Origin of the sequence: Chelatococcus sp. CO-6 (assembly GCF_001271345.1) — a bacterium.
Lineage (GTDB): Bacteria > Pseudomonadota > Alphaproteobacteria > Rhizobiales > Beijerinckiaceae > Chelatococcus_A > Chelatococcus_A caeni.
Genome location: NZ_CP012398.1, coordinates 2,987,426 through 3,097,078, shown reverse-complemented (window position 1 = coordinate 3,097,078; position 109,653 = coordinate 2,987,426). Strand labels below are relative to the sequence as shown.

Below are 109,653 nucleotides of genomic sequence, written 5' to 3'. Positions count from 1 at the left end.
CGCGATGCTGACCGCGAGCGCCCACATGGGCCGCTGCAGCGCCGAGAGGAACGAGCGCAGCACGACATAGCCGCAGAACGGCAGCACCGCCCATTGCAGGGCGTGCAGATAGGTGCCCGCGGCCGCCGCGAGGTCCGGCTTCTGCCCCATGGCGAGGAGGATGGCCTCCCCCTGCCAGAGGAAGAGCCAGATCGGCAGGGCGATGGCGGCCGACACCCACAGCCCCTGCCGCACGGTGCGGCGCACCTGTCGCACCTCGTAGGAACGTCGGCCGATCTCGCGCGCGATCATCGGCGCCGTCGCCGTGACGATGCCGATGGCGAAGATGAGCATCGCGAAATAGAGGTTGAATCCGAGCGCCCCGGCCGCGAGCGACTCGGCCCCCAGCCAGCCGAGCATGATCACGTCCGTCGTGCCCATCGCGGTCTGGGCGAGATTGGTGAGCACGAGCGGCCAGGCCAGCGCCAAGGTGGCGCGCCACTCCTTCGCCCACGCGCTCGGCGCGGCGTCCTCCGCGGTGTCGTTCTGCGTCATGGCGGGCAATCTATAGGTAAAATGCCCGCTCGCCCATGCTGCTGCCGCAAAAGTAGGCAGCGAAAATGTGGGGGATGGCTTTCGTCTTGCGGTGAGGACCCGTGCGCACCGCCCTCTCCCTCCCCCACGACGTGCGGGGAGGGAGAGGGATGAGGGACAGTGCCGCCGCCGGCGGTTCGATCGTCTTTGGCGACTGCGACTGGACGCATCTGGCCAGCGGCACCGCCCCCCACCCCTAGCCCCTCCCCACCGCAAGCGGAGGGAGGGGAATGACGCTCCACCACGTTCTCGCGCGTTCGCGTATTCTCAACCTGCTGAAGCCAGCGCCGGCCGGTCCTCGCCCATTCCGGCCGCCCTCGCCTCGGCGAAGACCGCGCCAACCCCGATGACGAGCGGCTGGCGCTCGTCACGTTCGGCAATGCGCGCCGGCAGGTCGGCGAGGCGGCAGCGGGTGAGCGCCTCCTCCGGGCGGCCGAGCGCCTCGGCGAGCGCCACGGGCGTGTCCGCCGCCATCCGATAGTCCATGAGCCGGGCCGCGATCTCGGCAGCCGTGCGGCCGCCCATGTAGAAGACGGTGGTGGCGGAGGGATCGGCGATGGCGCGCCAGTCGACGTCCTCCGGCAGGCCGCCATGGCGCGAATGGCCGGTGACGAAGCGGACGGACTTCGCCTGGTCGCGGTGGGTCAGCGACACGCCGAGCGTTGCGGCCATGGCGATGCCGGCGGTGATGCCGGGCACAACGTCGAAGGCGATGCCTTCCTGGCGCAGGCTGTCGATCTCCTCCCCGGCCCGGCCGAAGATCATCGGGTCGCCGGACTTGAGGCGCACCACGTGCTTTCCGGCGCGGGCAAGCGTCAGCATCATGGCGTTGATCTCGTCCTGCTTGCAGCTCGGCCGGCCGCCGCGCTTGCCGACGAGGATGCGCTTGGCCTCGCGGCGGGCGAGTTCCAGCACGTCCTCGGAGACGAGATCGTCGAAGAGGATGACGTCGGCCGCCTGCAGGGCACGCACGGCCTTGATGGTCAGAAGCTCGGCATCGCCGGGCCCCGCGCCGACGAAGGTGACGCGGCCGCGGTCGTGGCGCTCGCCCCGCGCGATGCGGCCTGCGTCGGCCTCCAGCGCACCGGCGGCGTCGCCTCCGGGTGCCGCGCGGAAGGCACGGTCGACGAAGGCCTCCCAGAAGGCGCGGCGGCGGGCGCCGGGGCCGAGGCGCGCCATCACGCGCTCGCGCATGTCCGCGGCAAGGCCCGCCCAGTCGGCGAGCCAGGCGGGGAGCAGCGCCTCGATGCGGCGGCGCACGGCCTGGCCGAGCACGGGGGCGGCGCCGCTCGTCGAGATGCCGACGACGAGCGGCGAGCGGTTGACGATGGTGCCGAACTGGAAGGAGCAGAAGGCCGGCTTGTCGATGACGTTGCACGGCACGCCGGCGCCGAGCGATGCAGCGCGGAAGGCGGCGGCCTCCGCGTCCTCCTCGGCCTCGGCGATGGCCACGGTGGCGCCGGAGAAGGCCGCCGCATCCCAATGGGCGTCGTGGTGGACGAGCCGTCCGGGCAGGTCCGCGGTGAATAGAGCGTGTCCGCTTTCCTGCGAAACGCAGACACGTTCTATCTTTTCATTTTGTCGCGTTTCCGGGCGGCGAACCGGTGTCCACTTCGCCTGGAAACGCTCCAAGAGGCGGGAGAACTCCCCGCTCAGCTCTTCGCGCGGGGCGTAGACGTGCACCTCGGCGCCGGCGGCGACCAGCAGCTCCGCCTTCCAGGCCGCGGCATCGCCGCCGCCGGCGACGACGGCGCACTTGCCGGCGAGGTCGAGGAAGACCGGGACGACGCTGAGCGGCTCGATCCGCGCGGGAGCGCGCTCGCTCGGTGCGCGCTCACTTGGTGCACGCTCACTCGGCTGCCTGGAGACGATGTGCATGGATGATGCTCCTGATCTCCGCGCGGCAAGAGCCGCAATTGGTGCCCGCCTGCAGGGCTTCGCCGACAGCCTCGACCGTGTGGCAGCCGGCGACGACCGCGCCCGCGATCTGCCGGGCGCCGACGCCGAAGCACGAGCAGACGATGGCGCCCTTGTCCTCGCTGCCCTTGCCCGGCCGGCCGGCGAGGATGGCGAGGCGTGCCCGCTGATCGGCATGGGCCTGCGACAGCTGCTCGACGGCCCAGTCGCGCGGCACGGCGACCGGCTCGGCCGCGAGATAGAGCGCGCCGAGGAGGCGCTCGCCGGCAAAGCGCGCAAAGCGCCGGCGGGCGGCGACCGCATCCTGGAAGGACAGGGTCTCGGTGCCGGTAGCCGCGGGCAGGACGGCGTCCGCCACAGCCGACCAGTCCGCCACGGGGGCGGCGAAGGCGAGCTCGACGCGCCAGCCCCCTTCGCAGCGGGCGATGGCCCAGTAGTCGGCGGCGATGTGTTCGGGCTTCTCGGTGAGCACGGCGAAGCCGTAGGCCGCGGCGGCGAAGCGCGCGATGCGCACGGCGACGTGCTTCAGCGCCGGCTGGCCGGAGGTCGGGTCGGTCAGCGGCGGCACGAGGCGGTCGACACGGCCGTCGGCGGCGAACTGGTCGGTCCAGTGCATGGGCACGAAGACCGAGCCCTCGCGCTGGCGGCTCGTCAGCAGCGCCCTGACCACGATGGCGCCGCGGGCGGAGGTGACGCGCACGAGATCGGCATCGGCGATGCCGTATTTTGCCGCATCGGCGGGGTGAATCTCGACGAAGGGCTCGGCGAGATGCTGCGACAGGCGCCGGCTCTTTCCGGTGCGCGTCATCGTGTGCCACTGGTCGCGCACGCGGCCGGTGTTGAGCACGAGGGGGAAGCCTTCGCCCACCCGCGCGGGCGCCGTCGTGGTGACGGGCACGAGCCGGGCCTTGCGGTCCGGCGTGAAGAAGCCGCCCTCGGCGAAGAAACGGATGTCGTCCGCCGACGTCTCGCCGGCCCGACGCGCCGGCCACTGGAACGGCGCGAGCGCATCGAACCCGGCGGCATCGATGCCGGCATGGGTGCCGATGTCGAAATCGCGCGTGCCGTCGTTCTCGAAGGCGGAGAGCGCCGCGTGCTCGGCGAAGATCTCGGCCGGCGAGGCATAGGAAAAGGCCTCGGCGAAGCCCATGCGGCGCGCCACTTCCGTGACGATCCACCAGTCGGGCTTCGCCTCCCCCGGCAGGGGCAGGAAGGGGCGCTGGCGCGACATGCGGCGCTCGGAATTGGTCACCGTGCCGTCCTTCTCGCCCCAGGCGGCGGCCGGCAGCTTCACATGGGCGTGGCGGACCGTGTCGGTGGCGCCGAGGACATCGGAGACGACAACGAAGGGGCAGGCGCGGATCGCGGTTTCGACCATGTCGCCGTCCGGCATGGAATCGACCGGGTTGGTGGCCATGATCCACAACGCCTTGATGCGCCCGTCGGCGACGGCGCGGAACATGTCGACGGCCTTGAGGCCCTGCGCGGAGGCGATGACCGGCGAGCCCCAGAAGCGCTGCACCCGCTCGCGATGGGCCGCATTGTCGATGTCCATGTGGGCCGCCAGCATGTTGGCGAGCCCGCCGACCTCGCGCCCGCCCATGGCGTTGGGCTGGCCGGTCACCGAGAAGGGCCCCATGCCGGGCCGGCCGATGCGGCCGGTGGCGAGATGGCAGTTGATGATGGCGCTCACCTTGTCGGTGCCGACCGACGACTGGTTGACGCCCTGGCTGTAGACGGTGACGACCTTTTCGGTCGTGGCGAAGAGCCGGTAGAATTCCGCGATGCTCGCCCGGTCGAGGCCGGTCTCGGCGGCGGTGCCGTCCATGTCGAGGCGCCAGGCGGCGGCCAGCGCTTCGGCGAAGCCGGTCGTGTGTTCGGCGATGTAGTTCTCGTCGAGCGCGCCCGCCTCGGCGAGATGGGCGAGGAGGCCGTTGAAGAGCGCGACATCGCCATCGGGCGCAATGGCGAGGTGCTGGTCGGCGATATCGGCCGTCATGGTGCGGCGCGGGTCGACGACGATGACCTTCATCTCAGGCCGCTCGGCCTTGGCGGCGGCGAGGCGCTGGTACAGCACCGGATGGCACCAGGCGAGGTTGGAGCCGACGAGGACGACGAGGTCGGCAAGCTCGAGGTCCCGGTAGCTGCCCGGCACCGTGTCGGCGCCGAAGGCGCGACGGTGGCCGGCGACCGAGGAGGCCATGCACAGGCGCGAGTTGGTGTCGATGTTGGCCGTGCCGATGAAGCCCTTCATCAGCTTGTTGGCGACGTAGTAATCCTCGTTGAGGAGCTGGCCGGAAACGTAGAAGGCGACGGAACCCGGCCCGTGCTCCGCGATGGTGCGCGAGAAGGTCTCGGCGACACGGTCGAGCGCCTCGTCCCAGCCGGCCCTGCGGCCGTCGATCTCGGGATGGAGCAGGCGGCCGTCGAGGTCGATGGTCTCGGCCAGCGCCGAGCCCTTGGAGCACAGCCGGCCGAAATTGGCGGGATGGTCGGGATCTCCGCGGACGGCGACGCTGCCGTCCGCGGCGACCGTGGCGAGGACGCCGCAGCCCACCCCGCAATAGGGGCAGGTCGTCTTCGTGATCGTCGGGGCGGTTTCCTCCATCGCCGCCTGCCCTATTCGGCCGCGATGCGTGCGGCGGCCGCCGCCAGGATGGCCGAGGCGTCCATCAGGATGCGCTCGCCGTCGCGCTTCAGCGCAAAGGTCCGCACGGCGCCCTCGTCGGCGCCCTGGGCGAAGCCCGTCTCCAACGAGAACACCCAGTTGTGCAGCGGACAGGTGACCTGCGCCCCGTGGACGATGCCCTGGCTCAAGGGGCCGCCCTTGTGCGGGCAGCGGTCCTCGATGGCATAGACCTCGTCCGCCGCCGTGCGGAAGACCGCGATGCGGCCGATGGGCGTGTCGACGCAGCGCGCGCCGCGTTGCGGAATGTCGGACAGCCGGCCGATTTCAACCCAGTCGCTCATCGCCTTCACTCCGCCGCTTCAGCAAAGCCGACGCTCGCCATCGGCTTGAACTCGTGCTTGTCCTTGCCGGAGACGCGCTCCGACCAAGGGTCGACCTGGGCGAACTTCTGGGAGAAGACGAAGCGGTCGAAATAGGCCTTGCGCCTGTCCTTGTCGTCGAGGATCTGGCGGCGGATCTCGTCGTAGCCGATGCGCTTGGCCCACTTGTAGATGCGCTCGAGATAGCGCGCCTGCTCGCGGTACATCTGGGTGAGCGCCACGATGACCTCGAGCGCCTCTTCCTCGCTCGCGACGAGGCCGAGCTTCTCGGTGCCCTTGATGTCGAGCCCCGCCGCGCCGGCGAAGTGGATCTCGAAGCCCGAGTCGACGCAGATGACGCCGACGTCCTTGCAGGTCGCCTCGGCGCAATTCCTCGGGCAGCCGGAGACGGCCATCTTGACCTTGGCCGGCGTCCACGAGCCCCACATGAACTTCTCGATGCGGATGCCGAGGCCGGTCGAATCCTGCGTGCCGAAGCGGCACCAGTCGGAGCCGACGCAGGTCTTCACCGTCCTCAGGCCCTTGGCATAGGCGTGGCCGGAGACGAAGCCGGCCTTGCCGAGATCGGCCCAGACCTCCGGCAGGTCCTCCTTCTTCACGCCCAGCATGTCGATGCGCTGGCCGCCGGTGACCTTCACGGCCGGGATGTTGAACTTGTCCACCACATCGGCGATGGCCCTGAGCTCGGCGGCATTGGTCACGCCGCCCCACATGCGCGGCACGACCGAATAGGTGCCGTCCTTCTGGATGTTGGCGTGCACGCGCTCGTTGATGAAGCGCGACTGGTAGTCGTCGGCATATTCGTCGGGCCAGTCGCAGACGAGATAGTAGTTGAGCGCCGGCCGGCACTTGGCGCAGCCGCAGGAGGTCTTCCACTCCAGCTCCTGCATCACGGCGGGGATGGTCTTGAGCCCCTTGGCCTTGATGAGGCGGCGCACGTCGTCGTGGCCGAGGTCGGTGCAGGTGCACATGGGCTGCACGGCGGCCGGGTTGTAGCTGTCGCCGAGCGTCAGCTTCATCACCTGCTCGACGAGGCCGGTGCAGGAGCCGCAGGAGGCGGAGGCCTTGGTATGGGCGCGGACGTCATCGAGCGACGTCAGGCCCTTGCTCGTGATCGCCGAGACGATCTTGCCCTTGCACACGCCGTTGCAGCCGCAGATCTCCGCATCATCCGGCAAGGCTGCAACGGCCGCCGTAGGGTCCAGCGGGGACCCTCCCTGGTAGGCCTGGCCGAAGATGAGCGTCTCGCGCATCTCCGCGATGTCCGTCCCCTTGCGGAGCATGTCGAAGAACCATGCTCCGTCCGAGGTCTCGCCATACATCACCGCGCCGACGATGCGGTTCTGCTTGAGGACGAGGCGCTTGTAGACGCCGGCCGAGGCGTCGCGCAGCACGATCTCCTCGCGGTCGTCGCCGTCGGCAAAGTCGCCGGCGGAATAGAGGTTGATGCCGGTGACCTTGAGCTGCGTCGCCGTCTCGACGGGGCGGAAGGCGGCATCCTCCTTGATAAGCGTCTTGGCCGCGACGCGGGCCATGTCATAGAGGGGCGCGACGAGGCCGTAGCAGACGTTCTCGTGCTCGACGCACTCGCCGACGGCGAGGATGTCCGGATCCGAGGTGACCATCTGGTCGCTGACGACGATGCCGCGTTCCACATAGAGGCCGGCGTCGACGGCGATGCGCGTCTCGGGTCGGATGCCGACGGCCATGACCACGATGTCGGCGGGGTAGATGGTGCCGTCCTCCAGCGCCACGGCCTCCACGCGGCCGTCGCCGAGGATCGCCTTGGTCTGCGCCTTGACGTGGACCTTGATGCCACGGCCCTCCAGCTCCTTCTTCAGGAGATAGCCGGCGGCGGGGTCGAGCTGGCGCTCCATGAGGTGGCCCATGAGGTGCAGCACCGTCACGTCCATGCCGCGCAGCTTGAGCGCCGCCGCGGCCTCGAGGCCGAGCAGGCCGCCGCCGATGACGACAGCCTTGGCGCCGGGCTTGCGCGCGGCTTCCACCATGGCGTTGACGTCGTCGAGGTCACGGAAGGCCATGACGCCCGGCAGGTCCTTGCCGGCCACGGGAATGATGAAGGGCGCCGAGCCGGTGGCGATGAGGAGCTTGTCGTAGGGCGTCTCGCTCCCCTTGGAGACGACGACCTTGCGCTTGCGGTCGATCTTGGTGACCGTCTCGCCGAAGCGGCAGGCGACGCCGTTCTCGGCATACCAGGCGGCGTCGTGGGTGACGATGTCGCCGTAGCTCTTCTCCCCCGCCAGAACCGGGGAGAGCATGATGCGGTTGTAGTTGCCGCGCGGCTCCGCGCCGAACAGCGTGACCTCGAAGGCTCCGGGGGCGGCTTCGAAGAGATGTTCCAGCGCGCGGCCCGAGGCCATGCCGGCGCCGACGACGACGAGTTTCTGGGTCATGTCCGTCAATCCGTTGTTCATTGGGCGGCGTAGCTGAGGCCGCCGGCGGCGCGGCGCTCCATGCGGCGGATGGCGACGTGCATCCACACGAAGGAGACGGCGACGATGGCGAAGAGCAGCATGAAGCAGCTCGACCACAGGCCGGTGAGGTCGTTGAGCGCGCCGAAGGCGATCGGCAGGACGAAACCGCCGAGCCCGCCGATCATGCCGACGAGGCCGCCGACGGCGCCGACGTTCTGCGGGTAATAGACCGGGATGTGCTTGTAGACCGCCGCCTTGCCGAGGCTCATGACGAAGCCGAGGACGAAGGCGACGGCGATGAAGAGCACGGGCCCGACCTCGACATGGAGCGCGACCGGTCCGTTGATGCCGCGCAGCACATAGTCGCCCGTCGGCAGCGACAGGACGAGCGTGGCGAGCGCCGAGACGGCGAAGGTGCGGTACATGACGGCGCGGGCGCCGATGCGGTCGGACAGGGCGCCGCCATAGGCGCGGAAGATGCTGGCGGGGATCGAATAGGCGGCGCCGACGATGCCGGCCGTCTTGATGTCGAAGCCGTAGACGCCGATGAGGTAGCGCGGCAGCCAGAGGGCGAGCGCGACGAAGGCGCCGAAGACGAAGAAGTAGTAGAGGGCGAAGCGCCACACCTGCACGTTCTTCAGCGGCGCGAACTCCGACCAGAAGCCCTTCGGGGCGGGAGCGAGGCCGGCGCGGCGCGCCTTGATGACGGGGTCGTCCTCGGTGGTGAACCAGAAGACGAGCGCCATGACGACGAGCACCGCCGCCCAGATGAGCGCCACCGCCTGCCAGCCCCAGGCGATGAGGATGAAGGGCGCGACGAACTTGGTGACCGCGGCGCCGACATTGCCGACGCCGAAGATGCCGAGCGCCGTGCCCTGCCGCTCCGCTGGGTAGAAGCGCGCCACATAGGCGACACCGACCGCGAAGGCCCCGCCGGCGAGGCCGACGCCCAGCGCGGCGGCCAGCATCTGCTGATAGGTCTGGGCGAAGGCGAGGAGGAAGGTGGCGATGGCCGCCGCCAGCATGGTGGCGGTGTAGACGAGGCGGCCGCCGTAGCGGTCCGTCCACACGCCGAGCGCCACGCGCACGAGCGAGCCGGTGAGGATGGGCGTGCCGACGAGGAGGCCGAACTCGGTCTCGGTGAGGCCGAGCTCGTCCTTGATGCGCACGGCGATGATGGAAAAGATCGTCCACACCGCAAAGCAGATGGTGAAGGCGATGGTGGACATGGCGAGAGCCCGCGTCGCTTCGTCCTTGCCGGGCGCAGCTTGGTGGGGTGCGGTCATCATCGGCTCCGTTGGCGGCTCGCGGCCGCGGTGGGAAAAGCAACAAAAAAGCCGCCGGCCGGGCCGCACGCACCTCCTCCGGCGGAAGCGCGGGTTCACCCGATCGGCAGCTTTGCCTGCGGCGCCCGCCCTTGGACGCCCTATGTCGGCCGTTACGGCCTTCGCCCTCTTTCTTGCACGAGGCGTGCCAACTCAAAGGAAGGAGGCGAATTTTTAGTTGTTACAATGCGTTGGAGCGCTTTGCCGGCGCTTTGGCAGCCCCTGCCCTGCCCTGCCGAATTGCTGAGCGGCGCAGCAATCCGCCCATTTCTTGTGCAGCGCACAACGCGTCGGGCCTGACGCGTGCCTTGCTGCAAGGAGCGCGACTGCTCCCCTCCCCCTTGCGGGGAGGGGTTGGGGGTGGGGGGTCAGGACGCAAGGACACGGCCTCCTGCATGCTGCACCACCCCCACCCCTACCCCTCCCCGCAAGGGGGAGGGATTGGAGACGTCGCGCTGCTCCTACGCCGCGGCCTCCACGAAGCGGTGGCGCTCGTAGAGGAACTTCAGCACCGCCTCGCGGCAGCGCAGGTAGGTGCGGTCGGAGGCGAGCGCCAGGCGCTCGCGCGGGCGGGGCAGCGGCACCTCCAGCACCTCGCCGATGGTGGCGGCCGGCCCGTTGGTCATCATCACGATGCGGTCGGAGAGGAGCACGGCCTCGTCGACGTCATGCGTGATCATGATCATCGTGTTGCCGAGCCGCGCGTGGATATCCATCATCTGGTCCTGCAGATGGGCGCGAGTCAGCGCGTCGAGGGCGCCGAAGGGCTCGTCGAGCAGCAGGATCTTCGGCTCCATGGCGAGCGCCCGGGCGATGCCGACGCGCTGCTTCATGCCGCCGGAGATCTCGCCCGGCCGCTTGTCGGCCGCGTGAACCATCTGCACGAGGTCGAGGTTCTCCATGATCCACGCGTGCCGCTCGGCCTTGCTTTTCCGGCCGCGGAAGACCTTGGTGACGGCGAGCGCCACGTTGTCGTAGACGCTGAGCCACGGCAGCAGCGAGTGGTTCTGGAAGACGACGGCGCGGTCCGGCCCCGGCGCGTTGACCTCCCTGTTCTCCAGGAGCACGGCGCCGGAGGAGACCGGCGTCAGGCCGGCGATGAGGTTGAGCAGGGTCGACTTGCCGCAGCCGGAATGGCCGATGATGGAGACAAACTCGCCCTCGTCGATGGTGAGGCGGATGTCGCGCAGGACCTCGCTCACCTTGCCGCCGCGCGAGAAGCTCTTGCCGATGTAGTCGAGCTTGAGATAGGCGCTCATGGGTCTTCTCCCTCAGCTGGCCGCGGCGCCGCGGGTGACGATGACGCCGACGAAGCCGACCAGCCGGTCGAGCAGGAAGCCGACGAGGCCGATGTAGACGAGCGCCACGATGATGTCGGTGAGGCGCGAGGAGTTCCACGCATCCCAGATGAAGAAGCCGACGCCGACGCCGCCCGTCAGCATCTCGGCCGCGACGATGGCGAGCCAGGAGAGGCCGACGCCGATCCGGAGCCCCGAAAAGATGTAGGGCGCGGCCGCCGGCACCATGATCTTGAAGAAGAACTCCACCTGGTTGAGGCGCAGCACGCGCGCGACGTTGCGGTAGTCCTCGGGGATGTTGCGCACGCCGGCGGCGGTGTTGATGATCACCGGCCAGATCGCCGTGATGAAGATGACGAAGATCGCCGACGGCCGCGAATCCATGAAGGCGGCGAGCGAGATCGGCAGCCAGGCGAGCGGCGGCACCGTGCGCAGAACCTGGAAGATCGGATCGAGCCCGCGCATCATCCACACCGACTGGCCCACGAGCGCGCCGAGCAGCACGCCCGCCACCGCGGCGAGGCCGAAGCCGATGGCGACCCGCTCCAGCGAGACGATGACGCGCCAGCCGAGGCCGATGTCCTGCGTGCCGTTGACGAAGAACGGGTCGAGGATCAGGTCGCTGCTCTCGTTCCAGATCTCGCTCGGCGGCGGCAGCGACGACCCGGGGCCCGAGAAGGCCACCTGCCACACGGCAAGGAGAACGAGGAGAACGACGAGCGGCGGGACGATGGATTGTGCGAGCCGCGTGGCAAGAGCGGTGATATCGAACCTGCGGGACACGGCGGGCGGAAGCGTCACCACCGTCGCCTTCTGGCGCTCGGCGGGGAATGCGGCGATCGCATCGCCCTTGATGGACGGCAATGTCATGGGGCTTGCCCTCGTTTTGGCGGAAGGGGCCGGCGCAGGCCGCCGGCCGGCTTTCACGAGACGGCCTTGATGGCGAGGCTGTCGAGATAGGCGGAGGGGTTCTCGGGATCGAAGGTCTTGCCGTCGAAGAACTTTTCCACGCCGCGGCTGTCACCGGCCGGCAGGTCGGCAAGGCCGAGGCCCTTGGCTGCCGCGAGCCACAGGTCCGAGCGGTTGGTGGCGTCGACCATGGCCTTGACGTCGACCGACGCGGGGAACTTGCCCCAGCGGATGTTCTCGATCATGAACCAGGTGTCGAGGCTCTTCCACGGATAGGACGTCTCGCCCTTCTCGCCCCAGAACTTCATGAGCAGGTCGGAGCCGGCGACGGTGCGGCCGTTGCCGTAGTTGATGTCGCCCTTGATGCGGCCGATGATGTCCTTGACCGGCACGTTGTACCATTGGCGCCGGCCGATGATCTCGGCCATCTCCTGCTTGTTCTCCTGTTTCTCGCACCACTGCTGGGCTTCCATCAGCGCCATCAGGATGGCGAGGGTCGCCTTGGGGTTCTTGTCCACCCAGTCGGCGCGCATGCCGAGCACCTTCTCCGGATGGCGGAACCAGATCTCCCCCGTGGTCGTCGCGGTGAAGCCGATCTTCTGGTTGACGAGCTGCTCGTTCCACGGCTCGCCGACGCAGAAGCAGTCCATGTTGCCCACCTTCATGTTGGCCACCATCTGCGGCGGCGGCACGACGATGAGGTTGAGGTCCTTGTCCGGGTCGATGCCGCCGGCGGCGAGCCAGTAGCGGATCCACAGGTCGTGCGTGCCGCCGGGGAAGGTCATGGCGGCCGTCACGTCCTTGCCGGACGCCTTCTTCCTGGCGAAAGCCTCCTTCAAGGCGCCGGAATCGAGCTTCACGCCCGTCTCGGCATATTCCTGCGCGACGGAGATGCCCTGGCAGTCCTCGTTGAGGTTGAGGAGCGTGTACATCGGCAGCTTCTGGCCGTTCTGCATCACGGCGCCGGAGGAATAGAGGTGGACCTTCGGCCTCAGGATGTGGCCGCCGTCGATGCCGCCGGCGCCGCCGCCGAGCGCCATGTTGTCACGCGTCGCACCCCAGGACGCCTGTTTCTCGATGGCGACGTCCGGCACCTCGTATTTGGCGAAGAAGCCCTTCTCCTTGGCGATGATGAGCGGGGCGGAATCGGTGAGCGCGATGTAGCCGAGGCGCGCGCCGGTGACCTCGGGGCCCGAGCCGGCGGCATGGGCACCGGCCGGCAGCAGCGCCTTGGCGGCGAGGAAGGTCGCGGTGGCGCCAGCCCCCTTCAGGAAGGCACGGCGCCCGGGAGCCATGGAAAGGGTGGTCGTCTGCGTCCGTTTCATGTCGTCCCCTCTCAAGCAGGCGGCATCCGCGATCGGTGTGCTGCGCAACAAAAAAGCCGCCGGCCAGGACCAGGCGCCCTCCTCCCGGACGCGCTTTCCCTGATCGGCAGCTTTGCCAGCAGCGCCCGACGCTGGACGCCCTATGTCGGCCCTATGGCCTCACGGAAGGGCAACGCAGGAAGCGTGCCAAGTCCGCCACGCGCCGGAATTGTGTGGTCACAATGGACTAATTCTCGGGAACGTGAACAGGGGCCTGTGGACAAGCGACCAAGGCTTGATCAGATCACGGCGGCACACCGCACCTTTATTGTGCAGCGCACAAGGATGCTGAAAATGCAGTCAGCTTGCCTTCCGACGCATGCAATCCGTCATGGCCGGGCTCGTCCCGGCCATCCACGCCTTTGATCTTGCTCACCGTGCAAGGCGTGGATGCCCGCGACAAGCGCGGGCATGACGGTCGTGATCAGGGCAACTGGTATCATAGCCGCCCCTCACACCGCCTCGGCCGCCCCCTGCGCGGCGATATAGGCGTCAAGATCGTCCGGATCGAACAGGCTGCCGTCGAAGAAGCCGTCGGGGCCGAGGATCAGGCTGGCGCCGGCCGAGCCGACGGGGGTCGGCCGCGTCAGCGCGCCCTCCACCTTGGCGTTGGCGCCAGGCAGCGCGACGCCGAGCGGCTTCAGCGCGGCGCGGTAGAGATCGGGCCGGTAGGTCTCACGCGCGACGGCCGCATTCGCCGGCGTGTGGAGCACCTGCCCCCAGCGCGCCATCTGGCTGTAGAACCAGAGCGCGTGGCTCTTCCACGGGAAGGTGGCGCCCCGCGCCTGCGGCACGAAGAAGTCCTCGACCTCCATCCCCGCATCGGGCCCGATGGCGAGGCGGCCCGTGAGCGCCGGCATCAGCCATTCGGCCGGCCGGCCGACATAGGCGGACGCGGACAGGATGGCGGCGAGCTCCTGCCGGTTGGCCGGATCGGCGCACCACTCGGCCGAGCGATAGAGCGCGCGCAGCAGGGCCGCCAGCGCCTCGGGCGCAGCCTCGGCCCAGCGGGCGTCGGCGGCGAGCACCTTCTCGGGGCTGGAGCGCCAGATCTTCGCCTTCACGGTCGCGATGCGGCCCGTGCCCAGCATCACGGCCGCCGTGTTCCACGGCTCGCCGACGCAATAGCCGTCGACGACGCCGGAGCCGAGCGCATCCGCCATCAAAGGCGGCGGCAGGATGACGATCTCCACCGCCCGGTCGGGATCGATGCCGCAGGCGGCGAGCCAGTAGCGCAGGTCGTAGTTGTGGCCGGAGTGCGGGTGGACGACGGCGAAGCGCAGTGGCGGCAGGCCCTGCCGGCCACGCTCCCTCACCACGGCGCGCAGCGCCTCCCCCGCCGCGCGCGGGCCGAGGTCCGGCACGGCGCCGTGCCCGGCCATCGCCTGCCACAGGGCGTTGGCGACGGTCACGGCATTGCCGCCGAGGCCGAGCGCCATCGGCACCACCGAGCGCGCCGCGAGCGGCGTCAGGCCGAGGTTGCAGGCGATCGGCATCGGCGCCAGCACGTGCGCGACCTGGAAATGGCCGACCGCGAGCCTGTCGCGGATATTGGCCCAGGAGGTCTCGCGCACCAGTTTGAGCGCGACGCCCTCGGCCTCGGCGAAGCCCTTCTCGTGCGCCGCCACGACGAGCGCGCTGTCGAGCAGCGGCATGAAGCCGGCGGCGATCTCGTAAGGCGCCTCGCTCATGCGTCGTCTCCCGGTTCGAGCAGCCCCGCGGCGGTCACGAGGCTCTGGGCGATCTCGGCGATCTTGCGGTTCTGGTTCATCGCGGTCTTGCGCAGCAGGGCATAGGCCGCCTCCTCCGTCATGCCGCGCGACTTCATGAGGATGCCCTTGGCGCGTTCGACCAGCTTTCGGTCGGCGAGCTCGCTGCGCGCTTCCTCCAGCTCCCGCGCCAGGCGGGCGAAGGCGTTGAAGCGGCTGATGGCCATGTCGAGGATGGGCTTGACCCGCTCCTGCTTCAGCCCGTCGACGACATAGGCCGAGACGCCGGCCTCGACCGCCGCCTCGATGGAGGCCTGGTCGGAGCGGTCGACGAACATGGCGATGGGGCGCTTCACGGCCCGCGAGAGCTGGAACATGTTCTCCAACATGTCGCGGTTGGGGTTCTCGAGGTCGATGACGATGACGTCGGGGTTGATCTCGGCGATGCGGCGGGCGATGCCCGTCACGTCGTGCACCAGGGCGACGTTGTCATGGCCGGCCTCGCGCAGCCCCGCCTCGATGATGGAGGCGCGGATGCGGTTTTCATCGATCACGAGAATGGCGAGCGACGCACGGGGCATGCCCGCATCATGCTCATGCCGCCGTTTTGTGCAACGCGGCATGTTGCAAAAAGATCGGGCACGGCCTGCCACTCGCATAGCCGCTCGCCAGGACGCAACCGCGCCCGTGGCACAGCAACGCGAAGACGCTTAAGAATAGGCCTGAGGCGCGCGCGCGACCGCGGCCGCGGGGCCGATGGAGGAATTCGATGTACCAGCCGCCGCATTTCCGCGAGGAGAGGCTCGAGGTCCAGCACGCGCTGATCCGCGCCCATCCGCTCGGCCTTATGATCACCTCGGGCGAGGACGGCCCCCTCGCCAACCCGGTGCCGTTCCTGCTCGATGCGGAAGCGGCGCCCAAGGGTGTGCTCAGGGCGCATCTGGCCCGCGCCAACCGGCAATGGCAGGCGCTCGCGGCCGGTGAGCCCGCCCTCGCCGTCTTCCAGGGCGTCGACACCTATGTCACGCCTTCCTGGTACGAGACGAAGAAGGAAACCGGCAAGGTCGTGCCGACCTGGAACTACGCCATCGTGCAGGTGCGCGGCCCCGTGCGCGTCATCGAGGACAAGGAGTGGCTGCGGCGCCAGATCACGGCGCTGACCGCGCAGCACGAGGGCGGCCGCATGGAGCCCTGGGCCGTGACGGACGCGCCGGAAGACTTCGTGGCGGCGCAGCTCAAGGGCATCGTCGGCATCGAGATGACGATCGAGGCCATCGACGGCAAGTGGAAGGTGAGCCAGAACCGCCCCGCCCCCGACCGCATCGGCGTCGCCGAAGGCCTCGCCGCCGAGACCGACCCGCAGGCCGCGCGGATGGAGCGGCTGGTGCGGGATTACGGCGGGGTGTCAAACCCATGACCGCGGCCGACATCGCCACCATCGCGGCCACCCTGACGATCTATGCCGCCATCGTGGTCAGCCCGGGGCCGAGCTTCGCGCTCGTCTCGCGCATGGCCGCCGCCGGCGAGCGGCGCGCCGCCTACGGCGCCACCTTCGGCCTCGCAAGCGCCGCGACCATCTATGCGGTGCTCACCATGGCGGGGCTCTCCGTCATCCTTGCCGAGATCGACTGGCTGGCGCGTGCCGTCCAGATCGCCGGCGGCCTCTATCTCATCTGGCTCGGCATCGAGGGATGGCGCAGCGCCGGCCGCCCGCTCGCCGCGGCAGACGGAGCGGACGAGTCGCGCTTCATGCCCGGCTTCAGGCGCGGCTTCGTCATGTGCCTGTCGAACCCGAAAGCGATCGCCTTCTTCGTCGGCCTCTACGCTGCCGCCGTCCCGCCCGAGACCTCGCTGGCGGCGAAGCTGGCCATCCTGGCGGGCGCCTATGCCATCGAGGTCGTGTGGTACGGGGCGGTGACGCTCGTCCTCTCGCAGCCGCAAGTGCGCCGCGTCTATGAGCGCTGCCGCAGGATCGGCGAGCGGATCCTCGGCGCCCTCCTCGCCGCCTTCGGCATGCGGCTGCTGCTGGAGCGGTGAACGAGAGGGGCTACCGACACACAGCCCCGGCGGACTGCCTCAGCCTGTGCATCGTGCTAATGTTGCGGTGGTGTCAAGGCTCGGCGAAATGCCGCTGGCGGCGGCCTCGCGGGACAACCGCCGGACCGTTTCCGGGGCGACATTCGTGCCGGACCTGTGAAGCTGCGCATTGCAAGATGGACGACGATCTCAAGGGCATGAGCCGCGAACGGCTGGAGGAAGAGGTGCGCCGCCTCAGGGCCGGTATCCGCGCCCATCGGGACGCCACCGGCCATGCCTTGTGCTGGCATCATCCGCAGCTCTGGCAATTGCTGCCGGAGCGGCTGGATCCGGACATTGCCGTCCCCCCATGGCCCAAGTTCCTGCGCGGCTGCATCCGCTACCGGCAAAGCCTCGATGAGCAGCGCCCCGGCGCCGCCGTCCACGACGCCGAGTATGAGTGACACGCAGCAGGACCGCCTTGGTTCGACGCCGCGACCTGCCCCATTCCGCGAAGAACGCCGTCATGGCCGCAAGCAGATCGGCCCCAATCCGATAAACAGATCAGGGGCAGAAAATTCGCAAGAGAAATGGTGCCCAATGCAGGCCACACATTCTCCTCAACCCCTACTACCCAAGCTCCGCGGGAGTCTCCCACCCTCCTAGGTCAAGTCTTCCTGTCGGTTCGATCCAGGTGGAGGAAACGGATAGCGGTTCGCATCTTGCGAGACGCTGCGGCCTCGTGCAGAACTTGCCGGAGGGTAATCGGGTATTGGCCATGATCGGGCGAATGAACTTGTCGCAGCTGAAACTACCTAAAATAGCGTTCGCCTGCGCCTTTGTCAGCCAACCCGTGAGCGCCTACAGCAACGAATTGCAGGCCGCCATTGACGCACTCGTCGGCACCCAGTTCGTTCTTAGTGAGCCTATCATGGAAAATGGCGCAAGAACCGGCTGCGCTCTCGAGTACAACGTATTCCTTCGCGATCATCTCTATGGAAGCGGAGATTTGCTGAAGGTGGCTGGTTCCGTTGGCGTGTTGTCGATCCCCACTCATGACGCACGCAAGTTCGCCGGCCTGTTGAAGGTGTCACCCTCCAAGCTCGACTGGGACGCTCAACTCGAAGCGCATGCAACCCCGTCGCCGCCAACGCGCATCTATCTGACAAGCGACACTCTCGGCTCGAACCTCGACGAGTTGGTCCGGACAGTACCTAACCCGGAGGCCGGTAGCCTTTTCGGTGTCTTCCACGCCAACACCTTCTTGAGAATCCTCGCCGAAGGGGCGAAGGAGAAACGGTTGAAAATCGGTTTCGATCAGAATAGCGCAGAGCGGGACCTAGTTATGTCAGTCGACCTTGACATTGTGGCGACCGACCCCGATGGCGGTAGAAGCCGCTCGGACAAGCAACTCAATAATTTTGTCGAATGTCTGAAGATGCTTCTGCGAGAATGACGAGCCAACGGGCGAAGTCGAGGCGCCGAGGAATTGGCCATCACTGAACAGGTCAACGCGGCATCACCTTGCTGATGGTTGCTTCGGCACATCCTTCGCGAGCCAGCTTGGCTTCACCATCAGAGCTCCCCCCGCGCCCGTGGAAGCGATCAGATGCAGACCGCGCTATCGGATCCTTTTCGCCGCGTTAGGCCCGGTTTCCGAGCGTCCCGACAGCTCCTCGCCCCTGTTGGTATCAGGCTGAGAATGTACCAATATAATTTTTGGGACTGCCCACGCGCGAGCGCACGCTTCAGCACGGGAAACAACAGGCAAAAGCACCCGGTTCAGTGGGCTTCTGTCAGGACTGCGATCGAAGGGAAAGAGGGAAATGGTGCCCAGAGCTGGAATCGAACCAGCGACACTGCGATTTTCAGTCGCATGCTCTACCAACTGAGCTATCTGGGCCCACGCTCGCCGCGCCTTGCGGCGCCGCTGCGGACGATGCGCTTATAGAGAGTGCGACAGCGCCTGTCCAGTCGGGTGATGGTTGCATCCACAGGCCCGTCGGTCCGTCGCTGCCGGCAGCACTGTCCCTGCCCTCATGCCGGGCCGGTCCCGGGCCGCCGGTCCCGGGGAAGCCCGCGACATGCTCAAAGGCGTGGATGGCCGGGACAAGCCCGGCCATGACGCAATCCGTGACAAGACTGAAAGGGCGGTCGTCGCCGCGGTCGCGGTCAGTCCTCGCCGCCGCGGCGCCGGGCGCCCTCGCCCGCCCCGCCGTCGTCGGGCAGGTCATCGTCCTCGGCGGCGGGGATGGCGTAGCTGCCGCTCAGCCAGCGGTTGAGGTCGACATCGGCGCAGCGCGAGGAGCAGAAGGGGCGCCAGCGCTCGACACGCGGCTTGCCGCAGATGGGGCAACCCGGGGCCCTTGCCTCGTCGTTGGCCGGCTTCGTCTCGAAATCCTTGATGGTTCGAACTCCCTGAGGCATCGGCGTCCCGTCAGACGGCATTGAGCCAGCTGAGGCGCACGGGGTAGCCTTCGCCCTCCAAGATGGCGACCGTCTCCTGCAGGGGCAAGCCCACCACGGCCGTGTAGGAGCCGACGAGCTTGACGACGAAGCAACCGGCCAGGCCCTGGATGGCGTAGCCGCCGGCCTTGCCGCGCCATTCGCCGGAGGCGAGGTAGCTCTCGAGCTCGTCGCGCGACAAGTTCTTGAAGCGCACGCGCGTCTCCACCACCCGCTCGCGCAGCTTGCCGGCGGGCGTCGCGATGCAGATCCCGGTGTGAACGCGATGCGCGCGGCCGGAGAGCAGGCGCAGGCACTGCGCCGCCTCGTCCACCACCTCGGCCTTGGGCAGGATGCGCCGGCCGACGGAGATGACCGTGTCGGCAGAGACGAGGAAGGCCTCGGCCAGCTCCTCGCGCCCGCGCGCCACGGCGAGCGCGGCTTCCGCCTTCTCGCGCGCAAGGCGCCGGGCGTAGTCGCGCGGCTTCTCGCCCCGCCGGGGCGTCTCGTCGAGATCGGCCGGCAGGACGGCGTCGGGCTCGAGCCCCGCCTGCTGCAGGAGCGCGAGCCGCCGGGGCGAGCCTGATGCCAGTATGAGCCTGGGGCGCCAGCCACCGGCCGGGTTGGGCTTCAAGGACAAACCTTTCTCCGCATCGAACGTGGGGCGGGCCGCGCGCGCCGCGGCTGCATCACTTGAAGCGGTACGTGATGCGCCCCTTGGTCAGGTCGTAGGGCGTCATCTCGACGAGGACACGGTCACCGGCGAGGACGCGGATGCGGTTCTTGCGCATCTTGCCCGCCGTATGGGCGATGATTTCGTGATCGTTCTCCAGCTTCACACGAAACATCGCGTTGGGAAGCAATTCGGTGACGACCCCAGGAAACTCGAGCAGCTCTTCTTTCGACATGCTCTGACCAGATCTGACAGCGAAACGGCGCGGAACGTAATCGAAAGACGAAGTCTTGTGAACTGGGCCATTGGAAGGATTTCACATGTCGGCCGGCCCGCTGCGCGGCGTCTCGCCCGCGTTTTCGGCCGGCACGGCAGCGGCGGCTTCAGCCGCCCTCGGGCGGGCGGCCTCTGCGCGCGCCATGCGGCGGTAGCGCATGACGCCCACCGGAATGAGCGCGAGATAGACGAGCACGCCGATGGCGAGAACCTGGAAGGTGAAGCTGACGAGCAGCGCCGCGAAGAGGACGACGATGGCAAAGAGCGGCAGCACCTTCTCGCGCGGCACGCGGCTGCCCAGCGTCTTGCCGGCATAGGTCGGGATGCGGCTGACCATGAGGAAGGCGATGCCGACGAGATAGGCGGCGACGAAGGGCGCCGCGATGCCGTCGACCGGCAGGCCGAGCATGTGGAGGTAGATGGGCAGGAGGGCGCAGATGGCGCCTGCGGGCGCGGCCATGCCCACGAAGTAGTTCTTCTGCCACTCCGGCCGGGCCGGGTCGTCGATCATGACGTTGAAGCGCGCGAGGCGCAGCGCCGCCGCGATGGCGAAGACGAGCGCCGCGATCCAGCCGATCGACCTCAGCTCGTGCAGTACGAAGCTGTAAAGGATGAGCGCCGGCGCGACGCCGAAATTGACGAAGTCCGCCAGCGAGTCGAGCTCCGCGCCGAAACGCGAGGTGCCCTTGAGCAGGCGCGCCACGCGCCCGTCGATGCCGTCGAGGATGGCGGCGATGACGATGGCGATCATCGCGAGCTCGAGCCGCTCCTCGATGGCGAGGCGGATGGCGGTGAGGCCAAGGCAGAGCGCAAGCAGGGTGATGACGTTCGGCACCAGCACGCGCAACGGAATGGGCGTGAAGCGCCGGCGGCGCGCTTCCTCCGGATCCGGCGCGAAGGGCGGGAAAAGGTCAGTCATCGCGGATCATTCTCGGGCAAAGGCGCCGCCGGCACAACCTCAGGCGCTGCGGAAGGCGCGCGGCCCCTCCTCGGACCTCAGGTCGGCGATCACCGTCTCGCCGGCGATGGTGAGCTGGCCGAGCGCCACGAGCGGCTGGATGCCCGCCGGCAGGTAGACGTCGACGCGCGAGCCGAAGCGGATGAGGCCGAAGCGCTCGCCCGTGACGAGCGTGTCGCCCTCGTGCACGAAGCTGACGATGCGCCGGGCGACGAGGCCGGCGATCTGCACCACGCCGATGCGGTGGGGGCCGGATTCGATGACGAGACCGTTGCGCTCGTTGTTCTCGCTCGCCTTGTCGAGCTCGGCGTTGATGAACAGGCCGGGCGTGTAGACGATGCGCGCGATGCGGCCCGGAACCGGGGCGCGATTCACGTGGCAGTCGAAGACGTTCATGAAGATGGAGACGCGCGTGTGCGGCTCCTCGCTGAGCGCGAGTTCCGGCGGCGGTACCACGGTGGCGATGCCGCTGACGCGCCCGTCCGCCGGAGCGATGACGAGGCCGTCACGCGTCGGCGTCACGCGCTCGGGATCGCGGAAGAAGTAGCAGATCCAGAGCGTGATGATGAGGCCGACCCAGCCGAAGGGCGCCCACAGGTGCCCGAGGACGAGTGAGGCCACCGCCGCGATGGCGATGAAGGGATAGCCCTCCTTGTGGATCGGCGTCAGCGTCTTGCGGATCGATTCGTAGATGGACATCTCTTGCTCTCGCATCGGCACTGTGCCGCCGGGACCGGACGCCGTCCCCTTGGCGGAAATCGTCATCCGGCCGGTGGAAGCCGGTTCCGTCATGAAACCGCAAACCCTGCGGATGCGCGCCGTTGCGGCAGCGGCGCTGCTCGCAACCCGCGCCCCATACGGGACCCGCGTGGCGCAGTGGGATGGCAGGCCTTGGCGCGCCCGTCAACCCGCCGTCAGGCTCATGCGCAGGCTTTCGCCCTCCTCCTCGGCGGCGCGCTTCAACTTCTCGCGGGCCTCGTCGGCCTCGCGCTGACGGTTCCACATGGCGGCGTAGAGGCCGCCGGCCGCCAGAAGCGCGTCGTGCGTGCCGCGCTCGGCGATCACGCCCTTGTCGAGCACGATGATCTCGTCGGCGCCGACGACGGTGGAGAGGCGGTGTGCGATGACCAGCGTCGTTCGGCCGCGCGACACCCGGTCCAGCGCGTCCTGGATCTCCTTCTCGGTGAAGCTGTCGAGGGCCGAGGTCGCCTCGTCGAGCACCAGGATGGGCGGGCCCTTGAGGATGGTGCGGGCGATCGCCACCCGCTGCTTCTCGCCGCCCGAGAGCTTGAGGCCGCGCTCGCCCACCGGCGTGTCGTAGCCCTCCGGCAGGGAGCGGATGAAGGTGTCGATCTGCGCGAGGCGCGCGGCCTCGGCGACATCTTCCTCGCCCGCCTCCCAGCGGCCGTAGCGGATGTTGTAGCCGATGGTGTCGTTGAACAGCACCGTGTCCTGCGGGACCATGCCGATCTTCTCGCGCAGGCTCGCCTGCTGCACGGCGGCGATATCCTGCCCGTCGATGAGGATGCGGCCGCCGCTCGGCTCGTAGAAGCGGAACAGCAGGCGCGAGATGGTCGACTTGCCAGCGCCCGAGGGGCCGACGATGGCGACCGTGCGCCCGGCCGGCACCTCGAAGGAGATGCCCTTGAGGATCTCGCGCTCCGGCACGTAGGAGAAGCGCACGTTCTCGAAGCGCACCGTGCCCTCGCCGACGACGAGCGGCGCGGCGCCCGGCCTGTCGCTCACCTCCGGGTGGCGGGCGAGGATCGAGAACATGTCGTCGATGTCGATGAGCGCCTGCTTGATCTCGCGATACAGCATGCCCATGAAGTTGAGCGGGATGTAGAGCTGGATCAGCATGGCGTTGACCATGACGAAGCCGCCGACCGTGGTGCGGCCGGCCCGCACGTCGAACACCGCCATCACCATGGCCGCCGTCAGGCCGAGCGTGAAGATGATGGCCTGGCCGGCGTTGAGCACGGCGAGCGAGGTGTAGGTCTCGACGCTGGCGCGCTCGTAGCGCTCGACGGAGCGGTCGTAGCGGCGGATCTCGCGCTCCTCGGCGCCGAAATATTTCACCGTCTCGTAGTTGAGCAGCGAATCGACGGCCTTGGTATTGGCGTCGGTGTCGGATTCGTTCATGCGCCGGCGGATGCCGATACGCCATTCCGTCGCCTGGTAGGTGTAGGCGAGATAGACGACGACCATGGCGAAGACGACGGCGGCGTAGCGCCAGTCGAACTGCAGCCAGAGGATGGCCATCACCAGCACGAACTCGATGATCGTCGGCACCAGCTGCAGCACCGCGAGGCGCACCAGTTCCTCGATGCCGGTGCGGCCGCGCTCGAGGACGCGCGTCAGCCCGCCCGTCTTGCGCTCCAGATGGAAGCGCAGGGACAGCTGGTGCATGTGCTCGAAGGTTTTGAGCGCCAGGCGCCGCACGGCATTCATGGCCACCGAGGCGAAGACGCCGTCGCGCAATTGCGTGAGCGCGGCCATGAGCATGCGGGTGAGGCCGTAGAGCACCGTGAGCGCCACGGCGCCGGCCCATAGCGGCGCCGTCGCCTGCGCGCCGGCACCCCCGAACTCGCCCGTCAGCGCGTCCGTCGCCCATTTGAAGCTGTAGGGCATCAGGACGGTGACGATCTTCGCCGCCAGGAGCAGGGCGAAGGCGATGTAGATGCGCAGGCGCAGGTCCGCCCGGTCGTGCGGCCAAAGGTAAGGCCACAGCCGCACCATGGTGCCTGCGATGCCCGGCCGGTGCGGCGCTGGGGCAGGCCCCTGCGCGGCCGTTTCCTGCGCGGCGAGGCCGGTTGCTTGGTCAGCCATTCAGAATGATTCCAGACAGAACGAACCCCTGATATAGGCCCGCCCGACCGTTTGTGCACCCTGCCGATGACAGGCGTGCAGTGGCGAACCGCGGCGCTTCGACCCGAAGCGCCGCGCTGCCGGTCACTGTTGCGCGCCGCCGTTGGGCAGCACGAAGACCTGGCCGGGATAGATCAGGTCCGGGTTGCGGATCTGCTGCTGGTTGGCGTCGTAGATCACCGTGTAGCGCATGCCGTGGCCGTAGATGCGCCGGCTGATCCGCCACAGGCTGTCGCCGCGGGAAACCTTGGCGGTGCGCACCTCGTGCACCACGACGACACCTTCGCCGCCGGACGGGCGGGCAGCTTCGGCCGGCGCCGCCTCGCCCTGCCCGGCCGGGACGCCGGAGACCTCGGGCGAGACCGGCCCGGTCGGCGCCACGGTCCCCTGTGCGGCCGGGGCGCCCGCCGCCGCTTCCGGCCCGGGCATGGTGAAGGGCACCTCGGCGCGTGACAGCACGGCCCCGGTGCCCGGGTCGACATCGTCGAGGCGCACGCGGTAGTCGCCGGGCGCCACCCCGCGCTCGACGGAGAAGGACAGGCGCCCGTCGGCCGGCACGTTGCCCGCCGCCAGATAGCTTTCGTTGAGATAGAGCCGCACCGTCGCGCCGGGGGCTCCGCGGCCCGACACGAACAGCCTGCCCCCGCCCTCGACGTCGACCGCATCGATGGCGACGCCGACCCGCTCGGTCGCCTGCCCCGCCGCCGGCGAATCCGCCGCCGCGGGGGCGCCGGCGCCGGGAGCAGCAGGCGCTGCATCTGCAGGCGGCTGCGCCTGGGCGGCACCGTCCTCGGCAGGCTGGGCGGGCGGCGTTTCCTGTCCGCCCTGCTGAGCGTTCTGCGGCGCGGCCGGGGTTCCCTGGGCGACGGTCGTCTCGGGGCGCGACAGCACCTGCGTCGGTGCGTTCGGCGTGGCGAGGGCGACCATGGGCTGCTGCTTCTTGTCGTCGGCGACGACCACCGTGACCGACTGGCCGGAATTCTGCGTGCGCCCCTCGGCATCGGTCAGGCGCAGGGTCAATTCGAACGTGCCGGCCGGCAGGGCGGGCGGCGTCATGGCGAACTGGCCCGCGGCATCGGTCGATGCCTCGGCGAAAGGCTCGCCGTTGCGCAGGAGCACGACCGTGCCGTTGGGCGCGGCGCGGCCGGCGATGACGGCCTCCCCGCTCGGCTCGACGCGCACGATGTCGAAGGACGGCACGACGGGTTGCGACGCCGCCGGCCCATCGGCCGGCGCCTGCGGCGCGGCGGGTACGGCCCCGGCCTGTTGCTGCGCCCCGGCCTCCCCACGCCTCTCCGCCTCAGCCGAAGGCTGGTCGACCGAGGGCTTGTCGCCGGCTGCCGCCGACGGCGCCGCCGGCGTCTCCCGGCCCGGCGCGTCGGTCGCGGCAACGGGCACCTCGCGCTGTGTTTCCTGCCCGGCCTCTCGCGGAATGCCGAAAAGATAGATGATGAGCCCCAGGGCGATAACCCCTGCGACCGCAATGGCAATTTGCGAGTTGCGGGACAGGACCATAATGCGACTAACCCCCGATTATCCGATTGCCCAAGCTAGCGGCGTTGACGTGCGCTCGCCATATCCTTCTGAGCCGGCGGCACATTTACGCTTGCCGGCGGCAAGCCTTGCCATATCGATCGTCCCACACCAACCTTGCCTGTGCCGTTCCGGAACATCTCGCGCTTCGTGACTTGACCGGAGGCGCCGGGCCGAGCAAACCGCTAAGTCATGAGCAAGATTCGATCCATTTGCGTCTACTGCGGCTCGGCCGCCGGGGACGAGGCTGCCCACGCGGCTGCGGCAAAAACACTCGGCGCCGCCATGGCCGAGAAGGGCATCGGCCTCGTCTACGGCGGCGGCAACATCGGCCTCATGGGCACCGTGGCGCGCGCCGTGCTGGATGCGGGCGGGCGCGTGACGGGCATCATCCCCGAGTTCCTCAAGAAGCGCGAGGTGATGCTGACGGACGCCCAGGAGACGATCGTCGTCCCGGACATGCATACGCGCAAGCGCATGATGTACGAACGGGCGGACGCCTTCGTCGCCATGCCCGGCGGCATCGGCACCCTGGAGGAGCTCGTCGAGCAGCTCACCTGGGCCCAGCTCGGCCAGCACCGGAAGCCGGTCCTGCTGCTCAACACGCAGGACTTCTGGCGTCCGCTGCTGCAGCTCTTCGCCCACATGCGCAACGAAGGCTTCATCCGCCCCGGCTTCGAGGTATCCTATCTCGTCGCCGAGAAGGTGGGCGACGTGATACCGATGATCGAGCAGGCGGCCGCCCGCGTCAGCGACGAGGAGCGGGAAGCCAAGGTGCCGCTCGGCGAGCGGTTCTGATGATCCACTCCACGCGTCATGGCCGGGCGCGTCCCGGCCATCCAAATCACTGATAGCATCAAGGGTCCAGAGGCGCGGATGCCCGCGACAAGCGCGGGCATGAGGGCGGGGCGTGCCCTCACTCCCTTCCCGCGCCGCTCCTGACGAGCTTGTAGACGACCGAATCCGTCAGGGCCTGGAACGAGGCATCGATGATGTTGGCCGAGACGCCGACGGTGCACCAGCGCTCGCCCGTCTCGTCGCCGGATTCGATGAGCACACGCGTCACGGCGTCCGAGCCGCCCTGGAAGATGCGCACCTTGTAGTCGACGAGTTCCAGGCCCTCGATGAAGCGCTGGTACTTGCCTAGGTCCTTGCGCAGGGCGAGGTCGAGGGCGTTGACGGGGCCGTTGCCCTCGGCGGCGGAGATGAGGATCTCGTCGCCCACCTTCACCTTGACGATGGCCTCGGCCACGGTGACGAGTTCGCCGATGGCATTGTAGCGTCGCTCCACGTTGACGCTGAAGCGCTCCACCATGAAGAACTCCGGCACCTCGCCGAGGACGCGCTTGGCGAGCAGGAAGAAGGAGGCGTCGGCCCCCTCGTAGGCATAGCCCTGGGCCTCCTTCTCCTTCACCGCCTCGAGCAGGCGGGAGATGCGCGGGTCGGCGCGGTCGACGTGGAGCCCCACGCGCTCCAGCCCGGCGAGCAGGTTGGACCGGCCGGCCTGGTCGGAGACGAGCACCTGCCGGACGTTGCCGACACTCTCCGGCGCCACGTGCTCGTAGGTGCGCGGGTCCTTCAGCACGGCCGAGGCGTGGATACCCGCCTTGGTGGCGAAGGCGCTCGCGCCGACATAGGGCGCGTGCCGGTTGGGGGCGCGGTTGAGGATCTCGTCGAGCGCGCGCGAGAGCTGGGTGATGCCCGCGAGCGCCTCCTCGTCGACGCCGATCTCGAAGCGGTCGGCGAAGCCGTCCTTCAGCTTCAGCGTCGGGATGAGACTGACGAGATTGGCATTGCCGCAGCGCTCGCCGAGACCGTTGAGCGTGCCCTGCACCTGCCGCGCCCCGGCCTTCACCGCGGCGAGCGAATTGGCGACGGCGCAGCCCGTGTCGTCGTGGGCGTGGATGCCGAGATGGTCGCCCGGCACGTGGCGCGCCACGTCGGCGACGATGGCGGCGACCTCCTCCGGCAAGGTGCCGCCGTTGGTGTCGCACAGCACCACCCAGCGCGCGCCGGCCTCATAGGCCGCCTTGGCGCAGGCGAGCGCATAGTCGCGGTTGGCCTTGTAGCCGTCGAAGAAATGCTCGCAGTCGAGCATCACCTCGCGCCCGGCGGCCTTCGCCGCGGCGACGCTCTCGCGGATGCCGGCGAGGTTCTCCTCGAGGCTCGTCTCCAGCGCCACGGTGACCTGGTAGTCCCAGGACTTGGCGACGAAACAGATGGTGTCGGCCTTCGCCTCCAGCAGCGCCGCCACGCCCGGATCGTTGGCGACGGAGCGGCCGGCGCGCTTCGTCATGCCGAAGGCGGCGAACTTCGCGCGTTCCGTGCGCCTCGCCGCGAAGAACTCGGTATCGAGCGGGTTGGCGCCGGGATAGCCGCCTTCCACATAGTCGATGCCCAGCTTGTCGAGCAGGCCCGCGATGAGGCGCTTGTCCTCCAGCGAGAAGTCGACGCCCGTGGTCTGGGCGCCGTCGCGCAGGGTGGTGTCGTAGAGATAGACGCGCTCTCGCGTTGTCATGAGGCTGGTCCTTCCCCTGCCGCCGGCAGGGCTTTTTCCATGCGGGTGCTGCCGAGCCATTCCTCGCCGCGCATGACCGTGTTGCGGTGCTGCGCGAGATAGCCGCGCCGTTCGAAGAAAGACCGCGCCGTGTCGCTCGCATCCGTCGTCAGGCGCTTCGCCGCGCGGGCGCCGGCGAGCTTCTCCAGCGCGTCGCACAGGGCACTGCCGACGCCCCGGCGGGCGAATTCCGGATGCACGTAGATCATGTCGATGTGATCGGCGCCCTTGAGCGCGGCGAAGCCCACCGGCATGCCGCCGATGGTGGCGACGATGGTCAGCATGCCGGCGAGCATGGCACCGAAGGCCTGTTCGTCGTCGGCGAGCATCATCCAGGCTTCCTGCTGCGCCTCGCTGTAGTCCTCGCCCGTCAGCTCCGCGATGCTCTCGCGGAAGATGCCGGCGAGCTCCGGCACGTCGGCCGGCAGGAAGGGCCGGAGCGCGGGAGCGGGCAGCGCCTGGGCGCTCATCGCTTCACCTCCCAGGTGGTGACGGGCTCGCCGGTCGCGGGATCCTTGCCGTCCTTCAGCTGGATGCCCATGGCGGCAAGTTCGTCGCGGATGCGATCGGATTCGGCCCAGTTCTTCGCCTTGCGGGCGGCGAGGCGGGCGGCGATGAGGGTGTCGACCCACTCGCCGTCCACGGTTCCGACCATGGCTTCGCGCAGGGCGCTCTCGCCGAAGGTTGCGACCAGCCGACCCGGCTCGAAGCCGAGGAGCCCGAGCCCGCCGGCGAGTTGGCGCGCCGCTTCGATATCGCCGCCGCGCGCGTCCGCAGCGAGGCCATGCAGGTCCGCGATGGCCTGGGCGCTGTTGAGATCGTCGAGCAGGGCCGCAACGAGGCCGTGCCCGGGCGTCTCGGCACCCGACAGCGCGGCCTCCTGCTGCTCCAGCACAGCTGCCCACCCGCGCAGCGTCTTCTCCGCCTCCTCCAGCGCCTTTACCGTCCAGTCGATCGGCTGGCGGTAGTGCGTGCGCAGCATGGCGAGGCGCAGCACCTCACCCGGCCAGGAGCGGCCGCCGAAGCTATCTGTCGCGAGCAATTCGTGAATGGTGACGAAGTTGCCGAGCGACTTCGACATCTTCTCGCCCTCGACCATCAGGAAGCCGTTGTGCAGCCAGAAGTTGGCCATGCGGCCGGTGTCGAAGGCGCAGCAGCTCTGGGCGATCTCGTTCTCATGGTGCGGGAAGACGAGATCGATGCCGCCGCCGTGGATGTCGAAGACGTTCTTCGCCGGGTCTTCGCAGGCGAGGCCGCCGCCGAAGGGCTCGAGGAGCTTCGCCATGGCCATGGCCGAGCACTCGATGTGCCAGCCGGGCCGGCCCTTCACCGCGATGCCGCAGGGGCTCGCCCAGCCGGGCTCGCCCTCCTTCGAGGGTTTCCACAGGACGAAATCCATCGGATCGCGCTTGTAGGGCGCGACGTCGACCCGTGCCCCCGCCAGCATCTCGTCGAGCGAGCGGCGGGCGAGCGTGCCGTATTTCGGCGCCTTGCCGCGCGCGTCCATGGCGCCCGGGGAGAAGAGCACGTGGTCCTCGGCCACATAGGCGACGCCGCGGGCGACGAGCCGCTCGATGATGGCCTTCATCTCCTCGATGTGGCCCGTGGCGCGCGGCTCCGCGCTCGGCGGAAGGACGCCGAAGGCGGCGATGTCGGCGTGGAACTGCGCTTCTGTCTTCTCCGTGACCTTCGCGATGGCCTCGTTGAGCGGCAGGTCCGGATAGTCGCGGGCGGCGCGGGCGTTGATCTTGTCGTCCACGTCCGTGATGTTGCGGACGTAGGTGACGTGGTTTTCCCCATAAATGTGCCGCAGCAGGCGGAACAGCACGTCGAAGACGATGACGGGCCGCGCATTGCCGATATGGGCATAGTCGTAGACCGTCGGCCCGCACACATACATGCGCACGTTCGCCGGATCGATGGGGCGGAAGTCTTCCTTGGTGCGCGTCAGCGTGTTGTGGAGCCGCAACGTCTCTTGAGACATGGATGATGATCTCCTAGCCGCCGGCAGGGAGGGCAATCCGATCTTTGCGAGAGAACAGGACGGCTCCAGCCAGCGGAAACGCTAGCTGCAAATAATGATCGGGCGAATGATCGCGGTGGCCGTCGTCATGGCCGTGATGTTTGCCTTTTCGGCGAGAATCCGTCAAGAGACCTCCGCCGTGAATGCGCGGCCCGCACCCCGATGTGCGGCAGCGCACCTCGCCCCACGGAACTTTCAGGCTTTGTTCAGCTTCATCATGGAGAGTGCCTTCGGGCCTCGTCCCAACCCACCGTCGCCGAAACAGACACGTCCCCCATGCGCCGCGCCTTCGTCCTGACCGGTCTTGCCGCCCACCTCATCGCGCTCGCCCTCCTCCTGCCCGCCGCCGTGACGGCGTCGCCGGCGGACGAGGCGACCTTCATCATCCCGGCGAGCGACGGCTACGGCGTCGCGGAATGCCTCGCGACGGCCGACGACTGTGCGGCCGGTGTCGCGCAGGCCTGGTGCACGGCGCAGGGCTATGCCAAGGCGACGCATTTCGGCCTCATCGACCGCAGGGAAGCGACCGGCTCGCTGAAGGAAGAGGTGGCCGTGACGAGCCGCCGCGGCGCCCCGTCCGTGTCCATCACCTGCTCGGTCATGCCCTGAGCACGGCGCCGGCCGTCCCGAGACTTCGGGCCGGCCTCAGCTCTTCAGCCAGTCGGCGCAGCGCGGCGCCTCGCTGTCGCCCCAGGGCATGATGGGCACGCTCGAGGTGGAGTTCTTCGGCGAGCCCTCGATGATCCTGTCGGAATAGACGAGATAGACGAGCACGTTGCGCTTGACGTCGCAGCCGCGCACGATCTGCATGCGCTTGAACACGAGCGAGCGCCGCTCGCTGAAGACGACCTCGCCCTGCTCGAACTTGCCCTTGAAGCTGATCGGCCCCACCTGCCGGCACGACAGGGAGATGTCCGACACCTCCTCGGCGACGCCGAACATGCCCTTGACGCCGCCGCGCTCGGGCAAGGTGTAGTGGCAGGCGACACCGTCGGCCACGGGGTCGTCGATGCCGTAGACGGCGAGCTTGTCGTCCGGCGTCAGCATCTTCCACACGGTCGATTTCTTGAAGATGAGGTCGGGGCCTTCCGCGCGCGCCGGCACCGCGGCCGCGACGATCACCGCCGCACCCGCCGCGACTGCCATGAGAAACCGACGAAACGCCATGCATGCCCTCCTGGAGAACTGCAGGATCATATGGGCAGCGCATCCGCCCCGCACCAGCCTTAACCGGCGCAATCGCAGCATCACATCGGAAAAAATCTAAATTATTGATTTCATTTGATTTTGTGCCTCGATGACGGTAGCCCTGCGCGTGGGGGACGGGCTGCACGGCATACGAGCGACCAGGGAGCCATGCATGACGGGAACGTTTCAGGTCATAGCGCCGCGACGCGTTGCGCGGACGGAATGGGCGCTCTGCCTTGCCGCCAGCGTCGTTGCAGCCGCAGGCCTCGCGCTCGTGCCGCACCAGCGCTCCGCCGGCCAGCAGCTGACGGTGACGCGGCCGCTGCCGACCGTCTTTCCCGCCCAGCCGAGGCTCAGGCTCTTTCCCCCTCAGGCCGGTGCGTGGCAGACGCAACAGATCTTGTGGCCATCCAGGTCGCGGATATAGGCCCCGTAGTAATCGGCATGATAGTGCGGCCTGAGGCCGGGCGCCCCTTCGTCGCGGGCGCCCGCCGCGAGCGCCGCGCGGTGAAAGGTGTCCACCACGGCGCGCGAGGGCGCGACGAAGGCCACAGTGGCGCCGTTGCCGACGCTCGGCGCCTGGCCGTTGATCGGCCGTCCCACCCAGAACTGCGGCACGCTCTCGGGGCCGGCGGCATAGCCGAGCCAGCCATGCTCGCGCTCGTCGAACTGGCAGGCGAGGTCGAGCACCGCCAGCACGGCGTCGTAGAAGCCCTTGGCGCGGTCGATATCGGACGTTCCCAGCGTGACGTGGCTCAGCATCTCGTCTCCTCGCATATGGTCCGGCAGGCCGCCGGCGGCCTGGCGGTTCTAGCGCGCAAGGCTTGATCGTGGTTGCGGATTTGCCCCACCGTCGGCGCGGTCGGCGGACGCTCGTCCGCCGCCGACGGTCTCGTGCCCTTTCGCCGATGCAACCGAAAGCAGCCTCCCGGGAGCGCGCGTGGCATCGTGCCCCGGGCGATCAATCCGGCGCGCGGACCTCCTGCTCGATCGCCCCGAAGATGGAATGGCCGGCGGCATCGCGCATCTCGATGCGGACGGTATCGCCGAAGCGCAGGAAAGGCGTATGCGCCTCGCCGCGGAGGATCGTCTCGACCATGCGCTGCTCGGCGATGCAGGAATAGCCGCGCCCGCCGTCGGCAACGGGACGCCCCGGCCCGCCGTCGGGACCCCGGTTCGAGACCGTGCCGGAGCCGATGATGGTGCCAGCGCAAAGGCGGCGCGTCCTGGCGGCATGGGCGATCAGGGTCGGGAAATCGAAGGTCATGTCCTCGCCGGCGTCCGGGCTGCCGAAGGCCTTGCCGTTGACGTAAGAGGACAGGGCCAGATGCAGCCGCGCCCCGTCCCACGCCGGGCCGAGCTCGTCCGGAGTCACGGCCACCGGCGAGAAGGCGGACGAGGGCTTGGACTGGAAGAAGCCGAAGCCCTTGGCGAGTTCCCCGGGCACGAGCGCGCGCAGGGAGACGTCGTTGGCGAGCATGACGAGCCGGATGAGCCCGCGCGCCGCCGCCGCATCGCTGCCCATCGGCACGTCGCCCGTGACGACGGCAACCTCCGCCTCGAAATCGATGCCCGCGGCCTCGTCCGCCGCCACGATGGCCTCGCGCGGGCCGAGCAGCGCATCGGAGCCGCCCTGGTACATCAGCGGGTCCTCCCAGAACGACGCCGGCATCTCGGCGCCGCGCGCCTGGCGCACCAGTGCGACGTGATTGACGTAGGCCGAGCCGTCCGCCCACTGGAAGGCGCGCGGCAGCGGCGCGGCGCAATCATGCTCGTGGAAGCGGAAGGCGGGCACCGAGCCGTGCTCGAGCTGCTCGGCGAGATCAGCGAGGCGTGGCGCGAGGCGCTCCCAGTCGTCCAGCGCCGCCTGCAGGGTCGGCGCGATGAAGAAGGCATCGGTGGCGCGGGTGAGATCCTTCGAGACCACGACGAGGCGGCCGTCGCGGCCGTGCTTGAGCGAGGCGAGTTTCATCTGGTTCGTTTCCTCCCCGGCGAGAACCGTCGCCGGCGCGGCTTTTTGGACGGGCAGCTTAACCCGGTTCGGCGCCGCGCGCGCCCATGTCTCTCACCCGTCACGCGCACGGACGATCTTTGCAGTGAGCGCCATCTCGGGTATTCGATCAAATCCATTAGATCTTTCGGGCTGCGCAAAGAGGCAGCGGGCGAACGCTGTATCCTGCGCGGGTGTCCACGGACGGGCGACCGGCAAGAGGCAACGACCTGTAGCACATGAAACCGATATCGACGGATCCGGCGGCCGCCGTCTCCCCCGCGAGGCAGGCCAGGCTCGCGCTCTCCACCTTCCTGCCCTACCGGCTCAACGTCGTGGCCCAGCTGGTGGCCGAGGCGCTGGCCGAGAGCTATGCGGAGACCTTCGGGCTCGGCATTCCCGAATGGCGCGTCATCGCCACCCTCGGCGAATACGACGAGATGACGGCGCGCGACATCGGCCGCCAGAGCCGCATGCACAAGACGAAGGTGTCGCGCGCCATCAGCGCGCTCGACGAGCGCGGGCTCATCGACCGGCGCTCCAACGAGGAGGACCGGCGCGAGGCCTTCGTCTCGCTGTCGCGCGAGGGCCGCGAGACCTATGCCGCCATCGTGCCGATCGCACTCGGCTTCGCGGAGCGACTGACCGCCGGCGTGCCGCAGGAGGATCTCGCCGCCTTCGGCCGCGTCATCGAGCACCTCATGCAGCGCTGCGCCGCCCTGCACGAGGAGCCGCCGGCGATTGATCAGTGAGGCGTGCTCGGCTAAGCCATTGACGAGTGCCCGCCGCCGTCCGCATGGGTCGAGACGGCGCCGCGACACACTTTGGTCGATGTCTCGTTGTCCTAATTCGCCGGTCTCACGTCCGCTATCCTGCCGCCCCGAGAAGGATCGATGGTTGCTCGCTCTCTGAAGTTCGCCTTTGCGACCGTCGCCCTCGTCGTCGCCGCCTCCTCCGCGCTCGCGCAGTCGCCGGTCTGCGACCGCTATCGGGCCGAGCTCGCCTCCCTGCAGGCGGGGCCCGATCCGCGCGCCCGCCAGTATGAGACGGCGGCACGGCGCCAGCGGCAGGAACTCGACCGCACGCGCGCCTATTTCGACCAGCTCGGCTGCAGCCGCGGCCGCTTCCTGTTCTTCGGCGATGCGCCGCCGCCGGAATGCAACGGCCTCGCCGGCCGCATCCGGCAGATGGAGAGCAACCTCGAGCAGCTGCTGGCCACCGCCGACCGCCTCGGCGGCGGGCCGGGCGTCGAGCAGCGCCGCCGGCAGCTGCAGGCGATGTACGCCCGCGAATGCCAGCCCGGCGGGCGCCCGCGCGGCTTCTTCGAAAGCCTGTTCGGCGGCGGCCCGCCCCCGGACGAGCCGGTGCCCGAGATGACCGAGGTGCCCCTCGACGAGGGCCAGCGCTTCGGCGGCTCGCGCGCGGTCTGCGTGCGCACCTGCGACGGCTATTTCTTCCCCCTCGGGGCGAGCCCCGGCGGGCGTGAGGGCGGGCGCAGCATGTGCCAGGCGATGTGCCCCGGCGCGGCGACGGACCTCTATTTCATGCCGCAGGGCGGCGCCATCGAGCAGGCGGCGAGCTGGTCCGGCCAGCCCTATACGGCGATGCCCAACGCCGGCCGCTACAAGAAGACCTTCGACCCGGCCTGCAGCTGCAAGAGCCAGAACGAGACCTGGGCGCAGGTGCTGCAGCGGGCCGAGCAGATGATCGAGGGCCGCAAGGGCGACCTCATCGTCACGGCCGAGAAGGCCGAGGAACTGTCGCGGCCCAAGCAGGAGGCGCCGCAGCGCAGCCGTGCGCAGGACGCCAAGAAGCCGGCGGATGCGGAAGAGGAAGTCGGCGAATCGGCGAGCGCCCTGCCCACGGGCTCGAGCGAATCCTCGGGCATCGACGCCGGCGCCATCGAGGACGCCGGCCCGACCGTGGACCAGCACGAGGGCCCGACCCAGGACGTCACGCGTCCGGACGGCGTGCGCACCCGCGTACGCATCGTCGCCCCGAACGTCGTCGCCGTGCCCAAGGTCGAAGGTCCGGCGCCGAACAGGTAGCGCGGCCTGCCCTGCCCCTGCCCTTGGGGCATGTATGGCCTTGGGGCTTGCCCGGTCTTGGCGCAGTCCGGTCTTGGCGCAGTCCGGTCTTGGGGCAGTCCGGTCTTGGGGCAGTCCGTCATGCCCGCGCTCGTCGCGGGCATCCACGCCGCAACGCCGGCGCCGGGCGGACAGTCGTGGATGGCCGCGACAAGCGCGGCCATGACGGCGAGAAGGGGGGGCACGCCTCTTCCAGCGCCTGTGCGCTCGTGGAGCCGCATGTGCCGCCCTCCGGCAACACCGAAGGTCACGTGCCCTATTCTGCCGACCGGGTGACCTCCTGCGCCGTTCTTGAAGGGCGCTGTCCGCATGCGTGAGAGGATGCCGCCAGCTTTCGGGCGGCAGGACCGAATGTACGGCATTGCCGTTGTCTTCCCACCGGCTCCATCGTCATGCCCGCGCTTGTCGCGGGCATCCATGCCGCAAACGCCGGCGCTTGGGCGGGCAGTCGTGGATGGCCGCGACGAGCGCGGCCATGACGGTGGAAAGGCGGGCGCGCCTCTTCCAAGGCCTGCGCGCTCGTGGAGCCGCATGTGTCGCTCCCCGGCGGCACCGAAGGTCGCCTTATTCTACCGACCGGTTGACCTCCTGCGCCGTTCTTCAACGGCGCCGACCGCATGTGGGAAGGAGCCCAGCATCGGGGCGGCGGGACCGAATGTACGGCATTGCCGTTGTCTTCCCACCGTCTCCATCGTCATGCCCGCGCTTGTCGCGGGCATCCACCCCGCAAACGCCGACGCTTGGGCGGGCAGTCGTGGATGGCCGCGACGAGCGCGGCCATGACGGCGGGGGTGTTGCGCCGGGAGCGTCTTGGCCGGAGCGTCTTGGCCGGGCTCGTCCCGGCCATCCACGCCTTTGAACTTGCGCGACTTTTCAAGGCACAACAAGGGGGCAGGCATGCTCCAGCGGCTCGACCGCCACGCGAGGTCATTCAACCTGCTGGTTGACAATCAATCCGCGCGCCCTATATTCAACCCCATGGTTGAATTAAACACGCCCCAGCTCGACACCGTCTTCCACGCCCTCGGCGATGCTACGCGCCGGCACATGCTGCGCGAGCTTGCCGGCGGCGAGCGCACGGTGGGCCAGCTTGCCGAGCCTTTCGCCATCTCGCTCGCAGCGGCCTCGAAACACATCAAGGCCCTGGAGAATGCCGGGCTCATCCGGCGCGAGATCAGGGGCCGCACGCATGTGTGCCGCCTCGATCCCGGACCGCTCGCCAGCGCCCATCACTGGCTGAGCTTCTACGAGCGCTTCTGGACAGGACGTCTCGATGTGCTCGAGGCGCTCCTGCGCGCGGAGGACGCCAGCCGATCCCCCACCCCCGAAGGAGAGAAACAATGACCGAGCAAGCCACCCTCGACGCCTATGGCGTGCTGACCGAACCCGCCACGCTCAGGATCCAGCGCCTTCTGCCGGGTCCCGTGGAACGCATCTGGGCCTATCTCACGGAGAGCGATCTGCGGCGCCGCTGGCTCGCGGCCGGAGACATGGAGATGAAGGTCGGCGCGCCCTTCGAGTTCATCTGGCGCCACGACGAACTCACGGATCCCCCAGGCCAGCGGCCGTCCGGCTATTCGGACGAGCACCGGATGCAGAGCCGCCTCACGGAGGTCGACCCGCCCCGCCGGCTCTCCTTCACCTGGAACGGCACCGGCGACGTCACCTTCGAGCTCGAGCCGCGGCAGGAGGCGGTACTGCTCACCGTGACCCATCGCCGGCTGCCCGACCGCTCGACCCTGCTCCAGGTCAGCGCCGGCTGGCACATGCATCTCGACATCCTGGTCGCCCGCGCCTCGGGCGAGGAGCCGGAGCCCTTCTGGGACCGCTGGCAGAGCCTGCAACAGGACTACGACCGCCGGATGCCCGCCTGAGGGCCGCTCTCAGGCCGTGCGGCCCTCGAGCCGCGCGGCCGCCTTGTCCCGGCCGATGAGCGGCAGCAGCGCCGCGAGTTCCGGCCCGTGGTCGAGGCCGGTAAGCGCCTGCCTGAGGGGCATGAAGAGCGCCCTGCCTTTGGCGCCGGTCTCGGCCTTCACCTGATCCGTCCAGCCCTTCCAGGTCGCCCCGTCCCACGGCTCCTCCGGCAGGAGCGCGCGCGCTCTGGCAACGAGCGCCGCGTCCGTCACGACGGGCGCGATCTCGCCGGCGACCACCTCCCACCACGTCCCGACATCCGCCAGGCGGGCGAGGTTGCCGCGCACCGCCTCCCAGAAGGCGGCACCGCCACCGACGCCGAGCGCCGCGAGCCGCGGCTGCGCCGCGTCATAGGGCATCGCGTGCAGCAGCCTGGCATTGAGGCCGTCGAGCTCGGCCTCATCGAACTTCGCCGGCGCATGCGACAGGCGGCCGAGATCGGCAAGGCCGGCGAGTTCGTCGAGAGAGGCGACCGGCCTGACCGCCTCGGCCGAGCCGACGAGAACGGCAAGGCTCGCGACCGCCATCGGCTCGAGGCCCCCATCGCGCAGGCCCTTGAGCGAGAGATGGCCGAGGCGCTTCGATAGTCCCTCCCCGCTCGCCGTGGTGAGCAGGTTGTGGTGACCGAAGGCCGGCACGGTGCCGCCGAGCGCCTCGATGATCTCGATCTGCACCGCCGTGTTGGTCACATGGTCCTCGCCGCGCACCACATGCGTGATGCCGAGGTCGAGATCATCGACGACGGACGGCAAGGTGTAAAGATAGGTGCCGTCCTCGCGGCGCAGCACCGGGTCGGACAGGGAAGCGCAGTCGACATGGCTGTCGCCGCGCACGAGGTCGTGCCAGCGGACGACGCGGTGCTCGAGCAGGAAGCGCCAGTGCGGCCGCCGCCCCTCGGCCTCCAGCTTCGCCTTCTCCTCTGCCGTCAGCTGCAGCGCGGCCCGGTCGTAGACCGGCGGCAGGCCGCGGCCGAGCTGGCGCTTGCGCCGCCGCTCCAGCTCCTCCGGCGTCTCGTAGCAGGGGTAGAGACGGCCCATGGCGATGAGCCTGTCCACCACCGCGTCGTAGAGCGCCGTGCGCTCCGACTGGCGCACGGTGACGTCCGGCACGATGCCGAGCCAGGCGAGGTCCTCGACGATGCCGTCGGCGAATTCCCGCGTCGAGCGCGCGACATCGGTGTCGTCGAGGCGCAGGACGAAGCGCCCGCCCTCGCGCCGCGCCAGGAGATAGTTGAGCAGCGCCGTGCGCGCGTTGCCGATATGCAGGCGGCCGGTGGGGGAAGGGGCGAAGCGGACGACGGGAGCGGGCATCAGATGGACCTTTGGGCTTTCGATACGGCGAACGAGGCGCGCCGTGCCGGCGGGTTCGCATGCAACAACGGCACCAAGCCGGGTTGCTCCCTCCCCCACGAAGTGGCGGGGAGGGCTGGGGTGGGGGGCGGTGCAGCAGGCAGGCGATACACGCGCAACGAGCCGCCGGACAGGCGCCGGGAGGTGAGGCCCAGCGGAAGCGCCCCCCACCCCTAGCCCCTCCCCGCCGCAAGCGGGGGGAGGGGAAGCTCGCCGAACCGACCGTCCCTACCCCTCAAAAATCGATGGCGTCGGCACGGGCGGCGCCCCTTGCCCGGTCCATCCCCGCGTCCGGCACGTGCGCCGGCGCGCCGGTGTCGCGGAAGCGGTTGACGATCGGATAGCGCCGGTCGCGGCCGAAGTTGCGGCGTGTCACCTTGACGCCCGGGGCCGATTGCCGGCGCTTGTATTCGGCGAGGTAGAGCAGGCGCTCCACCTTCTTCACCGTCGCCTCGTCGTGCCCGCGTGCCACGATCTCGGCGACGCGCAGCTCCTCCTCGACGAGCCCGATGAGGATATCGTCGAGGATGTCGTAGGGCGGCAGCGAATCCTGGTCCTTCTGCCCCTCGCGCAGCTCCGCCGTCGGCGCCTTGACGAGGATGTTGGCGGGCACCACCTCGCCGTCCGGCCCCAGCGCGCCCTTCGGCTTCCAGCCGTTGCGCAGGGCGGACAGGCGATAGACCTCGGTCTTGTAGAGATCCTTGATCGGGTTGTAGCCGCCGTTCATGTCGCCGTAGAGCGTGGCATAGCCCGTCGACATCTCCGACTTGTTGCCCGTCGTCACCACCATGGCGCCGAACTTATTGGAGACGGACATGAGCATGGTGCCGCGGGCCCGGCTCTGCAGGTTCTCCTCGGTCACGCCGCGCGCCGTGCCGACGAAGAGCGGCGCGAGCGCCGCCTCCAGCCCCTCCACCGCGCTTGCGATGGGCAGGATGTCGTAGCGCACGTTGAGCGCCTTGGCGCAAGCGGCCGCGTCGTCGAGGCTCTCGCTCGAGGTGTAGCGGTAGGGCAGCATGATGCAGTGGACGCGCTCGGAGCCGAGCGCGTCGACCGCCATCGCGGCGCAGAGCGCGGAATCGATGCCGCCCGACAGGCCGAGCACGACACCGGGAAAGCCGTTCTTCTCCACATAGTCGCGCAGGCCGAGCACGCAGGCGGCATAATCCGCCTGCTCGCCCTCCTCCACCACCTCGCGCGGGGCGGCGACGCAGCGCCAGCCCTGCGGCTCGCGACGCCACTCCGTCAACTCGACCGTCTCGGCAAAGGCCCTGAACTGGCCGGCAAGGCTCGCATCGCCGTTGAGGATGAAGGAGGCGCCGTCGAAGACGAGTTCGTCCTGGCCGCCGACCTGGTTGAGATAGGCCATCGGCAGGCCCGTCTCGGTGACGCGGGCGGCGGCGATGTTGTAGCGCTCCAACATCTTGTCGTGCCAATAGGGCGAGCCGTTGGGCACGAGCAGGATCTCGCTGCCCGTCTCGGCCAGGCACTCGACCACCTCCTCGCTCCAGATGTCCTCGCAGATGGGCAGGCCGAGGCGCAGGCCGCGCAGGCTGACCGGCCCCGGCAGGGGGCCGGCGGCGAAGACGCGCTTCTCGTCGAAGACGCCGTAGTTGGGCAGGTCCACCTTGAAGCGCACGGCGGCGACAGCGCCGGCATCGAGCACGGCATAGGCGTTGTAGACCTTGCCGTCCTCATTCCACGGCAGGCCGATGAGGACGGCGGGGCCGCCGTCGGCGGTGTCGCGGGCGAGCTCCTCGCAGGCCCGCCGGCAGGCGTCCTGGAAGGCGGGGCGCAGCACGAGATCCTCCGCCGGATAGCCGGCGAGGAACAGCTCGGTGAACATCACGACATCCGCCCCCAGGGCGGCGGCCTCGGCGCGCGCCTTGCGCGCCATGGCGAGATTGGCCGCGATGTCGCCCATGATGGGGTTCAACTGGGCGAGCGCGAGACGGAAGCGGTCGATGGGTGTCGTCATGCCTTCGATTTAGCGCGGGCGGGCCCGCCCGGCAACGGCGGCAAAGCGGAACCGGGAATGCACGGCACGCGCCGGGGCCACCCCTCCGGAACCCGTCCTTCAGCCGAACCGATAGGCATCCATCATGAGGACGCCGTATTGCGCGCTCGCATGCACGCGCTCGCCGCGTGCCTCGCCGGCCGCCCCCAAGGCGACGAAGAGCGGCAGGAGATGTTCTTCCGTCGGGTGGTTCTCGGGGCCGAACGGGGCCTTGCGGCGATAGTCGAGGAGATCGTCGGTGCGCCCCTCCTCGATCGCCGCACGCATCCATTCGCCGAAGGACGAGACCCAGTCGGGCGCCGGGGCATCGAGCGCATAGCCGCGCCCGAACAGCTCGTGCAGGTTGTGCGTCAGCGCGCCGGAGCCGACGATGAGCACGCCCTCCCGGCGCAGCGGCGCGAGCGCGCGCCCCAGGGCGAGGTGATGGGCCGGCCCGGAGCGCGGCTGGACGGACAATTGCACGACGGGGATGTCGGCCGTGGGATAGAGCAGCTTGAGCGGCACCCAGGTGCCGTGGTCGAAGCCCCTGCCCTCCACGGTGCCGGCTGCGAGGCCCGCCTCGCCGAGGAGCGCCGCGGCCCGCGCCGCGAGCGCCGGGTCGCCCGGCGCGGGGTAGGTCATCCGGAACAGCTCCGGCTCGAAATTGCCGAAGTCGTAGATCGTCTCGGGCCGGGCATCGGCCGTCAGGGCCGGGGCGGACGTCATGAAATGCGCCGTGGCGACCAGGATGGCGCGCGGGCGTGGCAGCGCGGCGCCGAAAGCCTTGAGGAAACGGTGCGCCTCGGTGTTGTGCAGCACGAGGTTGGGCGCGCCGTGCGACAGGAAGAGCGTCGGCATCACGGTGACATCCGGCATCGGCGGCTCCTTGGGCATCTTTGTTCTTTGCTAACGGCCTCGGAGAGAACCACATTCCTCTCTCGTCATGCCCGCGCTCGCCGCGGGCATGACGGCGGTGAAACCCCGACCGTCAGGCTTGAATATAGCCCCGCCGGCCGCCCTGCGCCGTTGCAGCGGCGCAAGACATGGTTTGCGGCCCGGCCCTACCAGATGCCGAAGACGGCACGCTCGACGAGCGTCGCGCCCCAGACGAAGGCCGCGAGCAGGCGCGTCAGGAATACGGCGGCCGAGGCGAAGTCCTTGGTGCGCTTGATGTCGGGATTGTGCTCAGGCGTGACGTGGTCGGCGAGTTCCTCGATCGAGGTGTTGAGGAGCTCGACGGCGAGCGCCAGCACGACGACGCAGATGAGCGCGGCGGAGACGAGGGGCGAAAAACCGACGACGAAGGAGAGCGGCACCGCAGCCAGAAGCGCCGCGACGAGGATGCGCACGTTGCGGTCGTTGCGGAAGGCGACCTTTAATCCGCTCCAGGAATTCTTGAACGCCACGGCATCGCCTCCGCATTCCCCCGTGGCGTCAACGCCGGCCCGCAACCGGCTGTTCCCGATGGGAGCACCCTCAAGCCGCCGCGTCCACCTCGCCGGGCGAGGCGAGCGGGCTGCCCCAGACGGCCAATGCTTCGACGATCGGGCGCAGTTCCTCGCCGCGCGTCGTGAAGCGGTAGCCGACCTGCGGCGGGTTGGTCGGGTAGACCGTGCGCAGCACCACCCCGTCGGCCTCGAGCTCGCGCAGCGCCTTCGAGAGGATGCGCTGGGTGACGTTCGGCATGCGCCGGCGCAGCTCGCCGAAACGGATTTCGCCCTCGCAGAGATTGTAGAGGATGCCGCCCTTCCACTTCGCGCCGATGATTTCAAGCGCCGCCTCGACAGGACACGAGGGCGCGCAATCATATGTCTCGTGGCGCTTCGCCATTCCCTTCACTCCGCGAATAGCCTGGTATCAATCCTGATACCAGGAGACAACCTTGTGCCTTCTTGGCCTCGACTTCGAACAGAACCACATTTCCGGCGACGGCGATGCCGCTCGGGCGGCGCCAGCAATCCTGACCCGGAGATCATCATGAAGGCGATCGGTTATGTCGACTCCCTGCCCGCCGACGACGCGAGGGCCCTGTTCACATTTGAGGCGCCGGAGCCGGCCATCGGCCCGCGCGACCTCCTCGTGCGGGTGAAAGCTGTTTCCGTCAACCCGGTCGACACGAAGGTCCGCATGCGCCGGCAGGGCAAGCCGGAGGCGCCGGTGATCCTCGGCTGGGACGCGGCGGGCATCGTCGAGAAGGTCGGCCCCGAAGCCAGCCTCTTCAAGCCCGGCGACGAGGTGTTCTATGCCGGCGACATCACCCGGCCGGGCAGCAATGCCGAGCTGCAGGCGGTGGACGAGCGCATCGTCGGGCACAAGCCGAAGAGCCTGTCCTTCACCGAAGCGGCGGCCCTGCCACTCACATCCATCACCGCCTGGGAGGCGCTGTTCGACCGCCTCGGCGTGCCGGTCGGCAAGGCCCCGGGCGCGGGCTCGCTGCTCATCGTGGGCGCAGCCGGCGGCGTCGGCTCCATCGCCGTCCAGCTCGCGCGGCGGCTGACGTCACTGACCGTCGTCGGCACGGCCTCGCGGCCCGAAACGCAGGACTGGGTGCGGCAGGCCGGCGCCCACCACGTCATCGACCATCGCCAGCCCCTGTCCGAGGAGCTGAAGCGCGTCGGCATCGGCGAGGTCGATTACGTCTTCTCGCTGACCAATACGGATGACCATTGGGCGGAGATCGTCGCCGCCCTGCGGCCGCAGGGGCGCATCTGCGCCATCGACGATCCCGCAAAGCCGCTCGACATCATGGCCCTCAAGGGCAAGAGCCTCGCCTTCCTGTGGGAGATGATGTTCACGCGCTCCATGTTCCGCACGCCCGACATGGCGGCGCAGCACCGTCTCCTCGAGGAGGTCGCCGAACTCGTCGATGCGGGTCTCCTCAACACCACCCTGCGCGAACGCTTCGGCCCGCTGACGGCGGACAACCTCAGGGCGGCCCATGCGCTCATCGAATCCGGCCGCGCGATCGGCAAGATCGTCCTGGAACAGCCCTGAAACGAGAAGGGCGGCCCTGAAGGCCGCCCTTTCCATTTCCCGAAGGGGAGGCTTATTCGGCCGCCTCGACATGCGGCACGATGCGCGCGGCGCGCTCGCGCTTCAGCCGCTCGGCGACGAGGAAGGCCACCTCGAGCGCCTGCTCCGCATTAAGGCGCGGGTCGCAATGGGTGTGGTAGCGGTCGTGCAGGTCCTCGTCCGTCAGGGCGCGGGCGCCGCCGGTGCATTCGGTGACGTTCTTGCCCGTCATCTCGAGGTGGATGCCGCCAGCGTGCGTGCCCTCGGCCTGGTGCACGTCGAAGAAGCCCTTGATCTCGCGCATGATGAGGTCGAAGGGCCGGGTCTTGTAGCCGTTGCCGGCCTTGACCGTGTTGCCGTGCATGGGGTCGCACGACCACACGACCGAGCGCCCGCTCTCCTTCACCGCCCGGACGAGGGCCGGCAGGTGCTCCAGCACCTTGTCGGCGCCGAAGCGGCAGATCAGCGTCAGCCGGCCCGCCTCGTTGTCCGGGTTGAGCGTGTCGATGAGGTGCAGCAGCTCGTCGGCCTTCAGCGAGGGGCCGCACTTGAGGCCGATGGGATTCTTGATGCCGCGGCAATATTCGACATGCGCGTGGTCGGGCTGGCGCGTGCGGTCGCCGATCCACACCATGTGGCCCGAGGTGGCGTACCAGTCGCCCGAGGTGGAATCGACGCGCGTCAGCGCCTCCTCGTAGCCGAGCAGCAGGGCCTCGTGGCTGGTGTAGAAATCGGTCGAGCGCATCTCGGGATGCGACTCCGGGTCTATGCCGCAGGCGCGCATGAAGTCGAGCGCCTCGGTGATGCGCCCGGCGAGCTCCTGATAGCGGCCCGACGAGGGGCTGTCCTTCACGAAGCCGAGCATCCAGCGGTGGGCATTCTGCAGGTTGGCATAGCCGCCGCCGGCGAAGGCGCGCAGGAGGTTCAGCGTCGCCGCCGACTGGCGGTAGACCATGAGCTGGCGGCGCGCGTCCGGCGTGCGGGTTTCTTCCGTGAACTCGATGCCGTTGATGATGTCGCCGCGGTAGCTCGGCAGCTCGGTGTCGCCCACCTTCTCGGTCGGCGCCGAGCGCGGCTTGGCGAACTGGCCGGCGACACGGCCGACCTTCACCACCGGCGAGGCGCCGGCGAAGGTGAGCACCACCGCCATCTGCAGGAACAGGCGGAAGAAATCGCGGATGTTGTCGGCGGAATGCTCGGCGAAGCTCTCGGCGCAATCGCCCCCCTGCAGGAGGAAGGCTTCGCCGGCCGCGACCTTGGCGAGGTCGCGCTTCAACCGGCGGGCCTCACCTGCAAAAACGAGCGGCGGAAAACCGGCAAGCTGCTGCTCGACGCTCGCGAGAGCATCGGCATCCGGATAGACAGGCACCTGCTGGATGGGCATCTTCCTCCAGCTCGCGGGCGTCCACCGCTCGGTCATCTCACCAACTCCCAACAGTACAGGGAAAGCCGTCAGGCTCCCTCCATCGTGCCACAACAGAGGTGGCGCTTATAGCTGACAGTCCGCGACAAGGCGAGCGTCTTTGCTGCCCTCCTCCGCCCGGCGGAAGGCGCTCGCCGCCGCGAAGACGCCGAGCATGAGGAGGCCGGCGCCGCCCACCTCTCCGGGCGTCGGCCAGCGGCCCTCGAAGAGGAAGCCGTAGACGAGGGCGAAGACCGTCTCGGAAACGATGAGCTGCCCGGCGAGCGCCACCGGCAGGCGCCGCGCCGCGATGATCCAGAGCACCGTGCCGACCCAGGAGCTGACCAGCCCGAGCAGGACCGCCCAGAGGACGAGACGCAGGCCGTCGGCATTGAGGAGGCCGAGCTGCGGCACGCTCGACCAGCCGTCGATGGCGAGGAGCGGCACGAGCGGCAGCACGCCGACGAGCGAGCCGACGCCCTGCAGGCTCGTCCAGGCATAGACGCCGTCCCCCGCGAGCGCCCGCGAGGTGCGGGCGTTGACGAGGGCGTAGACCGTCCACACGGCGACGGCGCCGAGGGCGCACAGGCAGCCGAGGACGACGTCGGCGCGCGAGGCGGCGCTGTCCGCCCCGGCGAGCGTCGCGACATTGACGAGCGCAAGGCCGGCGAGGATCAGCCCGAGCGGCATCGCAAGCGCCCGCCAGCGCACCGTCCGCTCCCGCCAGTTGCCGACGAGCGCCAGCACCACCGGCAGCGAGCCGATGACGAGCGGCGGGATGGCCGGCCCGGCAAGCTGCACCGCGCCGGCGGCCAGAAGGTAGTAGACGACATAGCCGGTGAGGCCGAGCACGAGCCCGGCGCCGGCATCCCGCCGCGGCACGATGCCCGCCCGGCAGCGCGGCACCGTCAGCATCAGGAGGAGCGAGCCGATGCCGAAGGCGAGATAGCGCGCGACCGTGAGGTCGAGGCTGGTATAGGGCATCACCGCCGCCGGACCGACGAAGACGAGCCCCCACACGGCGCCGGCGGCGAGCCCGGCCAGAAGTCCGATGATCATGGTGCGATATTGCTTTCTGCGCTCCGGCGCGGCGTCGCGGCCGCCTGCCCAAGGCAGGCCCGCCCGTCGACCCTCCGTGCCGTCAGGGCGGGAGAATCGCGCATCGGCGAAGCATTTTGCGCAAAATCGGCGCCCGTCCGCAGCAGGATATGCGGCGCGACAGCGGCAATCGTCGCCCGTCCGCTGCCACATTCGCGCAGGATGATCATCCGCCCGTCACGGTCCGCAAGGCCCGGGACGCCCTGCCCTGGTTGAATGACTGCAGCGCCGACGAAGCACTTTCCTTTCCCGCCTCTCTTGGCGAAGGTTGGAGATGCGCGCCGACGCGCCCCGCCCGAACACCGGACCCGATCGTGCCGACCGCCATCGTTGCCCTGTCCCCGGTTCTCCTCGCCGTTTTCATCCTCATCGCCGGCAACGGCCTTCTGACCACGCTGGTGCCGCTGCGCGGGGTGCTCGAGGGCTTCTCCCCGACGGAGGTCGGCGTCATCGGCTCCGTCTATTTCGGCGGCATGCTCGCCGGCACCTGGGTGACGCCGGCCATCGTGCGGCGGGCCGGGCACATCCGCGCCTTCGCGGCCTTCGCCGCGGTGGCGGCGGCGGCGTGCCTCGGCTTCGCGATCTTCATCTCGCCGCTCGTCTGGATGGTGCTGCGCGGGCTCGTCGGCTTCTGCTTCGCCGGGCTCTACGCCATCGTCGAGGCCTGGATCAACGCCAAGGCGCACGACCGCAACCGCGGCCGCATGCTCGGCCTCTACAACATCGTCAACTTTGCCGGCTCCGCCGCGGGCCAGCAGCTGCTGCGCCTCGACAGCGCGCGCTCCTTCAGCCTGTTCTCCGGCGCCTCCGCCTTCCTCATGCTGGCGCTCGTGCCGCTCGCCATGACGCGGGCCGAGGCCCCGCCGCTGCCGGCCAAGGGGCGGCTGCGCATCCTGGAGCTCTTCCGCACGACGCCGATCGGCGCCGTCGGCATCCTGCTCGTCGGCCTCGCCAACGGCAGCTTCTGGTCGCTCGCCCCCGCCTATGTGGAGCGGCTCGACCTCGGCGCCAGCGTCGTCGCCAGCTTCATGACCGCCATGATCCTCGGCTCGGCCACCGCGCCCTATCCCGTCGGCAAGCTGTCGGACATCGTCGACCGGCGCGGCGTCATCCTCGGCGTCTCGGCCGTCGCCTGCATCGTCGAGGTGGCGCTCGTCATCGTCGGGCGCGGCGAGACGGCGGTGCTCTACGCGCTCGCCTTCGCGCTCGGCCTGACCACGTCCGTCATCTACCCGCTGATCTCGGCCCACGCCAACGACCGGCGCTCGCAGGAGGGGGCCGTGCACCTGTCCAGCACCCTCCTGTTCCTCTATTGCGTCGGCGGCATCGTCGGGCCCATCGTCGCCTCGACGCTGATGACGCTCGTCGGCGACGTCATGCTCTTCGTGCACAACGCCGCCATCCACGCCATGCTCGCCGGCTTCGTCGCCTGGCGCATGATGCAGCGCCCGCCCTCCGATGCGCAGCTGGCGCTGGACGCACCGCCCGGCACGGCGGCGCATCATCCGGTGCCGTAAAGATCCTGGACGACCGGCGGGGCGCCCCGGCCAGAGGCCGGGACGTCCCCTCCTACGCCGATCGGCTCAGGTGGGGAGCAACCGCTGCGCCTCGACATCCGGCGCCGTGGAAGCTGCTTCACGCGGCGCCGGTCGTGCAGGCGCGATGTAATCAGCCAGGAGCTGAGCCCCGCCCGAAGCGATGCCGCTCAGGGAACCTCCGCCCCACAGGAAGGCCGACGTGCGCGCATGCCCGACGGCCCCTGCGTCATCCCCGGCATCCGCAGCCCGCTGCGCATATCCACTCTCGACCGCCGCCGCCAGATTGAGACCCGCGGACAGCAGGGCGAAGGCGTCACGCGTAAGCAGCAGCCCGCCCCGCAGACCCCGCTGGGACAGGTCCTGCGAAACATCCACGCATGCCTTCGCCGCGCCGGACAACGCATTGACGCCCCAGCCGACCGCATAGGCATAGCCGGCTGCCGAGGACAGCGGCGTATTGCCGAGCAATGTGAAGAGCAGCTTTGCGCGCCCCGCTGTCGTGGCAGCGTAGGTACCCCGACCGGCCAACTCGCCGAGCCGCCCGGAAGCGCCGGCCTCTTCGCTCTGAGGGGCTTCGGGCAGCCGGATGGAACCGCGCCACAGCTCGTTGCTCAGGAAATCTCGACCGAGGCTCACCTGTCCCTCGGCTGACGTCGCCCAATGAGAGGCACTTGCGGCCGCCAGTTCGAGCGCTGGCGCAACGACCGGGCCGGCACGCCCGAGGGCGTCGCGACCGCGCTCCACCGCCCGCTGCACCGGAGCCAGCAAGTTTTCCGCCTGTCCGGCACCCGGATCCGGGGTTGCTGGCGGGCGCATAGGCACCGGGCCATTCTGGCTCCCCCTGGCCTCGCGCACGCGCTGCCGGACGACGCTCGGCAAAACCGGCGCGCCGCCGCTTCGCCGCACATGATCCGAGAACTCCGCCACGACATTGCCGAGGCGCTTCGCTGCCGCGGCATCCATGCCAGCAATACGGTTATTCATGTCAGCCAATCCATTCCAATAAACAAAATATATGCACTGCGCAATTATCGCTGAACAGCAACGCCGGATCATAATCACTCAAATCGACATGACAATAACTATCAGAAATATATCGCTTGATGGCGTTGTACATGAACGCGAGCCAACAAAGCTTTAGGCAGGGATCTCCGCGCGGCAACAGGAGAGCCCAGCCCAACGCCTTCCCGTTGCGGTCGCGGGCGAGGCGCGGGTGTCGTTTCCCGCAGGTGAAGGCGAATCGAGCTGACGGCTTCCGTTCAGGCCACCGGCGTGCGCATGGTCACGAGTTCCTCCGCCGCCGTCGGGTGGACGGCCATGGTGCGGTCGAAGTCGGCCTTGGTGGCGCCCATGGTGACGGCGATGCCGACGAGCTGGATCATCTCGCCGGCGCCGTCGCCCAGGATGTGGACGCCGAGCACCCGGTCGGTGTCGCCGTCGACGACGATCTTCATCAGCACCCGGTCCTCGCGCCCGGACAGGGTCGCCTTCATGGCGCGGAAGCTGGACCGGAAGATCCTGACGCTGCCGTAGCGCTGGCGCGCGTCGGCTTCGCCGAGGCCGACGGTGCCGATCTCGGGCGTGGAGAAGACGGCGGTCGGGATGACGTTGTGGTCCACGCTCCCCGGGCGGTTGCCGAAGACGGTGTCGGCGAAGGCGTGGCCCTCGCGGATGGCGACGGGGGTGAGGTTCACCCGGTCCGTCACGTCGCCGACGGCGTAGATGCTCGGCACGTTGGTGCGCGACATGGCGTCGACGACGATGGCGCCGTTGGAGGCGAGCGCCACGCCCGCCTCCTCGAGGCCGAGCCTCTCGGTGTTGGGCACGCGGCCGGTCGCGATCATGACCTGGTCGACGCGCAGCTCGCGCCCGTCCGTCAGGGTGATGAGCAACTCGCCGCCCACCTTCTCGATGCTCGTCAGGCCGCATTCGAGGCAGAGCCTGATGCCGCGCCGCGCATAGGCCTCCCCCAGCGCGTCGCGCAGATCCTCGTCGAAGCCGCGCAGCAGCTTCTCGCCCCGGTGGATCTGGGTGGTCTCGACGCCGAGGCCGGCGAAGATCCCCGCGAACTCGACGGCGATGTAGCCGCCGCCGATGACGGCGATGCGCTCCGGCAGCCGCTCGATATGGAAGGCCTCGTTGGAAGTGATCGCGTGCTCGATGCCGGGCACCGCCGGCACCTTCACCACCCGCCCGCCGGTGGCGACGAGGATGACGCGGGCGCGGATACGCGCGCCGGTCTTCAGGACGCGCACCGTGTGGGCATCCTCGATCACGGCGCGGCTGTCGACGATCTCGACGCCGGCCTTGGTGAGGTTGGTGCGGTAGATGCCCTCGAGCCGGGCGATCTCCGCATCCTTGTTCTTGATCAGGGTCGGCCAGTCGAACGCCGCCTTGGGCACGCTCCAGCCATAGCCGGCCGCGTCCTCGAAATCGCCAGCGAAGCGGCTGGCGTAGACGAGGAGCTTCTTGGGCACGCAGCCGCGGATGACGCAGGTGCCGCCCATCCGGTCTTCCTCGGCGAGCATGACGCGGGCGCCGTGGCCGGCGGCGATGCGCGCGGCGCGCACGCCACCGGAGCCCCCACCGATCACGAAGAGATCGACGTCGAAATCACTCATGATCCACCCCCTTGGAAGGCACCGCCCTGTCCGGACGGCGCCGGAACCAGACGACCGCGGCACCCACCGCCGCGATCCACCAGCCCTGCCAGGCCCCGTGCCCGACGAGCATGACGCCGGCGGCGGAGGCCACGAGCGCGAGCGAAGCAGCCAGCCGCAGCCCCCGCAAGTGCGCCAGCGCACGCATCATGGTCGCAATCACGAGCGCAGCCAGCACGGCCCCGACGGCGCCGAGCTCGACCCATATCTGCAGGAAGGCGTCGTGCGGATGCCCGATCGCCAGCATCTCGCGCAGGTCTTCCGGCACCTCCTGCGCGACCGCATCGTCGGCAAGGCGCGGGCTCGCGCCGAAGCCGGTGCCGAGAAGCGGCCGGCGCCAGACCACCTCCTCGAAGCTGCGCCACAGCGCGATGCGCTCGACGGCGTGGCCGCGCTGCTGCACCACCGCGACGAAGGAGGCCGGCAGCTCCATCGTGAGCGAGCCCTTGAAGGGAGCGACGACGAGACAGGCCAGGAGCCCGGCCGTGACGAGGGCGATGGCGACCCGCCGGCTGAGGAGCGCGACGGCGAATACCCCCGCCCCGCACAGGGCGCCCATCAGCGCCGCCCCCGATTCGCCGACGGCCAGCACGAGGAGCAGGGCGGCCAGAGCGGCGCCCGCGAAAAGCCGGCGCCCACCCTCGCACCAGAGGAGGCCGAGCGGCCAGGCGAGCATCAGCAGCGTGATGATGCTGCGGTTGAAGACGAAGCCTCCCGTGGCGCGCAGGCCGAGCTCCTGGCGCACGGCAAGGCCGGTGGCGAGATCGCCGACGACGAGCAGGCAGGCCACCACGAAGGCCGCGGCCGCCAGCGCCGTGACGGCGCCCGGCACGCGGCGCGGCAGGAGGATGGCAGCCACGGTCGCGGCGAAGGCGGGCAGCAGCGCCTCGCCAAAGGTGAAGAGCGAGGCGCGGGGAAGGACGCTCCAGGCCATGCTCGCCGCCGCATAGGCCACGAAGGCGGAGACGGCGAGGAACGCCGGCGCACGCGCGATCGCGCGCGAGGCGAGGAAAAGGCGCATCCGGCCCTGCGGCTCCGCGAGCGCGGCAAGGAGCGCGAGCACCGCCGCGACACCGACCACGAGCGGCGCGGAGCGGTTGGCGAGCGCCATCGCCAGCGGCAGCAGCGCCAGCATGACGAGAGACGCCAGCTCCAGCCGGCGGGCATGAACGGAGGGCGCGGCGCTGAGGGCGGGCATGGCGAGAGGCAAGAAGGGCGCTCGCTGGATTCGAAGATGCGACGGTCCCGGCTTTAGAAGAAGCCCTGCGAAAGGGGAAGCCGCAAAGGCCCGCGACGGCGCTATTGTTGCGATATATTGTGGCGTGAAGTTCGCTTGATGGGGGAAGAAGCCGCCGATACCGTCCGCGTCCTATCAGCAAGAATAGTCCGTAAAATGGGAGGAAGCACATGTTCCGTTCGTACAAATCGGTCGCCGGGGCCGTCGCCGCGCTCGTCGTGGCCGCGGGCCTGTCCACGGGCGCGCTCGGCCAGAGCCTCGAACTGAAGATCATGGCGCCGGCCGCGCCGGGCGGCGGCTGGGACCAGACGGCGCGCGCCATGCAGGCGGCCCTGACCGAAAGCGGCGCCGTGAAGAGCGCGCAGGTGGTCAACGTGCCGGGCGCCGGCGGCACCGTCGGGCTCGCGCAATTCGTCAATGCCAAGGGCGACGGCTCGCAGCTCATGGTCAACGGCTTCGTCATGGTGGGCGCCATCCTCACCAACAAGTCGCCCGTGACCCTCGAGCAGGTCACGCCGATCGCGCGGCTCACGGCCGAGAACCAGGCGATCGTCGTGCCGGCCGATTCGCCGATCAAGAGCGCGAAGGACCTCGCCGAGGCGCTGAAGGCCGATCCCGCCAAGGTGACCTGGGCCGGCGGCTCGGCCGGCGGCACCGACCACATCATGGTCGGGCTCTTCGCCAAGGCCATCGGCGTCGATCCCACCAAGATCAACTACGTGCCCTTCTCCGGCGGCGGCGAGGCCCTGGCGGCCATTCTCGGCGGCAAGGTGACGGCCGGCGTGTCGGGCTACGGCGAGTTCGAGGGCCAGGTGAAGGCCGGCAAGCTGCGCCTCATCGCCATCGCGGCCGAGGAGCCGGTGCAGGGCATCGACGCCCCGACCCTGAAGTCCGAGGGCATCGACCTCGCCATCGTCAACTGGCGCTCGGTCGTCGCCCCTCCGGGCCTCAGCGACGAGCAGAAGAAGGCGCTGCTCGAGGCCATCGACAAGATGGTCAAGTCGAACCAGTGGCAGGAGACGCTCAAGGCCAAGGGCTGGGACGACGCCTATCTCGCCGGCGACGACTTCGCGGCCTACCTCAAGAACGAGCAGGTGCGCGTCGGCGAGGTGCTGAAGTCGATCGGCCTCGTGAACTGACCGCGCGAACCGCGCGTCATTCCCGAAGGGCGGCGGATGGGTTCGCCGCCGCCCTCGCCCCATCTGCGGAGCGCCCCGCCCGCGCTCCCGCACCGTCCTCGCATCTCCGGTCCCGCCGCCCGGCCTTCACGCGTTGCCGCGCCCGATCGGCAGCCGATGACGCAGCCACGCCGCGGGAGCCCTCCGGAAGGAAGCCTGTCATGACGCAAGAGGAAGATGGCCGGAACGACGGCCGCAAGCGTGATCCCGTCGGCTTCGCCATCGCCGCCGGGCTGCTGGCGCTCGCGGGAGCCGTCGCCCGGGACGCCATGGGCATGGGGGCGGTGTCGAGCTATGCCGGCATCGGCCCGAGCGCCGCCTCCTGGGCCGTCGCCGCCGGCCTTGCCGCGCTCGCCGCCGGTACGATCGTCGCCGCGGTGCGCGGCAAGATCCCGGTGCCGGAACAGAGCGACAACGCCGCCGTCCTCACCATCCTCGCCGGCATCGCCGCCATGATCGCGACCATCACCGCCGGCGGCGGCTTCATTCCCGCCATGGCGCTGCTCTTCGGCCTGACGGCGCGCGGCTTCGGCCGGCGGGCGCTCGCCACCGATCTCGGCATCGGGGTCGTGCTCGGCCTGCTCGTCTATCTCGGCTTCACCAAGCTTCTCGCCCTGTCGCTGCCGCAGGGGCCGATCGAGCGGCTTTTCTGAAAGGTCCTCCGGTGCTCGATTCCGTCTTCGCGCTGGCGCAGGGCTTTTCCGTCGCCTTCGAGCCGACGAAGCTGCTCTTCGCCCTCATCGGCGTCTTCCTCGGCACCGCCGTCGGCGTCCTGCCGGGCATCGGCCCGGCGCTCACCGTGGCGCTCCTCCTGCCCGTCACCTTCAAGCTCGACCCGACGGGCTCGCTCATCATGTTCGCCGGCATCTACTACGGCGGCATGTACGGCGGATCGACCACGTCGATCCTCATCAACACGCCCGGCGAGAGCGCCTCGATGATCACGGCGCTCGAGGGCAACAAGATGGCCAAGGCCGGGCGGGGCGGGCCCGCGCTCGCCACCTCCGCCGTCGGTTCCTTCGTCGCCGGGCTCATCGCCACCATCGGCCTTGCGCTGTTCGCCCCGTGGCTGGTCGAGATCGCCATCCAGTTCGGACCGGCCGATTATTTCGCCCTGATGATCGTGGCCTTCGTCACCGTATCGGCGACCTTCGGCGATTCACCGCTGCGCGGCCTCACCAGCCTCTTCATCGGCCTCATGCTCGGCCTCGTCGGCATCGATGCGCTGAGCGGCCAGGCGCGGCTGACCTTCGGCGTGCCGGAGCTGCTCGACGGCATCGAGGTGACGACGCTGGCCGTCGGGCTCTTCGCCGTGGGCGAAGCGCTCTTCGTCGCCTCGCGCATGAGGCACGCGCCCGAGACGATCGAGCCGGTGCGCGGCTCTTTGTGGATGACGAGGGAGGACTGGAAGCGTTCGTGGAAGCCGTGGCTGCGCGGCACGGCGCTCGGCTTTCCCATCGGCTCGCTGCCCGCCGGCGGCGCCGAGATCCCGACCTTCCTCTCCTATACCATCGAGAAGAGGCTGACGAAGCACCCGGAGGAATTCGGCAAGGGCGCCATCGAGGGCGTCGCGGGTCCCGAGGCGGCCAACAACGCCTCCGCCGCGGGCACCCTGATGCCGCTCCTCACCCTCGGGCTGCCGACCTCGGCGACGGCGGCCATCATGCTCGCCGGCTTTCAGCAGTACGGCCTCAATCCCGGCCCGCTGCTCTTTGCCGAGCGGCCCGACCTCGTCTGGGGCCTCATCGCCAGCCTGTTCATCGCCAATGTGATGCTGGTGATCCTCAACCTGCCGCTCATCGGCCTGTGGGTGCGGCTGCTCGCCATTCCGCAGCCTTGGCTCTATGCGGGCATCCTCGTCTTCGCGGCCATGGGGACGATCGCCGCCAACCCCTCGCCCGTCGAGCTCGTCATGCTCGCGGTCTTCGGCCTCCTCGGCTTCGTCATGCGGCGCTACGACTACCCGATCGCGCCGATGGTGGTCGGGCTCATCCTCGGGCCGATGGCCGAGACACAGCTGCGGCGCGCGCTGCAGATCAGCCTCGGCGACCCGATGGCGCTGATCGAGAGCCCCCTCGCGGCCACGCTGCTCGCCATCGCGGCGCTGGCGCTGGTGGCTCCCGTCCTCTTCAGGGGCCTGTCGCGCTTCAAGGCCGAAGAGGACTGAAGGCGCCGGAGGCGCACAAAGAAAAACCGGCGACCGCGGCGGCCGCCGGTTTCTTTCTGCGCTCCCGCGCCGAAGGTTCAGAGCTGGTGGCCGCGCTTGGCCATCTCGGCGCGCACCTGGGTCATCGTCTCCTCGAAGACGCGCCCGGTCCAGTCCTGCATGGCGAGGTAGAGGTCGTCGAGGACCGCCGGCTGGGCGGCGACATAGGCCTTGCCGGCGTCGGAGCCGAAGAAGGCGGCGGCAGCCTTGAGATCGGCCTCGTTCATGCGGCTCGCGAGGATCTTGGAGGCCGTGTCGACCAGGTCATCCTTCTTGCTCTCGATGGAGGGCTGCACCTGCGCCAGCACCTCGTCGAGGTCCTTCGTGATCTCGGGGCGGGTGACGTAGGTCTGCTTGATGCGCTGGGCGAAGGTCGGCACCAGCGCCTCGAAGGAGCGGTCCATGCCCGAGCCGGTCACGATCTGGCGCGCGGCCTCGACCTTGGCCGGCGTGATGCTGCCCGTGTCCTGGGCGAAAACCGGGCCGGCGAGGGTGAAGGCGACGACGGCGGCCGCAACGTGAATGGCTGTACGCTTCATTGATCGGTATCTCCCTGGCGCCTCGCGGGCTTCATGCGCATGTCGTGCGGATCGCTGCGATCAGAACGACGGAACCGTGATCGAAGTCAATATCTTGCAGGGTCTCAGCCAAGCTGGCCGAGCTCCACGAGTCCCCCGTCCGTCGCGATGACGGCCCCGGACGCGAGGCCGAGGAAGAGCCCGTGCTCGACGACGCCCGGAATGGCGACGAGGTCGTTTGCCAGCGCCTCCGGCTCGTCGATGCGCTGAAGCGCGGCGTCGAGGATGAAATGGCCGCCGTCGGTGACGTAGGGATTGCCGTCCGTCCCCCGCAGCGTCAGCGGGGCCGAGGGCCAGCGCCGCGCGAGGACCTGCACGATCGCCTCCTGCGTCGCGCGCAGCCCGAAGGGATTGACCTCGATGGGCAGCGGAAAGCGCCCGAGGACGTCGACATGCTTGGAGCCATCGGCGATGACGACCATGCGCCGGCTCGCCGCCGCGACGATCTTCTCGCGCAGGAGCGCGCCGCCGCCGCCCTTGATGAGGCGCAGGCTGTCGTCGAGCTCGTCGGCCCCGTCGACGGTGAGGTCGAGCGCGGGCGTCTCGTCGAGCGTCGTGAGGGGAATGCCCTCCGCCTCGGCCTGCAGGCGCGTCGCCTCCGAAGTCGGCACGCAGACGACCTTGAGCCCGGCCCGCACCTTCTCGCCGACGATGGCGACGAAATGGCGGGCGGTCGACCCCGTGCCGAGGCCAAGGCGCATGCCGTCCCGCACCAGTTCGGCTGCGCGCGCCGCCGCGGCGCGCTTCATCTCTTCGGCATTCATCCCAAACAATCCGCCCCGAATCCGCCGGCCGGTGCGCCGCATGCCCTGTCGGCCGCCGCCCGTGCCGGTCCGCTTGTCCTGAGCCGCTTTACCATGCGCTTCGGGCAGCGGAAAGGCAGCGGGCTCACCGTGCGCCGGAGCCGCGCTGGCCGCTCTCGCCCCCGGCCGGCTGCTCGCCGCCCTCCCCGCTAGCCGGGGCGGCGCTGGTGGCCTGCGGCGTGCACACGACCTGATCGTTGAAGACGTAGCAGACGCTCATCTCCCCGCTGCGGTAATTGACGCGGAAGACGCCCGCCTCCTTCTGGTGGTGCGAGGCGACGAGACCGTATTCCCCCGGCTTCTGCGGACCGGCCCCCTCGCCGGCGGGATAGCAGAAGGTGACGCCGATGGTGCCTTCCTTGAGGCCGTACTGGCAGGCGCCGACCTCGCCCGTGACGCGATCGATGCGGTAGATGCGGTTGAGGTCGGTCTGCGGGGCGGCCTTGAACTCGAACTGGTTGGCCTGCGCGGGCAGGACGAGGGCGGCGAGCAGCGCAGCGGCGACGGGAAACTTCACGATGGGCGACATGACAACTCCGATGCGGGCGAATCGCGCCGGCATTCTACCATCGCGCCGCCCCGGGGAACGGGGCCGCCCACGGCCCCGACGGCTCGCCGGGCTTGCCCGCGCCGGCGGCATCGGCTAGCGCTCTGCCATGTCCGACACCATCGCGACCATCGTCTTCGACCTCGACGGCACCCTGGCCGACACCGCGCCCGACCTCATCGCGACGCTGAACCTGATCCTCGCCGAAGAGGGGCTCGAGGAGCTGCCCCTCAGCGAGGCACGGGACCTCATCGGCGCAGGCGCCCGGGCGCTGCTCGAACGGGGCATCGCGGCGAACGGCCGCAGCGTCGCGCCCGCGCATCTCGATGCGCTCTTCGAGCGATTCCTCGTCATCTATGCGGGACGCATCGCGGTCGAGACGCGGCTCTTTCCCGGTGTCGCTGGCGCCCTCGAGCGGTTCCGCGCCGCCGGCTGGCGGCTCGCCGTCTGCACCAACAAGTTCGAGCACCATTCCGTCATGCTGCTCGAGGCGCTCGGCATCGCGGGGCACTTCCACGCCATCTGCGGGCGTGACACCTTCCCGTTCTCGAAGCCCGACCCGCGCCACCTGACGATGACGGTCGCGGCCGCCGGCGGCGTGCCGGAGGCGGCCCTGATGGTGGGCGATTCGCAGACCGACATCGCGACCGCAAAGGCCGCCGGCATCCCGGTCATCGCCGTGCCCTTCGGCTACACCATGACGCCGGTGAGCGAGCTCGGCCCCGACATCATCATCGAGCATTTCGACGCCCTGTGGGATGCCGCGGCGGCACTGTCCCGCCGCAGCTCCCTCGCCCGTTCCTGAGCAGCGTCAGCCCTCGACGAGCCGGCGCAGCTTGCGCATCTGCGTGTCCTGCTGCTCGTGATAGTCGAGCGTGCCGGCGAAATGCCCCTGCTGATCCATGAGATAGACCGAGGCGGTGTGGTTGACGGTGTAGCCGTCCCCTTCGGTCGGCACGCGCTGGTAGGTGGCGCGATAGGCCTTCACCACCGCGTCGATCTCCTCCTGGGTGCCGGTGAGGCCGACGATGCGGGGGTCGAACGACTCGAGGTAAGTCGCCATCAATTCACGCGTGTCGCGCTCGGGATCGACCGAGATGAATAGGACGGTGAGCTTGTCCCCGTCCGGCCCGAGCGCCTTCAGGTTCTCCGACATCTCGAAGAGCGTCGTCGGGCACACGTCCGGGCAATGGGTGAAGCCGAAGAAGACGGCGAAGGGGCGCCCGGCCAGATCGGTCGACGACAGCTTCTTGCCGTCGTGCGTCGTCAGGGTGAACGGTCCGCCGATATTGGCGACGCCGCTCATCCGGACACCCCCCTGGGGCGCCACGAGACGATCGCCGACGATCCACAGGGCGCCCGCGACCAGCGCGATGACGGCGACGAGGCTCCACAGGATGATGCGCAAACGGCTCATGGCGCTGCTCCTCAATGGGTGGTGTGGCTCTTGTGCGCGTCGGCCTTGCCGTCGCCGCGGGCGCCGATGCCCTCCACCTTGAACTCGACCGCGACTTTGCCGGCCTTCTCGAAGACGAGCTCGCCCTTGAAGGCCTCGCCCTCCTTCAGCTGCCGCTGCAAGGGCATGAACATGAGATGGTAGCCGCCGGGCGCGAGCTTCACCGTCTCGCCCGCCTTGATGACGAGCCCCTCGGGGAGCTGGCTCATCTTCATGACGTCCCCCTCCATCTTCATTTCGTGGATCTCGCCGCGTGGGGAGATTTCGGCGCTGACGGCAACGAGCCGGTCGTCCGTGTCGCCAGTGTTCTCGATGGTCATGAAGCCGCCGGCGACCGGGGCATTGGCCGGCGTCGCGCGCGACCAGGGATGGCCGATCTTGAGGGCACCGGCCTTGTAGCCGTGCGCCGAGACGGGGCCCGAGAAGAAGCTTGCGAGCGCCGCGAGGCCGACGGCGAGGACCGCCGCGCCGACGAGGAAGCGGCGGCGGGATGGGGTGGGATGCGCGGCGAGGCCGGCGCGGGAAAGCGATGTCATGAACCTGATCTCCGATGGCGGCGGGCGGGCGACGGCTCCCATGTCCGTCAATGGCTCCCACATACGCCGTGAATGCCTGAAAGCGCTTGATCGGGATCAGATCATCGGCGGCGCACGCGGCGCCGGCTTGAGGCGGGAGAGATCCCGCCGCGACAGGGGCTCGGCCGCGAGGGGCGCCGGTCCGTCGGGAAGAGCGCGTGCAACGGGCGCCGCAGACGGCACGGCCGCCGGGACGAGCGCCGGCGAGGGCGTGAGCTGGCCGCAGGCCAGGATGCAGCGCAGGTCGTGGTGCCCGCCGGGCGCCTCGTCCCCGCTCGCGTGATCGCCACCCCCCGGCATGCACCAGGCGAGTTCGAGCGTGGCGCCGGAACCATCCGCCGCCGCGGCGGGCATGACGCCCACCGCCCCCGCAAGCAGGGCCTGCAGGGCGAGCGCATAGGCGAGCGCCAGGACAGCGAGGAGGCGCGGCAGCCGCATTCATCCCTCTCGATCGCACATGGAATGAGCAGTAGCGCGGCCTTTGCACAGGGGCAACGCGACATTGTGCGCTTCCTCGCTTGACGCCGGCGCGCGCTGCCCATAGAAGGCGCCCTACGAGCCCTGCAGCGGCAGGCGATGCTATGGCTCGGGCGTGTAGCTCAGCGGGAGAGCACTCCCTTCACACGGGAGGGGTCACAGGTTCAATCCCTGTCACGCCCACCATCTCACCCATAGAAATCAATAGCTTGGCAGAGCGGCCCCAAACGGCCCTCGGCATATGCCGGAGAACAACGGCAGAACACGGCACGCAAATCCGTGGAAAATCCGTGGACTTGTGCCCCTGTTCGTTCCGGGGGACCGCCATGACCAGCGTTGAGCGTCGCGCCAGCCCATCCCTTCGTCATGGCCGGGCGCAACCCGGCCAGACTGCTTGACGTTGCTGAAAGTCGCAGGGCGTGGATGCCCGCGACGAGCGCGGGCATGACGGCGGTGGCGTATGCAGGCCGGTCGGTCGGGCACGCGCCGACGGCGCGCTCCCTCTCCTCTTCCGTCAACGCACCTTGTTCGCACGCAGCCAGGCGGCGATGCGGCGCGCGTCGCCGGAGCGGGCCTCGAGGCGCCGGGCCGCCGCCACGGCGCGGGGCGTGGCGCCGACCGGCGCGGACGATGCATCCGCCTCGCCTTCGCCATCGGCTGCCCGTCGCGCCTTGACCGCGGCGGCGAGCAGCCTGCCGGCGACCGCCGAGGCCTCCTCCGCCACCTCGATCGCGGCCTGCCAGCCGTCTCCTTCCTGATCCGCGCGCTGCGGCACGCCCAGCGGCCGGGCCGCCCTTTCCATGCGGGCCGCCAGCCTGGCGAGACGACGCGCCGCCTCCGCCGTGCCGCGCCCCTGCCCGCCCGTCTCGGCGCAGACGAGAGCGCTGTCGAGGCCCACGACGGCGAGATTGGCCGCAAGCGTGCGAATGCGCGCTCCGGCCGCATCAGCCTGCGCGCCATGCATTGAATTCGCCGAATCCGCCATGACGTTTGAACCCATTTTAATCACATACGACTAAAATACGGCATCGAGTGTTGAGTATTCATTTACGCCGCGCCAGCAACCCGGCGCGACGGGTGTGGCAAGGCCGCCACGCCGCGGGGCGATCACGATGTTTTGGCCGCAGGAGCGCCACACTGTCGTTGCGCGAAGGCCGATGTTTGGACACATTGGCCGGACGAGGCGGAACCTTCGACAGCCTTTTGCCATTCTTAAGATCATCCCGCACCACTCATCGAGGCAACCGATGCGCGGCATCCTCATTGCCATAACCGGCCTTGTGGCGCTCGCGGCCACCCCGGCCGGCGCCTATCAGATAGACCCGCTCACGCGACAACCGCTCTACCAGGCCGAGCAGTACCAGCCCCAGGCGAGCGGCATTACGCGCGAGACGGTGGCCTACAACGGCCGCCATGCCCCTGGCACCATCGTGGTTTCCACGTCGGAGCGGCGGCTCTACTACGTGCTCGGCAACGGCCGCGCCGTCCGCTACGGCATCGGCGTCGGCCGCCCCGGCTTCACCTGGGGCGGCGTGAAGACCGTATCGATGAAGCGCGAGTGGCCCGACTGGCGCCCGCCGCCGCAGATGCTGAAGCGCCGTCCCGACCTGCCGCGCTACATGCCCGGCGGCCCGGACAACCCGCTCGGCGCGCGCGCCCTCTATCTCGGCTCCTCGCTCTACCGCATCCACGGCTCCAACGAGCCGGACACCATCGGCCAGGCGGTGTCCTCCGGCTGCATCCGCATGATGAACGAGGACGTCGTCGACCTCTACGAGCGCGTGCGCGTCGGCACGAAGGTCGTCGTGATGCGGTGAGCGGCAGGCTCACTGCCGTTCGTCACGGGAAGCCGGCCGCTCAGCGGCCGGCTTTTTCGCTGGGCAGGGCCTGTTCGGCGCCGACATTGCCGTGCCGGGCACGCAGCTTCAGGATCTGCACGCGCTGCGGCAGCTCGATCAGATACTCGCGATCCCGCTCGAGATGGTGGATGCGGGTCGGGTCATCTCCCGTGAAGCGGGACATCGCCTCCACGCTCTCCCAATAGGAGATCGTCACGAACTCCGTCTCGTCCTCGCGGTCCTCGCGGAAGGTCTGGACGCCCATGGCCTTCTCGATCAGAGGCCTTATCCCGGCCTCGTAATTGTAGCGTTCGTATTCGTCCGCCACAGCGCGCCGCGTGCGGCCGCGCCAGATGCGGGCGATGGAAGGGTGCTTCGCTTCACCGCTCACGGCGTTCCTCCTTCGCTGTGAACCCGGCCCAGGAAATCGCGCATCAGGGCGACGATCTCGTCGAGATTCGTCTCCAAGGCCCAGTGGCCGCCGTCGAGCAGATGCAACTCGGCCTCCGGCAGGTCCCGCAGATAGGCGCGCGCCGCCCCTTCCGGCATGTAGCCGTCCTGCGGGCCCCAGACGATGAGCGTCGGCGGCCGATGCTCCCGCAGATAGGTCTGGTATTTCGGGAACCAGCCGAGATTCTCCTTGAGCCCCTCCATCAGCCCGACGCAGATCTCGCGCCGTTCGGGCGTCGCCAGCAGCGGCCAGTTGAGCTTCCAGAGGTCCGGCGGGATGCGCGCGGCAAGCTCGTCCCGGACGTCGTTGAGGAATTCGTCGCGAAAGCCCTCCTCGCTCACCGCCTCCACGAGCCTGCCGCGGCCTTCGGGGGTGGGACGGGCGAAATACGCCTTGAGATCCGCATATTTCGGTCCGAGCTCGTCCTCGTAGATGTCGCCGTTCTGGATGATCAGCGCCGCGACGTTCTCCGGCGCCCGGCTCGCCAGCCTGAGCCCGATCTGCGAACCATAGTCGTGCAGGTAGATCGCAAAGCGGCCGAGGCCGAGCGCCTGCGCGAACTTTGCGAGCAGATCGGCATAGCCGTCGAAGTCATAGGAAAAGTCCTCCGGCGTGTCGCTGTAGCCGAAGCCCGGAAAATCCGGCGCCACCAGATACCAGCGGTCGGCGAGCGCCGGCATGAGATTGCGAAACTGATAGGAGGAGCAGGGATAGCCGTGCGGCAGGAGCACCGCCGGCGTCCCCTTGCGGCCGGCTTCACGATAGAAGATGCCGATGCCGTCGATTTCGATATGACGGTGCCTGACGGCGCGGTCGACGCTCGTCGTCGGGTGCGCCAGCGATCGCGTGTCGTTCATCATCGAGTCTCCCGCGGATCCTTTCGCGCGGAACTCGCAACCAGCGATTATGCTCCACGAAAGATCATGCGCAGGGCTCCATGCGAACGGCTTTGTCGTCGGACCGCCGGCTCGCCCGGCGGCAGCTCATTCCGGCATCGTCGCCTCGATCCTGATCGCCGCGTACCATGCGGCGAGGTTTGCGATCTCCTCGTCCGTCAGATCTTTCGCGACGATCGACATCATTTCCTGCTGCCGCTTTCCGGAGCGGAAGGCCCTGAGCTGGGTCTCGAGGTAGATTTCGCTCTCGCCCGCAAGATGCGGCGCCTCGGCGATGGTGGCGATGCCGTTGAGGCCGTGGCAGGTCTGGCACTTCGCCACAGCCAGCCCCCGTCCGGCCTTTACGTCGGCAGCCTGGGCGAGCACCGGCACGGCCGCAAGCACAGCGGCAAGGATTGCGATTGAACGCATCGTCATGGCTCTTCCTGCAAGGGCGCTACGCCGGCGGGACGGCCACCGGCGCAGCGATCGTCTAATCGCCGTAGGAGATGCGGTAGAGCGCGCCGACAAGATCGTCGGACACGAGGATCGAACCGTCGCGCAGCTGGGCGACGTCGACCGGGCGGCCGAGATATTCGCCGCTTTCGGCCAGCCAGCCTTCGGCAAAAACCTCCGCCGTCCCGGCGCTGCCGTCGGGATTGACCGGGGCGAACATCACGCGGGCGCCGACGGGTTCCGTGCGGTTCCATGAGCCGTGCTGCGCCAGGAAGATGCCCCCGCGGTACTTCTCGGGAAACTGGCGGCCCGTGTAGAACGTCATGCCGAGATCAGCGGCGTGGGCGCTCGTCTCCACGACCGGCATGACCGTGTCGGGCGGCGGATCGGAATCCTTGTACTCGTTGGTGCGGACAGAGCCGCCGCCGTACCACGGGAAGCCGAAATGCTGCCCCGCGGCCGTCTGCCGGTTCAGTTCGCCGGGCGGAATGTCGTCTCCCATGCCGTCGACCTGATTGTCCGTGAACCACAGCTCGCCGTTGGCGGGGTTGAAGTCGATGCCGACGGAATTGCGGATGCCATAGGTGTAGACCTCCCGGCCGGTTCCGTCCTGGCCGAGACGAATGATGCCGCCTATTCCCTGCTCCCGGTAGAGATCGCTCTTTTCCGGCGGCGGCACGTTGAAGGGCTGGCCGAGCGCGATGTAGAGCTTGCCGTCGGGCCCGACGCGGCAGACGCGGGCGGTATGGTTGTAGCTCTCCTCTTCGGTCGGGATCAGCTCGCCCTGCTTGACGACGTTGAAGGCGGCGACATCGGGGCTTTCGTAGAAGAACTCGGCCGCCGGGAACGACAGCACCCGGTTGCGCTCGACGAGATAGAGAATGCCGTCGGGCGAGAAGCAGGGGCCGTTCGGGATGGTGAAGCCGATGGACGGCGCGAAATCCTTGACCTCGTCGGCGACGCGGTCCTTGTCGCGATCGGTCACCGCCCAGACCTTCGTCTTGCGGGTGCCGACGAAGGTGACGATCCCCTGTGGGCCGACGGCGATGTGACGCGCATCGGGCACGATGGCGTACAGGCTGATCTTGAATCCTTCCGGCAGCTTGATCTTCTGCAGGATCGCCTGGATGGCTTCGGCTTTCTTGCCGCCCTGGTCCACTGTCGTGAACGTGGCCACCCCCGTCGTCTGGAATTTCGACAGCTTTTCGAGATTATCCTGGGCGTAGGCCGAGAAACTTGCGCCGGCCAGGAGCGCAGCCAAGAGCACTGTCCTGTTCCGCATGATGTCCTCCCTCAGACAGCGCGGCCAGAATACCATCCTATGCGAGCGGCCCTGAGTCGGATTTCGCGACGGACATGGAAACGCCCCGGCCCCTCCCTCACCTCTTCCTTGCCGTGGGCTCCCGCGACAGCCCCTTGTCCTCGAGCTCCGCGAGATAGGCCTGCCACTTCGCCTCGACATCGGCGCCGAGCTCGTAGAGGTAGTCCCAGGTGTAGATTCCCGTGTCGTGCAGGTCGTCGAAGACGAGCTTGACGGCGTAGCGGCCGATGGGCTCGACGCCGATGATCTCGACGTTCTTCTTGCCCGATACCGTCTTGCGGTCGCCCGGCCCGTGGCCGCGCACCTCGGCGGAGGGGCTCGACACGCGCAGGTATTCGGCCGCGAGCGCGAACTGACGCCCGTCCTCGAAGGTGACGAGGAGCTGGCGGCGATCCTTCGCCAGGCGGACCTCGCTCGGCCAGTGGATGCTTTCCATGGATCGGGTGCTCCCACGCGCGGGACCGTGATCGGCTTTCATGCGAGATGCGCCGATCCGGGATTGATGCCTTGGCGATGACACTTAAATTGGTACGGTGAAAGACGCCAGAGCGGCAGCGCCGCTGGAGGGAGGGACCGGCATTGGCCGACACGACCGTTCTCGACCGGGGCGAAGCCCGGCCGACCTTGCCGCTCGTCGACCCGTTCGCGCGCGCCATCACCTATCTGCGCGTGTCGGTGACGGACCGGTGCGACCTGCGCTGCGTCTATTGCATGGCCGAGGACATGCACTTCCTGCCGAAGCGCGACCTGCTGACGCTGGAGGAGCTGGACCGGCTGTGCAGCGTGTTCATCCGCCGCGGCGTGCGCAAGCTGCGCATCACGGGCGGCGAGCCGCTGGTGCGGCGCGACATCATGCGCCTGTTCGGCTCCCTTTCGCGCCATCTCGACAGCGGCGCGCTGGAGGAGCTGACGCTGACCACCAACGGCACGCAGCTCGCCCGCCACGCGCGGGACCTCGCCGCCTGCGGCATCCGGCGCATCAACGTCTCGCTCGACACGCTCTCGCCCGCCACCTTCCGCACGCTGACGCGCTGGGGCGACCTCGACAAGGTGCTCGCCGGCATCGATGCGGCGCAGGAGGCGGGCCTCGCCGTCAAGATCAACGCCGTGGCGCTCAAGGGCGTCAACGAGGACGAGATCCCCGCGCTGATGGAATGGGCGCACGGGCGCGGCATGGACCTCACGCTCATCGAGGTGATGCCGCTCGGAGAGATCGAGCCGGCGCGGGTCGACCAGTTCCTGCCGCTCTCCCTCGTCAAGGCGCGGCTCACGGAGCGCTATACGCTCGACGAGCTCGACTACCGCACCGGCGGCCCCGCGCGCTACGTCCGCGTGCGGGAGACGGGCGGGCGCCTCGGCTTCATCACGCCGATGACCCATAACTTCTGCGAGAGCTGCAACCGTGTGCGCCTGACCTGCACGGGCACGCTCTACATGTGCCTCGGCCAGGAGGACGCGGCGGACCTGCGCACGCCGCTGCGCGCCTCGATGAGCGACGGGCCGGTGGAAGAGGCCATCGAGCGCGCCATCGCCCGCAAGCCGCGCGGCCACGACTTCGTCATCGACCGGCGCCGCCGCCAGCCCGCCGTCGGCCGGCACATGAGCGTCACCGGCGGTTGACGCACAGTCCCTTCTTCGCGATCTATCCCCGAGCTGCCGATCTGCGGCGGCCATCCTGATTTGCGGAGGCGCCCATGGGTGCGGGTGAGCGTTACGACGTCATCGTCGTCGGCATGGGCGGCATGGGCAGCGCCGCGGCATATCATCTCGCGCGGCGCGGCAAGCGCGTGCTCGGGCTCGAGCGCTTCGACATCGGCCATGGCATGGGCTCGTCGCACGGCGTCAACCGCATCATCCGCCTCGCCTATTTCGAGCACCCCGACTACGTGCCGCTGCTGCGCCACGCCTATCGCCTGTGGCGCGAGACGGAGCAGGCCTATGGCGAGCAGCTGCTCTTCATCACGGGCTCCATCGACGCGGGGCCGCGCGGCAGCCGCGTGGCGGCGGGCTCGCTCGCCTCGTGCATCGAGCACGGGCTCGACCACGAGGAACTGACGGCACGGGAGCTCGCCGAGCGCTTTCCCGGCTGGCAGCTGCCGGACGGCTATGCCGCCGTCTACCAGCCGGAGGGCGGCTTCGTCGCCAGCGAGCGGGCCATCCTCGCCCATGTCTGGCTGGCGCTCGGGCATGGCGCCGAGATCCGGGCGCGCGAGCCGGTGCTCGCCTGGTCGTCGACCGGCGACGGCGTCTCGGTGCGCACGCCGCAGGGCACCTATCATGCCGAGCGGCTCGTCATGTCCGCCGGCGCCTGGATGGGCGAGATGGTGCCGGCGCTCGCCGGCAAGGCCGTGCCGGAGCGGCAGGTGATCGGCTGGTTCTGGCCGAAGGACCCCGCCCTGTTCGCGCTCGACCGCTTCCCCGTCGGCAATCTCCTCACCGAGCACGGGCACTTCTACGTCTTCCCGCAATGGGGCATGCCCGGCTTCAAGATCGGCCTTTACCACCATCTCAACGAGACGGGGGCGGCGGACGACCTGCCGCGCGAGGCCAACGCGCGCGACGAGGAGGCGCTGCGCGCCGGCATCCGCCACTATTTCCCGGCCGCGGACGGGCCGGTGATGTCGCTGCGCGGCTGCCTCTTCACCAACACGCCGGACGAGCATTTCGTCATCGACACGCTGCCGGACAACCCGCGCGTCATCGTGGCCTCGCCCTGCTCCGGCCACGGCTTCAAATTCGCCAGCGCGATCGGAGATATACTCGCAGATCTGGCCAGCGGTGCGCGTCCTGCATTCGATCTCGGCCTGTTCAAGCTCGACCGGCTGGGCAAAGCGGCGTAATCATCGGCTGTTTCGCTCGAGGAGTTCATCTTGGCCACGGCTGCCGACAACCGGCGCGGCATCGTTGCGATGCTGGGCGCCATGGCGCTCTTCTGCTGCAACGACACGCTGGTGAAGCTCGCCACGAGCGCCTATCCGGCGAGCCAGATCCTCGCGGTGCGCGGCCTCTTCGCCGTCGTCGCGGCGACGGTGCTCGCCTTCGCCCTCGGCCAGGTCGGCAGCTGGCGCGGCCTCCGCAATCCCATGCTCCTCCTGCGCGCCTTCCTCGAGGCGGCGGTCGCCTTCACCTTCATCACCGCGCTCGCCCACATCCCGCTCGGCAACATCACCGCCATCCTGCAGGCGACGCCGATCCTGATGACCATGATCGCCGCCATGGTGGGCCTCGAGACCGTCGGCTGGCGGCGCTGGTGCGCCGTCTTCGTCGGCTTCTGCGGCGTGCTGCTCATCGTCAAGCCGGACATGGCCGGCTTCGACGCCTGGGCGCTCATCGCGCTCGGCGCCGCGGCCCTCGCCGCCATGCGCGATCTCGTCACCCGCCAGATCCGGGCGGAGGTGTCGACCGGCCTCGTCACCATCGCCAGCGCCGCCGCCGTGCCGCTCGTCGGCCTCGCCCTGGCACCGACGCAGGAGTGGCAGCCGATCGACGCCCGGGCCACGGGCTTCCTCGCCGGGGCGGCCGTGCTCGTCTCGCTCGGCAACTACTGCCTCATCGTCGCCTGCCGCGGCACGGACGTGTCGATCGTCTCGTCCTTCCGCTACAGCGTGGTCGTCTGGGCCATCCTGCTCGGGTTCCTCGTCTGGGGCGAGCTGCCCGACGCCCTCGCCATGGCCGGCACGGGGCTCATCGTCGCCGCCGGCGTCTATACGATCCACCGCGAGCGCGTGCGCATGCGCGAGGCCCGCGCCGGGGCAACGGCGCAGCAGCCGCAGGCCCGGCCTGTGGCGGCGGGGCAGCCGTGAACCGGCCCTTCGTCCCCCGGGCGGTCACGGCGCCGCCGCGGCCGAGCCTCGCCGTCCTCGTGGCGGTCTCGGCCCTGCAGCCGTTCGCGCTCAACGTGCTCGCGCCGGCGACGCCGGCACTCGCGCGCACCTTCGCCACCGACTACGCCACCATCCAGCTCACTCTCGGGCTCTATCTGCTCGCCGTCGCCGTCACGCAGGTGGTGATCGGCCCCATTTCCGACCGCTTCGGCCGCCGGCCCTGCATCATCGGCGGTGTCGCGCTGTTCACCATCGGCTCCTTCGCGGGGGCCTTTGCCGTCGACACGGTGACGCTGCTCGCCGCCCGCGTGGTGCAGGCGGCCGGTGGCGGCACCGCCTTCGCGCTGGCGCGCGCCGTCGTGCGCGACACGTCGGAAAGGGACGAGGCGGCGAGCCGCATCGGCTATCTCACCATGGTCATGGTGGTGGCGCCGATGGTGGCGCCCTTCGTCGGCGGCGTCATCGACCTGCACCTCGGCTGGCGCGCCATCTTCGGCGCGAAGGCGCTCTTCGGCGTCGCGGTGCTCGCCTATGCCCTCGCCGTGCTCGGCGAGACGGCGCCGAAGACGCATCTCACCAGCGTCGGCGACATGCTGCGCGCCTTCCCGCTCCTGCTCGGGGACCGGGGCTTCCTCGGCTATGCGCTCGCCCTCTCCTTCACGAGCGCGGCCTTCTTCGCCTTCATCGCCGGCGCGCCCTTCGTCGTGGTAGAGAGCATGGGGCGCTCGGCCGATGTCTACGGCGCCTTCTTCGCGCTGACGGCCCTCGGCTACATGGTCGGCAACTTCGTCTCCGGCCGCTACGCCCTGCGCATGGGCACCGACCTCATGGTGACGATCGGCACCGTGCTCTCGCTCGCCGCCATCGGCGCCGAGGTCGTGCTCATCGCCATGATGCCGTGGACGCCGGTGACGCTGTTCCTGCCCCTCGTCGTCAATGCCGTGGGCAACGGCCTCACCATGCCCGGCGCGACCGCCGGGGCGCTGTCCGCCCGGCCGGAAGCCGCCGGCACGGCCGCGGGCGTCGCCGGCGCGCTGCAGCTCGGGCTCGGGGCGCTCGTCTCCTTCATCACGGGGGCGGCGGTGGTGGCGGCGCCGACGGCGCTCATCGCCGTCATGGCGATCTGCATCGTCGCGAGCTTCGCCGCCCATCGCTACGGCCGCGCCGGGCGCAGCCGCTAGGATTTTAGACCATCGTCTAACAAGCCCGTCATCGGTGCAGGAAGGCGGATGCGCCCTTCTTGTATGCGACTGAACGATGCGCTACCACCCGTGCCGGGCGGTGGGCGTCAGACCCGGTCAATGGCCGCCCTCCAGGGGAAAAACCTCCAGACGAGAGGTAGCGGACGGTCCGGGAAGGGATGCTACGTGTCGATTCTACTTGCGATTTCGAGGGCCATTGACGCGGTCAATGCGCGCATCGGCCGCTGGGTTGCCTGGCTGATCGTGGTCGCGATCGCCGTTTCAGCCGTAAATGCCATCATCCGCAAGGCATTCGACATGTCGTCGAACGCCTGGCTGGAGCTGCAGTGGGTCCTGTTCGGCGCGGTGTTCCTGATGTGCGCGCCGTGGACCCTGATCGTCAACGAGCATATTCGCATCGACGTGGTGCACGCCCGCCTCTCGGCCCGCGTGCGGAACTGGATCGAGCTCTTCGGCACGGTCTTCTTCCTCATGCCGCTGTGCGTCGTGATGCTGCTCACGTCGATCCCCTTCGCCGAGCGCTCCTACGCCATCAACGAGCAGTCGCTCAATGCGGGCGGCCTGCCGCAATGGCCGGCCAAGATGCTGGTGCCGCTCGGCTTTGCCCTGCTGCTGGTGCAGGCGGTTTCGGAGCTCATCAAGCGTATCGCGGTGCTGCGCGGCGACATCGACGACCCCCACGCCGATGCTGAACTTCCGCCAGAGGTGGCCGAAGCGGAGCAGATGATCCACAACCTCGGGCCCGGTGCCGGCTCCAGCCGGCCCTGACAATCCGCGAACGCTTCAGGAGCCTCTCCATGGTGGAGTTCTTCATCCACAACATGGCGCCGATCATGTTCGCGGCGCTCGTCCTCTTCCTTCTGCTCGGCTATCCGGTGGCCTTCGCGCTGGCGGCCAACGGGCTCATCTTCGGCCTCATCGGCATCGAGCTCGGCCTGTTCGTGCCCGACTTCCTGCAGGCCCTGCCGGAGCGCGTCTACGGCACGATGAACAACGACGTGCTCCTGGCCATCCCCTTCTTCACCTTCATGGGGCTCATCCTGGAGCGATCGGGCATGGCGGAGGACCTGCTCGACACCATCGGGCAGTTGTTCGGCACGGTGCGGGGCGGCGTCGCCTATGCGGTGGTCTTCGTCGGCGCGCTGCTCGCGGCGACCACCGGCGTCGTCGCGGCCTCGGTCATCTCCATGGGCCTCATCTCGCTGCCGATCATGCTGCGCTACGGCTATGACCGGCGCCTCGCCACCGGCATCATCGCCGCCTCGGGCACGCTGGCGCAGATCATCCCGCCCTCGCTCGTGCTGATCGTCATGGCCGACCAGCTCGGCCGCTCGGTGGGCGACATGTATCAGGGCGCCTTCATCCCCGGCGTGGTGCTGACGCTGCTCTATGCGGGCTACGTCTTCGTGGCCAGCATGGCGAGCCCGAAGATGGCCCCCGGCCTGCCGCCGGAAGCGCAGACGCTCAACGATCCCGACGGCCGCGCGCGGCGCCTGTCGCTGCTCGTCGTGACGGTGATCGCCGGCACGGCCGCCTATCTCGTCATGCAGCGCAGCAACGTGCGCAACCTGGCGGACCTCGTCGTGCTCACCTTGACGCTCGCGGTGGCCATCGCCTTCGCGCTCGCGCTCATCAACAAGCTCCTGCGGCTCAAGCTGCTGTCGCGCATGGCGGAGGAGGTCATCTTCGTCATGGTGCCGCCGCTGGCGCTCGTCTTCCTCGTGCTCGGCACCATCTTCATCGGCGTCGCCACGCCGACCGAGGGCGGCGCCATGGGCGCGACGGGGGCCGTGCTGCTGGCGCTCTTCAAGCGCCGGCTCACCTTCGACCTCCTGCGCCAGGCGACGTTCTCGACGGCGAAACTGTCCGCCTTCGTGCTCTTCATCCTCCTCGGCGCGCGCGTCTTCGCGCTCACCTTCTACGGGGTCGATGGGCACAAGTGGGTGGAGGAACTGCTGGTCGCCCTGCCGGGCGGCGAGATCGGCTTCCTGCTCTTCGTCAACATCCTCGTCTTCGTGCTCGGCTGCTTCCTCGACTTCTTCGAGATCGCCTTCATCATCATTCCCCTCCTGGTGCCGGCGGTGGAGCGGCTGGGGATCGACCTCATCTGGTTCGGCGTCATCCTCGCCATCAACCTGCAGACGAGCTTCCTGACGCCGCCGTTCGGCTTCGCGCTGTTCTACCTGCGCTCCGTCGCGCCGCGGCAGGCCTACCGCGACCGGCTGACCGGCAAGACCACGGCGCCGATCCTGACGAGCCAGATCTACTGGGGCGCCCTGCCCTTCATCTTCATCCAGATCCTCATGGTGGCGCTCGTCATGCTGTTCCCGCAGATGGTGCTGCACTACAAGTCGGGCCACGTGGAGCTCGACGAGCAGCAGCTCGAGGAGCAGCTGCAGAACCTCGCGCCGGGGCTCGACCAGTTCGCCCCGCCGATGGACCTCGGCCCGCCGAAGTTCGACTGATCGACGAAGAAATGAAAAGGGCCCCGGCGATGCCGGGGCCCTTTCGCTGTTGGCTGTCGACGAGCCCGCGTCACCCGCGGTTGCGGTTGCGGATCATGAAGTTGTCGTAGGTGTACTCGCACACCTGCCACCACAGATATTCGTCGTTGCGGAAGCTCCTCATCGAATCGTAGGTGCGCTTGAACAGCTCGTTCTTGGCGGCGATCTCGTCGAAGATCTCGTTGGTGGCCTTGAGCGAGGCTTCCAGGATCTCCTGCGAGAAGGGGCGCAGCTGCGCGCCGGAGGCAACGAGGCGCTTCAGCGCCGCCGGGTTGCCGGCATCGTACTTCTCGATCATGTCGGCATTGGTGAAGGCCGCCGCCTGGCGCAGGATCGCCTGGTAGTTCTTCGGCAGCCCTTCCCACTTCGCCTTGTTGATGAAGAAGTGGATGGAGGCGCCGCCCTCCCAGAAGCCGGGATAATAGTAATAGGGCGCGACCTTCTGGAAGCCGAGCTTCTCGTCGTCGTAGGGGCCGGCCCACTCGGCCGCATCGAGAGAGCCCTTCTCCAGCGCCGGATAGATGTCGCCGCCGGCGATCTGCTGCGGCACCACGCCGAGCTTCGCGAGCACCTGGCCGCCGAGGCCGCCGATGCGCATCTTGAGGCCCTTGAGATCGTCGATCGTCTTGATCTCCTTGCGGAACCAGCCGCCCATCTGGGCCGTCGTGTTGCCGCCCGGAAGCCCGTAGGTGCCGAACTTGCCGTAGAGCTCGTTGAGCAGCGTCATGCCGTCGGAGTGGTTGAACCAGGCATTCTGCTGGCGCGTGTTGAGGCCGAAGGGCACGGCGGTGCCGAAGGCGAAGGTCGGATCCTTGCCGACGTAGAAATACGGCGCCGAATGGCACATCTCGACCGTGCCGTTCTCGACCGCGTCGAGCGCCTGCAGGCCGGGCACGATCTCGCCCGCCGCGAAGACCTGGATCTGGAACTTGCCGTCCGTGGCCTCCGAGACGGCCTTGGCCAGCACTTCGCCGCCGCCGTAGATCGTGTCGAGGGACTTCGGATAGCTCGACGTCAGGCGCCACTTGATCTCGGGGGCCGACTGGGCGACGGCGGGCGCGGCAATCGTGCCGGCTGCAAGGCCGACGCCGGCCGTCTGCAGGAACTGACGACGCTTCATCCTCTCAACTCCTTAAGGTCGTTTCTCCCTTGAGGGCGGATCATTGCCGCCCGCTCCCCGTTTGGTGCGCTATCTGTGCTGCCCGGCCGGCAAAAGAGCAAGGGTGAAACAATGCCTTTCGAGCGTTCCAAACAAAAGGCCCCGCCGGAGCGGGGCCTTCCGTGCCGGGCTTCCGGCGGTTCATCTCACCCGCGGGCGCGGGCGCGGATCATGAAGTTGTCGTAGGTGTACTCGGCCACCTGCCACCACAGATATTCCTCGTTCCGGAACGCCATCATGCTGTCGTAGATCTTCTTGAACTCGGCGTTCTTGGCCGAGGTCTCGCTGTAGAGCTCGGCGGAGGCCTCGAGGCAGGCGTCGAGCACCGGCTGCGGGAAGGGCCGCAGCTGGGCACCGCCGGCCACGAGGCGCTTGAGAGCGGCCGGGTTCTTGGCGTCGTATTTCGCCAGCATGTCGACATTGGCGATGCCGGCCGCGGCGTGGAACAGCGCCTTGTAGGCGGCCGGCAGCTCGTCCCACTTCGCCTTGTTGATCATGAAGTGGAGGGCGGCGCCGCCCTCCCACCAGCCGGGATAGTAGTAGTACTTCGCGACCTTCTGGAAGCCGAGCTTCTCGTCGTCGTAGGGGCCGACCCATTCCGCCGCGTCAATCGTGCCCTTCTCGAGCGCCGGGTAGATGTCACCGCCGGCGATCTGCTGCGGCACGGCGTCGAGCTTGGCGAGCACCTGGCCGGCGAAGCCGCCGATGCGCATCTTGAGGCCCTTGAGATCATCGGTCGTCTTGATCTCCTTGCGGAACCAGCCACCCATCTGACAGCCGGTATTGCCGCCAGGCAGCGCAAAGGCGTTGTACTTGGCGAAGAACGCGTTGAGCAGGTCCATGCCGCCGCCGTGATAGAACCAGGCATTCTGCTGGCGGGCATTGAGACCGAAGGGAACGGCCGTGGCGAAGGCGAAGGTCGGGTCCTTGCCGACGTAGTAATAGGGCGCGGTGTGGCACATCTCGACGGTGCCGTTCTGCACGGCGTCGAGCGCCTGCAGGCCGGGCACGATCTCGCCTGCCGAGAACACCTGGATCTGGAACTTGCCGTCGCTCGCCTCGGACACGGCCTTCGCAAAGACCTCGGCCGCGCCGAAGATCGTGTCGAGCGATTTCGGGAAGCTCGAGGTCAGGCGCCACTTGATCTCCGGCATCGACTGCGCGATCGCAGGCCGAGCGAGAGCGCCTGCCGCGAGCCCAGCGCTCGCGGCACCCAGAAATTGACGACGCTTCATACATTTCCTCCCAAGGTTGCACTGGTCCCGGGCGCCCCTCTGTTTTTTCGCGCGCCGCGACCACTCGCGACTGAGGCATATTCGCGGCCCGAGCACAACTGGGAAGAAAGTTGGGTGCAGCGAGGTTCCTTCGACGGCATGGCGCGGGGGCGGCACGCCGGGCAGGAGAGGAAAGGAAGCCGAACGCAAAAGCGCCCGGCGGACAGCCGCCGGGCGCTTCGCTGGCGAGGACGAGCCTCGTCGGAAAAGGCGAACCTCAGCCGCGCGCGCGGGCGCGGATCATGAAGTTGTCGTAGGTGTATTCCGCCACCTGGAACCACAGGTACTCGTCGTTGCGGAACGCGCGCATGTGGTCGTAGATCTTCTTGAAATCGGCGTTCTTGGCCGAGGTTTCCTCGTAAATCTCGTTGGCCGACTTGTAGCAGGCCTCCATGACCTCCTGCGGGAAGGGGCGCAGCTGGGCGCCGCTCGCCACGAGGCGCTTGACCGCGCCCGGGTTCTTGGCGTCGTAGCTCGCCTGCATGTCGGCATTGGCGCGCGCCGCCGCCGTCGTCACGACGGAGCGGTAGATCTCCGGCAGCTCGTTCCACTTCGCCTCGTTGAAGAAGAAGTTGAGCGCCGCGCAGCCTTCCCAGAAGCCGGGGTAGTAGTAGTACTGCGCGACCTTCTGGAAGCCGAGCTTCTCGTCGTCATAGGGGCCGACCCACTCGGCCGCGTCGATGGTGCCCTTCTCGAGCGCCGGGTAGATGTCGCCGCCGGCGATCTGCTGCGGCACGGTGCCGAGCTTGGCGAGCACCTGGCCGGCGATGCCGGCGATGCGCATCTTGAGGCCCTTGAGATCGTCGACCGACTTGATCTCCTTGCGGAACCAGCCGCCCATCTGGGTGCCGGTGTTGCCGCCCGGCAGCATGTAGAGGCCCGACTTCTTGTAGAACTCGTTCAGCACCTCGAGGCCGCCGCCGTGCAAGAACCAGGCGTTCATCATGCGGGCGTTGAGGCCGAAGGGCACGGCGGTGCCGAGCGCGTAGGTCGGGTCCTTGCCCACGTAGTAGTAGGACGCGGAATGGCACATCTCGACGGTGCTGTTCTGCACCGCGTCGAGCGCCTGCAGGCCGGGCACCAGTTCGCCGGCCGCAAAGACCTGGATCTGGAACTTGCCGTCCGTCGCCTCGGACACGGCCTTCGCGAACAGCTCGGCGGCGCCGAAGATGGTGTCGAGCGACTTCGGGAAGCTCGACGTCAGACGCCACTTCACTTCCGGCATGGACTGGGCAATGGCGGGCATGGCAACCGCGCCGGCGGCGAGGCCCGTGCCTGCCGCGGTCAAAAACTGGCGACGCTTCATATCCGTTCGTCTCCTCTGAGCTCTCCCGTTTGGCCTTGGCGGTTCGTTGCCGCACTCCCTCTGTGGCGTGCACATGAAGGCAGTCCGCGCAGCGATTCAAGACGGAATCTCGTGCTGGGCCCCTGGATTTTTCGCACGGCGCGAGCGGGTGTCGATCGCCTCACTCGATCACGATGCGCGGAGCGGCACGGCCGGCGGTCCCGCCGGCGAGCCCGGCCGCGATCTTGCGGGCGATGTCGAGATAGGCCCTGGCGTGGGGGCCGTCGGGCTCGCTGACGACAACGGGCAGGCCCGCGTCGGACTTTTCGCGGATCGTCATGTGCAGCGGCACCTCGCCGAGGAAGGGCACGCCGAGGCGCTCCGCCTCGTGGCGCGCGCCGCCGTGGCCGAAGATGTCGGAGGCGTTGCCGCAATGGGGGCAGATGAAGGTGCTCATGTTCTCGACGACGCCGAGGATGGGCACGTCGACCCGGCGGAACATGGCGACGCCCCGGCGCGCATCGATGAGCGCGAGATCCTGCGGCGTCGAGACGATGACGGCGCCGGCGAGCGGCACGGCCTGGGCCATGGTGAGCTGGGCATCGCCGGTGCCCGGCGGCATGTCGACGACGAGCACGTCGAGATCGCCCCAGGCCACCTCGCGCAGCATCTGCTGGATGGCGGACATCACCATCGGCCCGCGCCAGATCATGGCCGCCTCCTCCTCCACGAGGAAGCCGATGGACATGACCTTGAGGCCGTAGCCCTCGAGCGGCTTCAGCGTGCGGCCGGAGACGACCTGCGGCCGGCCCTTGAGGGCGAAGAGGCGCGGCATCGAGGGGCCGTAGATGTCGGCGTCGAGCACGCCGACGGAGAGGCCGGTGCGGGCGAGCGCCAGCGCGAGGTTGCAGGCGGTGGTCGACTTGCCGACGCCGCCCTTGCCGCTCGCCACGGCGATGATGTGGCGCACGCCGGCCACGGCCGCCTTGGCCTGCGCCGCCGCCGCGCGCGGCCCGGGCTGGCGCTGGGGCGGGGCGGAAGGCCCTGACCCCGCCGGCCGGTCGGACGTCAGGGTGACGATGGCCTGGTCGATGCCCGGCACGGAGGCCGCCGCCTCCTCGGCCGCCCGGCGCATCGCCTCGAGCTCCATGGAACGGGCAGGATCGATGGCGATGGAGAAATAGACCTTGCCATCCTGGACGACGACCTCGGACAGCGCCCCCGATTGCGGCAGGGGCGTCTTGCCGTCGGGCCCCGCCACGCTCGCCAGCCGCTCCAGAATCGTCTCCCGCGTCACCATCTCGTTCCTCCTTAGAACGGGCGCACATTGGGACGGGTGGCAGACCCGGTCAACACCGAGAGGGTCGCACCCTGAGGGCGGGCCGGCGCATCACCTTGCGGCAAATCATCCACATGCCTTGCCCGAAATGTGGCGATCGTGGAAACATCACGCCAGCGCCCGGCCGGCCGAAAGCCGCCAGGACAACAGAAGAATAGCCGATCCAGGGGTTCATCATGCGCTTGACCATTGCCGTTGCCGCCACGCTTCTCGCCCTGACGGGCGCGGCCTCCGCCAAGGAATGGAAGGAAATCCGCATCGCCACGGAAGGCGCCTATCCCCCGTTCAACTTCGTCGGTTCCAACGGTGAACTGCAGGGCTTCGACGTCGACATCGCCAAGGCGCTCTGCGACAAGGTGGGGGCCAAATGCACCGTCGTGGCGCAGGACTGGGACGGCCTCATCCCGGCCCTCATCGCCAACAAGTACGACGCCATCGCCGCCTCGATGTCGATCACCGAGGAACGGAAGCAGCAGGTGGATTTCACGGAGCGCTACGCCAGCGCGCCGGTGTCCTTCGTCGCGCCCAAGGACACGAAGCTGACCGGCGTCGCCCCGGCCGACCTCAAGGGCAAGATCGTCGGCGCCCAGTCCTCCACCACCCACGCGACGATGCTCGAGGACGTCTACGGGCCCGAGGGCGTCACGGTGAAGCTCTATCCCACGCTCGACGAGGCGAACGCCGACCTCAAGTCGGGCCGCGTCGACACCGTCTTCGCCGACAAGATCGTGCTGCTCGACTGGCTGAAGAAGGATGGAGCCGATTGCTGCAAGGTCCTCGGCGACGTCGACGACAAGCAGTACGCGCAGTATTTCGGCGAGGGCATCGGCCTTGCCGTCCGCAAGGGCGACCAGGACCTCAAGGAGCTCCTGAACAAGGCCATCGCCGATATCCGCGCCGACGGCACCTACGACACGATCGCGAAGAAGTACTTCGACTTCGAGATCTATTGAGCCGAATGCCTCATGCGGGGCGCAAGCGATCCTTCTCCTTGCCGGGAGAGGGATTGGGGGGCGGGGGCCAGCCTCATGATTCGAAGCCAGGCATGGCGCCCGCGGCTGCCGTCCCCTCCCTGCGGGCGGGAAGAGGGGGCGGGCGCTCTCGTCCCCACTGTTGCTGACGGCAGCTCCGACAGCCACCGCAGATGCAGGGCTCGCCGAGGTCCGCCTGCGGCACCGGCGGTGAATGGATGACCTATTATCTCGACCTTCTCTCCTTCGGGCCCGACGGCTGGGGGGACGAACTCGCGCAGGGCGCGCTCATCACCATCGCGCTTGCGGTGCTCACCCTGCCCTTCGGGCTCATGCTCGGCCTTTTCGTCGCCCTCGGCCAGCGCTCCGGCAGCCGCATCGCCCGCAATGTCGCGGTCGTCTTCACCACCGTCTTCCGCGGCCTGCCCGAACTGCTGACGCTTTTCATCGTCTATTACGGCGGCCAGCTCCTGCTGCAGAAGCTGGCATCCGCCGTCGGCTACACGGCGCAGATCCAGGTCAATTCCTTCCTCGCCGGCTTCGTCGCCCTCGGGCTGGTGCTTGCCGCCTTCTCCAGCGAGGTGTGGGTGGGGGCCCTCAACGCCATCCCGAACGGGCAGCGCGAGGCGGCACGCGCGCTCGGCCTCTCCGCCCGCCTCAGCTTTCGCCTCGTCGTCCTGCCGCAGCTCGTCCGCGTCGCGCTGCCCGGCCTCGGCAACAACTGGCTGGTGCTGCTGAAGGACACGTCGCTCGTCTCGACCATCGCCCTCGCCGACCTGATGCGCCAGACCAACATCGCCGTGGGCAGCACGAAGGAGCCGCTGTTCTTCTATTTCGTCGCGTGCCTCGTCTATCTCTTCTTCTCCATGCTGTCGGGCGGGGCGCTCGGCTGGCTCGAGGCGCGGACGAGCCGCGGCCAGGTGCGGAGGCCCGCATGAGCGACTTTCTCGGCGGCCTCATCAACCTCGATCTCATGGCGCGTTACGGCCCGCGCTTTCTCGACGGCGTCCTCGTCACGCTGCAGCTCGTGGGGATTTCCTTCATCCTCGGCGGCCTGCTCGCCGTGCCGGTGGCGCTCGCGCGCCTGTCGAAGAGCAGTGTGCTGCGCACCCTCGCCTATTCCTATGTGTACTTCTTCCGCGGCACGCCGCTGCTCGCCCAGGTCTTCCTCGTCTATTACGGCGCCGGGCAATTGCGCGACGCCTTCGAGGCGGTGGGGCTGTGGACGTTCTTCCGCGACGCGTGGTTCTGCGCGCTGCTGACCTTCACGCTCAATACCGCGGCCTACCAGGCGGAAATCCTGCGCGGCGGCATCCAGGCTGTCCCCGGCGGCCAGAACGAGGCCGCCTTCGCCCTCGGCCTGCCGCGCTGGCTCGCCTTCGTGAAGGTGGTGCTGCCGCAGGCGCTCGTCACCGCGCTGCGCCCGCTTGGCAACGAGCTGATCCTGATGATCAAGGCGAGCGCCATCGTCTCGCTCATCACCATCTACGACGTCATGGGCGTGACGCGGCTCGCCTTCTCGCGCAGCTTCGATTTCCAGGTCTATTTGTGGGCAGCGGCCCTTTACCTCATCCTCGTCGAGGGGGTACGTCGTCTGTGGGCGGTCGCCGAGCGGCGGCTGACGCGGCATCTGAAGCCGGCATGATCAACCGGCGCGGGCCCGGTGCGCGCCATCGGCCCGCCAATCATCGGGAGCGGAACACATGAAGGTTGCCTTTCTCGGGCTCGGCGTCATGGGCTATCCCATGGCGCGCCACCTCAAGGACAAGGGCCATGAGGTCACCGTCTACAACCGCACGGCCGCCAAGGCCGAGAAGTGGGTGGCCGAGAACGGCGGGCGCGCGGCCGCGACGCCGAGGGCCGCGGCCGAGGGCCAGGACATCGTCTTTTCCTGCGTCGGCAACGACGACGACCTGCGCGCCGTCACCATCGGCCCGGACGGCGCCTTCGCCGGCATGAAGCCCGGCGCCATCTTCGTCGACCACACCACCGCCTCGGCGGAAGTGGCGCGCGAGCTTTATGCGAAGGCGAAGGAGATGGGGCTCGGCTTCGTCGACGCACCGGTCTCCGGCGGGCAGGCCGGTGCCGAGAACGGCGTGCTGACCGTGATGTGCGGCGGCGATGCGGCCGACTACGCCAAGGCCGAGCCGGTCATCGCGAGCTTTGCCCGCGCCTGCCGGCTGCTCGGCCCCTCCGGTGCCGGCCAGCTCACCAAGATGGTCAACCAGATCTGCATCGCCGGCCTCGTGCAGGCGCTCTCGGAAGGCGTCCATTTCGCCAAGAAGGCGGGGCTCGACGTCGAGGCGGTGATCTCCGTCATCTCCAAGGGCGCCGCGCAGTCCTGGCAGATGGAGAACCGCTGGAAGACCATGAACGAGGACAAGTTCGACTTCGGCTTCGCCGTCGACTGGATGCGCAAGGACCTGGGCATCTGCCTGGCCGAGGCGCGTCACAACGGCGCCCACCTGCCCGTCACCGCGCTCGTCGACCAGTTCTATTCCGAGGTGCAGCGCCTCGGCGGCAACCGGTGGGACACCTCGTCCCTCATCGCACGCCTCGACCGCTGACCTTCTTTGCCGGGCGGGACGCCGCCCGGCGCCTGCCTTTTACGGGGGCGAGCCAATGGATGCGACCGTCGCCTTCTCGGCCTTTCTCGTCACCATGCTGGTCGCCTGGCTGTACGGACGCGGCGCGGCGATCGCGTGCTTCGCCGCCTCGCTCGCGCTGACGGCCGGGCTTTATTTCTACCATGCCACGGACAGGCTGCCCCTCGCCTTCTGAGTTTCCGTCCGGAAGATGGAGATCGTGTATCTGCGAATGAAATATCACGCCACCCGCCCCTAATTTCAGGTCCGAGCGCATTCGAGGATTGTAAATTCAGATCTCTGCTTGCTATAAATAGTGGACAATTTCATCTGAGGTGCGCGTTCTTCATGGGGTTTCAATGAGCCGTGGCTTTGCCAGCTCATGAAAGGGGGCATTATGCGCGTTCTCGTGACTTTGACCACGGGCTTCGTGGTCGGATGCCTGACATTGTCAGCAGCGCAGGCCGCATGCACTGGCAGCAACGGCCGGGGATGGGGCCGTGGCGCAGGCGCCGGCCAGTTCGAGATGACTGCGGCCGACAAGGCCTGCCGCATCGGCTTTACCAACGTCATCAATGAACGGGACAAGACGAGCGTTCCGGCCACGAACGTCGCCCTTACCAGGGCGCCGAGCGCCGGCAAGGTCAGCGTGACGAAGAGCGGCCTCGTCTATACGCCCAACAAGGGCTTCAAGGGCAACGACACCTTCTGCACGACGAATACGACGGCGAAGGCCCCAGGTGTCACCCTCTCCGGCTGCATCACCGTCACGGTGCGGTAGTCGTCGCATCAGGACAAGCGTCAGTACAGGACCGTGAAGCCCTTCGGGCCATTGCAGCGCCGAACGACCTTGAACCATGGACAGCATCTGAGGTCCTGATGCCGACCATCGCCCTCGCGCGCGGGCTGAACGCGCTGGCGCTCTACGCCATCGCCGGCGTCCTCGGCGCTGCCTTCTATTTTCAGCTGGCCGGCGGCGACCTGCCGTGTCCGCTATGCCTGTTGCAGCGCGTTGCCTTCACCGCGCTCGCCGTGGGGCCCACCCTCAACATCCGCTACGGGCCGCGACCGGCCCACTACGGCCTGTTGCTGCTCGCCGCCATGGTGGGGGCGGTGCTGTCGGCGCGGCAGATCCTGCTGCACATCGCGCCCGGCGATCCCGGTTACGGGCCGCCGCTAATGGGGCTGCATTTCTACACGTGGGCATTCATCGCCTTCTGCTGCACCATCGCCGCCATCGGCCTGGCGCTGCAATGGGAGGGGCAGTTCACACGCAAGGAACCCGCCCTTCAGGCCATTCCGCTGTTCGTGCAGGCGGCGGTATGGGCGGTCATCGGCCTCACGGCGCTCAACGTGCTCAGCACCTTCCTCGAATGCGGCCTTGCGGTCTGCCCCGAGAACCCGGTGGCCTACGAGCTGCTGCGATAGGCTTCAGACCTCCCGCGTCAGGCCGTCCTCGGCGAGAAGGAAGCCCGCCGCGGCGGCCTCATGCTGCGCGGCCAGCATGGCCTCGCTCATGTGGGTCAGCATGATGGCACGGGCCGTCAACCGGTCGCGGTTGGCGATGAGCGTCCTGAGATCGAGGTGGTTCGACGTGCGCCCGGCCGGGCGGTAGCACTCGACGACGAAGAGGTCAGCGTCGCGGGCGATGTCGACGAGCGCATCGGTCCAGGTCGTGTCGCCGGAATAGGCGAGCACGCGCCCGCCGGCCGTGACGCGCACGCCGGTCGACGGCGCGCCCGAGGCATGGACGACCTCATGGCTCTCCACCCTCGCCTCGCCGAAGGCCCAGGGCGTGCGCAGGGGCATGTCGATGACCTTGAGCGGGAAGCGCCAGTCGTTGCCGACGGCGCCGGGATAGAACACCTCGAGCGCCGCCTCCAGCCGCTCGCGCGTGCCCGGCGGGCCGGCGATGGTGAGCGGCGTCTTGCGGCTCGAGGCGAACTGCGCATCGAGGAGGAGAAACGGCAGGCCGCCGAAATGATCGCCGTGCAGATGCGTGAGAACGACCGTGTCGATGCTGTTCGGCGAGATGCCGCGCTGCTTCAGGGCGACCAGCGAGGTGGCGCCGAAATCGACCGCCATGGTGGTGCGGCCGGCCTCCACCAGGAGGCAGGTGTTGAACCGCCCGCCCGAACCGAAGGCATCGCCGCTGCCGATGAACGTCAGGCGCATGGCTCAGGCCTCCGGACCGGCTGAGCCCGGACGAATCGCCTCCCGCACAACGCCTTCGCGCATCATCGTTTCCTCCTGCGGCGGGGTCGCTTCGCCCGTTTCGGGCAAGTCGACCATCGCCGCCGGCGCCCGTCAATCGCGGCCGCCCGGCCGGCGGCCGGCTCCACAAAAAAGAAGGGCGCGGTGTTGAGCCGCGCCCGAGGAGGGGTCAGGGAGGGAGGTCCTTGATGTCGATAACTGTAGCCCTCCACCTTTGTTCCCGATGTGCGCCAGAACACATGGGCGGCGGTTTCGTGAAAGACGGGGTTAATCGATCCTTAACGCCGCGCGCGCCAGTCCGCCGGCCGCTCGAAACGGCCCTGCCATAGGCCGAGGCGCCCTTCGCGCGCCGCCGCCTCCTCGGCATGGTACCTGCCGCTCGCCACCGCCCAGCCGGTCGCGACGAGGCTGGCGTTGACGTCCTCCTCGCCGACGCTGCAGCGCCCGAGCAGGCGGCCGTAACGGTCCTTGCCGTCGAGGATGCAGGTGACATCGGCGCCGGCGACGAGGCGGACGAGGGCGCTGCGCGCGGCCCGGCCGCAGGGGTAAGGTCCGGACGGCTTGTCGCAGAGCTGGTCGATCTCGGGCGCGTCGATGCCCTCGAGGCGCAGCGGCCGCCCGTCTGCGAGCCGCAGCGTGTCGCCATCGACGACATCGACGGACCCGGCGACGCGCGTCTCCTCGCGCCACAGCAGCAGTCCGAGCGCGACCAGCAGCCCCGTAAGGATAGCCGACGCGCGCGCGAGGTCGCGCAGCCGCCGCTCCACATGGCGCTGCCCACCCCGCCCTGTCGCAAGCCTGCCCCTTCGCATGGCCGCTTTCTAGCGGAGCTGTCTGATGAGGACCTTAACGGCAGGGGCCACCACGCCGAAAAGGATTGATCGCGGCGAAACCGGGCGGAAACCACGCGGGGGCGGCTGCATCGCCTGCAGCACGATCAGCAATCGCGACGAGACCGGCGCGAAATCCACCCCGCGGAGGCTTTCAAAGCTGCCACCGTCGGTCAATGCGAGCACACGCAAATAAAGGAAGATAGTTTTTGGCCTCAAATAATAATTCACGCGCTACCTGAAAGAAATATATCCGTAAAATTTTACTAAATGCCGATTTTATGCCATCTAAGGAAACATATAATGGATCGTCGAATAATATACGCCATAAGGAAAATTGTTACTTTGCTATGTTGATTGAAGTGAGGGTTTCATGGACAGACTTATGATGATGGCGGTATTTGCCCGCGTCGCCTCCAATGGCAGCTTTGCAGAAGCTGCACGGCATTTTCGCATTTCACCGGCGGCGGCCACCAAACACGTGCAGATGCTGGAGGAGTGGCTGGGGGCGCGGCTGCTCAACCGCACCACGCGGCGCGTCAACCTGACCGAGGCCGGGGCAGAGTTCTATGCGCGCTGCGTGCCGATCCTCGAGGAGGTCAACGACCTGCGTCACGGCGTCAGCTCGATCCAGGATCAGGCCAAGGGCACCTTGCGCATCAACGCGCCGATGACCTTCGGCGTCACCTATCTGATGCCGGTGATCGACAGCTTCCTCAGGGACCATCCGGAGGTGCAGGTCGACCTCACGCTCAACGAGATGATCGTCGACATCATCGAGGAGGGCGTCGACCTCGCCATCCGCATCGGGCGCCTCAAGGATTCCTCGCTCATCGCGCGCCGGCTCGCGCCATGCCGCTTCGCCCTGTGCGCCGCCCCCGCCTATCTTGCGGCGAACGAGGCGCCCGGGCGGCCGGCCGACCTCGCGCAGCACGCCTGCCTCGACTACGCCTACCGGCAGAGCCAGTCGAACTGGACCTTCCAGGGGCCCGAGGGGGAAGAGAGCGTGCGCGTGCAGCCGCGCATCATCGTCAACAACAGCCTGATGCTGCGGGAGGCGGCGCTGCGCGGCCTCGGCGTCATCCTGTCGCCGACCTTCGTCGTCGGGCCGGAGATCGCGAGCGGCACGCTCGTGCCGCTGATGCCCGACTACACGCCGACGGAAGCCGGCATCTACGCCGTCTATCCGCAGGCGCGCTACCTGCCATTGAAGGTGCGGCTCTTCGTCGACCGGCTCGTCAGCCATTTCGCCGGCGAGCCGGCATGGGACCGGTGGCAGGTGGAGCCGCCGCAGCAGCGCAATGTCGCCTGAGGCCGCCGCCTCTGCCTCACTGCAGGCGCTCGGGCCGCTCGCCGTCGTCGGCGGTGTCGACCCCCGCCTGGGCGAAGGTCGCCATGTCGTTGTGGCAGGCGACCGCGGCCTTGACGATGCCGGCGGCGAGCGCCGCGCCGGTCGCCTCCCCGAGCCGCATGTCGAGGTCGAGCACCGGGGCGAGGCCGAGCCGGTCGAGCACCTCGCCGTGCGCGCCCTCGGCGGAGCGGTGGCCGGCGAGGCAATGGGCGATGGAGCGTGGATCGATGGCGTGCAGGATGGCGGCCGCGGCCGTGACGACATAGCCGTCGAGGATGACGGGAATGCGCTCGAGCCGCGCGGCGAGGATGGCACCGGCGACGGCGGCAACCTCGCGCCCGCCAAGCCGGCGCAGCACCTCGAGCGGATCGCCGAGGTGGCCGGCATGGGTGGCGAGCGCCTGCTCCACGACGGCCGCCTTGCGGGCGAGGCCGGCGTCGTCGAGGCCGGTGCCGCGGCCGACCCAGCGCGCCGCCGGCCCCCCATAGAGCGCGGCGTAGATGGCGGCGGCGATGGTGGTGTTGCCGATGCCCATCTCGCCGAGGCACAGGAGGTCGGTGCCGCCGGCGATCGCCTCCATGCCGAAGGCCAGGGTGGCGACGCAGGCCTTCTCGTCGAAAGCCGCCTCGGTGGCGATGTCGCCGGTCGGCAGGTCGAGCGCGAGGTCGAAGACCTTGAAGCCGAGGTCGTAGGCGGCGCAGATCTGGTTGATGGCGGCGCCGCCCGCGGCGAAGTTCTCCAGCATCTGGCGGGTGACGCTCTGCGGATAGGGCGAGACGCCATGGCGCACCACGCCGTGGTTGCCGGCGAAGACGCAAACGAGCGGGCGCGCGACGCTCGGCCGCCCCTTGCCCTGCCAGCCGGCCACCCAGGCGGCGATCTCCTCCAGGCGGCCGAGGGAGCCCGGCGGCTTCGTCAGTTCCGCGTCGCGGCGGCGCACGGCGGCGATGGCCGCCTCGTCCACGTCCGGCAGCATGGCGAAAAGCCGCCGCACGTCGTCGAACGGTAGGCCGGTTGCCGTCGCATCCATCGCAATTCTCCACTATGTCGTTATGGCCGGCCCATGGTCGCGGCTGTCGGGCCCGGTGCTAATAGCATGCCGCGCGCCGAGGTGAAGATGACGCAGGACAACGAGATGCCGCAGGCCAAGGCCGGCCCCGGGCCGGGCCCGGCGCTCGCCTTCCTCGCCGATGCGGCGGCGTGCCTGCGCTTCTACTCGCGCCTGCCGGTGCCCGCCCTGCCCTTCGAGGCGGCGCCGCATGCCATGCCGGATTTCTCCCGCGCCGTCAGGGCGCTGCCGCTCGCCGGCGCCGCCATCGGCCTCGTCGGCGCGCTCGCCTTCCTCCTCGCGACGGGCCTCGGCTTCGGGACGTATCTCGCCGCCTGCGCCGCCGTCGCCGCGCTCCTCGTCGCGACGGGCGTCTTCCACGAGGACGGCCTGGCCGACACCGCCGACGGGCTGTGGGGCGGTGCGACGCCCGAGCGGCGCCTGACCATCATGCGCGACAGCCGCGTCGGCTCCTACGGCGCGGCGGCGCTCACGCTCGATCTCATGATCCGCGTCGGGCTGATCGCCGCGCTCGCCGGGCGCATGCCGGCGCTTGCCACAGCCCTGGCGCTCGTCGCGGCCGCGGCGGCCTCGCGCACGGTGGGGCTCCTGCCCTTCCTGCTGCTTAAGCCGGCCCGCAGCGACGGCGCCGCGCACGCGGCGGGCCAGCCGACGCAGGCCGCCTTCGCCACGGCGGCCGCGGGCTCGGCCGTCATTGCCTTCCTCCTGCTGCTGCCGGCCGGCTTCGGCTTCCTCGCGATCGTGCTCGCCCTTGCCCTCGCGGCGAGCGCGGGAGCGGGCCTCTCCCGCATTGCCCGGGCGAAGATCGGCGGGCATACGGGAGACATCGCCGGGGCGGCCCAGCAGGCGGGCGAGATCGCCTTCCTCGCCGGGCTCCTCGCCCTTGCGCCGCTCGCCGGCGCCTCGTGAAGGAAGAGCCATGCGCGGTTTCGTCGCCCTCGCCGTCATCATCGCCGCCATCGCGGTGCTCGTCCTCTTCGGCGGCAACGAGACCATCCTCGGGCTGCGGCCGGACCTCATCGCCTCGCTCGCCTGGCTCGGAGCCGTCGGCATCCTCGCCTTCGGCTGGGTGGTGCAGCATTTCCGCGGCCAGTGGACGCGCGCCCTCGAGGCCATCGCCTTCTGGATGGCGATGATCGTCATGCTGGTGGCGGTCTACAGCTATCGCTTCGAGCTGCAGGGCTTCGCCAACCGGCTGCTCGGAGAGGTGGCGCCGGGCTACACGGTGACGCTCGCCGGCGGCGAAGTGCAGGTCGCGCGCCATGCCGGCGGCAGCTTCGTCATCGACGGCGCCGTCGACGGCGTGCCGACGCGCTTCATTCTCGACACCGGCGCCTCGGCGGTGGTGCTGACGAGCGAGGCCGCCGCCCGCGCCGGCATCGACCCTGCAACGCTCTTCTACACGCAGCCGGTGATGACGGCGAACGGCCGCACGATGGCCGCTTCCACCACGCTCGGCGAGCTCACCGTCGGCAACATCACCGAGCGGCGCGTGCCGGCCCTCGTCGCCCGCGAAGGCAGCCTGTCGCAGAACCTGCTGGGCATGACCTTCCTCGATCGCCTCGCCTCCTTCGAGGTGCGCGGCGACAGGCTGGTCCTGCGCGGGCGCGGCGGGTGAGGCTCAGCTCACCAGGCTCCAGGCGAAGCGGGCGCAGACGGCGAGAAGGAAGAGGCCGAAGGCGATCTCCAGGCGCCGCTTCGACAGGGCGTGGGCGAGGCTCGCGCCCAAGGGGGCCGTGAAGATGCTCGTCGGCACGAAGAGCGCAAAGCCGATGAGCGAGACATAGCCCAGCGCCATGGGGAACTGCAGGGCCGCGACATCCGGATATTCGGCGGCGCGCGGCCAGCCGGCGTAGATATAGCCGATGGCGCCGGGAATGGAGATGAGGACGCCGAGTCCCGAGGAGGTCGCCACCGCCTGGTGGATCGGCCGGCCGTAGAAGGTCATGAACAGGCTCGACAATTGCCCGCCGCCGATGCCCATCAGCGACGACAGGACGCCGATGACGACGCCGTAGATGCTCATGACGATCTTGCCGGGCACCTCCGTGCCGAGGCGCCAGCTGTCCTTGCCGAAGAGGAGCCGCACGGCCGAGATGCCGGCGACCACGACGAAGACCGCCTTGAACAGGTCCGCCGGGGCATAGCGGGCGATGAAGCTGCCGAGCCCCACGCCGAGGATGACGGGCACCGCCCAGATGCGCACGATGGACATGTCGACCTTGCCGCGCGCGCGATGGGCATTGAAGGAACGGATCGAGGTGGGGATGATCACGGCGAGCGAGGTGCCGACGCAGAGCGGCATGCGCACCTCCTCCGGCACGCCCACGACCCGGAAGAGCTCGTAGAGCACCGGGACGACGACGGCGCCGCCGCCCACACCGAAGACGCCGGCGAGGATGCCCGTGACGGCGCCGGCCGCGAGCAGCGCCCCGGCCAGCATGACGAGTTCGGATGTGGGAATGGCAGCGAACATGACGGCTCCCGCGGCAGGAGCCCTCTCGTGCGCGATTGCGGCGGCCAAGGCAAGCGCTGCGGCGGCATGGCCGCCCGGCGCCGTGCTCAGTCGGCGATGCCCTCGCGCCCCTCGAGCGTGACGAGCGTCGCGGTCATCACGGCCACGGTCTTGCGCCGCTCGCCGTCGATGGCCTCCACCTCTGCCTGCGCCACGGTGAGCATGCGCCCTGCCCGCACCACGCGTCCGTGCGCCTCGAGCCTGTCGCCGGCGGCGGGGGCGAGCAGGTTGATCTTGAACTCGGCGGTCAAGACGCCGGCCCCGGCCGGCATCAGCGACAGGGCGGCATAGCCGCAGGCCGAATCCGCGATGGTGGAGACGATGCCGGCATGGACGAAGCCATGCTGCTGGCAGATGTGCGGCGCGACCAGAAGCGCGATCGTGGTCTCGCCCGGCGCGACCTCCGTCATGCGCGCGCCGATCGTCTCCATCACGCTCTGCTTGCCGAAGCTGCGGCGCACGCGCGCCTCGAAATCCGGGTCCTGCGGCTTGTGCATCGCGCCCTCCTCCCCGCCTGCATTTCAGGGAAGAGGAAGAGAAGCGGCAAGGCTAAAGGCACGCAAATCGCCCTTGGCCGTTGCGCACGCCTCAGGCGGCCTCGACCTCGCGGCGCGCCATCTCCCGCCGCACATGGGCGACCGCCTCGACGATGACCTCCGGCCCGGCGCCAGGCTTGCAGGCCTCCGTCGCGAGGTGGCGGCGGAACTGGCGCGCGCCTGGCCGCCCGGGGAAGAGGCCGAGGATGTGGCGGGTGAGCTGGTTGAGGCGCACGCCCTCGCCGAGCCGGCGCTCGACATAGGGCAGATAGGCCTCGACAACGGCGAAGGCGTCGGCGAGCGGCGCGGCGGCGCCGAAGAACAGCGGATCGACGCCGAGGAGGATCTCGGGGTTCTGATAGGCCGCGCGGCCGAGCATGACACCGTCGAGCGCCGGCCCGCCCGCCGGATGCATGGCCGCATGGGCCTCCTCGAGCGTCCGGAGGCCGCCGTTGAGGAGGATGGGCACCTCGGGCAGGCGCGCCTTGAGGCGATGCACGCGACCATAGTCGAGCGGCGGGATCTCCCGGTTGTCCTTGGGCGAGAGGCCGTTGAGCCAGGCCTTGCGGGCATGGACGACGAGCATGTCCGCCCCGGCGGCGACAACGGCGTCGGCCAGCTGATCGAGCGCCACCTCGGGGTCCTGCTCGTCGACGCCGATGCGGCACTTGACGGTGACGGGCACGTCGACCGCGTCCTTCATCGCCGCGACGCAGGCGGCGACGAGCTCCGGCTCGCGCATGAGGCAGGCGCCGAAGCGCCCGCTCTGCACCCTGTCCGACGGGCAGCCGACATTGAGATTGACCTCGCGATAGCCGAGGCCGGCACAGATACGCGCGGCCTCTGCCAACTCGCCCGGCTCGCTGCCGCCGAGCTGCACGGCGAGCGGCTGCTCCGCCGCATCGAAGCCGATGAGACGCTCCCGGTCGCCGTGGATGACCGCGCCGGTCGTCACCATCTCGGTGTAGAGCAGGGCATGGCGCGTCATCAGCCTGTGGAAGACGCGGCAGTCCCTGTCCGTCCAATCCATCATCGGCGCGACGGCGAACCTGTGCGGTTTGAAATCACTCACCTTTTCTGCGTCCAGCGTCATTGTCAGCATGGGTGCGTGCGCGCGATCGCAACTCCGGCGCGCCGTATCGCGTCGGGCCCGACTTCCGCGTCACCCGCGTGCAACGTAAGGATGACCCGGCGCACTATCTAGCGCGGGTCGAGGCCGAAAGCCACGGGATGCGCCGTGACTGCCCGGCACACCACCCTCCCGCAAGCCATATTCGATAAAATTCTCGTGATCGCAATTCCGCCATGATCATTGCAGCAACTTGAATTACGATAAACAATGCTGGGGAACACACATGACCATCGATGAGCCGAGACACATGGCACCGGACGTCAAGGAAGCCATGCTGAAACTTGTGGTTCATCAGGTCGTCGAAGCCTATTCTCACGCTTTCATCCAGGCGATTTCAAGCGACTTCGAATCAGACAGGCAGGCTGCATTCGAGACTTTTGCCTCCGCGGCGCAGGAGCGTGCCCTGATCGTCCTTGGAGAACTGGACGCGACGATCAAGGCCCGGATCGCCGAGACGAGCCGTGTCATCATCGATCAGTCGCTGGCGACGATCGCCGAGGGCGCGGGCGTGCGCCTCACCGCTGCAGCCGCCCGATCTGCTGTCACCCACTAGCGGCCGGCCGGCGCAATGCCGCCGCGCGCGCCCTGCGCGTGACGGGCTGTGGATAGCGGGGGAACGGCCGAGGCTCCGCCCATCAATTTGCCGTGTTCCGGCCAACCGGCACCAACTGGCGGTTGCCCGTTCCACGGCCCGCACGCATACTCGGCGCTCGGCCCCATGGCCATCAGAAGGGGAGATGACCATGCGATCGGAACGGGGTGATCTCATCTTCGGCGAGCAGCGCGTCGACGACGTCGACGTCTCGATAGACGGGACGATTTCGGGCGACCGGGCGAGACAATACCGCGGCAGGCTGGGCGCCCCGCGGGACGTCATCTTTCGCGCCTGGCGCACGGGCGGCGCGCGCCTGAGAATGACGAGCGGCGCCACGATCGACATCATCATCACCGACGCGACGAGCGGAACCTTCATCGGCCAGGAAGCGGACCGCCGTGACGCGGCTCCGCCGGACTGACCCCGCGCCACGGTGCGAGAACCGGTCGGTTTGCCCCCTGCCCTCGCCTTCGGACGGCACCGGAGGACAATCCCGGAGACATGTCGATGGACAAGGAATGCCTGCTCCCGGTCATTGCCGCGGCCGGCCTTGGATTCATGTTGTCCGCCTGCACGCCCTCACCCACGACAGGAGCCGCGGTGGCGGACCCGGGCCCCTGCCGCCCCGAGGCGGCAAGCGGGCTTGCCGGCCAGCCGCGGCTGACCGATGACGAGGCGCGACAGCGCACCGGCGCGACCGTCGTACGGCAGATCGCGCCGGGCCAGCCCGTCACGATGGATTACTCACCCGCGCGGGTGACGGTCGAGACGGATCCCCGCACGGGCCGCGTCGTGCGCGCGTTCTGCGGATAGGCAGCCGGAGGTCCTGCATGAGATCGATCACTTCGACGGCCGCAATCGTCCTGGCGGCCGCCAGCGGGCTCGTCGGCCCGGCCGCGCCGGCGCACGCCACGAGCTGCGAAGCCAACCAGCCCTGCATCATCGTGCGGCAGGCTCAGTATGGCCTGCCGGGCGGCGGCGGCAAGACGTGCTCGGCCTACTGGCCCGTCTCCAACCTCTGCGGCGGCCAGCGTTCCTGCGAGATCAAGGTCAACAACGACCTGTGCGGCGATCCCGCCCCCGGCAGCCGCAAGATGCTGTTCGTCAGATGGCAATGCGACCCCGACACCCGTGAGTATTTCGACACCGTGCAGGAATACGCGACCATGAAAATCGCCTGCGCCGCGCCCCAGTAGCATTCTTCAGCACCCGCGTACCAAACCGGACCGGAAAAACCATGTCCGGTTCGGGTGAACTCCTGCTATGCTGGAAGAAATATAAACTGGCAGCCCGCCATGGGGCTCAAGCCTGAGCAATCGGACGCGAAGGGGGCAGGCCGATGCAGGGGGGCGGTTCCGGAGCGCACGCGGTGGTGCAGCAGCGGTTGCACAGCGCCATCCGCCATATCGCGGAGGCCCAGCGCCTCATCAGTGAATTTCTCAGCCACTGCGCCGGCGGCGGGCCACGCTCGATCGCGCACCTGGCGCATGGCCCGCAGCCATTGGCTTCGATGGCTGATCCTCGCCCGCCGGACGGTGCCGGCGACGAGGTCCGGCCCTGACCATCACGGCCGTCCATTGCCTCAGCACGCTCATTCGCCGCGGGTAAGCTCCGGCGCCGTGAACCGGCGGTTGGCGAGGACCGGCAGCACGCTCCTCGCATGGGCGATGCGGGCCGGATCGATGTCGGCGAAGACGAGGGCCGGCGCCTCGGCGGCGCGGGCGATGGCGACGCCGAGCGGATCCACCACCATGCTCGCGCCGATGTTGCGCTCGCCGCACTCGCCGGTCGCCACGACGTAGCAGGTGTTCTCGAGCGCGCGGGCGGTGACGAGCACCTCCCAATGCGCCTCCTTGCCGAGGCCGCGCACCCAGGCCGAGGGAGCAGTGATGACATCGGCGCCATCGAGGGCGAGGCGCCGCGCCATCTCCGGAAAGCGCAGGTCGTAGCAGGTCATGGTGCCGACCTTCAGCCCCGCCACCTCGATCAGCGGCGGGATCTCGTCGCCGGGCGCGACATTGGTCGATTCCTTGACGCGGAAGGCATCGTAGAGGTGCAGCTTGCGGTAGGCGCCGATGATGGCGCCGTCGCGCACGGTGACCAGCGTGTTGAAGACCCGGCCGTTGCCGGCCGGCACGTGGATGCAGCCCATCACCGCGAGGTCGCTGCCGCGGCTCGCGGCGAGCACCTCCTGCATGAACGGCCCGTCGAGCGGCTGGGCCGTCTTCAGCACGATGTCGGGATCGGCGATGTCGCGGGCGAGGATGCCCTCGGGCAGGACGAGCAGCTTGGCGCCGGCGGCGCCGGCCTCGCGCATCAGCCGCACGACCGTCGCGGCATTGTCCTGCCACTCACGTCCGACGGCGAACTGCCCGAGCGCCACCCTGACGACCGGGCGCGTGGACGATGGAGGGTTCATGCCGGGCTCCCTGCAGGTCGTTTCGGCGCGGGGCGCCGGGCGCGCGTGGCGCCCGGCAGCGTGGCCCGCCGGCGAAATCAGCGACCATGCAGGCGCCGGCGTCAAGCGGCGAGACGCTCGCCGAGGCGCGAAAGTTCGCCGCGCGCGGCCGCGACGGCCTCTGCGCTCACCTCCGGGCCGAAGCCCTGCTTCTCGGCGCGCACGAAGGTCACGTCGGTGATGCCGATGAAGCCGAGCATCGTGCGCAGGTGCGGCTCCTGCGAATCCATGGCCTGGGCCGGGCCCTCGCTGTAGAGCCCGCCGCGGCTCTCGATGACGATGGCGCGCTTGCCCTTGATGAGGCCTTCCGGCCCCTTCTCGCTGTAGCTGAAGGTGACACCGGCGCGCAGCACGTAGTCGAACCACGCCTTCAGGGTGGAGGGAATGCCGAAGTTGTACATCGGCGCGCCGATGACGATCACGTCCGCCTCGCGCAGCTCGCCGACCAGCCGGTCCGACAGGGCGACCGCCGCGCGCTGGGCCTCGGTCGCCGTCTCACCCTTGCGCAGGGCGGCCGTCGTCTCGGCCGTCAGATGCGGGATCGGCTCGCTGCCGACATCGCGCGTGATGACGCGATCGGCACCGCCGCTCGCCTTCAGGGCTTCGAGCGCATCCGCAACGAGGCGGTTGGAAACGGATTCGGCGCCCGAGGCGCTGCTGGTAATGGCGAGAACCGTGGTCATATTCAGCTTCTCCGAAACGAATGACAAAGGCGTGCCGGAAAGCTGGTGGTTCTTTCGCCGCACCGGTATCCTCTTTATTTGCACCAGGCCGTTGCTGAACGAGGAACGCGGATGCCGGACTTCGACGATCTGAAAAGCTTCATCGAGGTGGTGGACAGCGGCGGCTTCGGCCGTGCCGCCAAGCGGCTGGGCATCGCCAAGTCCATCGTCAGCCGCCGCATCGCGCGGCTGGAGGCGGAGCTCGGCACGCGCCTCCTCACCCGCACGACGCGCGGCATCAGCGCGACCGAAGCGGGGCTCGAGTTCAAGACCCGCAGCGAGCGCATCCTCGCCGATCTTGCCGAGGCGCAGGACGCCGTGGCGCAGCATGGCGGCGGCATCGTGGGCACGCTGCGCCTGTCGGCGCCGCTGTCCTTCGGGGTCAAATATGTGACGCCCATCCTCGCCGAGATGGCGGCCGCGCATCCGCGGCTCGGCATCGACGTCGCCTACAGCGACCGCGTCGTCGACCTTTTGGCGGAGCGCTTCGATGCCGCCATCCGCATCGGCTACCTGCGCGATTCGAGCCTCATCGCCCGCAAGATCGCGCCGGTCTACGTGGTCGTCGTGGCGAGCCCGGACTATGTCGCCCGGCACGGCCGGCCGGAGACGCCGGACGACCTGACGCGCCACGAATGCCTCATCTATTCCGCCGTCGCCGATCAGGACCTGCACTTCCGCCGCGGCACGCGCTCGACGAACGTGCGGCCGCGCGGGCGGCTCCTGGCCGATAACGGCGACGCCCTCCTGCAATGGGCCCGCACGGGACTCGGCATCGTGGTGGCGCCGACCTTCCTCGCCGCCGAGGACATCGAACGGGGCACGCTCGTCCCCCTGCTGCTCGACTACGAGATGCCGGAGGCCGGCATCTATGTGGTGCGGCCGCCGGGCGCCTACGTGCCGGCCAAGGTCCGGCTGCTCACCGACACGCTCGTCGCCCATTTCGGCGGCGAGCCCTATTGGGACGCCTGCCTCATGCACCGGCTGCGGCAGAAACGTGCCCCCGCGCAGGCCGCCGACGACAGCGTCTCGGCGGAATAAGCGGGAGCCGGGGCAGGTTCAGGCCGCCGCCTCGCTGGCAGCCTCCCGCTCCTCCTCGCCCACGGCCGCCGCCAGGCGCTCGGCCAGTTCGTCGACGGCGCGTTCGGCCGCGGCGATCGAGGCCGCGAGCCGCTCGTCGGCGAATTCGTCGTATTCGACCGCGACGGACGCGACATCGGTGATGCCGATATAGCCGAAGGCGGTGCGGATGCTCGGCTCGACATGGTTCATGTGGGCGATGCGCTCGCCCTCGCCATAGCCGAAATCGCCGCGCGAGGAGAGGATGACGAGCCGCTTGCCCATGCCGGCGAGCAGCGGCCAGTAGGGTTCGCCCGGCCGGGCGCGATCGAAGCCGAAGGTGCGCCCCACGCGCACGATGTTGTCGATATAGGCCTTGAACGGGGCCGGAACGCCGAAGTTGTACATCGGCACCCCGGCGACGATGACATCGGCACCGATCAGTTCGTCGATCAGCATGTCGCTTTCCCGCAGCACGCCATCCATCCAGGGCGCGCGACGCTCCTTGGGCGTGAAGGCCGCGTGGATCCAGGCGGCGGAGACCGGCGCCGGCGGCGTCAGGCCGACGTCCCGGTAGAGCACCGTGTCCTTGGGCCGCTGGTTGCGCCAGCGGGCGACGAAGCGCTTGCTGAGACGGCGGGAATGGGAGCCGAAGGTCGCGAGGTCGGAACCGGCCGGGCGGGCGCTGGCATCGATATGCAGAATGGTTGCCATGAGTGACATGTCCTCATCTGATGGGAGGGTTCATGCCGCACAGATTTCTTCTCTTGCCGGACAATGACAAACGCATAGTTCTCAGCCTATAGATGAGTGATATTCATCCATAGAGACGCAACCGCTTCACCATGACCGACCGACGTTCCAGCCGCCGGCTGCCTCCCCTGCCCGCCCTCAAGGCCTTCGAGGCCGCGGCCCGACACCTCAGCTTCAAGGCGGCCGCCGAGGAGCTGGCGGTGACGCCGACGGCCGTCAGCCACCATGTACGGCAGCTGGAGGATGCGCTCGGCGCCAGGCTGTTCGTGCGCCGCCCCCGGCGCGTTGCGCTGACGCCGGAGGGGCGCACGCTCTATCCCGTGCTGCGCGACGGCTTCGACGTCTTCGCGGAGGCCATCGCGCAGTTGCGCGGCCAACGGCTCAAGCCCGTCGTCACGCTGTCGGCGACGGTCGCCTTCACGGCGCGCTGGCTCGTGCCGCGAGTCGCGGCCTTCCACGCGGCCAATCCCGGGCTCGACCTCAGGCTGCACGCTTCCGACGACCCGGTGGATCTCCTTGCCGGCACCGCCGATGCCGCCGTGCGCTACGGCCGGGCCGTGCCGGCCGGCCTCGTCGGCGACCTCCTGTTCGAGGACATGTTCGCGCCGGTGTGCAGCCCCGCGCTCGGCCTCAACCATCCGCGCGAGCTCGCCGAACACACATTGATCCATTTCGAATGGCGGCGCCCGCACCGGGACAATCCCGTCTGGGAGCGCTGGCTCGCCGAGGCGGGTCTTCCGGGGCTGGTGCCGCGGGCGGAGCTGACGCTGAGCGACGAAAGCCAGGCCGTGCAGGCGCTGGTCGCCGGCCAGGGCGTCGCTCTCGCCGGGCTCGTGCTGGTGGCGGACGAGATCGCGGCCGGCCGCCTTGTCGTGCCCTTCGGGCCGCGGCTGCGCGGCTATGACTATCGCCTCGTCTACCCGGCCGATCCGCCGCATCCCGAACGAATCGCGGCCCTGCGCAGCTGGATCCGGCAGGAGGCGGCCGGCGGCCTTGGCCTGGCCGGGCGGACATGAAAAAGCGGCCCCTTGCGGGGCCGCTCGAAAACCCGCCGCTCCCGATCAGAAGGGGCTGTCGGGGAAGTGGAAGTTCTTGGCGTTCTCCTGCGTGATCAGCTCGGAGCCGATGACGAAGCGGCCGGACACCGGCGCGTTGGAGACGAAGCGCAGCGCCGTGATCTCGATCGCGGTGGCGATCATCGCCGGCGGATAGGTGACATTGGCCGGCACGCGCTTGTCGCCGTCCATGACGCGCTTGATCATCTCCTTCATGCCGGCGCCGCCGAGCACCCACATCTCGTCCTGCCGGCCGGCCTGGTTGACGGCTTCGAGCACGCCGACGGCCATGTCGTCGTCCGAGGCCCAGACGGCGTCGATCTTCGGGTGCTTGGAGAGGAAGTCCTGCATCACGGTGAAGGCGCTGTCACGGTTCCAGTTGCCGTGCTCCATGCCGATGATCTCGATGCCGCTGCCCTCGATGGCCTTCTGGAAGGCCTCGACGCGCTCGTTGTCGATCGTGGTCGGGATGCCGCGCAGGACGACGATCTTGCCGCCGCTCGGCATCCGCTCGCGGAAGAACTCGCCCGCGACGCGGCCGAAGCCCGGGTTGTCGCCGGCGACGTAGAGGTCCTCGATGCCCTCTTCGGCGAGGCCGCGGTCGACGACCGTGACCCACTTGCCCGCCTCGGCCACGCGCTTGACCGGGCCGGTGAGCGGCGTCGATTCGAAGGGCAGCACGACGAGCGCATCGATGTTGCGCGTCGCCATCATGTCCTCGATGTCGCTGACCTGCTTGCCGGGATCGCCCGCCGTCGCGAGGACGAACTTCAGCTGCGGATAGGTCTTCTCGAGGCGCTTCACCGCCTCCTGCGCATGATAGTTCATGCCACCGGCCCAGCCGTGCGTCGCCGCCGGGATGGATACGCCGATGACCTTATTATCCTGCGCCTGTGCCGCGGCCGGCGCAGCGAGCACCGCCGCCAGGGCCAGCGCCTTGAAAGCCTTGACCACTCCCATCGTCCTTCTCCCTCTCTTCATCCAGCCCTGTTGCCGGGCATTTGCGCCGCCTCTTCAGAGCGCCTTCTTCTGACGCTGCAGAACGACGGCCAGAACGATGATCACGCCCTGGATGGCCCCGTTGAGATAGGGGCTCACCAGGTCCGTCAGATTGAGGATGTTCTGGATCAGGTTGAGGATGAGCACGCCCACCACCGTGCCCCAGACGCGGCCGAAGCCGCCCTTCAGCACCGTGCCGCCGATGATGACGGCTGCGATCGCCTCGAGCTCCCACAGGACGCCCGTCGCCGAGGAGGCGGAGCCGAGGCGCGGCACATACATGATGGTGGCGAGGCCGACCAGCATGCCGAGGATGACATAGGTGGCGAGCCGCACGCGCTCCACATGCACGGCCGAATAGCGCGCCACCTGCTCGTTGGAGCCGATGGCGGCGCAATGGCGGCCGAAGGCGGTGTGCCGCATCACGATCTCGCCGGCGATGGCCACGACGAGGAAGACGATGATCGGCCAGGAGACGCCGAGGATGCCGTCGTAATAGACCGGGCGGTAGACGTCCCGCACCTGGAAGTTCAGCGACAGCGTGCCGCCGTCGGCGAGCCAGGTGATGAGCGAGCGGAAGATGCCCATGCTGCCGAGCGTGACGATGAAGGCCTCGATGCGCGCCCTGGTGATGAGCAGGCCGTTGCCGAGCCCGGCGAGGAAGCCGAAGAAGAGCGCCGCCGCCATGCCGATGAGGATGACCGGCCAGCCGGCGCCGAGCGTCGGCACCAGCGCATTCATGACGAGGATCATCAGCCCGGCGATGAAGGCCGCCATGGAGCCGACCGAGAGGTCGAGCCCGCCGGAGGTGATGACGAAGGTCATGCCCACCGCGATGATGCCGATGAAGGCCGAGCGGGCGAGCACGTTGGTGACGTTGCCGTAGCTGAGGAAATTCGGGTTCAGCAGCACGCCGACGAGGATGAGGACGGCGAGCGCGACGAGCGGACCGACGACATGCAGGTTGACGGCCGGGCGGCGCGCCTTCCGCAGCTCCTGCCGGGTGGTCGTCGCGTCAGCCATTGCCGTTCGCCCTCCTTGCCTCGAGGCCCATGGCGAGGCGCACGATGGCGTCCTCGTTGATGTCGGCGCCGCTCAGGATACCCGCGAGGCGCCCGGCGCGCATGACGCAGACGCGGGTTGCGAGCCCGATGATCTCGGCCATCTCGGACGAGATGAGAATGATGCTCTTGCCGGCCGCGGCGAGGCGCTGCACGAAGCCGTAGATCTGCTGCTTGGTACCGATGTCGATGCCGCGCGTCGGCTCGTCGATGATGACGATGTCGGGTTCCGCCAGCATGGTCTTGGCGAGCAGCAGCTTCTGCTGGTTGCCGCCGGAGAGGTTGCCGACCGGGATCTCACGCACCGGGGCGCGGATGTCGAACTCGGCGATGGCCTTGTCGAGCGCCCGATCCTCCGCCTTGCGGTCGATGAGGAAACGGCCGAAACGCGAGAGCGCGAGCAAGGTGAGGTTCGGCCGCATGGGCTGATTGAGCAGGAGGCCGCGCTCCTTGCGGTCCTCCGTGAGGTAAGCGATGCCGGCGCGGCGCGCTTCCTCGACGGAGCGGATGCGCATCGGGCGGCCGGCGAGCGTCACCGCTCCGTGCGCCGGCCTGAGGCCGACGAGCCCCTCCATCAGCTCCGTCCGCCCGGAGCCGACGAGGCCGGCGAAGCCCAGCACCTCGCCGCGCCGGAGCGAGAAGGACACGTCCTCGGCAAAGCCGGCGACGCTGAAATTCTCGACCGTCAGCACCGGCGCGGCGGAGGCCGGCTCGGCCTTCGCCGGAAAGAGGTTGGAGAGCTCGCGCCCCACCATGGCCTCGGCCATGGCGTCCTCGCTGAGGGCGCCGCGCGGCGCCGTCACCACATGGCGGCCGTCGCGCAGCACGGTCACCCGGTCGGCGAGCCGCGCCACCTCGTCGAGCTTGTGCGAGGTGTAGAGGATCGCCGTGCCGGCGGCCCTGAGGCGCTCGATCTGGCGGAAGAGCACCTCCGCCTCCTTGCGCGTCAGGACCGCCGTCGGCTCGTCCATGATGATGACGCGCGCCTTGCGCGACAGCGCCTTGGCGATCTCGACCATCTGCTTCTCGGGCACCGAGATGCCGGCGACGATCGCCGCCGGGTCGACCGGCGTCTCGAGCTCGGCGAGCAGCGCCAGCGTCTTCTCGCGCATGGCGCGATGGTCGAGGAAGGGGCCGCGCTTCAGTTCGCGACCGAGGAAGATGTTCTGCTCGACGGAGAGCTGCCGGGCGAGGTTGAACTCCTGGTGGATGAGCACGACGCCGCGCTCCTCCGCCTCCTCGCTCGAGGAGAAGGCGACCGGGGCGCCGTCGAGCAGCACCCTGCCCTTCGTCGGCGCGAGATAGCCGGCCATGATCTTCATCATGGTCGACTTGCCGGCCCCGTTCTCGCCGATGAGGGCGTGCACCTCGCCGGGCTTCAGGTCGAAGTCGATGTCGAACAGCACCTCGACCGGCCCGAAGGCGCGGCCGACGCCGGCGAGCGCCAGCACCGGCGCGGTGGCCGGGGTGGGAGCAGCCGAGGCGGCGGGCGCAGCCACGGCCATCGCCTCAGAGCGTGACCCAGGCGGCGTTGCGTTTCGACGAGCGCACGCAGGCCTCGACGAAGGCAACGCCGGCGACGCCGTCCGCGACCGTGGGATAGACGACATCCGGCGGGACCGGGCGGCCCTCGCGGCGGGCGAGGATGGCGCGCGCCGCCTCGGCATAGATGTTGGCGAAGCCCTCGAGATAGCCTTCCGGATGGCCGGCCGGGGTGCGCGTCATGCGCTGGGCCGCGGCGCCCGCGCCGGCCCCGCCGCGCGTCAGCAGCGTCTTCGGCTTGCCGAAGGGGGTGAACCACAGGCGGTTCGGCTCCTCCTGGCACCATTCGAGGCCGCCGCGCGTGCCGTAGACGCGCAGCTTGAGGCCGTTCTCGTTGCCGGGCGCCACCTGGCTCGCCCACAGCATGCCCTTGGCGCCGCCGGCAAAGCGCATCAGCACGTGGACGTTGTCGTCGAGCCGCCGGCCCTCGACGAAGCTGTCGAGATCGGCGCTCAGGCTCGTGAGCGTGAGGCCGGTGACGAAGGTGGCGAGGTTGAAGGCGTGGGTGCCGATGTCGCCGACGGCGCCGCCGGCGCCGGAGCGGGCCGGATCGGTGCGCCATTCCGCCTGCTTGGCGCCGGTGCGCTCGAGCGGCTCGGTCAGCCAGTCCTGCACATATTCCACCTGCACGAGGCGCAGGTCGCCCAGTTCCCCGGCCGCGATCATCTCGCGCGCCTGCCGCACCATGGGGTAGCCGGTGTAGTTGTGGGTCAGGATGAACAGCGCGTCCGACTTCCCGGCGAGCGCGGCGAGACGCTTGGCGTCCGCGAGCGTCGCCGTCAGCGGCTTGTCGCAGATGACGTGGATGCCGCGCTTCAGGAACTCGCGCGCCGCCTCGTAATGCACGTGGTTGGGCGTGACGATGGCGACCGCCTCGATGCCGTTCCTGAGGCGCTTCTCGCGCGCCGCCATCTCGCGGAAGCTGTCGTAGATGCGGTCCTCGGCGAGGCCGAGGACCCGACCGGATTCGCGCGCCTTGGCCGGGGTCGAGGACAGCGCGCCGGCGACCAGCTCGAACTCACCATCGAGCCGTGCGGCGATGCGGTGCACGGCGCCGATGAAGGCATCCTTGCCGCCGCCGACCATGCCGAGACGGATGCGCGCGGGCGCGCTCTCACGGGAGGCTTCGATCGCCATCGCTCACCTCTCCAGCCCGAGCATGCGGCGATTGGCGGCATCGTCCGTGCCGGCGCCGGCGAAATCGTCGAAGGCCTTCTCCGTCACCCGGATGATGTGGTGGCGGACGAATTCCGCGCCCTCGCGCGCCCCGTCCTCCGGGTGTTTCAGGGCGCATTCCCATTCGACGACGGCCCAGCCGTCGAAGTCGTTGGCCGCCATCTTGGAGAAGATGGCCCCGAAATCGACCTGCCCGTCACCGGGGGAGCGGAAGCGCCCGGCCCGGTCCACCCAGTTCTGGTAGCCGGAATAGACGCCCTGCCTGCCGGTCGGGTTGAACTCCGCATCCTTGACGTGGAACATCTTGATGCGGTCGCGGTAGATGTCGATGTTCTCGAGATAGTCGAGGCACTGCAGCACGTAGTGCGAGGGATCGTAGAGCATGTTGGCGCGCTGGTGGCCGCCGACGCGCTCCAGGAACATCTCGAAGGTGATGCCGTCGTGCAGATCCTCCCCCGGGTGGATCTCGTAGCAGACGTCGATGCCGTTATCCTCGGCATGGTCGAGGATGGGACGCCAGCGGCGGGCGAGTTCGTCGAAGGCGGCCTCGATCAGCCCCGCCGGACGCTGCGGCCAGGGATAGACGAAGGGCCAGGCGAGCGCGCCGGAGAAGGAGGCGAGCGTCGTGAGACCGAGGTTGCGCGAGGCGGTGATCGCCTTCTTCACCTGCTCGACCGCCCATTCCTGCCGGGCCTTCGGATTGCCGCGCACGGCCGGCACGGCGAAACCGTCAAAGGCCTCGTCATAGGCGGGGTGGACGGCGACGAGCTGGCCCTGCAGGTGGGTCGACAGATCGGTGACGGCGACGCCGTTCTCCAGCGCCTTGCCGGCGAATTCGTCGCAGTAGTCGCGCGAGGCCGCGGCCTTGTCGAGATCGAACAGGCGCGCATCCCAGCTCGGTACCTGGACGCCGAGATAGCCGCAGTCGGCCGCCCAGCGCGTGATGGAATCCCAGGAGTTGAACGGCGCGGCATCACCGGCGAATTGGGCGAGGAAGAGCGCGGGGCCCTTGATCGTCTTCATCGATTGTCCTCCCGAGGGCTCGTTGGCCCGGCGGGCGGTCGCTGCCGCCCATTCTGTTGTAATCGGTTGTAACCAGTCATACGCTAGCCTGTAATCGTTTACAAGCACATGCGCCGGCGGCCGAGAATGTGTTTGCCTTCCCCGGAAAAGGCGGACAAAAGGCAGCCAGGAGTTGAAGCGAACCCATGAACAAGCCCCTGCCGCGCATCCGGGACGTTGCCCTGGCCGCCGGCGTCTCCACCGCCACCGTCAGCCGCGCGCTGTCGCACCCCGAGCAGGTCTCCCGGGAGACGCGCGAGCGCGTCCTCGCCGCCATCGACGCCACCGGCTACACGATCAACCAGGCGGCGCGGAACCTCCGGCGCCGGCGCACGGGCGCCATCGTCGTGCTGGTGCCGAACCTCGCCAACCCGTTCTTCTCCAAGATCCTCTCGGCCATCGCCGCCGAAATCGCGCCGATCGGCTACAACGTGCTCGTCGCCGACACGGCCCCGCAGGGGCAGGAGCGCGACGACGAGCGCATGCTGGGCTATCTCAGCAACAACCGCGCCGACGGGCTCATCCTGCTCGACGGCCACCTGCCCGACGAGCTGCGGCAGGACATCGGCGGCTCTGGTTCTCTGCCGCCGCTCGTCTTCGCCTGCGAATGGATCGAGGGGCTCGCCACCCCGTCGGTGGTCATCGACAACGCCGAAGGGGCGCGCCTCGCCATCCGGCATCTCGCCGAACTGGGGCACCGGCGCATCGCGCACATCATGGGGCCGCCGACGAACGTGCTCACCATCGAGCGCCGCCGCGGGACGCTGGAGGGGCTGGCGCAGGCCGGCATCCCGGCCCGCGACGAATGGTTCCTGCCCGGCGACTTCACCATGGAGAGCGGTGCGGCCGCCGCGCACCGCTGGCTCGCCTGCGACGAGCGGCCGACGGGCGTCTTCTGCCAGAGTGACGAGATGGCCTTCGGCTTCATCTCGGAGCTGCACCGCAAGGGCCTTTCCGTGCCGCAGGACGTCTCCGTCGTCGGCTTCGACGACATCGAGACCGCATCCCGCTACGTCCCGGCGCTGACCACCGTGCACCAGCCGCGCGGCGGCATCGGCACCACGGCGGCGCGCATGCTGCTTGCCCTGATGGCGAAGGACGACGAGGCCGCGGTGACGGTGAAGACGGACGAGCGGCGGCTGCTGCCGGTCGAGCTCGTGGTCAGGGAAAGCACCCGGGCCGTGGATTGAGCCGGACGAGAGTGAGGGCAGCAACCGACGAGCGATGAGCGACCCGTCCCTCTCCCCCCGCTTGCGGCGGGGAGGGGCTAGGGGTGGGGGAAGCCTCCACATGATCGGCGAAACCCGTTGTCGTTGCTGAAAACTCCGGCCGCCCCGCCGAGCGGCACCGCCCCCCACCCTGACCCTCCCCACCACTTCGTGGGAGGGGATGGCAGTGGCGCCACGCGTCCTGGATGTCGGTAAAGCTTCAACCCGTCTGCGCGCCCGGCAGGCGATGCGCCATGCTCCAGGAATGGCCGAAGGGATCGCGGATGCGGGCGTAACGGTCGCCCCAGAAGGCATCTTCCGGCGGCATGGTGACCGTTGCCCCGGCCGCCTGCGCCTTGGCCACCACCTCGTCGCAATTGGGCACGTCGAGATGCAGCGTCACGGCCGTGCCGCCGATGACGGGCGGCGGGGCGACCTTTTCCTCGCCGCTCGCCTCGCCGCAGAACTCCGGAAAATAGTCGCAGAGATAGAGCTTGGTGCCGTGCACGAGGAGTTCCGCATGCATGAGGCGCCTGCCGTCCTCGGCCGGCATGCGCATCACCTCCTCGGCGCCGAAGGCGCGGCGGTAGAAGTCGATCGCCGCGGCGGCGCCATCGACGACGAGATGCGGAACGAGTTTCTGCTGCCGGTCCATCCTCTTCTTCTCCCTCCATCCGGTCTTTATGTCGCGCCGCGGCCGTCTTGCCGGCCCTCGGCCCGGCGGCTATGAGCCGCTTCAATCGCATTTGGGCAGGCCTGCGGCGATCTTGCCCATTGCTTTTTACGTTGATATCAACATTAATAAGTCATGTCAAAGATGGATGTGCCGGCCGAAACGATACTGCCTTTCGAGGTCACCCTGCACGTGCGCGACAACTGCCTGTGCCTGCACGTGCAGCGCGCGGCGCGCGCGCTGGCACGGCGCTTCGACGACGCTCTTCGCCCCGTGGGGCTGACGAGCGGGCAATTCTCGCTGCTGATGTCCCTCAATAGGCCCGAGCCGCCGAAGATCGGCCAGGTCTCCTCCCTGCTCGCCATGGACCGCACCACGCTGACGGCGAACCTCAAGCCGCTGGAGCGGCGCGGGTTCCTCACCGTGAGCGTCGACCCCGACGACAAGCGCAGCCGCCGCCTGAGCCTCACCGACGAGGGCCGGCGTGCGCTGGCCGCCGCCTATCCCTACTGGCAGGAGTGCCAGAAGAAGCTCGCCAGCCGCGTCTCCGGCGACGAGGCGGCGCGGCTGCTGGCGGACCTGCAGGCGCTGTCATAAGGATCGGCAGTCGGCAGTCGGCAGTCGGCAGTCGGCAGTCGGGCGGATTGCAGGCCGCTGCAACCGAGAGCAACCTCGTTTCCCGGACGCATGCAGCGAAGCGGAATGCGAGCCGGGAACCACCGCAAGGACTCGCCGAAGGCGCCGAATGGCCGCCCCGGCTCAGCACCGCAGCATTGCATGCTGCAGTGCATCCGGGGCACGAGGGCGTGCCTGCGAGTGCCACCTCTTCCGATAGCCCTCTTCCGACTGCCGACTGCCGACTGCCTACTCCCCTACTCCCGATTGCCCCGATAGACCTCGAACCAACCGAGGCCGTCCACGGTCCCGGCGCGCGGGCGGTACTCGCAGCCGACGAAGCCGGCGTAGCCGAGGCGGTCGAGCTCGGCGAAGAGGAAGGGATAGTTCAGCTCCTCCCCGTCCGGCTCGTTGCGCGAGGGCACGCTGGCGATCTGGATGTGCCCCGTCACCGGCAGGAGCGCGCGCAGCGCCATCGTGACGTCGCCGTGCATGATCTGGCGGTGGTAGATGTCGAACTGCAGCTTCAGGTTGGGCCGCCCGAGCCCCTCGATGAGGGCGACGGCGCGGCCGAAGTCGTTGAGGAAATAGCCGGGCATGTCGCGGGGATTGATGGGCTCGAGCATGAGGGCGATGCCCTGCTCGCCGAGCCGGTCGGCGGCGAAGGCGACGGCATCGCGATAGCGCGCCGCGGCGGCAGGATCGGCGGCATCGGCGAGGCCGCTCATGAGATGCAGGCGCTTCACGCCCGTCGCCGCGGCATAGCGAAGGGCGGTGTCGATCGAAGCGCGGAACTCCTCCTCCCGGCCCGCCAAGGCCGCGATGCCCCGCTCGCCCTTGCCCCAGTCGCCGGGCGGGCAGTTGAACAGGGCCTGCGTCAGGCCGTTGGCGGCCAGCGCCCGCGCGACATCCTCCGGCGCGTGCTCATAGGGAAACAGATATTCGACGGCATCGAAGCCCGCATCGGCCGCCGCCTTGAAGCGGTCGAGGAACGACCATTCGTTGAACATCATGGAGAGATTGGCGGCAAAGCGCGGCATGGCGGCCTCGTGGGTTCGCAGGTCGGAAGGTCAGGACTTCTTGGCAGGCAGCGTCACGCCCGCGGTCTGCGCATAAAAGCGGGCGACGGAGGAATCGTCGTCGCGGCCCATGCCGGCGGCCGAGGTCATGGTGAAGAGCTGCAGGGCCGTGGCCGCGACGGGCACCGGGAAATTGCTGGCCCGACTCATGTCCATGACGATGCCGAGGTCCTTGGTGAAGATGTTGACGGCCGAGAGCGGCGTGTAGTCGCCCTCGAGGATGTGCGGCACCCGGTTCTCGAACATCCAGGAATTGCCCGCCGCGCCCGTGATCACCTCATAGACCTTGCGGATGTCGAGGCCGAGCCTGGCCGCGAAGGTGATGGCCTCGCAGGCGGCGGCGATATGCACGCCGGCGAGCAGCTGGTTGACCATCTTGAAGGCGGCCGCCGTGCCGGCCTCGTCGCCGAGCTCGTGCACGGTCGCCGCCACCGCCGCGAGCGCCGGACGGGCCCTCGTCATGGCCGCGGGCGTGCCGGAGGCGAGCACCGTCAGGGCTCCTTCCGCGGCCTTCTTCGCCCCGCCGCTGATCGGCGCATCGAGATAGTGACGCCGCATCGCGGCGACGCGGGCCGCGAGGGCGCGCGCCGCCTCCGGCGCCATGGTGGCGCAGGACACGAACACCGCGCCTTCCGGCAGGGCGGCGGCGGCGCCTTCCGCGCCGAAGAGCACGTCCTCGGTCTGGGCGGCATTGACGACGACCGAGAAGAGCGCATCCGCCCCTTCCGCCGCGGCGGCCGGGGTCGCAGCGGCGCGCCCGCCGGCGGCGACGAGCCGCTCCACGGCCTCCGCTGACAGGTCGAAGCCGGCGACCTCGAAGCCAGCGCGGACGAGCGATGCGGCCATGCCGAAGCCCATGGCGCCGAGGCCGACCACGCCGACGCGCCCCTTCTTCGTTTCCTCCAGCGTCATGAGATGCCTCCCGATACGGCTTGCAGCACCCGACTTGTGCAAGCGCTGTCAACGAAGCACTATAATGGATGACAGCGCTTGCATAGATGCTATCTTGCGCCACTCCACCTGCGCCGGGGCCTGCCATGACCATCCGCCACGAGACCGCGCCGATGCCCGCCGCCCCCTTGCGCCTCGCCGAGGTGGCGGCGCGGGCCGGGGTCAGCGAGAGCACCGTCTCCCGCGTGCTGCGCAACATCGGGCCGATCGCGGAGGCAACGCGTGTCGCCGTGCTGAAGGCCGCCGAGGAGCTCGGCTATGTGCCCAACCGCCTCGCCGGGGCACTGGCCTCGACGGGCAGCGCCCTCGTCGGCGTCGTCGTGCCCTCGCTCGACAACATCGTCTTCGCCGAGGTGCTGCGCGGCGTCACCGAAAGGCTGGAGGAAGCGGGGCTGCAGGCCGTCATCGGCGTCACGGGCTACGATCTCGCGCGCGAGGAGCGCATCGTCTCGGCGCTGCTCGCCTGGCGGCCGCGCGGCATCGTCATTGCCGGGATCGACCACACGCCCCGCCTGCGCGACCTCCTCGCCGCCAACGGCACGGCCGTCGTCGAGATGATGGACATCGACGGCGCCGAGCCGGCGCTCGACCGGCGCGTCGGCCTCTCGCACGGGGCGGCGGGCGCGGCCATGGCGGCACATCTTATTGCGCGCGGCCATCGTCGTTTCGGCTATGTCGGCCACGACATCTCGCGCGACATCCGCGCGCGCAAGCGCCTCGACGGCTTTGCCGCGGAACTCGCGCGGCGCGGGGCCGCGCTCGTCGCCGAGGAGATGGTGGCCGGCCCCTCCTCCGTGACCGCCGGCCGGGCCGGGCTCGCCGCGCTCCTTGCCGCCCATCGCGACCTCGACGCCGTCTATTTCTCCAACGACGACATGGCGGTCGGCGGCTATTTCCACTGCGAGGCCAACGGCATCCGCATGCCGGACGACCTCGCCATCGCCGGCTTCAACGGCCTCGACATCGGGCAAGAGCTGCCGCGGCGGCTCACCACCGTGCGCTCGCCGCGCTACCGCATCGGCCAGCTGGCGGCCGAGCAGGTCCTGACGCGGCAGGATGCGGCGGAGGACATGGCGAAACCCGCGACCATCGATGTCGGTTTCGAGCTCATCGCCGGGGAGACGGCGTAAGCCTTACCTGCACACGACAAGAGAGGAAAAACCCATGCTTCTCGGCTGCATCGCCGACGACTTCACCGGCGCGAGCGACCTCGCCAACACGCTCGCCAAAGGCGGCATGCGCACCACGCAGTTCATCGGCGTGCCGGCGGAACCGGCGGCAGCGGACTGCGAGGCCGGCGTCGTGGCGCTGAAGAGCCGCTCCATCCCCGCCGCCACAGCCGTGGCGCAGTCACTCGCTGCGCTCAAGTGGCTGCAGCAGCAGGGCTGCCGGCAATTCCTCTTCAAATATTGCTCGACCTTCGATTCCACGCCCCAGGGCAATATCGGCCCGGTTGGCGAAGCACTCGCCGAGGCGCTCGGCACCAGGGGCGCCGTCGCCTGCCCGGCCTTTCCCACCACGGGGCGCACGATCTACCAGGGCCACCTCTTCGTGAAGGACCGGCTCCTGTCCGAATCCGGCATGGAGAAGCACCCGCTCACCCCGATGACGGACCCGGACCTCAGGCGCTTCCTCGCCCTGCAGACGAAGACGCCGGTCGGCCACGTGCCGTGGACGACCGTCGATGCCGGCCCTGACGCGGTCAAGACGGCCTTGAAGGAGGCGGCGGGGCGTGGCGAGACCCTCGTCATCGTCGATGCGATCAGCGATGCCGACCTCTTCACCATCGGCGCGGCGCTCGCCGAGGCCCCGCTCGTCACCGGCGGCTCCGGGATCGCGCTCGGCCTGCCCGAGAACTTCCGCAAGGCCGGCCTCCTCTCCGGCGAAGGCTCGGCCTTCACCCCTGTCGACGGGCCGGCCGTGGTGCTGGCGGGCAGCTGCTCGGGCGCGACGCGCGAGCAGGTGAGGCTCCATGCCGCGAAGCACCCCGGCCTCGCGCTCGAGATCGACAAGATCATGAGCGGCACGCTGACGCCGGACCAGGCCGTCTTCTTCCTGATGGAGCGCATCCGCCTCACGCCGATCTGCTATTCCACGGCCACGCCCGAGGAGGTGAAGGAAATGCAGGACCGCTACGGCCGCGAGGCGGTGGCCGAGGCGATCGAGAGCTTCTTCGGGGAACTCGCCGTCACCCTCAACAACCGCGGCGTCAACCGCATCATCGTCGCCGGAGGCGAGACCTCGGGCGCCGTCGTCAGCGCGCTCGAGATCCACCGGCTCGACATCGGCCCGGAGATCGACCCCGGCGTGCCGGCCCTGTCCGGCACGCGCAACGGGCCGCTGGCGCTGGCGCTCAAGTCCGGCAACTTCGGCGCGCCGGACTTCTTCGACAAGGCGGCGGCCGTACTCGCCGGCAAGGGCACAGAAGACAAGGGCGCGGGAGGCGCGGCATGAGCGAGGCGAAACTGCGCGAGGAGATCGTCCGCTTCGCCCGCTCGCTCTTCGAGCGCGGGCTCACCCCCGGCTCCTCCGGCAACATCTCGGTGCGGCTCGACGACGGCGGCTGGCTGGTGACGCCGACCAATGCCTCACTCGGCTTCCTCGACCCTGCCCGCATCTCGCGCCTCGACGCGGAGGGGCGCCTCGTCGGCGGCGATGCGCCGACCAAGGAGATCCCGCTGCACGCGGCGCTCTACGAGACGCGCGGCAGCGCCCGCGCCATCGTGCACCTGCAC

111 protein-coding genes, 2 tRNA genes and 1 pseudogene (2 of these 114 only partly in view) are annotated in these 109,653 nt (G+C 69.0%); 45 read left to right on the top strand and 69 right to left on the bottom strand.

The window, feature by feature from the left end:
- From AL346_RS14640 to AL346_RS14590, 11 genes are all read right to left on the bottom strand, one after another.
- Positions 1-534, bottom strand: partial view of an MATE family efflux transporter gene (locus AL346_RS14640; RefSeq protein WP_019400985.1) — the beginning only. Its footprint begins 912 nt before the window's first position; the window shows 534 of its 1,446 coding nt (coding positions 1-534); its start codon is at positions 532-534; its stop codon lies off the left edge, out of view.
- Positions 535-840: 306 nt separating this feature from the next.
- A complete protein-coding gene (gene cysG, locus AL346_RS14635) occupies positions 841-2,451 on the bottom strand; it encodes a siroheme synthase CysG (RefSeq protein WP_019400986.1) in 1,611 nt (536 codons plus the stop codon).
- Positions 2,423-5,098 (bottom strand): nitrate reductase, encoded by a 2,676-nt coding sequence (locus AL346_RS14630; RefSeq protein ID WP_053193809.1) that lies wholly within the window; start codon positions 5,096-5,098, stop codon positions 2,423-2,425. The genes cysG and AL346_RS14630 overlap by 29 nt, the downstream gene beginning before the upstream one ends.
- 11 nt (positions 5,099-5,109) lie before the next feature.
- Positions 5,110-5,460, bottom strand: a complete 351-nt coding sequence (gene nirD, locus AL346_RS14625) for a nitrite reductase small subunit NirD (protein ID WP_026015066.1) — start codon at positions 5,458-5,460, stop codon at positions 5,110-5,112.
- A 5-nt stretch (positions 5,461-5,465) separates the two neighbouring features.
- Complete coding sequence (nirB, locus tag AL346_RS14620) at positions 5,466-7,913, bottom strand: nitrite reductase large subunit NirB (RefSeq protein ID WP_053194068.1); 2,448 nt, start codon at positions 7,911-7,913, stop codon at positions 5,466-5,468.
- A gap of 17 nt (positions 7,914-7,930) precedes the next feature.
- Positions 7,931-9,220 (bottom strand): nitrate/nitrite transporter, encoded by a 1,290-nt coding sequence (locus AL346_RS14615; protein ID WP_026015064.1) that lies wholly within the window; start codon positions 9,218-9,220, stop codon positions 7,931-7,933.
- Between the two features lie 500 nt (positions 9,221-9,720).
- The gene (locus tag AL346_RS14610; RefSeq protein WP_019400035.1) at positions 9,721-10,518 is read right to left on the bottom strand and encodes an ABC transporter ATP-binding protein; all 798 of its coding nucleotides are present in this window, start codon (positions 10,516-10,518) and stop codon (positions 9,721-9,723) included.
- Between the two features lie 12 nt (positions 10,519-10,530).
- Positions 10,531-11,427 carry a nitrate ABC transporter permease gene (gene ntrB, locus AL346_RS14605; RefSeq protein ID WP_019400036.1) on the bottom strand — a complete coding sequence of 299 codons (897 nt, stop codon included), beginning with the start codon at positions 11,425-11,427 and terminating at the stop codon, positions 10,531-10,533.
- 53 nt (positions 11,428-11,480) lie between these two features.
- Positions 11,481-12,791 carry a CmpA/NrtA family ABC transporter substrate-binding protein gene (locus AL346_RS14600; protein WP_050996425.1) on the bottom strand — a complete coding sequence of 437 codons (1,311 nt, stop codon included), beginning with the start codon at positions 12,789-12,791 and terminating at the stop codon, positions 11,481-11,483.
- 491 nt (positions 12,792-13,282) lie between these two features.
- On the bottom strand, positions 13,283-14,521 hold the full coding sequence (locus tag AL346_RS14595) for a CmpA/NrtA family ABC transporter substrate-binding protein (RefSeq protein ID WP_019400039.1): 1,239 nt from the start codon (positions 14,519-14,521) through the stop codon (positions 13,283-13,285).
- The gene (locus AL346_RS14590) at positions 14,518-15,120 is read right to left on the bottom strand and encodes an ANTAR domain-containing response regulator (RefSeq protein ID WP_019400040.1); all 603 of its coding nucleotides are present in this window, start codon (positions 15,118-15,120) and stop codon (positions 14,518-14,520) included. Before AL346_RS14590 ends, AL346_RS14595 begins: the two co-directional genes overlap by 4 nt.
- A gap of 188 nt (positions 15,121-15,308) precedes the next feature.
- Between AL346_RS14590 and AL346_RS14585 the strand changes: the two genes are divergently transcribed.
- From AL346_RS14585 to AL346_RS14570, 4 genes are all read left to right on the top strand, one after another.
- Positions 15,309-15,956, top strand: a complete 648-nt coding sequence (locus tag AL346_RS14585; RefSeq protein WP_019400041.1) for an FMN-binding negative transcriptional regulator — start codon at positions 15,309-15,311, stop codon at positions 15,954-15,956.
- On the top strand, positions 15,953-16,576 hold the full coding sequence (locus AL346_RS14580; RefSeq protein WP_019400042.1) for a LysE family translocator: 624 nt from the start codon (positions 15,953-15,955) through the stop codon (positions 16,574-16,576). Before AL346_RS14585 ends, AL346_RS14580 begins: the two co-directional genes overlap by 4 nt.
- Before the next feature lie 176 nt (positions 16,577-16,752).
- On the top strand, positions 16,753-17,019 hold the full coding sequence (locus AL346_RS14575; RefSeq protein WP_019400043.1) for a hypothetical protein: 267 nt from the start codon (positions 16,753-16,755) through the stop codon (positions 17,017-17,019).
- Positions 17,020-17,345: 326 nt separating this feature from the next.
- Positions 17,346-18,011, top strand: coding sequence for a hypothetical protein (locus tag AL346_RS14570; RefSeq protein ID WP_019400044.1), 666 nt, complete (start codon positions 17,346-17,348; stop codon positions 18,009-18,011).
- A gap of 371 nt (positions 18,012-18,382) precedes the next feature.
- Here AL346_RS14570 and AL346_RS14565 read toward each other — a convergent pair.
- The 8 genes from AL346_RS14565 to AL346_RS14530 all read right to left on the bottom strand — a co-directional run bounded on the left by AL346_RS14565 (position 18,383) and on the right by AL346_RS14530 (position 25,290).
- Positions 18,383-18,458, bottom strand: a tRNA-Phe gene (locus AL346_RS14565).
- A 269-nt stretch (positions 18,459-18,727) separates the two neighbouring features.
- Positions 18,728-18,982 carry a DNA gyrase inhibitor YacG gene (gene yacG / locus AL346_RS14560; RefSeq protein ID WP_019400045.1) on the bottom strand — a complete coding sequence of 85 codons (255 nt, stop codon included), beginning with the start codon at positions 18,980-18,982 and terminating at the stop codon, positions 18,728-18,730.
- A gap of 10 nt (positions 18,983-18,992) precedes the next feature.
- Positions 18,993-19,634 (bottom strand): Maf-like protein, encoded by a 642-nt coding sequence (locus AL346_RS14555; protein WP_019400046.1) that lies wholly within the window; start codon positions 19,632-19,634, stop codon positions 18,993-18,995.
- A 55-nt stretch (positions 19,635-19,689) separates the two neighbouring features.
- Positions 19,690-19,908 (bottom strand): translation initiation factor IF-1, encoded by a 219-nt coding sequence (gene infA, locus AL346_RS14550; RefSeq protein WP_026014757.1) that lies wholly within the window; start codon positions 19,906-19,908, stop codon positions 19,690-19,692.
- 81 nt (positions 19,909-19,989) lie between these two features.
- Complete coding sequence (gene pssA, locus AL346_RS14545) at positions 19,990-20,868, bottom strand: CDP-diacylglycerol--serine O-phosphatidyltransferase (protein ID WP_019400048.1); 879 nt, start codon at positions 20,866-20,868, stop codon at positions 19,990-19,992.
- 39 nt (positions 20,869-20,907) lie between these two features.
- Positions 20,908-21,621, bottom strand: a complete 714-nt coding sequence (locus tag AL346_RS14540) for a phosphatidylserine decarboxylase (protein WP_256374251.1) — start codon at positions 21,619-21,621, stop codon at positions 20,908-20,910.
- A gap of 189 nt (positions 21,622-21,810) precedes the next feature.
- Positions 21,811-23,736, bottom strand: coding sequence for an ABC transporter ATP-binding protein/permease (locus AL346_RS14535; protein ID WP_019400050.1), 1,926 nt, complete (start codon positions 23,734-23,736; stop codon positions 21,811-21,813).
- A gap of 123 nt (positions 23,737-23,859) precedes the next feature.
- The gene (locus AL346_RS14530) at positions 23,860-25,290 is read right to left on the bottom strand and encodes a LysM peptidoglycan-binding domain-containing protein (RefSeq protein ID WP_019400051.1); all 1,431 of its coding nucleotides are present in this window, start codon (positions 25,288-25,290) and stop codon (positions 23,860-23,862) included.
- Positions 25,291-25,500: 210 nt separating this feature from the next.
- Here AL346_RS14530 and AL346_RS14525 point away from each other — a divergent pair, with 210 nt between their 5' ends.
- The gene (locus tag AL346_RS14525) at positions 25,501-26,106 is read left to right on the top strand and encodes a TIGR00730 family Rossman fold protein (protein ID WP_026014759.1); all 606 of its coding nucleotides are present in this window, start codon (positions 25,501-25,503) and stop codon (positions 26,104-26,106) included.
- 118 nt (positions 26,107-26,224) lie between these two features.
- On the opposite strand, the gene cimA is transcribed toward AL346_RS14525, so the two are convergent.
- The 3 genes from cimA to cysS are packed head-to-tail and all read right to left on the bottom strand — an operon-like array spanning position 26,225 to position 29,849.
- Positions 26,225-27,826 carry a citramalate synthase gene (gene cimA, locus AL346_RS14520; RefSeq protein ID WP_019400053.1) on the bottom strand — a complete coding sequence of 534 codons (1,602 nt, stop codon included), beginning with the start codon at positions 27,824-27,826 and terminating at the stop codon, positions 26,225-26,227.
- Positions 27,823-28,335, bottom strand: coding sequence for a GNAT family N-acetyltransferase (locus tag AL346_RS14515; protein WP_019400054.1), 513 nt, complete (start codon positions 28,333-28,335; stop codon positions 27,823-27,825). The genes cimA and AL346_RS14515 overlap by 4 nt, the downstream gene beginning before the upstream one ends.
- Complete coding sequence (gene cysS, locus AL346_RS14510; protein ID WP_026014760.1) at positions 28,332-29,849, bottom strand: cysteine--tRNA ligase; 1,518 nt, start codon at positions 29,847-29,849, stop codon at positions 28,332-28,334. Before cysS ends, AL346_RS14515 begins: the two co-directional genes overlap by 4 nt.
- Positions 29,850-30,164: 315 nt before the next feature.
- On the opposite strand from cysS, the gene AL346_RS14505 reads away from it, so the two are divergent.
- Positions 30,165-30,497, top strand: a complete 333-nt coding sequence (locus tag AL346_RS14505) for a hypothetical protein (protein WP_019400056.1) — start codon at positions 30,165-30,167, stop codon at positions 30,495-30,497.
- Between the two features lie 36 nt (positions 30,498-30,533).
- Here AL346_RS14505 and AL346_RS14500 read toward each other — a convergent pair whose 3' ends face one another.
- The 3 genes from AL346_RS14500 to AL346_RS14490 form a co-directional block, all read right to left on the bottom strand.
- Positions 30,534-31,055, bottom strand: coding sequence for a CreA family protein (locus tag AL346_RS14500; protein WP_040403285.1), 522 nt, complete (start codon positions 31,053-31,055; stop codon positions 30,534-30,536).
- Between the two features lie 390 nt (positions 31,056-31,445).
- Positions 31,446-31,838, bottom strand: a complete 393-nt coding sequence (locus AL346_RS14495; protein WP_019400058.1) for a VOC family protein — start codon at positions 31,836-31,838, stop codon at positions 31,446-31,448.
- Positions 31,839-32,037: 199 nt separating this feature from the next.
- On the bottom strand, positions 32,038-33,048 hold the full coding sequence (locus AL346_RS14490; RefSeq protein ID WP_019400059.1) for a fumarylacetoacetate hydrolase family protein: 1,011 nt from the start codon (positions 33,046-33,048) through the stop codon (positions 32,038-32,040).
- Positions 33,049-33,305: 257 nt separating this feature from the next.
- On the opposite strand from AL346_RS14490, the gene AL346_RS14485 reads away from it, so the two are divergent.
- From AL346_RS14485 to AL346_RS14470, 4 genes are all read left to right on the top strand, one after another.
- Positions 33,306-33,818, top strand: coding sequence for a MarR family winged helix-turn-helix transcriptional regulator (locus AL346_RS14485; protein ID WP_019400060.1), 513 nt, complete (start codon positions 33,306-33,308; stop codon positions 33,816-33,818).
- A gap of 141 nt (positions 33,819-33,959) precedes the next feature.
- On the top strand, positions 33,960-35,114 hold the full coding sequence (locus AL346_RS14480) for a DUF2865 domain-containing protein (RefSeq protein WP_053193806.1): 1,155 nt from the start codon (positions 33,960-33,962) through the stop codon (positions 35,112-35,114).
- Between the two features lie 1,017 nt (positions 35,115-36,131).
- Complete coding sequence (locus tag AL346_RS14475; RefSeq protein WP_019401552.1) at positions 36,132-36,497, top strand: helix-turn-helix transcriptional regulator; 366 nt, start codon at positions 36,132-36,134, stop codon at positions 36,495-36,497.
- Positions 36,494-37,027: an SRPBCC family protein gene (locus tag AL346_RS14470; RefSeq protein ID WP_019401551.1), complete on the top strand. Its 534-nt coding sequence runs from the start codon at positions 36,494-36,496 to the stop codon at positions 37,025-37,027. The genes AL346_RS14475 and AL346_RS14470 overlap by 4 nt, the downstream gene beginning before the upstream one ends.
- A 9-nt stretch (positions 37,028-37,036) precedes the next feature.
- On the opposite strand, the gene gltX is transcribed toward AL346_RS14470, so the two are convergent.
- The 5 genes from gltX to AL346_RS14445 form a co-directional block, all read right to left on the bottom strand.
- The gene (gene gltX, locus AL346_RS14465; protein ID WP_019401550.1) at positions 37,037-38,377 is read right to left on the bottom strand and encodes a glutamate--tRNA ligase; all 1,341 of its coding nucleotides are present in this window, start codon (positions 38,375-38,377) and stop codon (positions 37,037-37,039) included.
- Positions 38,378-38,651: 274 nt separating this feature from the next.
- On the bottom strand, positions 38,652-40,394 hold the full coding sequence (locus tag AL346_RS14460) for an NAD+ synthase (RefSeq protein WP_019400720.1): 1,743 nt from the start codon (positions 40,392-40,394) through the stop codon (positions 38,652-38,654).
- A 99-nt stretch (positions 40,395-40,493) separates the two neighbouring features.
- The gene (locus tag AL346_RS14455) at positions 40,494-41,288 is read right to left on the bottom strand and encodes a class III extradiol ring-cleavage dioxygenase (RefSeq protein ID WP_197286567.1); all 795 of its coding nucleotides are present in this window, start codon (positions 41,286-41,288) and stop codon (positions 40,494-40,496) included.
- Positions 41,289-41,473: 185 nt separating this feature from the next.
- Positions 41,474-41,818, bottom strand: a complete 345-nt coding sequence (locus tag AL346_RS14450) for a diacylglycerol kinase (protein ID WP_026014874.1) — start codon at positions 41,816-41,818, stop codon at positions 41,474-41,476.
- 70 nt (positions 41,819-41,888) lie between these two features.
- Positions 41,889-42,242, bottom strand: a complete 354-nt coding sequence (locus AL346_RS14445) for a helix-turn-helix domain-containing protein (protein ID WP_019400723.1) — start codon at positions 42,240-42,242, stop codon at positions 41,889-41,891.
- Between the two features lie 147 nt (positions 42,243-42,389).
- Here AL346_RS14445 and AL346_RS14440 point away from each other — a divergent pair, with 147 nt between their 5' ends.
- Positions 42,390-43,406 (top strand): zinc-binding alcohol dehydrogenase family protein, encoded by a 1,017-nt coding sequence (locus AL346_RS14440; protein WP_019400724.1) that lies wholly within the window; start codon positions 42,390-42,392, stop codon positions 43,404-43,406.
- 52 nt (positions 43,407-43,458) lie between these two features.
- Here the strand turns inward: AL346_RS14440 and AL346_RS14435 are convergent, their stop codons facing one another.
- The 3 genes from AL346_RS14435 to AL346_RS25400 form a co-directional block, all read right to left on the bottom strand.
- Entirely contained in the window at positions 43,459-44,844 is a 1,386-nt protein-coding gene (locus AL346_RS14435; RefSeq protein ID WP_026014875.1) for a class II 3-deoxy-7-phosphoheptulonate synthase, read from the bottom strand.
- 69 nt (positions 44,845-44,913) lie between these two features.
- A complete protein-coding gene (locus AL346_RS14430) occupies positions 44,914-45,885 on the bottom strand; it encodes a DMT family transporter (RefSeq protein ID WP_019400726.1) in 972 nt (323 codons plus the stop codon).
- Positions 45,882-46,094 carry a hypothetical protein gene (locus AL346_RS25400; protein ID WP_157672211.1) on the bottom strand — a complete coding sequence of 71 codons (213 nt, stop codon included), beginning with the start codon at positions 46,092-46,094 and terminating at the stop codon, positions 45,882-45,884. Before AL346_RS25400 ends, AL346_RS14430 begins: the two co-directional genes overlap by 4 nt.
- A 144-nt stretch (positions 46,095-46,238) precedes the next feature.
- Between AL346_RS25400 and AL346_RS14425 the strand changes: the two genes are divergently transcribed.
- On the top strand, positions 46,239-47,441 hold the full coding sequence (locus AL346_RS14425; protein WP_019400727.1) for an MFS transporter: 1,203 nt from the start codon (positions 46,239-46,241) through the stop codon (positions 47,439-47,441).
- Positions 47,442-47,507: 66 nt separating this feature from the next.
- On the opposite strand, the gene AL346_RS14420 is transcribed toward AL346_RS14425, so the two are convergent.
- The 3 genes from AL346_RS14420 to AL346_RS14410 all read right to left on the bottom strand — a co-directional run bounded on the left by AL346_RS14420 (position 47,508) and on the right by AL346_RS14410 (position 51,332).
- The gene (locus AL346_RS14420; RefSeq protein ID WP_156332761.1) at positions 47,508-48,446 is read right to left on the bottom strand and encodes a hypothetical protein; all 939 of its coding nucleotides are present in this window, start codon (positions 48,444-48,446) and stop codon (positions 47,508-47,510) included.
- A 275-nt stretch (positions 48,447-48,721) separates the two neighbouring features.
- Positions 48,722-50,083 carry a glutathione-disulfide reductase gene (gene gor / locus AL346_RS14415; protein WP_053193803.1) on the bottom strand — a complete coding sequence of 454 codons (1,362 nt, stop codon included), beginning with the start codon at positions 50,081-50,083 and terminating at the stop codon, positions 48,722-48,724.
- On the bottom strand, positions 50,076-51,332 hold the full coding sequence (locus AL346_RS14410; protein WP_156332760.1) for an O-antigen ligase: 1,257 nt from the start codon (positions 51,330-51,332) through the stop codon (positions 50,076-50,078). The genes gor and AL346_RS14410 overlap by 8 nt, the downstream gene beginning before the upstream one ends.
- A gap of 197 nt (positions 51,333-51,529) precedes the next feature.
- Here AL346_RS14410 and AL346_RS14405 point away from each other — a divergent pair, with 197 nt between their 5' ends.
- From AL346_RS14405 to AL346_RS14395, 3 genes are all read left to right on the top strand, one after another.
- Positions 51,530-52,498 carry a tripartite tricarboxylate transporter substrate binding protein gene (locus tag AL346_RS14405; protein WP_019400731.1) on the top strand — a complete coding sequence of 323 codons (969 nt, stop codon included), beginning with the start codon at positions 51,530-51,532 and terminating at the stop codon, positions 52,496-52,498.
- A 200-nt stretch (positions 52,499-52,698) separates the two neighbouring features.
- Entirely contained in the window at positions 52,699-53,190 is a 492-nt protein-coding gene (locus tag AL346_RS14400) for a tripartite tricarboxylate transporter TctB family protein (RefSeq protein WP_019400732.1), read from the top strand.
- 11 nt (positions 53,191-53,201) lie between these two features.
- Positions 53,202-54,704 (top strand): tripartite tricarboxylate transporter permease, encoded by a 1,503-nt coding sequence (locus tag AL346_RS14395; RefSeq protein ID WP_019400733.1) that lies wholly within the window; start codon positions 53,202-53,204, stop codon positions 54,702-54,704.
- A gap of 77 nt (positions 54,705-54,781) precedes the next feature.
- On the opposite strand, the gene AL346_RS14390 is transcribed toward AL346_RS14395, so the two are convergent.
- The 3 genes from AL346_RS14390 to AL346_RS14380 all read right to left on the bottom strand — a co-directional run bounded on the left by AL346_RS14390 (position 54,782) and on the right by AL346_RS14380 (position 56,653).
- A complete protein-coding gene (locus tag AL346_RS14390) occupies positions 54,782-55,282 on the bottom strand; it encodes a DUF2059 domain-containing protein (RefSeq protein ID WP_019400734.1) in 501 nt (166 codons plus the stop codon).
- Between the two features lie 104 nt (positions 55,283-55,386).
- Complete coding sequence (gene rpiA / locus AL346_RS14385) at positions 55,387-56,085, bottom strand: ribose-5-phosphate isomerase RpiA (RefSeq protein ID WP_019400735.1); 699 nt, start codon at positions 56,083-56,085, stop codon at positions 55,387-55,389.
- 124 nt (positions 56,086-56,209) lie between these two features.
- Positions 56,210-56,653 carry a hypothetical protein gene (locus tag AL346_RS14380; protein WP_053194067.1) on the bottom strand — a complete coding sequence of 148 codons (444 nt, stop codon included), beginning with the start codon at positions 56,651-56,653 and terminating at the stop codon, positions 56,210-56,212.
- Between the two features lie 127 nt (positions 56,654-56,780).
- On the opposite strand from AL346_RS14380, the gene AL346_RS14375 reads away from it, so the two are divergent.
- A complete protein-coding gene (locus AL346_RS14375; RefSeq protein WP_019400737.1) occupies positions 56,781-57,476 on the top strand; it encodes an HAD family hydrolase in 696 nt (231 codons plus the stop codon).
- A 6-nt stretch (positions 57,477-57,482) separates the two neighbouring features.
- Here the strand turns inward: AL346_RS14375 and AL346_RS14370 are convergent, their stop codons facing one another.
- The 3 genes from AL346_RS14370 to AL346_RS14360 form a co-directional block, all read right to left on the bottom strand.
- The gene (locus AL346_RS14370; protein ID WP_019400738.1) at positions 57,483-58,088 is read right to left on the bottom strand and encodes an SCO family protein; all 606 of its coding nucleotides are present in this window, start codon (positions 58,086-58,088) and stop codon (positions 57,483-57,485) included.
- A gap of 11 nt (positions 58,089-58,099) precedes the next feature.
- A complete protein-coding gene (locus tag AL346_RS14365; RefSeq protein ID WP_019400739.1) occupies positions 58,100-58,663 on the bottom strand; it encodes a copper chaperone PCu(A)C in 564 nt (187 codons plus the stop codon).
- A 96-nt stretch (positions 58,664-58,759) separates the two neighbouring features.
- Complete coding sequence (locus AL346_RS14360) at positions 58,760-59,140, bottom strand: DUF2946 family protein (RefSeq protein WP_053193800.1); 381 nt, start codon at positions 59,138-59,140, stop codon at positions 58,760-58,762.
- A 150-nt stretch (positions 59,141-59,290) separates the two neighbouring features.
- On the opposite strand from AL346_RS14360, the gene AL346_RS14355 reads away from it, so the two are divergent.
- Positions 59,291-59,365: transfer RNA gene (locus tag AL346_RS14355), tRNA-Val, on the top strand.
- A gap of 328 nt (positions 59,366-59,693) precedes the next feature.
- Here AL346_RS14355 and AL346_RS14350 read toward each other — a convergent pair.
- Positions 59,694-60,143: a hypothetical protein gene (locus AL346_RS14350; RefSeq protein WP_019400535.1), complete on the bottom strand. Its 450-nt coding sequence runs from the start codon at positions 60,141-60,143 to the stop codon at positions 59,694-59,696.
- A gap of 283 nt (positions 60,144-60,426) precedes the next feature.
- Between AL346_RS14350 and AL346_RS14345 the strand changes: the two genes are divergently transcribed.
- Positions 60,427-60,996 (top strand): L,D-transpeptidase, encoded by a 570-nt coding sequence (locus AL346_RS14345; RefSeq protein ID WP_019400536.1) that lies wholly within the window; start codon positions 60,427-60,429, stop codon positions 60,994-60,996.
- Between the two features lie 40 nt (positions 60,997-61,036).
- Here AL346_RS14345 and AL346_RS14340 read toward each other — a convergent pair whose 3' ends face one another.
- The 5 genes from AL346_RS14340 to AL346_RS14320 all read right to left on the bottom strand — a co-directional run bounded on the left by AL346_RS14340 (position 61,037) and on the right by AL346_RS14320 (position 64,556).
- Positions 61,037-61,408, bottom strand: coding sequence for an antibiotic biosynthesis monooxygenase (locus tag AL346_RS14340; RefSeq protein ID WP_019400537.1), 372 nt, complete (start codon positions 61,406-61,408; stop codon positions 61,037-61,039).
- Positions 61,405-62,328 carry an alpha/beta fold hydrolase gene (locus AL346_RS14335; RefSeq protein WP_019400538.1) on the bottom strand — a complete coding sequence of 308 codons (924 nt, stop codon included), beginning with the start codon at positions 62,326-62,328 and terminating at the stop codon, positions 61,405-61,407. The genes AL346_RS14340 and AL346_RS14335 overlap by 4 nt, the downstream gene beginning before the upstream one ends.
- 123 nt (positions 62,329-62,451) lie before the next feature.
- On the bottom strand, positions 62,452-62,781 hold the full coding sequence (locus AL346_RS14330; protein ID WP_019400539.1) for a c-type cytochrome: 330 nt from the start codon (positions 62,779-62,781) through the stop codon (positions 62,452-62,454).
- Positions 62,782-62,836: 55 nt separating this feature from the next.
- Positions 62,837-64,081 (bottom strand): sorbosone dehydrogenase family protein, encoded by a 1,245-nt coding sequence (locus tag AL346_RS14325; protein ID WP_026014837.1) that lies wholly within the window; start codon positions 64,079-64,081, stop codon positions 62,837-62,839.
- A 97-nt stretch (positions 64,082-64,178) separates the two neighbouring features.
- Complete coding sequence (locus tag AL346_RS14320; RefSeq protein WP_019400541.1) at positions 64,179-64,556, bottom strand: gamma-butyrobetaine hydroxylase-like domain-containing protein; 378 nt, start codon at positions 64,554-64,556, stop codon at positions 64,179-64,181.
- Positions 64,557-64,699: 143 nt separating this feature from the next.
- On the opposite strand from AL346_RS14320, the gene moaA reads away from it, so the two are divergent.
- From moaA to AL346_RS14290, 6 genes are all read left to right on the top strand, one after another.
- A complete protein-coding gene (moaA, locus tag AL346_RS14315; RefSeq protein WP_019400542.1) occupies positions 64,700-65,740 on the top strand; it encodes a GTP 3',8-cyclase MoaA in 1,041 nt (346 codons plus the stop codon).
- A gap of 74 nt (positions 65,741-65,814) precedes the next feature.
- The gene (solA, locus tag AL346_RS14310; RefSeq protein WP_019400543.1) at positions 65,815-66,960 is read left to right on the top strand and encodes an N-methyl-L-tryptophan oxidase; all 1,146 of its coding nucleotides are present in this window, start codon (positions 65,815-65,817) and stop codon (positions 66,958-66,960) included.
- Between the two features lie 30 nt (positions 66,961-66,990).
- Complete coding sequence (locus AL346_RS14305) at positions 66,991-67,923, top strand: DMT family transporter (protein WP_019400544.1); 933 nt, start codon at positions 66,991-66,993, stop codon at positions 67,921-67,923.
- Positions 67,920-69,125: a multidrug effflux MFS transporter gene (locus AL346_RS14300; protein WP_019400545.1), complete on the top strand. Its 1,206-nt coding sequence runs from the start codon at positions 67,920-67,922 to the stop codon at positions 69,123-69,125. Before AL346_RS14305 ends, AL346_RS14300 begins: the two co-directional genes overlap by 4 nt.
- Before the next feature lie 186 nt (positions 69,126-69,311).
- Positions 69,312-69,914 (top strand): TRAP transporter small permease subunit, encoded by a 603-nt coding sequence (locus tag AL346_RS14295; RefSeq protein ID WP_019400546.1) that lies wholly within the window; start codon positions 69,312-69,314, stop codon positions 69,912-69,914.
- Between the two features lie 29 nt (positions 69,915-69,943).
- Positions 69,944-71,611: a TRAP transporter large permease subunit gene (locus AL346_RS14290; protein WP_019400547.1), complete on the top strand. Its 1,668-nt coding sequence runs from the start codon at positions 69,944-69,946 to the stop codon at positions 71,609-71,611.
- A 70-nt stretch (positions 71,612-71,681) separates the two neighbouring features.
- Here the strand turns inward: AL346_RS14290 and AL346_RS14285 are convergent, their stop codons facing one another.
- From AL346_RS14285 to apbC, 4 genes are all read right to left on the bottom strand, one after another.
- Positions 71,682-72,770 carry a TRAP transporter substrate-binding protein gene (locus AL346_RS14285; protein ID WP_019400548.1) on the bottom strand — a complete coding sequence of 363 codons (1,089 nt, stop codon included), beginning with the start codon at positions 72,768-72,770 and terminating at the stop codon, positions 71,682-71,684.
- A 185-nt stretch (positions 72,771-72,955) separates the two neighbouring features.
- Entirely contained in the window at positions 72,956-74,044 is a 1,089-nt protein-coding gene (locus AL346_RS14280) for a TRAP transporter substrate-binding protein (protein WP_026014838.1), read from the bottom strand.
- 256 nt (positions 74,045-74,300) lie between these two features.
- Positions 74,301-75,389 carry a TRAP transporter substrate-binding protein gene (locus tag AL346_RS14275; protein WP_019400550.1) on the bottom strand — a complete coding sequence of 363 codons (1,089 nt, stop codon included), beginning with the start codon at positions 75,387-75,389 and terminating at the stop codon, positions 74,301-74,303.
- A 160-nt stretch (positions 75,390-75,549) separates the two neighbouring features.
- Entirely contained in the window at positions 75,550-76,668 is a 1,119-nt protein-coding gene (gene apbC / locus AL346_RS14270; protein ID WP_019400551.1) for an iron-sulfur cluster carrier protein ApbC, read from the bottom strand.
- A gap of 215 nt (positions 76,669-76,883) precedes the next feature.
- Between apbC and AL346_RS14265 the strand changes: the two genes are divergently transcribed.
- The 7 genes and pseudogenes from AL346_RS14265 (at position 76,884) to AL346_RS14240 (ending at position 81,691) form a co-directional block, all read left to right on the top strand.
- Positions 76,884-77,660, top strand: coding sequence for an ABC transporter substrate-binding protein (locus AL346_RS14265; RefSeq protein ID WP_019400552.1), 777 nt, complete (start codon positions 76,884-76,886; stop codon positions 77,658-77,660).
- Positions 77,661-77,896: 236 nt separating this feature from the next.
- On the top strand, positions 77,897-78,616 hold the full coding sequence (locus tag AL346_RS14260) for an ABC transporter permease (RefSeq protein ID WP_019400553.1): 720 nt from the start codon (positions 77,897-77,899) through the stop codon (positions 78,614-78,616).
- Positions 78,613-79,323 carry an ABC transporter permease gene (locus AL346_RS14255; RefSeq protein ID WP_019400554.1) on the top strand — a complete coding sequence of 237 codons (711 nt, stop codon included), beginning with the start codon at positions 78,613-78,615 and terminating at the stop codon, positions 79,321-79,323. Before AL346_RS14260 ends, AL346_RS14255 begins: the two co-directional genes overlap by 4 nt.
- 34 nt (positions 79,324-79,357) lie before the next feature.
- Positions 79,358-80,245 (top strand): annotated as a pseudogene (locus tag AL346_RS14250) (NAD(P)-dependent oxidoreductase); the annotation flags it as partial.
- 55 nt (positions 80,246-80,300) lie between these two features.
- Positions 80,301-80,459, top strand: a complete 159-nt coding sequence (locus AL346_RS25090) for a DUF5993 family protein (protein WP_019400556.1) — start codon at positions 80,301-80,303, stop codon at positions 80,457-80,459.
- Between the two features lie 330 nt (positions 80,460-80,789).
- Complete coding sequence (locus AL346_RS14245) at positions 80,790-81,044, top strand: Ig-like domain-containing protein (protein ID WP_019400557.1); 255 nt, start codon at positions 80,790-80,792, stop codon at positions 81,042-81,044.
- A 98-nt stretch (positions 81,045-81,142) separates the two neighbouring features.
- On the top strand, positions 81,143-81,691 hold the full coding sequence (locus AL346_RS14240) for a disulfide bond formation protein B (protein WP_019400558.1): 549 nt from the start codon (positions 81,143-81,145) through the stop codon (positions 81,689-81,691).
- Positions 81,692-81,694: 3 nt separating this feature from the next.
- Here the strand turns inward: AL346_RS14240 and AL346_RS14235 are convergent, their stop codons facing one another.
- Positions 81,695-82,438 carry an MBL fold metallo-hydrolase gene (locus AL346_RS14235; RefSeq protein WP_019400559.1) on the bottom strand — a complete coding sequence of 248 codons (744 nt, stop codon included), beginning with the start codon at positions 82,436-82,438 and terminating at the stop codon, positions 81,695-81,697.
- A 317-nt stretch (positions 82,439-82,755) separates the two neighbouring features.
- A complete protein-coding gene (locus tag AL346_RS14230; RefSeq protein WP_082312520.1) occupies positions 82,756-83,289 on the bottom strand; it encodes a thermonuclease family protein in 534 nt (177 codons plus the stop codon).
- A 391-nt stretch (positions 83,290-83,680) separates the two neighbouring features.
- Between AL346_RS14230 and AL346_RS14225 the strand changes: the two genes are divergently transcribed.
- Positions 83,681-84,619 (top strand): LysR family transcriptional regulator, encoded by a 939-nt coding sequence (locus tag AL346_RS14225; RefSeq protein WP_040403493.1) that lies wholly within the window; start codon positions 83,681-83,683, stop codon positions 84,617-84,619.
- 16 nt (positions 84,620-84,635) lie between these two features.
- On the opposite strand, the gene cobT is transcribed toward AL346_RS14225, so the two are convergent.
- Positions 84,636-85,688 (bottom strand): nicotinate-nucleotide--dimethylbenzimidazole phosphoribosyltransferase, encoded by a 1,053-nt coding sequence (cobT, locus tag AL346_RS14220; RefSeq protein ID WP_019400562.1) that lies wholly within the window; start codon positions 85,686-85,688, stop codon positions 84,636-84,638.
- An 87-nt stretch (positions 85,689-85,775) separates the two neighbouring features.
- Here cobT and AL346_RS14215 point away from each other — a divergent pair, with 87 nt between their 5' ends.
- The gene (locus AL346_RS14215; protein WP_082312630.1) at positions 85,776-86,636 is read left to right on the top strand and encodes an adenosylcobinamide-GDP ribazoletransferase; all 861 of its coding nucleotides are present in this window, start codon (positions 85,776-85,778) and stop codon (positions 86,634-86,636) included.
- A 10-nt stretch (positions 86,637-86,646) separates the two neighbouring features.
- Entirely contained in the window at positions 86,647-87,345 is a 699-nt protein-coding gene (locus tag AL346_RS14210) for a TIGR02281 family clan AA aspartic protease (protein ID WP_019400564.1), read from the top strand.
- A gap of 3 nt (positions 87,346-87,348) precedes the next feature.
- Here AL346_RS14210 and AL346_RS14205 read toward each other — a convergent pair whose 3' ends face one another.
- The 3 genes from AL346_RS14205 to dusA form a co-directional block, all read right to left on the bottom strand.
- Complete coding sequence (locus tag AL346_RS14205; RefSeq protein WP_019400582.1) at positions 87,349-88,203, bottom strand: sulfite exporter TauE/SafE family protein; 855 nt, start codon at positions 88,201-88,203, stop codon at positions 87,349-87,351.
- Positions 88,204-88,289: 86 nt separating this feature from the next.
- On the bottom strand, positions 88,290-88,739 hold the full coding sequence (locus AL346_RS14200) for a PaaI family thioesterase (RefSeq protein WP_019400581.1): 450 nt from the start codon (positions 88,737-88,739) through the stop codon (positions 88,290-88,292).
- A gap of 91 nt (positions 88,740-88,830) precedes the next feature.
- Complete coding sequence (gene dusA / locus AL346_RS14195; RefSeq protein ID WP_082312629.1) at positions 88,831-89,871, bottom strand: tRNA dihydrouridine(20/20a) synthase DusA; 1,041 nt, start codon at positions 89,869-89,871, stop codon at positions 88,831-88,833.
- Between the two features lie 262 nt (positions 89,872-90,133).
- On the opposite strand from dusA, the gene AL346_RS14190 reads away from it, so the two are divergent.
- The 4 genes from AL346_RS14190 to AL346_RS14175 all read left to right on the top strand — a co-directional run bounded on the left by AL346_RS14190 (position 90,134) and on the right by AL346_RS14175 (position 91,701).
- The gene (locus tag AL346_RS14190; protein ID WP_019400579.1) at positions 90,134-90,463 is read left to right on the top strand and encodes a hypothetical protein; all 330 of its coding nucleotides are present in this window, start codon (positions 90,134-90,136) and stop codon (positions 90,461-90,463) included.
- A gap of 190 nt (positions 90,464-90,653) precedes the next feature.
- Complete coding sequence (locus tag AL346_RS14185; protein ID WP_156332757.1) at positions 90,654-90,926, top strand: hypothetical protein; 273 nt, start codon at positions 90,654-90,656, stop codon at positions 90,924-90,926.
- Positions 90,927-91,006: 80 nt separating this feature from the next.
- On the top strand, positions 91,007-91,318 hold the full coding sequence (locus tag AL346_RS14180) for an I78 family peptidase inhibitor (RefSeq protein WP_026014845.1): 312 nt from the start codon (positions 91,007-91,009) through the stop codon (positions 91,316-91,318).
- Between the two features lie 17 nt (positions 91,319-91,335).
- Positions 91,336-91,701 carry a hypothetical protein gene (locus AL346_RS14175; protein WP_019400577.1) on the top strand — a complete coding sequence of 122 codons (366 nt, stop codon included), beginning with the start codon at positions 91,336-91,338 and terminating at the stop codon, positions 91,699-91,701.
- Positions 91,702-92,096: 395 nt separating this feature from the next.
- On the opposite strand, the gene AL346_RS14165 is transcribed toward AL346_RS14175, so the two are convergent.
- Positions 92,097-92,924: a deaminated glutathione amidase gene (locus AL346_RS14165; RefSeq protein WP_040403506.1), complete on the bottom strand. Its 828-nt coding sequence runs from the start codon at positions 92,922-92,924 to the stop codon at positions 92,097-92,099.
- A gap of 101 nt (positions 92,925-93,025) precedes the next feature.
- Positions 93,026-93,646, bottom strand: a complete 621-nt coding sequence (locus tag AL346_RS14160; RefSeq protein WP_026014844.1) for an FMN-dependent NADH-azoreductase — start codon at positions 93,644-93,646, stop codon at positions 93,026-93,028.
- Between the two features lie 111 nt (positions 93,647-93,757).
- Between AL346_RS14160 and AL346_RS14155 the strand changes: the two genes are divergently transcribed.
- Positions 93,758-94,726 (top strand): LysR family transcriptional regulator, encoded by a 969-nt coding sequence (locus AL346_RS14155; RefSeq protein ID WP_019400573.1) that lies wholly within the window; start codon positions 93,758-93,760, stop codon positions 94,724-94,726.
- An 18-nt stretch (positions 94,727-94,744) separates the two neighbouring features.
- On the opposite strand, the gene AL346_RS14150 is transcribed toward AL346_RS14155, so the two are convergent.
- Complete coding sequence (locus AL346_RS14150; RefSeq protein ID WP_019400572.1) at positions 94,745-95,458, bottom strand: FMN-dependent NADH-azoreductase; 714 nt, start codon at positions 95,456-95,458, stop codon at positions 94,745-94,747.
- Between the two features lie 131 nt (positions 95,459-95,589).
- Between AL346_RS14150 and AL346_RS14145 the strand changes: the two genes are divergently transcribed.
- Positions 95,590-96,513 carry a LysR substrate-binding domain-containing protein gene (locus tag AL346_RS14145; RefSeq protein WP_019400571.1) on the top strand — a complete coding sequence of 308 codons (924 nt, stop codon included), beginning with the start codon at positions 95,590-95,592 and terminating at the stop codon, positions 96,511-96,513.
- A 45-nt stretch (positions 96,514-96,558) separates the two neighbouring features.
- Here the strand turns inward: AL346_RS14145 and AL346_RS14140 are convergent, their stop codons facing one another.
- From AL346_RS14140 to AL346_RS14120, 5 genes are read right to left on the bottom strand one after another with little or no spacing between them, the layout of a single operon-like run.
- Positions 96,559-97,512, bottom strand: coding sequence for an ABC transporter substrate-binding protein (locus AL346_RS14140; RefSeq protein ID WP_082312519.1), 954 nt, complete (start codon positions 97,510-97,512; stop codon positions 96,559-96,561).
- Between the two features lie 54 nt (positions 97,513-97,566).
- Entirely contained in the window at positions 97,567-98,574 is a 1,008-nt protein-coding gene (locus AL346_RS14135; protein WP_019400569.1) for an ABC transporter permease, read from the bottom strand.
- Entirely contained in the window at positions 98,567-100,117 is a 1,551-nt protein-coding gene (locus AL346_RS14130; RefSeq protein ID WP_019400568.1) for a sugar ABC transporter ATP-binding protein, read from the bottom strand. Before AL346_RS14130 ends, AL346_RS14135 begins: the two co-directional genes overlap by 8 nt.
- Before the next feature lie 4 nt (positions 100,118-100,121).
- Positions 100,122-101,291: a Gfo/Idh/MocA family protein gene (locus AL346_RS14125; protein WP_019400567.1), complete on the bottom strand. Its 1,170-nt coding sequence runs from the start codon at positions 101,289-101,291 to the stop codon at positions 100,122-100,124.
- A 3-nt stretch (positions 101,292-101,294) separates the two neighbouring features.
- Positions 101,295-102,353, bottom strand: coding sequence for a sugar phosphate isomerase/epimerase (locus AL346_RS14120; protein WP_019400566.1), 1,059 nt, complete (start codon positions 102,351-102,353; stop codon positions 101,295-101,297).
- Between the two features lie 185 nt (positions 102,354-102,538).
- Here AL346_RS14120 and AL346_RS14115 point away from each other — a divergent pair, with 185 nt between their 5' ends.
- Entirely contained in the window at positions 102,539-103,582 is a 1,044-nt protein-coding gene (locus tag AL346_RS14115; RefSeq protein WP_019400565.1) for a LacI family DNA-binding transcriptional regulator, read from the top strand.
- 238 nt (positions 103,583-103,820) lie between these two features.
- Here AL346_RS14115 and AL346_RS14110 read toward each other — a convergent pair whose 3' ends face one another.
- Entirely contained in the window at positions 103,821-104,255 is a 435-nt protein-coding gene (locus AL346_RS14110) for a VOC family protein (RefSeq protein ID WP_019401534.1), read from the bottom strand.
- 162 nt (positions 104,256-104,417) lie between these two features.
- Between AL346_RS14110 and AL346_RS14105 the strand changes: the two genes are divergently transcribed.
- The gene (locus tag AL346_RS14105) at positions 104,418-104,870 is read left to right on the top strand and encodes a MarR family winged helix-turn-helix transcriptional regulator (RefSeq protein WP_019401535.1); all 453 of its coding nucleotides are present in this window, start codon (positions 104,418-104,420) and stop codon (positions 104,868-104,870) included.
- A 275-nt stretch (positions 104,871-105,145) separates the two neighbouring features.
- Here AL346_RS14105 and otnI read toward each other — a convergent pair whose 3' ends face one another.
- Complete coding sequence (gene otnI / locus AL346_RS14100) at positions 105,146-105,928, bottom strand: 2-oxo-tetronate isomerase (RefSeq protein ID WP_019401536.1); 783 nt, start codon at positions 105,926-105,928, stop codon at positions 105,146-105,148.
- A gap of 30 nt (positions 105,929-105,958) precedes the next feature.
- The gene (gene ltnD / locus AL346_RS14095) at positions 105,959-106,879 is read right to left on the bottom strand and encodes an L-threonate dehydrogenase (protein WP_019401537.1); all 921 of its coding nucleotides are present in this window, start codon (positions 106,877-106,879) and stop codon (positions 105,959-105,961) included.
- 125 nt (positions 106,880-107,004) lie between these two features.
- Here ltnD and AL346_RS14090 point away from each other — a divergent pair, with 125 nt between their 5' ends.
- The 3 genes in view from AL346_RS14090 to AL346_RS14080 are tightly spaced (at most 34 nt apart) and all read left to right on the top strand, a layout consistent with a single transcriptional unit that may run on beyond the window.
- Positions 107,005-108,048: a LacI family DNA-binding transcriptional regulator gene (locus AL346_RS14090; protein WP_019401538.1), complete on the top strand. Its 1,044-nt coding sequence runs from the start codon at positions 107,005-107,007 to the stop codon at positions 108,046-108,048.
- Between the two features lie 34 nt (positions 108,049-108,082).
- Complete coding sequence (gene otnK, locus AL346_RS14085) at positions 108,083-109,372, top strand: 3-oxo-tetronate kinase (protein ID WP_053193797.1); 1,290 nt, start codon at positions 108,083-108,085, stop codon at positions 109,370-109,372.
- Positions 109,369-109,653 carry the 5' end (the start) of an aldolase gene (locus tag AL346_RS14080; RefSeq protein ID WP_019402096.1) on the top strand. Its footprint extends 393 nt past the window's final position, so the window shows 285 of its 678 coding nt (coding positions 1-285); the start codon lies at positions 109,369-109,371; its stop codon lies beyond the right edge, outside the window. The genes otnK and AL346_RS14080 overlap by 4 nt, the downstream gene beginning before the upstream one ends.

Excerpts from the sequence above, each read along its gene's own strand:
- AL346_RS14210 (WP_019400564.1), top strand. The coding sequence starts at position 86,647 with ATGCGCGGTTTCGTCGCCCTCGCCGTCATCATCGCCGCCATCGCGGTG.
- AL346_RS14290 (WP_019400547.1), top strand. The coding sequence starts at position 69,944 with ATGGTGGAGTTCTTCATCCACAACATGGCGCCGATCATGTTCGCGGCG.
- AL346_RS14530 (WP_019400051.1), bottom strand. The coding sequence starts at position 25,290 with ATGGTCCTGTCCCGCAACTCGCAAATTGCCATTGCGGTCGCAGGGGTT.
- cysG (WP_019400986.1), bottom strand. The coding sequence starts at position 2,451 with ATGCACATCGTCTCCAGGCAGCCGAGTGAGCGTGCACCAAGTGAGCGC.
- AL346_RS14390 (WP_019400734.1), bottom strand. The coding sequence starts at position 55,282 with ATGAAGCGTACAGCCATTCACGTTGCGGCCGCCGTCGTCGCCTTCACC.
- AL346_RS14570 (WP_019400044.1), top strand. The coding sequence starts at position 17,346 with ATGAACTTGTCGCAGCTGAAACTACCTAAAATAGCGTTCGCCTGCGCC.
- apbC (WP_019400551.1), bottom strand. The coding sequence starts at position 76,668 with ATGGTGACGCGGGAGACGATTCTGGAGCGGCTGGCGAGCGTGGCGGGG.
- AL346_RS14175 (WP_019400577.1), top strand. The coding sequence starts at position 91,336 with ATGAGATCGATCACTTCGACGGCCGCAATCGTCCTGGCGGCCGCCAGC.
- AL346_RS14400 (WP_019400732.1), top strand. The coding sequence starts at position 52,699 with ATGACGCAAGAGGAAGATGGCCGGAACGACGGCCGCAAGCGTGATCCC.
- AL346_RS14155 (WP_019400573.1), top strand. The coding sequence starts at position 93,758 with ATGCCGGACTTCGACGATCTGAAAAGCTTCATCGAGGTGGTGGACAGC.
- yacG (WP_019400045.1), bottom strand. The coding sequence starts at position 18,982 with ATGCCTCAGGGAGTTCGAACCATCAAGGATTTCGAGACGAAGCCGGCC.
- AL346_RS14405 (WP_019400731.1), top strand. The coding sequence starts at position 51,530 with ATGTTCCGTTCGTACAAATCGGTCGCCGGGGCCGTCGCCGCGCTCGTC.
- AL346_RS14325 (WP_026014837.1), bottom strand. The coding sequence starts at position 64,081 with ATGCGGAACAGGACAGTGCTCTTGGCTGCGCTCCTGGCCGGCGCAAGT.
- AL346_RS14440 (WP_019400724.1), top strand. The coding sequence starts at position 42,390 with ATGAAGGCGATCGGTTATGTCGACTCCCTGCCCGCCGACGACGCGAGG.
- AL346_RS14600 (WP_050996425.1), bottom strand. The coding sequence starts at position 12,791 with ATGAAACGGACGCAGACGACCACCCTTTCCATGGCTCCCGGGCGCCGT.
- AL346_RS14275 (WP_019400550.1), bottom strand. The coding sequence starts at position 75,389 with ATGAAGCGTCGCCAGTTTTTGACCGCGGCAGGCACGGGCCTCGCCGCC.
- AL346_RS14615 (WP_026015064.1), bottom strand. The coding sequence starts at position 9,220 with ATGACCGCACCCCACCAAGCTGCGCCCGGCAAGGACGAAGCGACGCGG.
- gor (WP_053193803.1), bottom strand. The coding sequence starts at position 50,083 with ATGAGTGATTTCGACGTCGATCTCTTCGTGATCGGTGGGGGCTCCGGT.
- pssA (WP_019400048.1), bottom strand. The coding sequence starts at position 20,868 with ATGACTGACCTTTTCCCGCCCTTCGCGCCGGATCCGGAGGAAGCGCGC.
- AL346_RS14430 (WP_019400726.1), bottom strand. The coding sequence starts at position 45,885 with ATGATCATCGGACTTCTGGCCGGGCTCGCCGCCGGCGCCGTGTGGGGG.
- AL346_RS14345 (WP_019400536.1), top strand. The coding sequence starts at position 60,427 with ATGCGCGGCATCCTCATTGCCATAACCGGCCTTGTGGCGCTCGCGGCC.
- AL346_RS14490 (WP_019400059.1), bottom strand. The coding sequence starts at position 33,048 with ATGAAACTCGCCTCGCTCAAGCACGGCCGCGACGGCCGCCTCGTCGTG.
- AL346_RS14445 (WP_019400723.1), bottom strand. The coding sequence starts at position 42,242 with ATGGCGAAGCGCCACGAGACATATGATTGCGCGCCCTCGTGTCCTGTC.
- AL346_RS14200 (WP_019400581.1), bottom strand. The coding sequence starts at position 88,739 with ATGCACAAGCCGCAGGACCCGGATTTCGAGGCGCGCGTGCGCCGCAGC.
- AL346_RS14110 (WP_019401534.1), bottom strand. The coding sequence starts at position 104,255 with ATGGACCGGCAGCAGAAACTCGTTCCGCATCTCGTCGTCGATGGCGCC.
- AL346_RS14245 (WP_019400557.1), top strand. The coding sequence starts at position 80,790 with ATGACTGCGGCCGACAAGGCCTGCCGCATCGGCTTTACCAACGTCATC.
- otnK (WP_053193797.1), top strand. The coding sequence starts at position 108,083 with ATGCTTCTCGGCTGCATCGCCGACGACTTCACCGGCGCGAGCGACCTC.
- AL346_RS14610 (WP_019400035.1), bottom strand. The coding sequence starts at position 10,518 with ATGAGCGCCTATCTCAAGCTCGACTACATCGGCAAGAGCTTCTCGCGC.
- AL346_RS14320 (WP_019400541.1), bottom strand. The coding sequence starts at position 64,556 with ATGGAAAGCATCCACTGGCCGAGCGAGGTCCGCCTGGCGAAGGATCGC.
- infA (WP_026014757.1), bottom strand. The coding sequence starts at position 19,908 with ATGTCGAAAGAAGAGCTGCTCGAGTTTCCTGGGGTCGTCACCGAATTG.
- AL346_RS14105 (WP_019401535.1), top strand. The coding sequence starts at position 104,418 with ATGGATGTGCCGGCCGAAACGATACTGCCTTTCGAGGTCACCCTGCAC.
- AL346_RS14380 (WP_053194067.1), bottom strand. The coding sequence starts at position 56,653 with ATGTCGCCCATCGTGAAGTTTCCCGTCGCCGCTGCGCTGCTCGCCGCC.
- AL346_RS14190 (WP_019400579.1), top strand. The coding sequence starts at position 90,134 with ATGACCATCGATGAGCCGAGACACATGGCACCGGACGTCAAGGAAGCC.
- rpiA (WP_019400735.1), bottom strand. The coding sequence starts at position 56,085 with ATGAATGCCGAAGAGATGAAGCGCGCCGCGGCGGCGCGCGCAGCCGAA.
- AL346_RS14235 (WP_019400559.1), bottom strand. The coding sequence starts at position 82,438 with ATGCGCCTGACGTTCATCGGCAGCGGCGATGCCTTCGGTTCGGGCGGG.
- AL346_RS14580 (WP_019400042.1), top strand. The coding sequence starts at position 15,953 with ATGACCGCGGCCGACATCGCCACCATCGCGGCCACCCTGACGATCTAT.
- AL346_RS14495 (WP_019400058.1), bottom strand. The coding sequence starts at position 31,838 with ATGCTGAGCCACGTCACGCTGGGAACGTCCGATATCGACCGCGCCAAG.
- AL346_RS14575 (WP_019400043.1), top strand. The coding sequence starts at position 16,753 with ATGGACGACGATCTCAAGGGCATGAGCCGCGAACGGCTGGAGGAAGAG.
- AL346_RS14255 (WP_019400554.1), top strand. The coding sequence starts at position 78,613 with ATGAGCGACTTTCTCGGCGGCCTCATCAACCTCGATCTCATGGCGCGT.
- AL346_RS14540 (WP_256374251.1), bottom strand. The coding sequence starts at position 21,621 with ATGCGAGAGCAAGAGATGTCCATCTACGAATCGATCCGCAAGACGCTG.
- AL346_RS14500 (WP_040403285.1), bottom strand. The coding sequence starts at position 31,055 with ATGGCGTTTCGTCGGTTTCTCATGGCAGTCGCGGCGGGTGCGGCGGTG.
- AL346_RS14285 (WP_019400548.1), bottom strand. The coding sequence starts at position 72,770 with ATGAAGCGTCGTCAGTTCCTGCAGACGGCCGGCGTCGGCCTTGCAGCC.
- AL346_RS14515 (WP_019400054.1), bottom strand. The coding sequence starts at position 28,335 with ATGAGCGCCCAGGCGCTGCCCGCTCCCGCGCTCCGGCCCTTCCTGCCG.
- AL346_RS14280 (WP_026014838.1), bottom strand. The coding sequence starts at position 74,044 with ATGAAGCGTCGTCAATTTCTGGGTGCCGCGAGCGCTGGGCTCGCGGCA.
- AL346_RS14090 (WP_019401538.1), top strand. The coding sequence starts at position 107,005 with ATGACCATCCGCCACGAGACCGCGCCGATGCCCGCCGCCCCCTTGCGC.
- AL346_RS14115 (WP_019400565.1), top strand. The coding sequence starts at position 102,539 with ATGAACAAGCCCCTGCCGCGCATCCGGGACGTTGCCCTGGCCGCCGGC.
- AL346_RS14470 (WP_019401551.1), top strand. The coding sequence starts at position 36,494 with ATGACCGAGCAAGCCACCCTCGACGCCTATGGCGTGCTGACCGAACCC.
- AL346_RS14485 (WP_019400060.1), top strand. The coding sequence starts at position 33,306 with ATGAAACCGATATCGACGGATCCGGCGGCCGCCGTCTCCCCCGCGAGG.
- AL346_RS14215 (WP_082312630.1), top strand. The coding sequence starts at position 85,776 with ATGACGCAGGACAACGAGATGCCGCAGGCCAAGGCCGGCCCCGGGCCG.
- AL346_RS14585 (WP_019400041.1), top strand. The coding sequence starts at position 15,309 with ATGTACCAGCCGCCGCATTTCCGCGAGGAGAGGCTCGAGGTCCAGCAC.
- AL346_RS14185 (WP_156332757.1), top strand. The coding sequence starts at position 90,654 with ATGCGATCGGAACGGGGTGATCTCATCTTCGGCGAGCAGCGCGTCGAC.
- AL346_RS14330 (WP_019400539.1), bottom strand. The coding sequence starts at position 62,781 with ATGACGATGCGTTCAATCGCAATCCTTGCCGCTGTGCTTGCGGCCGTG.
- gltX (WP_019401550.1), bottom strand. The coding sequence starts at position 38,377 with ATGCCCGCTCCCGTCGTCCGCTTCGCCCCTTCCCCCACCGGCCGCCTG.
- ntrB (WP_019400036.1), bottom strand. The coding sequence starts at position 11,427 with ATGACATTGCCGTCCATCAAGGGCGATGCGATCGCCGCATTCCCCGCC.
- AL346_RS14225 (WP_040403493.1), top strand. The coding sequence starts at position 83,681 with ATGGACAGACTTATGATGATGGCGGTATTTGCCCGCGTCGCCTCCAAT.
- AL346_RS14125 (WP_019400567.1), bottom strand. The coding sequence starts at position 101,291 with ATGGCGATCGAAGCCTCCCGTGAGAGCGCGCCCGCGCGCATCCGTCTC.
- AL346_RS25090 (WP_019400556.1), top strand. The coding sequence starts at position 80,301 with ATGGATGCGACCGTCGCCTTCTCGGCCTTTCTCGTCACCATGCTGGTC.
- AL346_RS14135 (WP_019400569.1), bottom strand. The coding sequence starts at position 98,574 with ATGGCTGACGCGACGACCACCCGGCAGGAGCTGCGGAAGGCGCGCCGC.
- AL346_RS14205 (WP_019400582.1), bottom strand. The coding sequence starts at position 88,203 with ATGTTCGCTGCCATTCCCACATCCGAACTCGTCATGCTGGCCGGGGCG.
- AL346_RS14145 (WP_019400571.1), top strand. The coding sequence starts at position 95,590 with ATGACCGACCGACGTTCCAGCCGCCGGCTGCCTCCCCTGCCCGCCCTC.
- AL346_RS14260 (WP_019400553.1), top strand. The coding sequence starts at position 77,897 with ATGACCTATTATCTCGACCTTCTCTCCTTCGGGCCCGACGGCTGGGGG.
- AL346_RS14435 (WP_026014875.1), bottom strand. The coding sequence starts at position 44,844 with ATGACCGAGCGGTGGACGCCCGCGAGCTGGAGGAAGATGCCCATCCAG.
- AL346_RS14480 (WP_053193806.1), top strand. The coding sequence starts at position 33,960 with ATGGTTGCTCGCTCTCTGAAGTTCGCCTTTGCGACCGTCGCCCTCGTC.
- AL346_RS14130 (WP_019400568.1), bottom strand. The coding sequence starts at position 100,117 with ATGGCCGTGGCTGCGCCCGCCGCCTCGGCTGCTCCCACCCCGGCCACC.
- AL346_RS14150 (WP_019400572.1), bottom strand. The coding sequence starts at position 95,458 with ATGGCAACCATTCTGCATATCGATGCCAGCGCCCGCCCGGCCGGTTCC.
- nirB (WP_053194068.1), bottom strand. The coding sequence starts at position 7,913 with ATGACCCAGAAACTCGTCGTCGTCGGCGCCGGCATGGCCTCGGGCCGC.
- AL346_RS14180 (WP_026014845.1), top strand. The coding sequence starts at position 91,007 with ATGTCGATGGACAAGGAATGCCTGCTCCCGGTCATTGCCGCGGCCGGC.
- AL346_RS14350 (WP_019400535.1), bottom strand. The coding sequence starts at position 60,143 with ATGCATGGCGCGCAGGCTGATGCGGCCGGAGCGCGCATTCGCACGCTT.
- cimA (WP_019400053.1), bottom strand. The coding sequence starts at position 27,826 with ATGACAACGCGAGAGCGCGTCTATCTCTACGACACCACCCTGCGCGAC.
- AL346_RS14505 (WP_019400056.1), top strand. The coding sequence starts at position 30,165 with ATGCGCCGCGCCTTCGTCCTGACCGGTCTTGCCGCCCACCTCATCGCG.
- AL346_RS14460 (WP_019400720.1), bottom strand. The coding sequence starts at position 40,394 with ATGACGACACCCATCGACCGCTTCCGTCTCGCGCTCGCCCAGTTGAAC.
- AL346_RS14365 (WP_019400739.1), bottom strand. The coding sequence starts at position 58,663 with ATGACATCGCTTTCCCGCGCCGGCCTCGCCGCGCATCCCACCCCATCC.
- AL346_RS14590 (WP_019400040.1), bottom strand. The coding sequence starts at position 15,120 with ATGCCCCGTGCGTCGCTCGCCATTCTCGTGATCGATGAAAACCGCATC.
- dusA (WP_082312629.1), bottom strand. The coding sequence starts at position 89,871 with ATGACGCTGGACGCAGAAAAGGTGAGTGATTTCAAACCGCACAGGTTC.
- AL346_RS14165 (WP_040403506.1), bottom strand. The coding sequence starts at position 92,924 with ATGAACCCTCCATCGTCCACGCGCCCGGTCGTCAGGGTGGCGCTCGGG.
- AL346_RS14120 (WP_019400566.1), bottom strand. The coding sequence starts at position 102,353 with ATGAAGACGATCAAGGGCCCCGCGCTCTTCCTCGCCCAATTCGCCGGT.
- AL346_RS25400 (WP_157672211.1), bottom strand. The coding sequence starts at position 46,094 with ATGATCATCCTGCGCGAATGTGGCAGCGGACGGGCGACGATTGCCGCT.
- ltnD (WP_019401537.1), bottom strand. The coding sequence starts at position 106,879 with ATGACGCTGGAGGAAACGAAGAAGGGGCGCGTCGGCGTGGTCGGCCTC.
- AL346_RS14475 (WP_019401552.1), top strand. The coding sequence starts at position 36,132 with ATGGTTGAATTAAACACGCCCCAGCTCGACACCGTCTTCCACGCCCTC.
- AL346_RS14230 (WP_082312520.1), bottom strand. The coding sequence starts at position 83,289 with ATGCGAAGGGGCAGGCTTGCGACAGGGCGGGGTGGGCAGCGCCATGTG.
- AL346_RS14160 (WP_026014844.1), bottom strand. The coding sequence starts at position 93,646 with ATGACCACGGTTCTCGCCATTACCAGCAGCGCCTCGGGCGCCGAATCC.
- AL346_RS14420 (WP_156332761.1), bottom strand. The coding sequence starts at position 48,446 with ATGAATAACCGTATTGCTGGCATGGATGCCGCGGCAGCGAAGCGCCTC.
- AL346_RS14240 (WP_019400558.1), top strand. The coding sequence starts at position 81,143 with ATGCCGACCATCGCCCTCGCGCGCGGGCTGAACGCGCTGGCGCTCTAC.
- AL346_RS14630 (WP_053193809.1), bottom strand. The coding sequence starts at position 5,098 with ATGGAGGAAACCGCCCCGACGATCACGAAGACGACCTGCCCCTATTGC.
- cobT (WP_019400562.1), bottom strand. The coding sequence starts at position 85,688 with ATGGATGCGACGGCAACCGGCCTACCGTTCGACGACGTGCGGCGGCTT.
- AL346_RS14360 (WP_053193800.1), bottom strand. The coding sequence starts at position 59,140 with ATGCGGCTGCCGCGCCTCCTCGCTGTCCTGGCGCTCGCCTATGCGCTC.
- cysS (WP_026014760.1), bottom strand. The coding sequence starts at position 29,849 with ATGTCTCAAGAGACGTTGCGGCTCCACAACACGCTGACGCGCACCAAG.
- solA (WP_019400543.1), top strand. The coding sequence starts at position 65,815 with ATGGGTGCGGGTGAGCGTTACGACGTCATCGTCGTCGGCATGGGCGGC.
- otnI (WP_019401536.1), bottom strand. The coding sequence starts at position 105,928 with ATGCCGCGCTTTGCCGCCAATCTCTCCATGATGTTCAACGAATGGTCG.
- AL346_RS14535 (WP_019400050.1), bottom strand. The coding sequence starts at position 23,736 with ATGGCTGACCAAGCAACCGGCCTCGCCGCGCAGGAAACGGCCGCGCAG.
- AL346_RS14370 (WP_019400738.1), bottom strand. The coding sequence starts at position 58,088 with ATGAGCCGTTTGCGCATCATCCTGTGGAGCCTCGTCGCCGTCATCGCG.
- AL346_RS14335 (WP_019400538.1), bottom strand. The coding sequence starts at position 62,328 with ATGATGAACGACACGCGATCGCTGGCGCACCCGACGACGAGCGTCGAC.
- AL346_RS14375 (WP_019400737.1), top strand. The coding sequence starts at position 56,781 with ATGTCCGACACCATCGCGACCATCGTCTTCGACCTCGACGGCACCCTG.
- AL346_RS14265 (WP_019400552.1), top strand. The coding sequence starts at position 76,884 with ATGCGCTTGACCATTGCCGTTGCCGCCACGCTTCTCGCCCTGACGGGC.
- nirD (WP_026015066.1), bottom strand. The coding sequence starts at position 5,460 with ATGAGCGACTGGGTTGAAATCGGCCGGCTGTCCGACATTCCGCAACGC.
- AL346_RS14595 (WP_019400039.1), bottom strand. The coding sequence starts at position 14,521 with ATGAGCGAGGCGCCTTACGAGATCGCCGCCGGCTTCATGCCGCTGCTC.
- AL346_RS14140 (WP_082312519.1), bottom strand. The coding sequence starts at position 97,512 with ATGGGAGTGGTCAAGGCTTTCAAGGCGCTGGCCCTGGCGGCGGTGCTC.
- AL346_RS14455 (WP_197286567.1), bottom strand. The coding sequence starts at position 41,288 with ATGCCGGATGTCACCGTGATGCCGACGCTCTTCCTGTCGCACGGCGCG.
- AL346_RS14525 (WP_026014759.1), top strand. The coding sequence starts at position 25,501 with ATGAGCAAGATTCGATCCATTTGCGTCTACTGCGGCTCGGCCGCCGGG.